The organism is Pseudomonas sp. EU05-FHT14B02 (assembly GCF_058791055.1).
The window spans coordinates 112309-227651 of record NZ_JBYTDD010000005.1 but is presented as its reverse complement, the minus strand read 5'-3'; the positions used below and the strand labels follow the sequence as shown (position 1 = coordinate 227651).

99 protein-coding genes and 1 pseudogene (1 of these 100 running past the window's edge) are annotated in these 115343 nt (G+C 58.1%); 72 read left to right on the top strand and 28 right to left on the bottom strand.

From position 1 onward, the window contains the following. Positions 1 to 99: 99 nt before the first annotated feature. Complete coding sequence (locus AC3WTM_RS07675; protein WP_102671672.1) at positions 100 to 417, bottom strand: hypothetical protein; 318 nt, start codon at positions 415 to 417, stop codon at positions 100 to 102. Between the two features lie 81 nt (positions 418 to 498). Further along, positions 499 to 1704, bottom strand: a complete 1206-nt coding sequence (locus AC3WTM_RS07670) for an MFS transporter (RefSeq protein ID WP_102671671.1) — start codon at positions 1702 to 1704, stop codon at positions 499 to 501. A 293-nt stretch (positions 1705 to 1997) separates the two neighbouring features. Between AC3WTM_RS07670 and AC3WTM_RS07665 the strand changes: the two genes are divergently transcribed. The 6 genes from AC3WTM_RS07665 to AC3WTM_RS07640 all read left to right on the top strand — a co-directional run bounded on the left by AC3WTM_RS07665 (position 1998) and on the right by AC3WTM_RS07640 (position 7799). Beyond that, complete coding sequence (locus tag AC3WTM_RS07665; protein WP_057713732.1) at positions 1998 to 2480, top strand: GNAT family N-acetyltransferase; 483 nt, start codon at positions 1998 to 2000, stop codon at positions 2478 to 2480. 144 nt (positions 2481 to 2624) lie between these two features. Then, positions 2625 to 3617: a 2-dehydro-3-deoxygalactonokinase gene (locus AC3WTM_RS07660; protein WP_102671670.1), complete on the top strand. Its 993-nt coding sequence runs from the start codon at positions 2625 to 2627 to the stop codon at positions 3615 to 3617. A 19-nt stretch (positions 3618 to 3636) separates the two neighbouring features. Continuing rightward, positions 3637 to 4257, top strand: a complete 621-nt coding sequence (locus AC3WTM_RS07655) for a 2-dehydro-3-deoxy-6-phosphogalactonate aldolase (RefSeq protein ID WP_102671669.1) — start codon at positions 3637 to 3639, stop codon at positions 4255 to 4257. 48 nt (positions 4258 to 4305) lie between these two features. Beyond that, positions 4306 to 5454: a galactonate dehydratase gene (dgoD, locus tag AC3WTM_RS07650; protein ID WP_102671668.1), complete on the top strand. Its 1149-nt coding sequence runs from the start codon at positions 4306 to 4308 to the stop codon at positions 5452 to 5454. A 170-nt stretch (positions 5455 to 5624) separates the two neighbouring features. Beyond that, a complete protein-coding gene (locus AC3WTM_RS07645) occupies positions 5625 to 6935 on the top strand; it encodes an MFS transporter (protein WP_102671667.1) in 1311 nt (436 codons plus the stop codon). Positions 6936 to 6995: 60 nt separating this feature from the next. Further along, complete coding sequence (locus AC3WTM_RS07640; protein ID WP_102671666.1) at positions 6996 to 7799, top strand: IclR family transcriptional regulator; 804 nt, start codon at positions 6996 to 6998, stop codon at positions 7797 to 7799. Here the strand turns inward: AC3WTM_RS07640 and AC3WTM_RS07635 are convergent. After that, positions 7796 to 8848 carry an NAD(P)-dependent alcohol dehydrogenase gene (locus AC3WTM_RS07635; protein ID WP_102671665.1) on the bottom strand — a complete coding sequence of 351 codons (1053 nt, stop codon included), beginning with the start codon at positions 8846 to 8848 and terminating at the stop codon, positions 7796 to 7798. The genes AC3WTM_RS07640 and AC3WTM_RS07635 overlap by 4 nt on opposite strands. 192 nt (positions 8849 to 9040) lie before the next feature. Between AC3WTM_RS07635 and AC3WTM_RS07630 the strand changes: the two genes are divergently transcribed. Next, positions 9041 to 9931, top strand: a complete 891-nt coding sequence (locus tag AC3WTM_RS07630; RefSeq protein WP_102671664.1) for an AraC family transcriptional regulator — start codon at positions 9041 to 9043, stop codon at positions 9929 to 9931. Positions 9932 to 10027: 96 nt separating this feature from the next. On the opposite strand, the gene AC3WTM_RS07625 is transcribed toward AC3WTM_RS07630, so the two are convergent. Beyond that, positions 10028 to 11692: an electron transfer flavoprotein-ubiquinone oxidoreductase gene (locus AC3WTM_RS07625; RefSeq protein ID WP_102671663.1), complete on the bottom strand. Its 1665-nt coding sequence runs from the start codon at positions 11690 to 11692 to the stop codon at positions 10028 to 10030. Positions 11693 to 12239: 547 nt separating this feature from the next. Between AC3WTM_RS07625 and AC3WTM_RS07620 the strand changes: the two genes are divergently transcribed. The 10 genes from AC3WTM_RS07620 to AC3WTM_RS07575 all read left to right on the top strand — a co-directional run bounded on the left by AC3WTM_RS07620 (position 12240) and on the right by AC3WTM_RS07575 (position 21890). Beyond that, positions 12240 to 12989 (top strand): electron transfer flavoprotein subunit beta/FixA family protein, encoded by a 750-nt coding sequence (locus AC3WTM_RS07620; protein WP_015093946.1) that lies wholly within the window; start codon positions 12240 to 12242, stop codon positions 12987 to 12989. Then, positions 12990 to 13919 carry an electron transfer flavoprotein subunit alpha/FixB family protein gene (locus AC3WTM_RS07615; protein ID WP_008004325.1) on the top strand — a complete coding sequence of 310 codons (930 nt, stop codon included), beginning with the start codon at positions 12990 to 12992 and terminating at the stop codon, positions 13917 to 13919. A gap of 195 nt (positions 13920 to 14114) precedes the next feature. Beyond that, entirely contained in the window at positions 14115 to 14975 is an 861-nt protein-coding gene (locus tag AC3WTM_RS07610) for a substrate-binding periplasmic protein (RefSeq protein WP_102671661.1), read from the top strand. Next, positions 14972 to 15328, top strand: a complete 357-nt coding sequence (locus tag AC3WTM_RS07605; protein ID WP_056727192.1) for a DUF4398 domain-containing protein — start codon at positions 14972 to 14974, stop codon at positions 15326 to 15328. Before AC3WTM_RS07610 ends, AC3WTM_RS07605 begins: the two co-directional genes overlap by 4 nt. Further along, the gene (locus AC3WTM_RS07600) at positions 15325 to 16137 is read left to right on the top strand and encodes an OmpA family protein (protein WP_102671660.1); all 813 of its coding nucleotides are present in this window, start codon (positions 15325 to 15327) and stop codon (positions 16135 to 16137) included. Before AC3WTM_RS07605 ends, AC3WTM_RS07600 begins: the two co-directional genes overlap by 4 nt. Positions 16138 to 16338: 201 nt before the next feature. Further along, positions 16339 to 17778 (top strand): aminotransferase-like domain-containing protein, encoded by a 1440-nt coding sequence (locus tag AC3WTM_RS07595; protein ID WP_008050371.1) that lies wholly within the window; start codon positions 16339 to 16341, stop codon positions 17776 to 17778. A gap of 80 nt (positions 17779 to 17858) precedes the next feature. Next, the gene (locus AC3WTM_RS07590) at positions 17859 to 18338 is read left to right on the top strand and encodes a translation initiation factor 2 (RefSeq protein ID WP_102671659.1); all 480 of its coding nucleotides are present in this window, start codon (positions 17859 to 17861) and stop codon (positions 18336 to 18338) included. Positions 18339 to 18503: 165 nt separating this feature from the next. Continuing rightward, the gene (locus tag AC3WTM_RS07585) at positions 18504 to 18758 is read left to right on the top strand and encodes a YkgJ family cysteine cluster protein (protein ID WP_008017747.1); all 255 of its coding nucleotides are present in this window, start codon (positions 18504 to 18506) and stop codon (positions 18756 to 18758) included. 95 nt (positions 18759 to 18853) lie between these two features. Then, positions 18854 to 19459: an START domain-containing protein gene (locus AC3WTM_RS07580; protein WP_102671658.1), complete on the top strand. Its 606-nt coding sequence runs from the start codon at positions 18854 to 18856 to the stop codon at positions 19457 to 19459. 337 nt (positions 19460 to 19796) lie between these two features. Beyond that, entirely contained in the window at positions 19797 to 21890 is a 2094-nt protein-coding gene (locus AC3WTM_RS07575) for an LTA synthase family protein (RefSeq protein ID WP_102671657.1), read from the top strand. A gap of 59 nt (positions 21891 to 21949) precedes the next feature. On the opposite strand, the gene AC3WTM_RS07570 is transcribed toward AC3WTM_RS07575, so the two are convergent. After that, positions 21950 to 22108: a DUF3309 family protein gene (locus AC3WTM_RS07570; protein WP_172435350.1), complete on the bottom strand. Its 159-nt coding sequence runs from the start codon at positions 22106 to 22108 to the stop codon at positions 21950 to 21952. Between the two features lie 277 nt (positions 22109 to 22385). Here AC3WTM_RS07570 and AC3WTM_RS07565 point away from each other — a divergent pair, with 277 nt between their 5' ends. From AC3WTM_RS07565 to csrA, 3 genes are all read left to right on the top strand, one after another. Then, the gene (locus AC3WTM_RS07565) at positions 22386 to 23201 is read left to right on the top strand and encodes an SDR family oxidoreductase (RefSeq protein ID WP_102671656.1); all 816 of its coding nucleotides are present in this window, start codon (positions 22386 to 22388) and stop codon (positions 23199 to 23201) included. A gap of 64 nt (positions 23202 to 23265) precedes the next feature. Next, positions 23266 to 23598 carry a YnfA family protein gene (locus tag AC3WTM_RS07560; protein WP_008004345.1) on the top strand — a complete coding sequence of 111 codons (333 nt, stop codon included), beginning with the start codon at positions 23266 to 23268 and terminating at the stop codon, positions 23596 to 23598. A gap of 154 nt (positions 23599 to 23752) precedes the next feature. Beyond that, a complete protein-coding gene (csrA, locus tag AC3WTM_RS07555; protein ID WP_102671655.1) occupies positions 23753 to 23938 on the top strand; it encodes a carbon storage regulator CsrA in 186 nt (61 codons plus the stop codon). Between the two features lie 5 nt (positions 23939 to 23943). Here the strand turns inward: csrA and AC3WTM_RS07550 are convergent, their stop codons facing one another. The 5 genes from AC3WTM_RS07550 to mnmC form a co-directional block, all read right to left on the bottom strand. Further along, the gene (locus AC3WTM_RS07550; RefSeq protein ID WP_056727184.1) at positions 23944 to 24171 is read right to left on the bottom strand and encodes a YheU family protein; all 228 of its coding nucleotides are present in this window, start codon (positions 24169 to 24171) and stop codon (positions 23944 to 23946) included. A gap of 116 nt (positions 24172 to 24287) precedes the next feature. Beyond that, positions 24288 to 25478, bottom strand: coding sequence for an osmoprotectant NAGGN system M42 family peptidase (locus tag AC3WTM_RS07545; RefSeq protein WP_102671654.1), 1191 nt, complete (start codon positions 25476 to 25478; stop codon positions 24288 to 24290). 125 nt (positions 25479 to 25603) lie between these two features. Then, positions 25604 to 27352: an N-acetylglutaminylglutamine synthetase gene (ngg, locus tag AC3WTM_RS07540; RefSeq protein WP_102671653.1), complete on the bottom strand. Its 1749-nt coding sequence runs from the start codon at positions 27350 to 27352 to the stop codon at positions 25604 to 25606. 3 nt (positions 27353 to 27355) lie between these two features. Further along, positions 27356 to 29128, bottom strand: a complete 1773-nt coding sequence (locus tag AC3WTM_RS07535; protein WP_102671652.1) for an N-acetylglutaminylglutamine amidotransferase — start codon at positions 29126 to 29128, stop codon at positions 27356 to 27358. A 170-nt stretch (positions 29129 to 29298) separates the two neighbouring features. Next, positions 29299 to 31278 (bottom strand): bifunctional tRNA (5-methylaminomethyl-2-thiouridine)(34)-methyltransferase MnmC2/FAD-dependent 5-carboxymethylaminomethyl-2-thiouridine(34) oxidoreductase MnmC1, encoded by a 1980-nt coding sequence (gene mnmC, locus AC3WTM_RS07530; protein ID WP_102671651.1) that lies wholly within the window; start codon positions 31276 to 31278, stop codon positions 29299 to 29301. A 153-nt stretch (positions 31279 to 31431) separates the two neighbouring features. On the opposite strand from mnmC, the gene pap reads away from it, so the two are divergent. From pap to AC3WTM_RS07515, 3 genes are all read left to right on the top strand, one after another. Then, positions 31432 to 32952 (top strand): polyphosphate:AMP phosphotransferase, encoded by a 1521-nt coding sequence (gene pap, locus AC3WTM_RS07525; RefSeq protein WP_102671650.1) that lies wholly within the window; start codon positions 31432 to 31434, stop codon positions 32950 to 32952. A 102-nt stretch (positions 32953 to 33054) separates the two neighbouring features. Next, positions 33055 to 34239 carry a thiolase family protein gene (locus tag AC3WTM_RS07520; RefSeq protein WP_102671649.1) on the top strand — a complete coding sequence of 395 codons (1185 nt, stop codon included), beginning with the start codon at positions 33055 to 33057 and terminating at the stop codon, positions 34237 to 34239. 190 nt (positions 34240 to 34429) lie between these two features. Continuing rightward, positions 34430 to 35389, top strand: coding sequence for a DMT family transporter (locus AC3WTM_RS07515; protein ID WP_102671648.1), 960 nt, complete (start codon positions 34430 to 34432; stop codon positions 35387 to 35389). A 130-nt stretch (positions 35390 to 35519) separates the two neighbouring features. Here AC3WTM_RS07515 and AC3WTM_RS07510 read toward each other — a convergent pair whose 3' ends face one another. Further along, the gene (locus tag AC3WTM_RS07510; protein WP_057713757.1) at positions 35520 to 36914 is read right to left on the bottom strand and encodes a class II fumarate hydratase; all 1395 of its coding nucleotides are present in this window, start codon (positions 36912 to 36914) and stop codon (positions 35520 to 35522) included. A gap of 191 nt (positions 36915 to 37105) precedes the next feature. Here AC3WTM_RS07510 and AC3WTM_RS07505 point away from each other — a divergent pair, with 191 nt between their 5' ends. The 7 genes from AC3WTM_RS07505 (at position 37106) to AC3WTM_RS07475 (ending at position 44921) form a co-directional block, all read left to right on the top strand. Next, positions 37106 to 37630, top strand: coding sequence for a DUF2059 domain-containing protein (locus AC3WTM_RS07505; protein ID WP_007997268.1), 525 nt, complete (start codon positions 37106 to 37108; stop codon positions 37628 to 37630). A gap of 12 nt (positions 37631 to 37642) precedes the next feature. Further along, complete coding sequence (locus AC3WTM_RS07500; protein ID WP_056727175.1) at positions 37643 to 37942, top strand: BolA family protein; 300 nt, start codon at positions 37643 to 37645, stop codon at positions 37940 to 37942. Between the two features lie 102 nt (positions 37943 to 38044). After that, the gene (gene trhO, locus AC3WTM_RS07495) at positions 38045 to 38986 is read left to right on the top strand and encodes an oxygen-dependent tRNA uridine(34) hydroxylase TrhO (RefSeq protein WP_090457157.1); all 942 of its coding nucleotides are present in this window, start codon (positions 38045 to 38047) and stop codon (positions 38984 to 38986) included. Positions 38987 to 38989: 3 nt separating this feature from the next. Further along, entirely contained in the window at positions 38990 to 39625 is a 636-nt protein-coding gene (locus AC3WTM_RS07490; RefSeq protein WP_102671647.1) for a DsbA family protein, read from the top strand. Next, positions 39618 to 41435 (top strand): ABC transporter ATP-binding protein, encoded by a 1818-nt coding sequence (locus AC3WTM_RS07485; protein ID WP_102671646.1) that lies wholly within the window; start codon positions 39618 to 39620, stop codon positions 41433 to 41435. The genes AC3WTM_RS07490 and AC3WTM_RS07485 overlap by 8 nt, the downstream gene beginning before the upstream one ends. Before the next feature lie 188 nt (positions 41436 to 41623). Then, positions 41624 to 44083 (top strand): EAL domain-containing protein, encoded by a 2460-nt coding sequence (locus AC3WTM_RS07480; RefSeq protein ID WP_102671645.1) that lies wholly within the window; start codon positions 41624 to 41626, stop codon positions 44081 to 44083. Between the two features lie 76 nt (positions 44084 to 44159). Next, the gene (locus tag AC3WTM_RS07475; protein ID WP_219736471.1) at positions 44160 to 44921 is read left to right on the top strand and encodes an iron-containing redox enzyme family protein; all 762 of its coding nucleotides are present in this window, start codon (positions 44160 to 44162) and stop codon (positions 44919 to 44921) included. 138 nt (positions 44922 to 45059) lie between these two features. Here the strand turns inward: AC3WTM_RS07475 and AC3WTM_RS07470 are convergent, their stop codons facing one another. The 5 genes from AC3WTM_RS07470 to AC3WTM_RS07450 form a co-directional block, all read right to left on the bottom strand. Continuing rightward, on the bottom strand, positions 45060 to 45986 hold the full coding sequence (locus AC3WTM_RS07470; protein WP_102671643.1) for a GGDEF domain-containing protein: 927 nt from the start codon (positions 45984 to 45986) through the stop codon (positions 45060 to 45062). 377 nt (positions 45987 to 46363) lie between these two features. Next, positions 46364 to 47104 carry a YciK family oxidoreductase gene (locus AC3WTM_RS07465; RefSeq protein ID WP_007999919.1) on the bottom strand — a complete coding sequence of 247 codons (741 nt, stop codon included), beginning with the start codon at positions 47102 to 47104 and terminating at the stop codon, positions 46364 to 46366. Positions 47105 to 47274: 170 nt separating this feature from the next. Continuing rightward, positions 47275 to 47946, bottom strand: coding sequence for an N-acetylmuramic acid 6-phosphate phosphatase MupP (mupP, locus tag AC3WTM_RS07460; protein ID WP_102671642.1), 672 nt, complete (start codon positions 47944 to 47946; stop codon positions 47275 to 47277). Between the two features lie 4 nt (positions 47947 to 47950). Further along, entirely contained in the window at positions 47951 to 48649 is a 699-nt protein-coding gene (ubiG, locus tag AC3WTM_RS07455; RefSeq protein WP_033055822.1) for a bifunctional 2-polyprenyl-6-hydroxyphenol methylase/3-demethylubiquinol 3-O-methyltransferase UbiG, read from the bottom strand. Positions 48650 to 48709: 60 nt separating this feature from the next. Then, positions 48710 to 50044: a TRZ/ATZ family hydrolase gene (locus AC3WTM_RS07450; RefSeq protein WP_102671641.1), complete on the bottom strand. Its 1335-nt coding sequence runs from the start codon at positions 50042 to 50044 to the stop codon at positions 48710 to 48712. Between the two features lie 108 nt (positions 50045 to 50152). Here AC3WTM_RS07450 and mtnA point away from each other — a divergent pair, with 108 nt between their 5' ends. From mtnA to AC3WTM_RS07320, 26 genes and pseudogenes are all read left to right on the top strand, one after another. Beyond that, positions 50153 to 51229, top strand: a complete 1077-nt coding sequence (gene mtnA / locus AC3WTM_RS07445) for an S-methyl-5-thioribose-1-phosphate isomerase (RefSeq protein WP_102671640.1) — start codon at positions 50153 to 50155, stop codon at positions 51227 to 51229. A gap of 443 nt (positions 51230 to 51672) precedes the next feature. Beyond that, complete coding sequence (gene gyrA, locus AC3WTM_RS07440; protein ID WP_057713769.1) at positions 51673 to 54327, top strand: DNA gyrase subunit A; 2655 nt, start codon at positions 51673 to 51675, stop codon at positions 54325 to 54327. Positions 54328 to 54386: 59 nt separating this feature from the next. Next, a pseudogene (locus AC3WTM_RS07435) lies at positions 54387 to 54500 on the top strand (outer membrane lipoprotein carrier protein LolA); the annotation flags it as partial. A gap of 28 nt (positions 54501 to 54528) precedes the next feature. After that, positions 54529 to 55614, top strand: coding sequence for a 3-phosphoserine/phosphohydroxythreonine transaminase (serC, locus tag AC3WTM_RS07430; RefSeq protein ID WP_102671638.1), 1086 nt, complete (start codon positions 54529 to 54531; stop codon positions 55612 to 55614). After that, the gene (gene pheA / locus AC3WTM_RS07425; RefSeq protein WP_102671637.1) at positions 55614 to 56708 is read left to right on the top strand and encodes a prephenate dehydratase; all 1095 of its coding nucleotides are present in this window, start codon (positions 55614 to 55616) and stop codon (positions 56706 to 56708) included. Before serC ends, pheA begins: the two co-directional genes overlap by 1 nt. Before the next feature lie 13 nt (positions 56709 to 56721). Then, the gene (gene hisC / locus AC3WTM_RS07420) at positions 56722 to 57834 is read left to right on the top strand and encodes a histidinol-phosphate transaminase (protein WP_102671636.1); all 1113 of its coding nucleotides are present in this window, start codon (positions 56722 to 56724) and stop codon (positions 57832 to 57834) included. A gap of 28 nt (positions 57835 to 57862) precedes the next feature. After that, positions 57863 to 60070 (top strand): bifunctional prephenate dehydrogenase/3-phosphoshikimate 1-carboxyvinyltransferase, encoded by a 2208-nt coding sequence (locus tag AC3WTM_RS07415; RefSeq protein WP_256586067.1) that lies wholly within the window; start codon positions 57863 to 57865, stop codon positions 60068 to 60070. Next, complete coding sequence (cmk, locus tag AC3WTM_RS07410) at positions 60067 to 60756, top strand: (d)CMP kinase (protein WP_102671634.1); 690 nt, start codon at positions 60067 to 60069, stop codon at positions 60754 to 60756. The genes AC3WTM_RS07415 and cmk overlap by 4 nt, the downstream gene beginning before the upstream one ends. A 120-nt stretch (positions 60757 to 60876) precedes the next feature. Further along, positions 60877 to 62568, top strand: coding sequence for a 30S ribosomal protein S1 (rpsA, locus tag AC3WTM_RS07405; RefSeq protein WP_007973639.1), 1692 nt, complete (start codon positions 60877 to 60879; stop codon positions 62566 to 62568). Between the two features lie 210 nt (positions 62569 to 62778). Then, positions 62779 to 63063, top strand: a complete 285-nt coding sequence (locus tag AC3WTM_RS07400) for a hypothetical protein (protein WP_102671633.1) — start codon at positions 62779 to 62781, stop codon at positions 63061 to 63063. 149 nt (positions 63064 to 63212) lie between these two features. Next, positions 63213 to 63527, top strand: a complete 315-nt coding sequence (gene ihfB / locus AC3WTM_RS07395) for an integration host factor subunit beta (protein ID WP_102671632.1) — start codon at positions 63213 to 63215, stop codon at positions 63525 to 63527. A gap of 398 nt (positions 63528 to 63925) precedes the next feature. Then, positions 63926 to 64966, top strand: coding sequence for an LPS O-antigen chain length determinant protein WzzB (locus AC3WTM_RS07390; RefSeq protein ID WP_102671977.1), 1041 nt, complete (start codon positions 63926 to 63928; stop codon positions 64964 to 64966). 501 nt (positions 64967 to 65467) lie between these two features. Further along, entirely contained in the window at positions 65468 to 66745 is a 1278-nt protein-coding gene (gene tviB / locus AC3WTM_RS07385; RefSeq protein ID WP_102671976.1) for a Vi polysaccharide biosynthesis UDP-N-acetylglucosamine C-6 dehydrogenase TviB, read from the top strand. A gap of 61 nt (positions 66746 to 66806) precedes the next feature. Beyond that, entirely contained in the window at positions 66807 to 67856 is a 1050-nt protein-coding gene (locus tag AC3WTM_RS07380) for an NAD-dependent epimerase/dehydratase family protein (protein WP_102671975.1), read from the top strand. A 5-nt stretch (positions 67857 to 67861) separates the two neighbouring features. Then, positions 67862 to 69085, top strand: coding sequence for an oligosaccharide flippase family protein (locus AC3WTM_RS07375; protein WP_102671974.1), 1224 nt, complete (start codon positions 67862 to 67864; stop codon positions 69083 to 69085). Positions 69086 to 69278: 193 nt separating this feature from the next. Continuing rightward, on the top strand, positions 69279 to 70412 hold the full coding sequence (locus AC3WTM_RS07370; RefSeq protein WP_146023726.1) for a hypothetical protein: 1134 nt from the start codon (positions 69279 to 69281) through the stop codon (positions 70410 to 70412). 34 nt (positions 70413 to 70446) lie between these two features. After that, on the top strand, positions 70447 to 72372 hold the full coding sequence (asnB, locus tag AC3WTM_RS07365) for an asparagine synthase (glutamine-hydrolyzing) (protein ID WP_102671972.1): 1926 nt from the start codon (positions 70447 to 70449) through the stop codon (positions 72370 to 72372). A 24-nt stretch (positions 72373 to 72396) separates the two neighbouring features. Then, a complete protein-coding gene (locus AC3WTM_RS07360) occupies positions 72397 to 73536 on the top strand; it encodes a glycosyltransferase family 4 protein (protein ID WP_102671971.1) in 1140 nt (379 codons plus the stop codon). 3 nt (positions 73537 to 73539) lie between these two features. Further along, positions 73540 to 74784 (top strand): glycosyltransferase family 4 protein, encoded by a 1245-nt coding sequence (locus tag AC3WTM_RS07355; protein WP_102671970.1) that lies wholly within the window; start codon positions 73540 to 73542, stop codon positions 74782 to 74784. Then, positions 74781 to 75638 (top strand): dTDP-4-dehydrorhamnose reductase family protein, encoded by an 858-nt coding sequence (locus tag AC3WTM_RS07350; RefSeq protein WP_090457127.1) that lies wholly within the window; start codon positions 74781 to 74783, stop codon positions 75636 to 75638. The genes AC3WTM_RS07355 and AC3WTM_RS07350 overlap by 4 nt, the downstream gene beginning before the upstream one ends. Before the next feature lie 33 nt (positions 75639 to 75671). Then, entirely contained in the window at positions 75672 to 76682 is a 1011-nt protein-coding gene (locus tag AC3WTM_RS07345; RefSeq protein ID WP_056727149.1) for a polysaccharide biosynthesis protein, read from the top strand. Next, complete coding sequence (gene wecB, locus AC3WTM_RS07340; RefSeq protein WP_090457125.1) at positions 76675 to 77802, top strand: non-hydrolyzing UDP-N-acetylglucosamine 2-epimerase; 1128 nt, start codon at positions 76675 to 76677, stop codon at positions 77800 to 77802. The genes AC3WTM_RS07345 and wecB overlap by 8 nt, the downstream gene beginning before the upstream one ends. Positions 77803 to 77822: 20 nt before the next feature. Then, entirely contained in the window at positions 77823 to 78785 is a 963-nt protein-coding gene (locus AC3WTM_RS07335) for a UDP-glucose 4-epimerase family protein (RefSeq protein ID WP_090457123.1), read from the top strand. 64 nt (positions 78786 to 78849) lie between these two features. Next, positions 78850 to 79875, top strand: coding sequence for an MraY family glycosyltransferase (locus AC3WTM_RS07330; protein ID WP_102671969.1), 1026 nt, complete (start codon positions 78850 to 78852; stop codon positions 79873 to 79875). Between the two features lie 103 nt (positions 79876 to 79978). Continuing rightward, positions 79979 to 81973 (top strand): polysaccharide biosynthesis protein, encoded by a 1995-nt coding sequence (locus AC3WTM_RS07325; RefSeq protein WP_102671968.1) that lies wholly within the window; start codon positions 79979 to 79981, stop codon positions 81971 to 81973. 112 nt (positions 81974 to 82085) lie between these two features. Further along, the gene (locus AC3WTM_RS07320) at positions 82086 to 82421 is read left to right on the top strand and encodes a ComEA family DNA-binding protein (protein ID WP_102671967.1); all 336 of its coding nucleotides are present in this window, start codon (positions 82086 to 82088) and stop codon (positions 82419 to 82421) included. Positions 82422 to 82532: 111 nt separating this feature from the next. On the opposite strand, the gene AC3WTM_RS07315 is transcribed toward AC3WTM_RS07320, so the two are convergent. Continuing rightward, positions 82533 to 84299, bottom strand: coding sequence for a calcium-binding protein (locus AC3WTM_RS07315; protein ID WP_102671966.1), 1767 nt, complete (start codon positions 84297 to 84299; stop codon positions 82533 to 82535). Between the two features lie 291 nt (positions 84300 to 84590). Between AC3WTM_RS07315 and AC3WTM_RS07310 the strand changes: the two genes are divergently transcribed. Genes AC3WTM_RS07310 through AC3WTM_RS07300 form a run of 3 tightly spaced genes read left to right on the top strand, consistent with a single transcriptional unit; the run spans position 84591 to position 89075 of the window. Further along, positions 84591 to 86333: a type I secretion system permease/ATPase gene (locus AC3WTM_RS07310; protein WP_102671981.1), complete on the top strand. Its 1743-nt coding sequence runs from the start codon at positions 84591 to 84593 to the stop codon at positions 86331 to 86333. 13 nt (positions 86334 to 86346) lie between these two features. Beyond that, positions 86347 to 87669, top strand: coding sequence for an HlyD family type I secretion periplasmic adaptor subunit (locus AC3WTM_RS07305; protein ID WP_102671965.1), 1323 nt, complete (start codon positions 86347 to 86349; stop codon positions 87667 to 87669). A 35-nt stretch (positions 87670 to 87704) separates the two neighbouring features. Next, positions 87705 to 89075 (top strand): TolC family outer membrane protein, encoded by a 1371-nt coding sequence (locus AC3WTM_RS07300; protein WP_102671980.1) that lies wholly within the window; start codon positions 87705 to 87707, stop codon positions 89073 to 89075. 151 nt (positions 89076 to 89226) lie between these two features. Here AC3WTM_RS07300 and AC3WTM_RS07295 read toward each other — a convergent pair whose 3' ends face one another. After that, positions 89227 to 90507, bottom strand: coding sequence for a Wzz/FepE/Etk N-terminal domain-containing protein (locus AC3WTM_RS07295; RefSeq protein WP_102671964.1), 1281 nt, complete (start codon positions 90505 to 90507; stop codon positions 89227 to 89229). A gap of 480 nt (positions 90508 to 90987) precedes the next feature. On the opposite strand from AC3WTM_RS07295, the gene AC3WTM_RS07290 reads away from it, so the two are divergent. Together AC3WTM_RS07290 and fabF are read left to right on the top strand one after the other, a co-directional pair. Beyond that, the gene (locus tag AC3WTM_RS07290) at positions 90988 to 91782 is read left to right on the top strand and encodes an SDR family NAD(P)-dependent oxidoreductase (RefSeq protein ID WP_102671963.1); all 795 of its coding nucleotides are present in this window, start codon (positions 90988 to 90990) and stop codon (positions 91780 to 91782) included. A gap of 31 nt (positions 91783 to 91813) precedes the next feature. After that, a complete protein-coding gene (fabF, locus tag AC3WTM_RS07285) occupies positions 91814 to 93088 on the top strand; it encodes a beta-ketoacyl-ACP synthase II (RefSeq protein ID WP_102671962.1) in 1275 nt (424 codons plus the stop codon). On the opposite strand, the gene AC3WTM_RS07280 is transcribed toward fabF, so the two are convergent. From AC3WTM_RS07280 to rfbB, 6 genes are all read right to left on the bottom strand, one after another. Then, positions 93085 to 93642 (bottom strand): TetR/AcrR family transcriptional regulator, encoded by a 558-nt coding sequence (locus AC3WTM_RS07280; RefSeq protein ID WP_057713786.1) that lies wholly within the window; start codon positions 93640 to 93642, stop codon positions 93085 to 93087. The genes fabF and AC3WTM_RS07280 overlap by 4 nt on opposite strands. A gap of 166 nt (positions 93643 to 93808) precedes the next feature. Beyond that, positions 93809 to 93976 carry a DUF2897 family protein gene (locus tag AC3WTM_RS07275; protein ID WP_007985427.1) on the bottom strand — a complete coding sequence of 56 codons (168 nt, stop codon included), beginning with the start codon at positions 93974 to 93976 and terminating at the stop codon, positions 93809 to 93811. 141 nt (positions 93977 to 94117) lie between these two features. After that, complete coding sequence (gene eat, locus AC3WTM_RS07270) at positions 94118 to 95482, bottom strand: ethanolamine permease (protein WP_102671961.1); 1365 nt, start codon at positions 95480 to 95482, stop codon at positions 94118 to 94120. 258 nt (positions 95483 to 95740) lie between these two features. Then, complete coding sequence (gene rfbD / locus AC3WTM_RS07265) at positions 95741 to 96610, bottom strand: dTDP-4-dehydrorhamnose reductase (RefSeq protein ID WP_102671960.1); 870 nt, start codon at positions 96608 to 96610, stop codon at positions 95741 to 95743. Between the two features lie 46 nt (positions 96611 to 96656). Continuing rightward, positions 96657 to 97532, bottom strand: a complete 876-nt coding sequence (gene rfbA / locus AC3WTM_RS07260) for a glucose-1-phosphate thymidylyltransferase RfbA (RefSeq protein ID WP_102671959.1) — start codon at positions 97530 to 97532, stop codon at positions 96657 to 96659. Continuing rightward, the gene (gene rfbB, locus AC3WTM_RS07255) at positions 97529 to 98611 is read right to left on the bottom strand and encodes a dTDP-glucose 4,6-dehydratase (RefSeq protein WP_102671979.1); all 1083 of its coding nucleotides are present in this window, start codon (positions 98609 to 98611) and stop codon (positions 97529 to 97531) included. Before rfbB ends, rfbA begins: the two co-directional genes overlap by 4 nt. A 344-nt stretch (positions 98612 to 98955) precedes the next feature. On the opposite strand from rfbB, the gene kdpF reads away from it, so the two are divergent. The 6 genes from kdpF to AC3WTM_RS07225 all read left to right on the top strand — a co-directional run bounded on the left by kdpF (position 98956) and on the right by AC3WTM_RS07225 (position 107033). Beyond that, complete coding sequence (gene kdpF / locus AC3WTM_RS07250) at positions 98956 to 99045, top strand: K(+)-transporting ATPase subunit F (RefSeq protein WP_007899818.1); 90 nt, start codon at positions 98956 to 98958, stop codon at positions 99043 to 99045. Between the two features lie 8 nt (positions 99046 to 99053). After that, positions 99054 to 100748, top strand: coding sequence for a potassium-transporting ATPase subunit KdpA (kdpA, locus tag AC3WTM_RS07245; protein WP_102671958.1), 1695 nt, complete (start codon positions 99054 to 99056; stop codon positions 100746 to 100748). A gap of 10 nt (positions 100749 to 100758) precedes the next feature. Then, positions 100759 to 102819, top strand: coding sequence for a potassium-transporting ATPase subunit KdpB (kdpB, locus tag AC3WTM_RS07240; protein WP_102671957.1), 2061 nt, complete (start codon positions 100759 to 100761; stop codon positions 102817 to 102819). Between the two features lie 136 nt (positions 102820 to 102955). Further along, entirely contained in the window at positions 102956 to 103501 is a 546-nt protein-coding gene (gene kdpC, locus AC3WTM_RS07235; RefSeq protein WP_102671978.1) for a potassium-transporting ATPase subunit KdpC, read from the top strand. Between the two features lie 133 nt (positions 103502 to 103634). Next, a complete protein-coding gene (locus AC3WTM_RS07230) occupies positions 103635 to 106286 on the top strand; it encodes a DUF4118 domain-containing protein (protein ID WP_102671956.1) in 2652 nt (883 codons plus the stop codon). Positions 106287 to 106334: 48 nt separating this feature from the next. Further along, positions 106335 to 107033 (top strand): response regulator, encoded by a 699-nt coding sequence (locus AC3WTM_RS07225; protein ID WP_102671955.1) that lies wholly within the window; start codon positions 106335 to 106337, stop codon positions 107031 to 107033. Between the two features lie 79 nt (positions 107034 to 107112). Here the strand turns inward: AC3WTM_RS07225 and AC3WTM_RS07220 are convergent, their stop codons facing one another. Beyond that, positions 107113 to 108150, bottom strand: coding sequence for a patatin-like phospholipase family protein (locus AC3WTM_RS07220; protein WP_102671954.1), 1038 nt, complete (start codon positions 108148 to 108150; stop codon positions 107113 to 107115). 219 nt (positions 108151 to 108369) lie between these two features. Here AC3WTM_RS07220 and AC3WTM_RS07215 point away from each other — a divergent pair, with 219 nt between their 5' ends. The 3 genes from AC3WTM_RS07215 to AC3WTM_RS07205 all read left to right on the top strand — a co-directional run bounded on the left by AC3WTM_RS07215 (position 108370) and on the right by AC3WTM_RS07205 (position 110528). Then, positions 108370 to 108648 (top strand): hypothetical protein, encoded by a 279-nt coding sequence (locus tag AC3WTM_RS07215; RefSeq protein WP_034150181.1) that lies wholly within the window; start codon positions 108370 to 108372, stop codon positions 108646 to 108648. A 92-nt stretch (positions 108649 to 108740) separates the two neighbouring features. Further along, positions 108741 to 109499 carry a CHAD domain-containing protein gene (locus AC3WTM_RS07210; RefSeq protein ID WP_102671953.1) on the top strand — a complete coding sequence of 253 codons (759 nt, stop codon included), beginning with the start codon at positions 108741 to 108743 and terminating at the stop codon, positions 109497 to 109499. Between the two features lie 231 nt (positions 109500 to 109730). Further along, the gene (locus tag AC3WTM_RS07205) at positions 109731 to 110528 is read left to right on the top strand and encodes an acyl-CoA thioesterase (RefSeq protein WP_102671952.1); all 798 of its coding nucleotides are present in this window, start codon (positions 109731 to 109733) and stop codon (positions 110526 to 110528) included. On the opposite strand, the gene AC3WTM_RS07200 is transcribed toward AC3WTM_RS07205, so the two are convergent. From AC3WTM_RS07200 to AC3WTM_RS07190, 3 genes are all read right to left on the bottom strand, one after another. Then, positions 110529 to 110894, bottom strand: a complete 366-nt coding sequence (locus AC3WTM_RS07200) for a DUF962 domain-containing protein (protein WP_102671951.1) — start codon at positions 110892 to 110894, stop codon at positions 110529 to 110531. A 221-nt stretch (positions 110895 to 111115) separates the two neighbouring features. Next, positions 111116 to 112597 carry a methyl-accepting chemotaxis protein gene (locus tag AC3WTM_RS07195; protein WP_102671950.1) on the bottom strand — a complete coding sequence of 494 codons (1482 nt, stop codon included), beginning with the start codon at positions 112595 to 112597 and terminating at the stop codon, positions 111116 to 111118. Between the two features lie 113 nt (positions 112598 to 112710). Next, complete coding sequence (locus AC3WTM_RS07190; RefSeq protein WP_102671949.1) at positions 112711 to 113517, bottom strand: TatD family hydrolase; 807 nt, start codon at positions 113515 to 113517, stop codon at positions 112711 to 112713. A 237-nt stretch (positions 113518 to 113754) separates the two neighbouring features. On the opposite strand from AC3WTM_RS07190, the gene AC3WTM_RS07185 reads away from it, so the two are divergent. Then, positions 113755 to 115176 carry an MltF family protein gene (locus AC3WTM_RS07185; protein WP_102671948.1) on the top strand — a complete coding sequence of 474 codons (1422 nt, stop codon included), beginning with the start codon at positions 113755 to 113757 and terminating at the stop codon, positions 115174 to 115176. 103 nt (positions 115177 to 115279) lie between these two features. Next, positions 115280 to 115343, top strand: partial view of a DoxX family protein gene (locus AC3WTM_RS07180; RefSeq protein ID WP_102671947.1) — the beginning only. It continues 371 nt past the right edge of the window; the window shows 64 of its 435 coding nt (coding positions 1-64); the start codon lies at positions 115280 to 115282; its stop codon lies off the right edge, out of view.

Genomic DNA, 115343 nt, shown 5'->3' with positions numbered 1-115343 from the left:
CACATCGTATGGTGGTCCGGCACAGATCCTGTGGGAGCAACTGTCTGCAGTATGCCTTGCGCAGCGCCTCGCCCCATTCCTTTGTCCTCAAACTGGAAGTCATTGGCTGTCGCTGTCGTCGTCATCCGAGTCACCGCTAGTGGTCGAGCCAAGTCCGCCGCTGCTGGGTGTTTTGCGGCCTGGCAACTGTCGTCCCGCATCATTGCCTTGAATCCGCGGGTCGGTGCCGGTGGCGGGCGGCAGGTTCTGGTCGATCGTCGTGCCATCGGTGTTCATGCCGGGGGCACTCTGGATGGCGGGAACCCTGGGTTTTTCCACCGGATTGGTCGGGCCGGTGCTCGAGCCGATGGTTCCGGCGAAGGAGGCGGCGGATAAAAGGGCAGTGAGAACGAGGGCGGTCAACCTGGACAGGGTCATGGTGGTGTCTCCAGCGAGTAGAGTCCTTACCTGATTAGTCCGCCCTCGATCCGGATGGGTGCATTGTCAGCGACGAACGGCTCAGGCCTCCTCCAGTGCCCTGACCGCGGTGGCTCTACGCCAGATCAAGCGGCCCAAGGTGATCAGCCAGTTGAGCGAGGCAACCGCCAACACCGTGAGCAACAGCGTGGGCATGCCTTGCTCGACGATGATTTTCCCTGCCAGCAATGGAAATCCGAACACGCCGATGAAGTACGACAGGCTGAACAGCAGCAAGGATTGTGCGGTGGTGCCGTTCGGCGCTTCATTGGCGGCCAGGCCGTTGATCACCGAGTAGGTCAGGCCGTAACCGATCCCGAGCATCACCGCCGCGAGCACGTAGCTGACGCTGCTGTCGACGACAACACCGAACATCACGATCGATGCCAGCATCAGCCCCGAAAGCAGGCACGATGCACGCAATGGATCGCGCTTGACCACGAAACCGGCAACCAGCATGCGACCGCTGATCGCCGCACTCATGAAGCCGAAAAAGAACAGCGAATAGTCGAGCGAGCGCGCTGCGGCATAACTGGTTTGAAAGCTCGACAGACCACCGAACACGCAGCCGCCTAGACCAACCATGATGATCGGGAAAACGGCCCTGGACGACAGCACCTGACCCGCTGCACGCCAGGAAATTCGCGACACGCTGCCAGATTGCGCGGGCGCCGGTTTCAGTTGTCGATCCAGGCGCCAGAACAGCAATACGCCGATCAGGCTGGCCAGCGCCGCCAGGTAAAACGCCGCGGTCACCGGATAACCGAGCGCACTCGCCGCGCGGCCGAGCAACGGGCCGCTGCCGATCCCGGTCATCATGCTGCCGGACAACAGGGCGAAGTATCTGGCGCGCTGCGCGGGTGTCACCAGGCTTGCCACGATGATCGGCCCAAGGGTGTAGAACACGCCCCAGCCCAAGCCCAGCAGCAGGCCGAAAAACAACAGCAGATGACCGAAGCCCGGGGTCAGGGCGAAGCCCAGGCTGGCGGCTACCAGCAATACACCGAACAGCGCCACCGAGCGGGCGGCACCGAGCAGGTCGGACAAATGACCGGAAACAATCACCGCTGCAAAGGTGCTGAGCATTGCCGCCGAAATCACACTTCCGGCGTCGTGTTCGTTACCGCCGCGAGAACCAATCAGCAACGACAGCAGAAACGTCGAGCCGTAGGACAATGACAACAGGTAGCTGGCGAGGCAAAAAAGGCCGAACAGCTTGTTTGAAACTGGGGGTGTTGCGGTGGGCATGACGCGGCTCCTTGACCGGATAAATAAGCAGCGCGTCTATCTAATCACGCAGACCCCGAACATTAGGTCCGAGGTTATCGATTCCAGGGTTAGTGCCGGCCGGAGTAAACCCCCTTTGTAGGAGCGAGCTTGCTCGCGATGAACCCGAGAACACCGCGTGTATCCAGAAAGCACGCGTTATCGTTAACGACCATCGTGAGCGAGCTCGCTCCTACAGGTGTTGGGACAGTTCCCTCGCCACAAATACCGCGCCGACTTAGTATGGCGTTTTCCACTTTTGACAAGGCACGTCCATGACGATCGAAATCCGCCCGGCGACCCCCAGTGACGCACCGCAAATCCTCGCGTTCATCACTGAACTGGCCGACTACGAACGTGCCCGCCATGAAGTCATCGCCAGCGTTGCCGATATCGAGCGCAGCCTGTTCAGCGAAGGCGCCACAGCCCATGGCCTGATCTGCCTGCGCGAGGGTGCACCCATCGGTTTCGCGGTGTTCTTCTTCAGCTATTCCACCTGGCTTGGCAGCAATTGCCTGTACCTCGAAGACCTCTACATCACCCCGGAACAACGCGGTGGTGGCGCGGGCAAGACCCTGTTGCGGCATCTGGCGAAAATCGCCTGCGCCAACGACTGCGGCCGTTTCGAGTGGAGCGTGCTGGAGTGGAATACGCCGGCCATCGATTTCTACAAATCCCTGGGCGCGCAGCCGCAGGAGGAGTGGGTGCGCTATCGGATGGATGGGGCGGTGTTGCGGGATTTTGCAGCGGGTAACTGATCGCTTCTAAAAGGTCGCAGCCTTCGGGCTGCGATTTTTTTGTCTTGTCTCATAATGTGGGATTGATATTTATATATTGAGATTTGTCCCTTCGCAGGTTTATAGTCCGCTCACTCACTGCCAAAAACCAAAACAGGTGAAGCGATGCAGGCGCAATTGATCGCGCTCGACTGGGGGACAACCTCATTACGTGCTTACAAACTGGCCGAAGGCGGGCAAGTACTCGAACAGCGTTCGCTGTCGTCGGGGATCATGCAGCTGCCGAAAGCGCCGCGAATCATTGGCGGCCGGGAATGCGCCGATGGTTTCGAATTGGCCTTCGATGAGGCTTGCGGCGACTGGCTCGACGCCCAGCCGGATTTGCCGGTGATTGCCTGCGGCATGGTCGGCAGCGCCCAGGGTTGGAGCGAAGCGGCCTACCGGGACACGCCGGCGAACGTCGCCACGCTCGGTACTTCCTTGCAAACCGTGCGTAGCCTGCGCGGTGTCGATGTGCATATCGTGCCCGGTGTCATCGAACGTTCGCCTTTGCCAAACGTGATGCGCGGCGAAGAAACCCAGGTACTCGGCGTGCTGCAAAACCTGACGAGCGAGGCGGGCGCTGATCTGCTGATCGGCCTGCCGGGCAGTCATTCGAAATGGGTGGAAGTGGCCGACGGCTGCATCGTGCACTTCGACACTTTCATGACCGGCGAAGTCTTCGCTGTGCTCAGTCAACACAGCATTCTCGGGCGCACCCAACAATGTGGCGGGTCTTTCGATGGCGATGCGTTTGATCGTGGCGTGAAGGTCGCGTTGTCGGCGCACGGTGAAATCGGCCTGCTGTCGACGATGTTCAGCGCCCGCAGTCTCGGGCTGACCGGCGAGTTGAGCGCAATCGCCCAGGCGGACTATCTGTCCGGCCTGCTGATCGGCCACGAGTTGACGGCCTTGGCCAATGTCCAGCGGCGCCGACGCAACAGTGTGCATCTGCCTTCGATCATCCTCATCGGCAACACCCAACTCTGTGCCCGCTACAGCCGTGCGCTCGACGCCTGCGGTTTTGCCCGGGTGACTCTGGCCGATCAGGCCACCGAACGCGGGTTGTGGCAACTGGCGCTTGCTGCCGGCCTGGTCACGTGCACCGCACCCCGTTAAACCTGACTGGAGTACTGACATGCTCAAACAAGCCCTGGCGCAAAACGGCCTGATCGCGATCCTGCGTGGCCTGCGCCCGCAGGAAGCGGCGGCCATCGGCGAAGTCCTGTACGCCGCCGGATTTCGCGTCATCGAAGTGCCGCTCAATTCCCCTGAACCGTATGAAAGTATCCGCATCCTGCGCAGTACCTTGCCCGCCGATTGCCTGATCGGTGCCGGTACGGTGCTGACGCCAGAGCAGGTCGAGCAAGTGAAAGCCGCGGGCGGCCAAGTGATCGTCATGCCCCATAGCGATCCGAAGGTCTTGCGCGCGGCGAAAGCGGCAGGGCTGTACCTGTCGCCGGGTGTCGCCACACCGACCGAAGCCTTCATGGCACTGGCTGAAGGCGCGGATGTGCTGAAGCTGTTTCCGGCCGAGCAGATGGGGCCGGCAGTCGTCAAAGCCTGGCTCGCCGTATTGCCAGCCGGAACCCTGCTGGCGCCGGTTGGCGGGATCACGCCAGACAACATGCATTCGTTCATCGACGCCGGCGTCAAAGGTTTCGGCCTCGGTTCCGGCCTGTTCAAACCGGGCATGACGCCTACGCAAGTGGCGGCCAATGCCGAGGCCTACGTCGCTGCCTGGAAAGCCCTTCGCTAAGACTTCATTGAGCGCCGAGCGCGCTGCATCTAATAAGAGAGCCAAAAGATGAAAATCACCAAACTGACCACCTTCATCGTTCCGCCGCGCTGGTGCTTCCTCAAGGTCGAAACCGACGAGGGCGTCACCGGTTGGGGTGAGCCCGTGGTCGAAGGCCGCGCCCACACCGTTGCCGCTGCCGTTGAAGAACTGTCTGATTACCTTATCGGCAAAGACCCGCGCAACATCGAAGACATCTGGACCGTGCTCTATCGCGGCGGCTTCTACCGTGGCGGCGCGATCCACATGAGCGCCCTGGCCGGTATCGACCAGGCGTTGTGGGACATCAAGGGCAAGGCGTTGGGCGTGTCGGTCAGCGATCTGTTGGGTGGCCAGGTGCGGGACAAGATCCGCGTGTATTCGTGGATCGGCGGCGACCGTCCGGCGGACACCGCGCGTGCGGCGAAAGAAGCGGTCGAGCGTGGTTTCACCGCGGTGAAAATGAACGGCACCGAAGAACTGCAATTCCTCGATACCTTCGACAAAGTCGATCAGGCCCTGGCCAACGTTGCTGCCGTGCGCGATGCCGTCGGCCCGAACGTAGGCATAGGCGTCGACTTTCACGGCCGGGTGCACAAGCCCATGGCCAAGGTGCTGATGAAGGAGCTTGATCCGTACAAGCTGATGTTCATCGAAGAGCCGGTGCTGAGCGAAAACTACGAAGCGCTCAAAGAGTTGGCGCCGCTGACCAGTACGCCGATTGCCCTGGGCGAACGGCTGTTCTCGCGCTGGGATTTCAAGCGCGTGCTCAGCGAAGGTTATGTCGACATCATCCAGCCGGATGCCTCCCACGCCGGTGGCATCACCGAAACCCGCAAGATCGCCAACATGGCCGAAGCCTACGACGTGGCGCTGGCGCTGCATTGCCCGTTGGGCCCGATTGCCCTGGCGGCGTGCCTGCAACTGGACGCGGTTTGCTACAACGCGTTCATCCAGGAGCAGAGCCTGGGCATCCATTACAACGAGAGCAACGACCTGCTCGACTACGTCAAAGACCCACGGGTGTTCGACTACGACAAAGGCTTCGTGAAGATCCCGAACGGCCCGGGCCTGGGCATCGAGATCAACGAGGAATACGTGATCGAACGCGCCGCTATCGGCCACCGCTGGCGCAACCCGATCTGGCGCCATGCCGATGGCAGTTTTGCCGAGTGGTAATCGATCTCTGATCCACCACCTATCCCCTGTAGGAGCGAGCCTGCTCGCGATGGTGTGTCAGTCGACATCAATGCTGAATGACACACCGCTATCGCGAGCAGGCTCGCTCCTACAAGGGGTCTGCGCGAAGTTTCAAATCGACCTCAATAACCATAAGAAGAGGCCCCCTCATGCAACCGCAAACCCTCACCGGGCAGGCGTCGTTGGTGACGCCCAGCCGCAAGCGTTTTTTCATCATGGTGCTGTTGTTCATCACCGTGGTGATCAACTACCTGGACCGCAGCAACCTGTCGATTGCCGCCCCGGCATTGACCAGTGACCTGGGCATCGACCCGATCCACGTCGGCCTGATCTTCTCCGCGTTCGGCTGGACCTACGCCGCCATGCAAATCCCCGGCGGCTGGCTGGTGGACCGCGTGCCGCCACGGATTCTGTACAGCGTCGCCTTGCTGCTGTGGTCGGTGGCCACGGTGATGCTCGGCTTCGCCGCCAGCTTCATCGCGCTGTTCGTGTTGCGCATGGCGGTCGGTGCCTTGGAAGCGCCAGCCTATCCGATCAACAGCCGCGTGGTCACCACTTGGTTCCCCGAGCGCGAGCGCGCCACGGCCATCGGTTTCTACACCTCCGGGCAATTCGTCGGCCTGGCCTTCCTGACGCCGGTGCTGGCCTGGCTGCAGCACGAATTCGGCTGGCACATGGTGTTCGTCACCACTGGCGCGGTGGGCATTGTGTGGGCGGTGATCTGGTACGCGGTGTATCGCGAGCCACGGGATTTCAAAGGTGCCAATGACGCGGAAATCGATTTGATCCGCGAGGGCGGCGGGCTGGTGGATATCCAGGCCGAACAGGCCAGGGTCAAAGCCAAATTCAGCTGGACCGACCTGGGGATTGTCCTGACCAAGCGCAAGCTCTGGGGCATTTACCTCGGGCAGTTCTGCCTCAACTCGACACTGTGGTTCTTCCTCACCTGGTTCCCGACCTACCTGGTGAAGTATCGCGGCATGGACTTCATCAAGTCCGGCCTGCTGGCATCACTGCCCTTTCTCGCCGCGTTTATCGGTGTGCTGTGTTCGGGTTTCTTCTCGGACTTTTTGATCCGTCGCGGTTACACGGTAGGTTTCGCCCGCAAGTTGCCGATCATCAGTGGCCTGCTGATTTCCACCTCGATCATCGGCGCCAACTTCGTCGAGTCGACGCCGTTGGTGATTGCCTTCCTCGCGCTGGCATTCTTCGGTAATGGCCTGGCTTCGATTACCTGGTCGCTGGTATCGACGCTTGCTCCGGCGCGGTTGCTCGGGTTGACCGGCGGGGTGTTCAACTTCATCGGCAACCTGTCGGCGATTGCCACGCCTATCGTGATCGGCTTCCTCGCCACGGGTGATTCCTTTGCCCCGGCGATCACCTACATCTCGGTGTTGGCATTGGTTGGTGCACTGTCCTACATCTTGCTGGTGGGCAAGGTCGAGCGTATCAAGTTGTAGTCGTGGCACGCGGGCGACCATAATGCCGCCCGTTTACTCGCTCAACGGTAAAGGCTGGATATGCAGGAAGACGCCCCAAAAATCGCCAAGGACACCGCGCCGACCGGCACCCAAACCCTGCTTCGTGGTCTGGGTGTGGTTCATGCCGTGGCCAGCGGTGCCCGTGATCTCAAGGAAATTGCCCGGCTGATCGGCACCACGCGCAGCACCACCCATCGCCTGGCCAGTTGCCTGGTGGACGAACGTTATCTGCGGGTGGTGCCGCAAGTCGGTTATTTGCTGGGGCCGAAATTGATCGAACTGGGCTTTCAGGCCCGTGAAGAACTGCCGTTGGTAACCCTGGCCGGGCCGTACCTGGATGAGTTGTCGGCGTTGACCGGCGACACCATTCACCTGGCGATCCGTGAAGGCGACGAAGTGCTGTACCTGCACAAGAATCCGGGGCGTAATGGCCCGGAAATGCGTTCGCGGGTCGGCCATCGCATGCCGTTGGCGCGCACCGGGATCGGTAAGGCGCTGATGCTAGATGATTCACCGCAAGAGTGGCAGCGCCTGTATGAAGTCAGCCTGCCGGAGGGTGGGAAAAACCAGTTCTGGCCGCAGCACCCGGAGCAATCCTGGGAGCAGTTTCAGCAGCGCATGGTCGAGTATGTGGCCGGCGGTTATGCGTTCGACCTGGAAGACAACGAGCCATCGATCCGCTGTGTGGCCGCTCCGATCCGTGATGCCAGCAAGCGCATCGTCGCCGGCATCAGCATTGCCAGTACCGTGCCTTACATGCCGCTGGAAAAAATGGCCGAGCTGATTCCCCTGATTAAAGGGGTCACGGCCCGGCTGTCGGCGGAGCTTGGCTTTAAGGTTTAGATTTTCAAGGTCGTCATGTCGATGACGAAGCGGTACTTCACGTCACCGGCGATCATGCGGGCGTAAGCCTCGTTGATCTGGCGGATGTCGAGCATCTCGATGTCGCAGGTGATGTTGTGTTCGGCGCAGAAATCCAGCACCTCCTGGGTTTCGGCGATGCCGCCGATCAGCGAGCCGGCGAGCACGCGACGCCCCAACACCAGTTTGGCGGCATGTACCGGTGGCTCCACCGGTTCGATCAACCCCACCAGGATATGTACGCCGTCGAATCGCAGCGTATCGAGGTAAGGGTTGAGGTCGTGCTGCACCGGAATGGTGTCGAGCAGGAAATCGAAGTGCCCGGCCGCAGCCTGCATCCGGGCATCATCGGTGGACACGATCACATGGTCCGCACCCTGGCGACGAGCCTCTTCGGCCTTGCTCGCCGAACGGGTGAACAAGGTCACCTCGGCGCCCATGGCCTTGGCGAACTTGATGCCCATGTGGCCCAGGCCGCCCATGCCGAGAATCCCGACCTTGTCACCGGCCTTCACGCCGTAGTGCTTGAGCGGTGAGTAGGTGGTGATGCCGGCGCACAGGATCGGCGCGGCGCTGGCCAGGGGCAGTTTTTCCGGGATACGCACAACAAAGTGCTCGCTGACCACGATGCTGTCGGAGTAGCCGCCCATGGTGTTGCTGCCATCCACGCGGTCGGGGGTGGCGTAGGTCATGGTCGGACCTTCGAGGCAGTATTGCTCGAGGTTGGCCTGGCAGGCTTCGCAGCTGCGGCACGAATCGACCATGCAGCCGACACCGACCAGATCGCCGACTTTATGTTGGGTGACACTCGCACCCACGGCGGTCACCTTGCCTACGATTTCGTGGCCAGGCATCAGCGGGTAAACGGCAATGCCCCACTCGTTGCGGGCTTGATGGATGTCGGAATGGCAGACGCCGCAGTAGAGAATCTCGATGGCAACGTCGTCAGGCCTTGGGCTGCGACGTTCGAATTTCACGGGGGCGAGGGGAGTGGTGGCCGACTGGGCGGCGTATCCGATGGCGGTGTACATGGTGAACCTCGCAAAAAGCGCTGACGGGTGAGGTGGCGCATTCTGGGCGTCGTCCCCTGTACCGGCCATGGCGATTCCTCCGGGTGTCATGCCTATTCCTCCGGCATCCGCGTCTGTTCGAACCCATTGGCAATCAGACCTGCGATGATGCTTTCGTCCCTTATTCCGTGACCTTTTTTGTGAAGAGCCCCGATGCTGTTGACCCGTTACCTTGATGCCAATGCCACCCTGGTTTCGCTGATCGAGCCGCTGTCCACTCGCGACGGTTTCGTCCCGACTGCATTGCCGGGCGTACAGGTTCTGCGGGCCAGTTGCGACGTGGCCCGTGGGCCGCAGATCTATGAGCCGAGCCTGGTGATCATCGCCCAGGGCAGCAAACTGGCGTACCTGGGGCCGCGTACCCTGGAATATGGTGCTGGGCATTACCTGATTCAGGCGCTGCCGGTGCCGTTCGAGTGTGAAACCTTTGCCGCGCCCAGCGGGCCGATGCTGGGTGTTTCCGTCGCGATCGACCGGGTGATGCTGGGGGAGTTGGTGTTGGCGATGGGCCTGGCGCCGGGGCGGCATATTCCGGCGCAAACACCGGAGTCCATGACCTCGGCAGTGCTCGATGATGCCATGCGCGGTTGTGTCGAGCGGCTGCTGCGTTGCCTGCATGATCCGCTGGAATGCCAGATCATGGGGCAAGCGCGTTTGCGTGAGTTGCTGTTCGTCGCTTTGCGTGGTCCGCAAGCCGATGTGTTGCGGGCACTGGTTGAGCAGCAGGGGCAGTTCGCCCGGATCGCGGCATCCCTCAGTCATCTGCATGCGCATTTCGCCGAGCCGCTTAACGTCGAGACCCTGGCCAGTTGCGCGAACATGAGTGCGTCGACCTTTCACGAGCATTTCAAGCGCAGCACCTTGTTGTCACCGGTGCAGTACCTGAAGCGATTGCGTCTGCTGCGGGCGCAGCAGTTGTTGGTGGGGGAGGGGCTGGGTGTAGCGCAGGTGGCGCATCGGGTGGGGTATCAGAGCACGTCGCAGTTCAGTCGCGAGTACAAGCGGTACTTCGAGCGTAATCCCGGGGATGAACGCGCTGCCTGAGTTGGTAATAGATCCCACAGGGGGCGGTGTTATGTCCTGAATCGCACGCAACAAAAAGGCCCCCGTTTCGGGAGCCTTGATGTTCAGCGGTTCGGCTTACATGTTCGGGTAAGTCGGGCCGCCAGCACCTTCCGGCGCCACCCAGGTGATGTTCTGTGCAGGGTCCTTGATGTCGCAGGTCTTGCAGTGAACGCAGTTCTGGGCGTTGATCTGGAAGCGCTTCTCGCCGTCTTCCTTGGTGATCACTTCATACACGCCGGCCGGGCAGTAACGCTGTGCCGGCTCATCGTACAGCGGCAGGTTCTTGCTGATCGGGATGCTCGCGTCGGCCAGCTTCAAGTGGCATGGCTGCTCTTCTTCGTGGTTGGTACCGGAGATGAACACCGAGCTGAGTTTGTCGAAGCTGATCTTGCCGTCCGGTTTCGGGTAGTCGATCTTCTTGCAGTCGGCCGCGAGCTTGAGGCAAGCGTAATCCGGCTTGGTGTCGTGCAGGGTGAACGGCAGTTTGCCGCCGAAGATGTTCTGGTCGAGCCAGTTGAAGCCGCCGCCGACGATGGCGCCGAACTTGTGGATCGCCGGGCCGAAGTTGCGGCTGGCGAACAGTTCTTCGTAGAGCCAGCTCTTCTTGAACGCGTCGACGTAAGTGGTCAGCTCTTCGGTGCCGTCCTTCTCGGCGAACAGCGCCTCGGCCACGGATTCAGCGGCGAGCATGCCGGACTTCATCGCGGTGTGGCTGCCTTTGATCTTGGCGAAGTTCAGGGTGCCGAGGTCGCAACCGATCAGCGCGCCGCCCTTGAACACCATTTTCGGCAGCGAGTTCAGGCCGCCCTTGCAGATGGCACGTGCGCCGTAGCTGATGCGCTTGCCGCCTTCCAGGTACTGAGCAAGCACCGGGTGATGCTTGAGACGCTGGAACTCGTCGAACGGCGACAGGTAGGTGTTGCTGTAGGACAGGTCGACGATCAGGCCAACCACGACCTGGTTGTTTTCCAGGTGATAGAGGAACGAGCCACCGGTGTTTTCGGTGCCCATGATGTCCATCGGCCAACCGGCGGTGTGCACTACCAGGCCTGGCTGATGCTTGGCCGGGTCGACTTCCCAGATTTCCTTCAGGCCGATGCCGTAGTGCTGGGCATCAGCGTCGGTGTCCAGGTTGAAGCGCTTGATCAGTTGCTTGCCGATGTGGCCACGGCAACCTTCGGCGAACAGCGTGTACTTGCCACGCAGTTCCATGCCAGGAGTGTACAGGCCTTCCTTAGGGTTGCCTTCGCGGTCAACGCCCAGGTCGCCGGTGATGATCCCGCGAACCACGCCGTTTTCGTCGATCAGCGCTTCCTGAGCGGCGAAGCCAGGGTAGATTTCCACGCCCAGGTTCTCAGCCTGCTGGGCCAGCCAGCGGCACAGGTTGCCCAGGGAGATGATGTAGTTGCCTTCGTTGTGCATGGTCTTGGGCACAAAGAAGTCTGGGATTTTCTGCGCGCTTTCAGCGTTCTTGAGCACGAAGATGTCGTCGCGGGTGACGGGCGTGTTCAGCGGCGCGCCGAGTTCTTTCCAGTTCGGGAACAGTTCGTTCAGGGCCCGTGGTTCGAACACGGCGCCGGACAGAATGTGAGCACCGACTTCGGAGCCTTTTTCGACCACGCAGACGCTGATTTCCTTACCGGCTTCGGCGGCCTTCTGCTTCAAGCGGCAGGCGGCGGAAAGACCAGCGGGGCCGGCACCGACGATGACCACGTCGAATTCCATGTATTCGCGTTCCACAGGTTATCTCCTACTCAAGGCTCAACAGTTTTTTTCTAATTTGGAAGTCGGGTGTCGCATCCATGAATTCCGGCGCAACGCCGGAAGAGGACAATCGATTGACCACCTTTCTCTTTTGGTGGCGCATTATATCTACACCACTCTCAGCGTCCAATACAAACGTTTGTTTGAATTGGCTCAAAGCCAGAGAAATCAAAGTCACGCGCCTTATGAACGGCCATTTTGGCGTATTGACCGGAATAGGCGTTCCGGTCAAGATACGGGCGGTTTTGCGCTCGCCGTAGGCTGACTGTTGGTTACAAGAGCACCTCTAAAGACAGGGCGATGGCAGTAGAGAGTGATGCGCTGCGCGGGTTTGATGTGCAGTTTACACGCCGCGATGTTGAATGACTCGTCAGTCACCACTGACGAACGGTCATCCAGATCATGAGCGATGATCACTTGACCGCTTTGCCGGCGTTTTTGGAGGTGCCCTTGCGCCCGATGAGCATCAACCGCCAGGTTCGCCTAGGCGACTTTCTTTTCACCGGAGAGTAACGAGGAATCCATGAAGGTTCTTGTAGCTGTCAAACGCGTTGTGGATTACAACGTCAAGGTTCGCGTCAAGGCGGACAATTCCGGCGTCGATCTTGCCAACGTCAAGATGTCGATGAACCCGTTCTGCGAAATCGCCGTGGAAGAAGCCGTACGCCTGAAAGAGAAGGGTGTTGCGACTGAAATCGTCGTCGTCTCCGTAGGCCCGTCCACCGCTCAAGAGCAACTGCGCACTGCGCTGGCTCTGGGTGCCGACCGCGCCATCCTCGTCGAGTCCGCCGAAGACCTGACTTCCCTGGCTGTTGCCAAACTGTTGAAAGCTGTTGTCGACAAGGAACAGCCTCAGCTGGTGATCCTTGGCAAACAGGCTATCGACAGCGACAACAACCAGACTGGCCAGATGCTCGCTGCATTGAGCGGCTACGGTCAGGGCACGTTCGCTTCGAAAGTCGAAATCAGCGGCGACAGCGTAGCTGTGACCCGTGAAATCGACGGCGGCGCGCAGACAGTTTCCCTGAAACTGCCGGCGATCGTCACCACCGACCTGCGTTTGAACGAGCCGCGCTACGCGTCTCTGCCAAACATCATGAAAGCCAAGAAGAAGCCTCTCGAAGTGCTGACTCCGGATGCTTTGGGCGTTTCCACCGCCTCCACCAACAAGACTTTGAAAGTCGAAGCGCCGGCTGCACGCAGCGCGGGTATCAAGGTCAAGTCGGTGGCTGAACTGGTCGAGAAACTGAAAAACGAAGCGAAGGTAATCTAAATGACTATCTTGGTTATTGCTGAACACGACAACAAAGTGCTGGCTCCGGCCACGCTGAACACTGTTGCTGCTGCCGCCAAAATTGGTGGTGACATCCACGTTCTGGTCGCTGGCCAGGGCGCTGGCGCCGTGGCTGAAGCCGCTGCGAAAGTCGCTGGCGTGGCTAAAGTGCTGGTAGCCGATAACGCTGCCTACGCTCACCAGCTGCCGGAAAACGTCGCTCCTCTGGTTGCAGAGCTGGGCAAGGGCTACAGCCACATCCTGGCTGCCGCTACTTCCAACGGCAAAAACATCCTGCCGCGCGTTGCCGCTGCACTGGACGTTGACCAGATCTCCGAGATCATCTCGGTAGAAAGCGCTGACACCTTCAAGCGCCCGATCTACGCCGGTAACGCCATCGCTACCGTTCAGTCGAACGCTGCGGTCAAGGTGATCACCGTGCGTGCCACCGGTTTCGACCCGGTTGCAGCCGAAGGTGGCTCCGCTGCCGTTGAAGCTGTTGGCGCTGCCCACGACGCTGGCATCTCCAGCTTCGTTGGCGAAGAGCTGGCCAAGTCCGATCGTCCGGAACTGACCGCTGCCAAGATCGTCGTTTCCGGCGGTCGCGGCATGCAGAATGGCGACAACTTCAAACACCTGTACGCCCTGGCCGACAAGCTGGGCGCTGCCGTCGGTGCATCGCGCGCCGCGGTCGACGCAGGTTTTGTTCCGAACGACATGCAGGTCGGTCAGACCGGCAAGATCGTTGCTCCACAGCTGTACATCGCCGTCGGTATCTCCGGCGCGATCCAGCACCTGGCCGGCATGAAAGACTCCAAAGTGATCGTTGCGATCAACAAGGACGAAGAAGCGCCGATCTTCCAGGTGGCCGATTACGGCCTGGTGGCGGACCTGTTCGAAGCCATCCCTGAGTTGGAGAAGCTGGTCTAATCCGGCTGCTTCACTTATAAAGAGCCCGGCCTTTTGGTCGGGCTTTTTTTTGCTCTTCATTCTGTAGGAGCGAGCTTGCTCGCGATGGACGTTAACGATGACGCGTTCATTCTGAAAAAACGCGGCGCCTTTGAGTCTATCGCGAGCAAGCTCGCTCCTACAGGCGATATAACCGGGTGATTGGAGTGCATTGCCATGGATCTGCGCCGATTTTACTGTTGGCCGTTGCTGCTGGGGCTGACGACTTTGCCGATACTTTCCGAAGCAGCAGGCAAATGCGAGCGGCTGGTGGTCACCGGCAGCCCGGACGCACCGCCGTACCTGTGGCAAGATCCGCACAACCCCAAATACCTGATCGGTGCCAGCGCCGATTTGTTGCAGCAAGTGGCGGGGGAGTTGGGGCTCAAGGTCGAACTGCTTTATGCCGGCAAACGCGCCCAGGCCCTGGAGGAGGTGCGCAGCGGGCGCATGGACATGCTGGCGGACGTGACGTTGACCGTCAGCGAGCTGGAGACCCTGGACTACATCCATCCAGCCTTGCTGGAAAACGATTATCTGGTCTGGACTCGCAAGGACTCGACACTGGTCTACAACGATGCACAGGACCTGCACGGCCATCCCGGTGCTGTGTCGGAAAAGGCCCGAATGACCCCGCAATTCAGCACCTTTGCCGAACAGCAACTGACCCTCACTCGCACGTCCAATCTGACCCAGGCCTTTCAGAAACTGCTGTTGGGCGAGGTCGAGTTTGTACTGGCAGGGCGTTACTCGGGCATGGCGACCGCACAGGCACTGGGCATGGCCGCTGACCTGGTCGCGCGCTCGCAACCGGTCGACAAACCTGGCCTGTACCTGGCGATTTCCCATGACTCGGCCTGCAACGATCCGTGGTTGCGCGGACAGTTGGCCAAAAAGATGACAGAATTGCCCGCGTCCGGACTGACGGAGGCCGTGCTGATGCGCAATATCGAGCGATGGAAAGCACAACGCTCACAACCGCAGCCAAGCCCCCCGCAACAACCCGTCAGTACCCCAAACAGTAAGGATTTTCAGTGAGTATTCGACCTCTTTTCGCTGCCGTGGCCTTTGCCGCCCTGGCGGGCTGTGCAACCGATCCTGCGCCGAATGAACAGATTCGCCTGACCGAACAGGCACTCGAACAGGCCAAAGCCGTAGGCGCCACCGCCGACGATGTGCCGGAAATGAAACTGGCCGAAGACAAGTTCAACCGTGCCAAGGGCAACATGACCGATCAATCCTTCAAAAACGCACGCATGCGAGCCGAACAGGCCGAACTCGATGCGCGCCTGGCTGAAGCCAAGGTGTTGACGGCCAAGAGCGAGGAACAGTTGAACGTGCTCAACACCCGCATCGCCCGCCTGCGCAAGCAACTGGGAGATGCCCAATGAGCCTCAAGAGCAAAGCCCTCGGCGGTTTGATCCTGGCAGGCTGCGCGAGCCTCTTTGGCTGCGTCAGCCAGCACAGCGAATCCGCGTTGCAGCAGGCCGGTGCCGACTTTCAGAAGGTCAAGGAAGACTCCAATGTGCTGCGAATCGCCCCCAAGGACGTGATTCGCGCCGGTGAGTCCCTGGCCCGTGCCGATCGCCTGTCCAGCTATTGGGGCAGCGGTTCGGACGTAGTGCATTACGCCTACCTGAGCCAGCGCTACAGCGCCATTGCCCGGGAGCACACCAATCAGGTGCTCAACGAAGAGCAAGCGGCGAAACTCGAACTGGAGCGGCAGCGTCTGCAACTGGCATTGCGTGAATCCAAACTGTTCAGCGTGCAGCAACAAGGCAAATGGCTCGAGGAGCAGATCCTGGCATTGACGACCAGCCAGACCGACCGCGGTCTGGTGATGACCTTGGGCGACATGCTGTTCGACACCGGCGAAGCGGAATTGAAACCGTCGGCCAACCGTGTGGTGTTGAAGATCGTGCAGTTTCTGCAACTCAACCCCAAGCGAGTGGTGCGGATCGAAGGTTATACGGACAGTACCGGGGGCAAGCAGGAAAACCTCAAGCTGTCCCGCGACCGCGCGCAATCGGTGGCTGACGTGCTGATGGACCTGGGTATCGACGACAAGCGCATCCAGGTCGAGGGTTATGGCGACGAGTATCCGGTGGACGCGAACGCGTCGGAACGGGGCCGGGCGCAGAATCGTCGGGTGGAAATTGTGTTTTCCGACGAAAAGGGCCAGCTCGGCGCTGCCCGCTAAGGGTTGCGTCGCTGGAAAGCCCGGCCTGCCATGCAGTGCCGGGCTTTTTTGTGCCTGCCGATTACCGCACAAAACAGTACAGATTTTGCTGACACTGCACTGTACGGTCGACTATTGTGGCAACTGTCCCCGTACACTTCTAAACTGTTCCGGTATTGTTTCACACAAGAATAAAATGCCCGTGAAATCGAGTGCTGCGTCATGACCAATCTTTTGCTCTATCAACGTATTGCTCAACAACTGGCCGAAGACATCCGCCGTGGGGTCTATCAGCCGGGGGAGCGCGTGCCTTCGGTACGCAAGATGAGCTCGCAGCTCAATGTCAGCCATGCAACGGTGTTGCAGGCGTATGCCAATCTCGAGGATCAGGGGCTGATTCGCGCTCGGCCGCAGTCGGGTTACTACGTGCACCAGACGCCGGCACTCACCGCGCCGACGCCGGACATCGCCCGTGTCGAGCGCCCCGGGCTGGTCACCCGCAGCAGCATCATTCAGCAAGTCCTGGTCGAGTCCCGTCGTGAAGGTGTCTTCCCACTGGGCGCTGCGGTGCCGAGTGTCGACTATTTGCCGGTGCGGGCACTGCATCAGCAATTGGCCAAAGTCACCCGTTTCCATAGCCCGCGGGCCTTCAGCTACATGTTCAGCCCTGGTTTCGAGCCATTGCGCCGACAGGTGGCAATCCGCATGCGCGATGCAGGCGTGGTGGTCGATCCGTCGGAAGTGGTGATCACCCACGGTTGCGTCGATGCGCTGCAGATGTCCTTGCGTGTGCTGACCCGTCCGGGCGATCTGATCGCAGCTGAGTCGCCGACCTATTACGGGTTGCTGCAACTGGCCGACCTGTTGGGTCTCAAGGTCATCGAGATCCCCAGTGATCCAGCCACGGGCATGAGCCTGGAAGCCCTGCAACTGGCGGCCAACCAATGGTCGATCAAGGCGTTGGTGCTGACCACCCGCCTGAGCAATCCGTTGGGCGGCACCATGCCGGAGGAGCGGCAGAAACAATTGCTGCGCCTGGCGTCAGACTTCGATATCCAGATTGTCGAAGACGATATCTACGGCGAGCTGATGTTCGAGCAGGGGCGCACCAAGTCTCTCAAGGCCTACGATCGGCTGGACCGGGTGATCTATTGCTCGAGCTTCTCCAAGACCCTGTCGCCTGGCGTGCGGATCGGCTGGATGATTGCCGGCAAGTACCAGCAGGAAATCCAGCGCTTGCAGACCTTCAGTACGCATTCCGCGTGCAGCGTGACCCAGATGGGCATTGCCGCGTACCTGGAAAATGGCGGGTACGACCGGCATTTGCGCTTCATCCGTCAGGAGTACCGGAAAAACCTCAGTGCCTTCCAATTGGCCGTGCAACAGTATTTTCCTGAAGGTACGCAGATGACCCGACCTACCGGCGGCTTCATTCTGTGGGTCAGTCTGCCGGGGCGGGTCAACACGCAAGAGTTGCACGTGCGGGCATTGCAGCAGGGCATCAGTATCGCGCCAGGACTGATCTTCAGTAATACCGAGCAATTCAATCACTGCATCCGGCTCAACTGCGGCATCCCGTGGAACCGCGAGGCCGAGCGTGCATTGATGACCTTGGGCATGCTGGCCACCCAACTTTGCCAGGAGATGGCTGGCGGTTTGTAACGGGCTGCGACTGCGCTTGTCTTGTGGGCTGCAACAGGCGAGCATATGTACCTCTGCCGTTTGCACCCACCGTGGGATACATGAAACCGATTCTTCCTGCCGCCTGGCTTTGGCTCTGCCTGATTGCGAGTATTCAGCCGGCATCCGTCGTTGCCGCTCCCGAGCAGGAACAGGCCACCGGCAGTTTTCACGTAGCACCGATAAAATCCGAACCTGCAAAAAAAGCCTCGTCGGCCAAAAAACCGGCGGCGCCCGCGAAAAAGCATCCACCCGTTGCCTCCAAATCGAAACCGGCCAGCGAAGTGGTCAAGACTGAGCTTCCATCCGCCAATCTGGACCTGAGCTTGCCCAAGGACATGGTTCAAGAACTGAAGCCGGTCGGAACGGTACCGTTGACCAAGCGTGAACCGCTGTTGCCCCAGATGTTCGGTGACAAAAGCGGCAGCAGTCCGTTCCAGCTCAACGGCCGTCTGCTCAGTAATGAAATGCAGCTGCAACTGCGAAATGAAGAGCGCCGCGAGGTCGAAGGCGCAGCACTGGATTTCGAGTTCAAACAGTAAGTCGTCAAGATCCGCGCGCCGCAGTGCAGACGCTTTGTCGGAGACTGCCCGGTCATGCTCGTTTGCGTTGAAAAACCCGCTCGCAGGTAATTTAAAACAACTGTTTTAGCGGGTACTCTGTGCCCCGTCCTTTAACACATTGCTCGTCGCGAGGAGCTTGTCGTCATGAAATGCCGTGAGGGCTGTGGTGCGTGTTGCATTGCCCCTTCCATCAGTTCGCCGATTCCCGGTATGCCCAATGGCAAAGCCGCGGGACAGCGTTGCCTGCAACTTTCCCCGGATAACCTGTGCAGCATTTTCGGCCAACCGGAACGACCGGCGGTGTGTTCTGCCTTCGAGGCCGACCCCGAGGTGTGCGGAAGCAGCAGCGAAGAAGCCATCCGGCTGATCGGCTGGTGGGAGCAAATGACGGCGGCGTGATATGTGGGCTTGCACCTCCGAGCACCTCCGGAAACCTGAAGGTGATCGGAGGTGCAAGCCCAACGAACGGAACTTCAACAATAAGGAATAAGACTATGGGTTCGTTGCATCGTATTGCTGTGCTATGTGGTTTGGCGGTTGTGCTGGCTACCTCGACGGCCCAGGCCGAAGACTGGAAGGTCAAGAAAGACGAAGAGGGCATCAAGATCTCCTTGAGCGAAGTGGCTGGCTCCGACTACAAGGCCTACCAGGGCGTCACGCTGATGAAGACCACCGTGGCCAAGTTGCGTGCGCTGCAGGACGACGTGTCCGGAGCCTGCGCCTGGATTCACGAATGCAAAACCCAGAAGCTGCTCAAGCACGAAGGTGAGCAAAGCTGGACCTACACTCAGTTCAACACCCCGTGGCCGGTTACTCCCCGTGATTCGGTGTTGCACATCACCACCATCGAAGGGGCCGATGGCAGCCTGACTCGCAAGCTCGAAGGCGTGCCGAAATACATTCCTGAAGAAAAAGGCTTCGTCCGGGTCGCCAAGGTCGACGGTTTCTGGAAGTTTGTACCCAAGGGCGACCAGATCGAAGTGACCTATCAGGTGCACACCGAGCCGGGCGGCAGTGTGCCGTCGATGGTGGCCAACAAGTTCGTGGTGGATGCCCCGTTCAATACCTTGAAAGCCCTCAAGGAACGCGCCGAGAAGTAAATGTGTCACTCTTTTGAGGTGACTTCATAGCGCCCCGCCTCGATCGGGGCGTTTGCTTTTTTGAACGATGCTCAGGCTTTAATTTGTTTCCGGATATGCGTTGCACGAAATTTTCACCCACTTTCCAAGACAATTCGCCGACTCTCCCGCAACGCGCTGCGTATGGCTGAATACAGGATGAAAGACTCGGGATGAGGGTAGTTATCAATGGCAATGCTGCCGTTGATCGTGCAACATTTGCGCACCGCGCAAACCCCCAGGCCTGGTACGGGTCGAAAAGAGGGCAAGGCGCAGCTGTATTTTTGAAACTTCAACTTCCAATGGGTCCTAAAACGACATGGCAATCCCGGACGCCCTGAGTCAGCAGCGAGCTTCTAGTCGCCTGCTGCAACCGACCGTCAAATCGCATCTGGCCTACACGCTGTTGTGTGCCCTGGTCATGATGGTCATGTTCAGCCTGCTGCGCGTCGCGCTGCTGGCTTACAACAGCTCGATGATCCTCGACACACCGGCCTCGACCTTCCTCGAGGCATTCGCCAACGGTCTGCGTTTCGACCTGCGCCTGGTGGTCTATCTCAGTATTCCGTTGCTGCTGGCCTTGTTCAGCGCCCGGGCCATGGCGGCACGTGGGCTGTTCCGACTCTGGCTGACAGTGGTCTCCAGCATCGCGCTGTTCCTGGGCCTGATGGAGATGGACTTCTATCGTGAATTCCACCAGCGCCTCAACGGCCTGGTCTTCCAGTACGTCAAGGAAGACCCGAAAACCGTGGCCAGCATGCTCTGGTATGGTTTTCCGGTGGTCCGCTATCTGCTGGCGTGGGCTCTGGGTACCGTGATCCTGAGCATGGCATTCAAGGGCGCCGACCGTGCGACCCGCCCTCGTGGCCCGTTCAGTGGCGGCAGTATCGGCACTCGCAAGGTCGCGCCGTGGTATGCACGCATTGGCGTGTTCGTGGTTTGCCTGCTGATCTGCGTCGTCGCGGCCCGTGGCACCTTGCGCCAAGGCCCGCCGATGCGCTGGGGTGATGTCTACACCACAGATTCCAACTTCGCCAACCAGTTGGGTCTCAACGGTACGCTTTCTCTGGTCGCCGCCGCCAAGAGCCGGATGTCCGAGGATCGCGACAATATCTGGAAAGCCACGCTGCCACAGCCACAAGCCCAGCAAGTGGTGCGTGACATGCTGGTGATGGCGGATGACAAACTGGTGGATGGCGAGACCGCGGCGGTACGTCGCGATTACACCCCGCCAGCCGACAAGACCTTGCCGATCAAGAACGTCGTCGTGATCCTGATGGAAAGCATGGCCGGTCACTCGGTGGGTGCACTGGGTGGGCCGGGCAACATCACGCCGTACCTCGACAAACTGTCGAAGGAAGGCTTGCTGTTCGACCGCTTCTTCTCCAACGGTACCCATACCCACCAGGGCATGTTCGCCACCATGGCCTGTTTCCCGAACCTGCCTGGCTTCGAATATCTGATGCAGACCCCGGAAGGCAGCCACAAGCTGTCCGGTCTGCCGCAGTTGCTCAGCGCCCGTGACTTCGACGACGTGTATGTCTACAACGGCGATTTCGCCTGGGACAACCAGTCGGGTTTCTTCAGCAACCAGGGTATGACCAACTTCATCGGCCGTAACGATTTCGTGAATCCGGTGTTCTCTGATCCGACCTGGGGCGTGTCCGACCAGGACATGTTCGACCGTGGCCTGGTGGAGCTCAAGGCGCGGGAAAATGGCAAGCCGTTCTATGCCTTGCTGCAAACCCTGTCCAACCACACGCCTTACGCCTTGCCGACGCCATTGCCGGTCGAGCGCGTGACCGATCGTGGCAACCTGAACGAACACCTGACCGCCATGCGTTACTCGGACTGGGCACTGGGCCAGTTCTTTGAAAAGGCCCGCAAGGAGCCGTACTTCAAGGAAACCCTGTTTGTCGTCGTCGGTGATCACGGTTTTGGTAACGAACGGCAGATCACCGAAATGGACCTGGGCCGCTTCAACGTGCCGATGCTGATGATCGCGCCGGGCATCCAGGAAAAGTTCGGCCAGCGTGACCACACCGTGGGCACTCAGATCGACATCGTGCCGACCATCATGGGCCGCATCGGTGGCGAAGTACGTCATCAGTGCTGGGGACGCGACCTGCTCAACCTGCCGGAAGGCGACGCCGGTATTGGGGTGATCAAGCCGTCGGGCAGCGAGCAGACCACGGCCGTCCTCACCGCGGACCAGATTCTGGTCCTGCCGAAGGACAAGGACATGGCGCCGAAGTTGTATCAGTATGAATTGGGTGCCAACCCTCGCGCCGAAGTCATTGCTGATGCGCCGCGTACCGCCGAGTTGAAACTCAAGCTCGAAGCGTTCCTGCAAACAGCGACCAAGAGCCTGCTGGACAACACCGCCGGTGTCATTGATGGCAAGCCGGACTAAGTTGTGACGCAATAGAAAAGAGGCCCTTCAAGGGCCTCTTTTTTTTGCCTGGCGGATACTTATATTCGGCCAAGCAAGAGCAGGATCAACAGCACCACCAATACGACGCCGATGATACCGGACGGGCCGTAACCCCAACTTCTGGAGTGCGGGAAGACCGGTAAACCACCGATCAGTAACAGGATCAGAATGATGATCAGTATTGTGCCCATGTCTATTTCCTTGTCGAAAATGCAGTGGATTGACCATGCCAATCAAGGTCAGCGGGAATGAAGTAAATTCGAGCTGCTTAAAAATTCGGACTGTTGCGCTTGCAGGAAAATTCCAAGTTTTTTTGAAGTATTTCGCACGGGTTCTTATTTTTTGTAGTTGCCTTGATTGCGTAAGACGCTCCCGCAGTTTGCTCGGGCCATTCAGCAATCTGATGGAGCGTGGGTCGGGCAATTTCCTTCGCTACACTCGGTGCATCTTCCAAGAACAACAAGGCTGTCTGCTATGCAAAATCGCATGATGATCACTGGTGCAGGCTCTGGCCTGGGTCGCGAAATCGCGCTGCGCTGGGCGCGTGAAGGCTGGCAACTGGCTTTGTCGGACGTCAGCGAGCCCGGCTTGCAGGAAACCCTCAAGCTGGTTCGCGAAGCGGGCGGCGACGGTTTCATCCAGCGCTGCGACGTACGCGATTACAGCCAGTTGACAGCGTTCGCCCAGGCCTGCGAGGTCAAACTCGGCGGCATCGATGTCATCGTCAATAACGCGGGTGTAGCGTCTGGCGGGTTCTTCAGTGAGTTGTCCCTGGAGGACTGGGACTGGCAGATCGCGATCAACCTGATGGGCGTGGTCAAGGGCTGCAAGGCTTTCCTGCCACTGCTGGAAAAAAGCAAAGGCAAGATCATCAACATCGCGTCCATGGCCGCGCTGATGCAAGGCCCGGCGATGAGCAACTACAACGTGGCCAAGGCGGGCGTAGTGGCGTTGTCCGAAAGCCTGCTGATCGAGCTGGCACATCAGGAAGTCGGCGTACATGTGGTGTGTCCGTCGTTCTTCCAGACTAACCTGCTGGACTCCTTCCGTGGCCCGACCCCGGCCATGAAAGCCCAGGTCGGCAAGTTGCTGGAAAGCTCGCCCATCAGCGCCGCCGACATCGCCGACTACATCTATCGGCAGGTCGCCGCCGGCGAGTTCATGATTCTGCCCCACGAACAGGGCCGCATGGCCTGGGCGATCAAGCAGAAGAACCCGCAATTGCTCTACAACGAAATGACCGCCATGGCCGATAAAATGCGCGCCAAGGTCAGGCAATCCGCAAGCTGATCTTGCCCGCAGGCAGCGCTGTGGTTAGGGTGGCCGCCATCGGCCATCCTCGCGAGACGCTTGCATGCTCAATTACCTGTGGTTTTTCCTCGCCGCGTTGTTCGAAATTGCCGGGTGCTTTGCCTTCTGGATGTGGCTGCGCCAGGGTAAAAGCATGTGGTGGGTGGTGCCGGCGCTCCTGAGTCTGACCCTGTTCGCCCTGCTGCTGACCCGTATTGAAGCCACTTACGCCGGCCGCGCCTACGCCGCTTACGGTGGCATCTACATCATTGCCTCAATCGGCTGGTTGGCCGTGGTCGAGCGGATTCGTCCGCTGGGATCGGACTGGCTCGGCGTGGCGCTGTGTGTGATCGGCGCGAGCATCATTCTGTTCGGGCCGCGATTCTCCGCGTCCTGACAGATCGGCCCTACAATCAACCGGCCTGTCAGACCTTTCCGTAAGTGCTGTGTGTCAAGGGCTGTCAGTCCGGTCTGGTTTGCTGTCGGAGCATTGTAGGCGTACCGCGGGCCGGGCATCTTCAAGGGCCAGAAACCTCTGAAGGACACTCCTCATGCTCGTACTCACTCGCGTTGTGGGCGAAACCATTTCCATCGGCGACAACATTTCCGTGCGCGTTCTCGCGATCAACGGAAGCAACATCCGCTTTGGCGTTGAAGCGCCTCAGGACGTCAATGTGCACCGCTGCGAAATCTACGAACGCATCCAGAACAAACTGGCGAAAACCAAGGGACGCTGAAGACTTCAGTCAAACAGGTGCTTGGGCACGTCGTGCTTGAGCATCAGTTGGCACTGCTCGCTTTCCGGGTCGAAGACAATCAGTGCCTGGCCCTTGGTCAAGGCCTGGCGCACGCGCAGTACGCGGGTTTCCAGGGGGGTGTCGTCACCATTGTCCGTGCCGTCGCGGGTTACGAAATCCTCGATCAGTCGGGTGAGGGTGTCGACTTGAAGTTGGTCGTGGGGGATCAGCATAGGCACCTCGGTTGGATCAATGGCGCGATGCTACGGCGAATGACCGGTATCGGCTAGCCTGGGGTTTGATGTCGTCTGCTCGCGATAGCGGTATACCTGGCGGTGAAGATCCTGGATCAGCTCTCCGACCGCTGCCCCACCAGGCTGTCCACCGACGGCACCCGTGTATCGCTTTCCATTTGTGTGTCATGTTCGAGCTGATGGCTGAAGCGGTCCAGTGAGCCCTTGGCCGGTTGTGCATCGCTGGCAAACACGGGTGGGCTGAGGATGTATGCACCGAGCAGGCGGCTCAGGGCGGCGAGGCTGTCGATGTGGGTGCGCTCGTAACCGTGGGTGGCATCGCAGCCGAAGGCGAGCAGGGCGGTGCGAATGTCGTGGCCGGCGGTCACCGCTGAATGGGCGTCGCTGAAGTAGTAGCGGAACAGGTCCCGGCGTGCCGGCAACTCGTTGTCGCAGGCCAAGCGCAGGAGGTGGCGCGACAGGTGATAGTCATACGGCCCACCGGAATCCTGCATAGCGATGCTCACTGCATGCTCGCTGGAATGTTGCCCAGGCGCGACCGGTGCGATGTCGATGCCGACGAACTCACTGACGTCCCAGGGCAGCGCCGCCGCCGCGCCGCTGCCGGTTTCTTCGGTGATGGTGAACAGCGGATGGCAGTCGATCATCAGGTCCTGGCCACTGTCGACGATGGCCTTGAGCGCCGCCAGCAGTGCGGCCACCCCGGCCTTGTCGTCGAGGTGACGAGCGCTGATGTGGCCGCTTTCGGTGAACTCCGGCAGCGGGTCGAAGGCGACGAAATCGCCGACGCTGATGCCCAGCGACTCGCAGTCGGCACGGGTGGCGCAGTAGGCGTCCAGACGCAGCTCGATGTGATCCCAACTGATCGGCATCTCATCCACGGCGGTATTGAATGCGTGCCCGGAGGCCATCAGCGGCAAGACGCTGCCGCGGATCACGCCATTGTCGGTAAACAGGCTGACCCGGCTGCCCTCGGCAAAACGGCTGGACCAGCAGCCGACGGGCGCGAGGGTCAGGCGGCCGTTGTCCTTTACTGCACGCACCGCCGCGCCGATAGTATCCAGATGGGCGGAAACGGCGCGGTCGGGGCTGTTCTTCTTGCCCTTGAGCGTGGCGCGGATGGTGCCGCGGCGGGTCAGCTCGAAGGGAATGCCCAGTTCTTCAAGACGTTCGGCGACGTAGCGCACGATGGTGTCGGTGAACCCGGTGGGGCTGGGAATGGCGAGCATTTCCAGCAGCACTTTTTGCAGATAGCCGAGGTCCGGTTCGGGGATTTTGCTGGTCATGGAAACTCCTGATTGGTAATCACCTGTACGGCCGCCTTCGCAAGCAGGCTCGCTCGTACAGGGGGAACGCGATCAAAGGTGGGAGCGAGCTTGCTCGCGATGGCATCAGCCCAGCCAACACATGGCTAAGAGACCACCGGCTGACTGTACGGAAACAACAGATCCACAAACCGCTCCGCCGTCGGCTGCGGTTCGTGGTTGGCCAGCCCGGCCCGTTCGTTGGCTTCGATAAACACATAGTCCGGCTGGTCAGCGGCGCACACCATCAAGTCGAGGCCGACCATGGGAATGTCCAGGGCCCGAGCCGCACGGATGGCGGCGTCCACCAGCGTCGGGTGCAGGATCGCCGTGACATCCTCAAGCACGCCGCCGGTATGAAGATTCGCCGTGCGTCGTACGAACAGGTGCTCACCGGCCGGCAGAATGCTGTTGTAGTCGTATCCGGCGGCACGCAAGGTGCGCAGGGTTTCCTGGTCCTGCGGGATCTTGCTTTCGCCGCCCGTGGCCGCCTGTCGCCGTCGGCTCTGGGCTTCGATCAATGCACCGATGGTGTGTTGGCCGTCGCCGACCACTTCGGCTGGCCGGCGAATGGCGGCGGCGACCACTTCAAAACCGATCACCACAATGCGCAGGTCCAGGCCCTCGTGGAAACTTTCCAGCAGCACGCGGCTGTCGAAGTGGCGAGCGGCTTCTATGGCTTGCTGCACTTCCTCTATGGTGCGCAAATCCACCGCCACCCCTTGGCCCTGTTCACCATCCAGTGGCTTGACCACCACGCGCTGGTGTTCATCGAGGAAGGCCAGATTGTCATCGGCGTTACCCGCCAGTTGCTGCGCCGGCAGGTTCAACCCTGCTGCCTTGAGCACTTTGTGGGTCAGGCTTTTGTTCTGGCACAGGGTCATGCTGACGGCGCTGGTCAGGTCGCTCAGGGATTCACGGCAGCGTACCCGGCGCCCGCCATGGCTGAGGGTGAACATCCCGGCGTCGGCGTCATCGACATGCACATCGATGCCACGACGGTGTGCTTCTTCGACAATGATCCGCGCGTAGGGGTTGAACGCGGCTTCCGGGCCGGGCCCGAGAAACAGCGGCTGATTGATGCCGTTCTTGCGCTTGATGGTGAAGGTCGTCAGGTTGCGAAAACCGAGCTTGGCGTAAAGGCTTTTCGCCTGGCGGTTGTCGTGCAGCACCGACAGGTCGAGGCAGGCGAGCCCGCGACTCATGAAGTGTTCGATCAAATGCCGCACCAGCACTTCGCCGACACCTGGCCGCGCACAATGCGGGTCGACCGCCAGGCACCACAGGCTGCTGCCGTTTTCCGGGTCGTTGAAGGCCTTGTGGTGGTTGAGGCCCATGACGCTGCCGATGACCGCGCCGCTGTCCTCGTCTTCGGCCAGCCAGTACACCGGGCCGCCCAGATGGCGCGGCGTCAGCAGGGTGGCATCGATCGGCAACATGCCGCGGGCCTGATACAGCTGATTGATCGCCTGCCAGTCGGCATCGCTTTGCGCGCGTCGAATGCGGAAACCGCGAAACACCCGGGTCGCCTGACGGTAGTCGCTGAACCACAGGCGCAAGGTGTCGGACGGGTCGAGGAACAGCTGCGTCGGCTCCAGCCCCAGCACTTGCTGGGGCGCGGCGACGTACAGGGCAATGTCCCGCTCGCCGGGCTGCTCGTTGAGCAACTCTCTGGCCAGGCTCGCGGCATCGGCAAAGGTGTGGCCGATCAGCAAGCGCCCCCAGCCGCAATGCACGGCAATCGGCGCCCCGCCGAGTTCACTGCCATCCTCGGCCAGACGTGCCTGCAAGCGCTCGTAGGAGGGCGACTGGCCGCGCAACAGGCGTTGGCTGAAAGCCGTGGCGTGAGGTTTCATCGGTCAGATTCCTTGTTCGCTGAGCCACAGGTTGAGGGCCGCCAGTTGCCACAGCTTCGAGCCGCGCAATGGTGTCAATTGCCCCTGGGGATCAGTCAGTAGACGGTCGAGCATCGCGGGGTTGAACAGGCCGCGATCCTGGCTGGGATCGAGCAGCAGTTCGCGCACCCATTCCAGCGTATCGCCCTGCAAATGCTTGAGGCCCGGCACCGGGAAGTAACCTTTCTTGCGGTCGATCACTTCACTGGGAATCACTTGTCGCGCGGCTTCTTTCAAGACTTGCTTGCCGCCGTCCGGCAGTTTGAAACGCCCCGGAATCCGAGCCGACAGCTCCACCAGGCGGTAATCGAGAAACGGTGTGCGCGCTTCCAGGCCCCAGGCCATGGTCATGTTGTCGACCCGTTTGACCGGGTCGTCCACCAGCATCACCGTGCTGTCCAGACGCAAGGCCTTGTCCACCGCCGCATCGGTACCGGGCTGGGCGAAATGAGCTTTTACGAAGTCACCAGCGGTGTCATTCGCGGTCAGCCATTTCGGTTGCACGGTGGCGGCGTAGTCGTCGTAACTGCGGTCGAAAAATGCTTCGCGGTACGCGGCATACGGATCACTCGCGCCGTCCACTTGCGGATACCAGTGGTAACCGGCGAACAGTTCATCGGCGCCTTGGCCGCTCTGGACAACTTTGCAGTGTTTGGCCACCTCCCGTGACAACAGGTAGAAGGCGATGCAGTCATGGCTGACCATCGGCTCGCTCATAGCCCGGAACGCGGCGGGCAACTGTTCGATGATCTCTTTTTCATCAATACGCAATTGGTGGTGCTGCGTGCCGTAGTGTCGGGCGATCAGGTCCGAATACTGGAATTCGTCTCCACGCTCGCCGCCGGCATCCTGGAAGCCAATGGAGAAGGTCGACAGATTGTCCACGCCGACCTCCCGTAACAGACCCACCAGCAGGCTTGAATCGACACCGCCGGACAGCAGCACGCCGACATCCACCGCCGCACGCTGACGAATCGCTACCGCTTCGCGGGTGCTGTCGAGCACACGATCGCGCCAGTCCTCGAGGGTCAGATTCGTTTCATCGGCGTAAGGGCCGTAGGGCAGGGTCCACCAGTTTTTCTGCTCGGTGCGGCCATTGGCTTCGACGCGCATCCAGGTGGCCGGCGGCAGTTTTTCAATGCCCGCCAGCAAAGTGCGCGGTGCCGGGACCACCGCGTGGAAATTCAGATAGTGATTGAGCGCCACGGGATCGAGGATCGGGTTGATGTCACCGCCCTTGAGCAATGCCGGCAACGCCGAGGCGAAGCGCAGGCGCTGGCCGGTGCGCGACAGGTACAGTGGTTTCACGCCGAGACGGTCACGGGCGATGAACAGGCGTTGGGCATCGCGCTCCCAAACGGCAAAGGCAAACATGCCATTGAGTTTCGGCAGCAAGGCTTCGCCCCAGGCGTGATAACCCTTGAGCAACACTTCGGTGTCGCCACCGGAATAGAAGGCGTAACCCAGGCTTTCAAGTTCCGCGCGCAGTTCCGGAAAGTTGTAGATCGCCCCGTTGAAGGCCAGGGACAAGCCCAATTGCGGGTCGATCATCGGCTGCGCCGAGCCGTCCGACAGGTCCATGATTTTCAGGCGCCGATGGCCCAGTGCAACCGGTCCCTGGCTATGAAAACCCCAGGCGTCGGGGCCGCGGGGGGTCAGGTGATGGGTGATTCGTTCAATGGCTACAAGGTCTGCAGGTTGATGATCAAAACGTAACTCGCCAGCTAATCCGCACATAAATTCCTTACCGGTTTTTCCGTTGGGGAGGGTCGATCGATACCGCGCCGAAACGGCGGGTACTCAGAAAGTGACCCTCCACGGTAAGGGGAGTTTTAGATCGATGAGTTATATGCGCGCCAGACCACGGCCGAATCGCCCCGCGAGGGCGACTTCGGCTGCTGTATCGACTACTTGCCCCGGATCAGGCGTCGCAGGGCAAATCGGTTGGGATGACAGGCTTCGGCCACGCTTCTGGGCAACGGCAGGGGTTCGTTGTCCAGCCAGGCTGCCAGCAGTTCTGCGGAAAGCGGCGCGGTGATCAGGCCGCGTGAGCCGTGACCGCTGTTAACGTACAAACCGTCAAGCCATGGGCATTCGACGTCCGGCACCTGGCGGGCATCCTTGCCCAGCGCCGCATACGCCTGAGTGAACGCCTGGGTGTCGGCCAAGGGGCCGACGATTGGCAAGTAGTCGGGGCTGGTGCAGCGAAAAGCGGCGCGCCCCTGCAGACTTTCAGGCGCAAGTTTATCGACCTGTAAACGCTCGACCAGATCGTGGGAAATCTCTTCGAGCATGGCCAGGTTGCCCAGGTGTTCTGCCGTGGTCGGTGTCAGGTCATCGCTCTTGAAGTCGAAACTGGCCCCCAGGGTGTGTTCGCCCAAACGGGCGGGGGCGACATAGCCTTCGGCACACACCACGGTGCTCAGGGCCTGGCTTTGCTGAGTTTGCGCCAAGCGGGTGATTTGCCCGCGAATGCGCTTGAGTGGCAGCTCGGCGCTCTCGGGGAAACGCTGGATTTCGGCGGCCCCGGCGAGCACCACCACGGGAGCATCGGCAAGCAATCGCTCGCCGTCCCAGGCTTGCCAACGGCCTTCAACCTTGCGCAGTTCCAGCGCATCGTGATGGGTGAGCAATTGAATCTGTGGATGCGCAGCCTGCCACTGGCACAGCGCCGGTGGGTGGACCCAGCCGCCTTCGGGATAGAACAGGCCGCCGTGTGCCAGTCCGATACCGGCCACGGCCTGTGCCTCGGATTGATCCAGCAGGTGCAGAAAGTCCGTTGGAAACGCCGTGGCCAATTGCGCCTGGCGTTCGGCTTCCTTGGTATTGAAGGCCAGTTGCAATACACCGCAATCGTCCCAGTCGCGACCCCGTTGCAAGTGTTCGAGCAGGCGTCGGGTGTAGCCGAATCCACTGACGATCATTTGCGACAGCGCCGTGCCATGGGCGGATAGCTTCAGGTAGAGCACACCCTGCGGGTTGCCCGAGGCTTCCCGGGCGATGGCGTCGTGGCGCTCCAGCAATGCCACTTGCCAGCCCCGCGCGGCGAGGCTGGCGGCGCTGGCACAACCGGCCAGGCCGGCACCGATCACCAGTGCCTGGCGCTCGCCGGTCAGCGGGGCCGGGCGGGCGAACCAGGGTTTATTCAGGGCCGGGGCCGGCGTTTCCAGGGGCCAGCCGAGGAACTCACCGCGCAGGATCTCCCATTTGTGGCCGATGCCGGGGGTGCGTTTCATCTTGAAGCCGGCGGCGTTGAGCAGACGCCGCACCCAGCCGGTGCTGGTGAAGGTGCTGATGGATGCACCGGGAGCGGCCAGGCGAGCCAGCTCGGCAAACAGTTCGGCGGTCCACATGTCGGGGTTTTTCGCCGGGGCGAAACCGTCGAGGAACCAGGCGTCGATTCGGGCATCGAGTTGCGGCAGTTGCTCCAGTGCATCGCCGATCAGCAGCGTGAGGGTGACGCGGCCGTGGTCCAGCGTCAGACGCTGAAAACCCTGATGGATGGCCACGTATTGCTCAAGCAGTTGATTGGCAAATACCTTGAGTTCCGGCCACAGTGCCAGGGCACGTTGCAGGTCGGCCGGGCTCAACGGGTATTTCTCTACGCTGACAAAATGCAGCCGCGCTCCGGCCGCTGCGTGTTGCTCGAACACCTGCCAGGCGCACAAAAAATTCAGCCCGGTGCCGAACCCCGTCTCACCGATGACCAGCCGCCCACCCTCGGGCAAGGCGGCAAAGCGTTCGGCCAGTCGATTCTGCTCGATGAATACATAGCGGGTTTCATCCAGCCCTGACTTGTCGGAGAAGTACACATCGTCGAACACTCGCGAATACGGGCGACCTTGGTCGTCCCAGTCGAGCTGGGCGTGGGGCAATACAGGTTTCATGGCAGGCTCGGCAACGGCAAGGGCGCCATTCTAGCCGATCGACGGCGTGGTGCTTGATCCGTGGCAAGGTATGTATTGGCCGAGACCGGGAGAATCTCTGCTGGCCTTCTGTTCAATCCGCTAGTCTTGCTCACATCTGGAAGGGAGCCGCCCATGTTTGAATCCGCCGAAATCGATCACGCGATCGACAAAGAAACCTACGACGCCGAAATCCCGGCCCTGCGCGAAGCGTTGCTCGAAGCGCAATTCGAATTGCAGCAGCAACGACGCTTTCCAGTGATCATTTTGATCAATGGCATCGAAGGCGCCGGCAAGGGTGAGACGATCAAGGTGCTCAACGAGTGGATGGACCCGCGCCTGATCGAGGTCCGCACGTTCGATCATCAAACCGACGAAGAACTGGCGCGACCACCGGCCTGGCGGTACTGGCGGATGCTCCCGGCCAAAGGGCGCATGGGGATTTTCTTCGGCAACTGGTACAGCCAGATGCTGCAGGGGCGGGTCCATGGCGAGTTCAAGGATCCGCGCCTGGACCAGGCGATCAACGCGGCCGAGCGTCTGGAAAAGATGCTCTGCGATGAAGGTGCGTTGATCTTCAAGTTCTGGTTTCACCTTTCAAAGAAGCAAATGAAGGCTCGCCTCAAGGCGCTGGCCGACGACCCGCTGCACAGCTGGCGGATCAGCCCGCTGGACTGGCAGCAGTCGCAAACCTACGACAGGTTCGTGAAGTATGGTGAACGGGCGTTGCGCCGCACCAGCCGCGACTATGCACCCTGGCATGTGATCGCCGGGTCGGATGCCCATTATCGCAGCCTGGCCGTGGGGCGGATTCTGCTGGCGGGCCTGCAGGGTGCATTGAAACGACCGACGATCCATCCGGAAAAGGTCAGTGCCGCGCCAGTGTTCCCCAGTGTCGATCAAGTGAACCTGATCGATAGCCTGGACCTGACTCTGCAGTTGGATAGGGATGATTACGAAGAACAACTGATCACCGAGCAGGCGCGGTTTTCCGGGTTGATGCGTGACAAACGCATGCGCCGCCACGCGCTGGTGGCGGTGTTCGAGGGCAACGACGCGGCTGGCAAAGGCGGGGCGATCCGCCGGGTAGCGGCAGCGCTTGATCCGCGCCAGTACAGCATCGTGCCGATTGCCGCGCCCACCGAGGAAGAACGGGCGCAACCGTATCTGTGGCGCTTCTGGCGGCACCTGCCGGCCCGGGGCAAGTTCACCGTGTTCGACCGCTCCTGGTATGGCCGGGTGTTGGTGGAGCGCATCGAAGGTTTTTGCAGCCCGGCAGACTGGCTGCGTGCCTACGGTGAAATCAACGATTTCGAAGAACAGCTCACCGATGCCGGTGTGATCGTGGTCAAGTTCTGGCTGTCCATCGACAAACAGACGCAATTGGAGCGCTTCGAAGAGCGTGAAAAGATCCCCTTCAAACGCTTCAAGATCACAGAGGACGACTGGCGCAACCGTGATAAATGGGATGACTATCGCGCGGCGGTCGGCGACATGGTCGACCGTACCAGCACCGAGATTGCGCCATGGACCCTGGTGGAAGCCAATGACAAGCGCTGGGCGCGGGTCAAAGTCTTGCGCACCATCAACCGGGCACTGGAGGAGGCTTTCGAAAAAACCGCCCGGCATGAACGCAAGCGTAAGGACAAGGATTGAGGCCATGGTTACGCATACGCGAGGTGAATGATCGTCGCGGTCGGTCAAGAGCTGGACTTATGCTCGGTCCACTCTCAACCGATAACAACAATGAGGTATGTCATGCGTGAAGTGGTGATCGTCGACAGCGTGCGGACCGGCCTGGCCAAATCCTTTCGCGGTAAATTCAACATGACCCGCCCGGACGACATGGCGGCACACTGTGTCGATGCACTGTTGGCGCGCACCGGTATCGATCCGGCGAGCGTCGAGGACTGCATCGTTGGCGCCGGCTCCAACGAAGGCGCCCAGGGTTTCAATATCGGTCGCAATGTCGCGGTGCTCTCGCGCCTGGGCATCGGCACGGCCGGCATGACCCTCAACCGGTTCTGTTCCTCGGGCCTGCAGGCGATCGCCATTGCCGCCAACCAGATCGCTTCGGGTTGCAGCGACATCATCGTCGCCGGCGGCGTCGAGTCCATCAGCCTGACCATGAAGAGCGTCAACACCGACAACCTGATCAACCCGCTGCTCAAGGAGCAGGTGCCGGGCATCTACTTCCCGATGGGCCAGACTGCTGAAATCGTCGCGCGTCGGTACAACGTCAGCCGCCAAGAGCAGGACCTGTATGCGTTGCAAAGCCAGCAGCGCACCGCAGAGGCTCAGGCCGCCGGGCTGTTCACTGATGAAATCGTGCCGATGTCGGTGAAGTATCGCGTCGAAGACAAGGCCACAGGTCAGGCACAGATCCTCGATGGCATTGTCGACCGCGACGACTGCAACCGCCCGGACACTACCCTGGAAAGCCTGGCCGGGTTGAAGCCAGTGTTCGCCGAAGATGGCTCGGTCACGGCGGGCAACTCTTCGCAGCTGTCTGACGGCGCGTCCATGACTCTGGTGATGAGCCTGGAGAAAGCGCTGGAACTGGGGCTCAAGCCGAAAGCGTTCTTCCGCGGCTTTACCGTGGCCGGTTGCGCGCCGGACGAGATGGGCATCGGCCCGGTGTTTTCGGTACCGAAACTGCTCAAGGCCAAAGGCTTGCGGATTGACGACATCGACCTGTGGGAACTCAACGAAGCGTTCGCCTCGCAGTGCCTGTACAGCCGCAATCGCCTGGAAATCGACAACGCCCGGTACAACGTCAACGGAGGCTCGATTTCCATCGGTCACCCGTTCGGCATGACCGGCTCGCGCCAGGTCGGGCATCTGGTTCGTGAATTGCAACGACGCAATCTGCGGTACGGTATCGTCACCATGTGCGTGGGTGGCGGGATGGGGGCAACCGGGCTGTTTGAAGCGGTGCGGTAAGCCTCGATATTTCTCGTTGTCAGTTCGATAGTCATCGCGAGCTTGCTCGCGATGGGTGCGCCACGGTCAAAAAATCACCTGAGAATACGACCCGCACAGTTTCATTCGCGGCCAGACCGAAACTGTGCCTGTGTACGCCAAGGCTCCAGGCCTAGAATGACGACTCCTGTCAGTTGGCGTTGGGGTTCACATGCACATTTCATCGGGTCGCTGGGGTTACGGTCTGTTCCTGGCCTTGTTGACCGCGTTGTTGTGGGGAATCCTGCCGATCAAGCTCAAACAAGTGTTGTTGGTAATGGACCCGGTGACGGTGACCTGGTTTCGCCTGATGGTATCCGGCGGCTGCCTGTTCATTTACCTGGCGGCTACCAGGCGTCTGCCCAGCCGCAAGGTGCTCGGTCCTCGTGGTGGCTGGTTGGTGCTGATGGCGGTGCTCGGTCTGGTCGGTAACTATGTGTTGTATCTGATGGGCCTGAACCTGCTTAGCCCCGGTACGGCGCAACTGGTAGTGCAGATGGGGCCGATCATGCTGCTGATCGCCAGTCTGTTTGTGTTCAAGGAGCGTTTCAGCCTGGGGCAGGGGATTGGCCTGCTGGTGCTGCTGATTGGCTTTGCACTGTTTTTCAACCAGCGCTTGAGTGAGTTGCTCACGTCTCTGACCGACTACACCGCCGGTGTGCTGCTTGTGTTGCTGGCGTCCACGGTCTGGACCTTCTATGCCCTGGGGCAGAAGCAATTGCTGACGGTGTGGAATTCGCTGCAGGTAATGATGGTGATCTATCTGTTCTGCGCTGCGCTGTTGACGCCATGGGTGCATCCGCTCGAAGCGTTGCAATTAAGTCCCATGCAGGGTTGGTTGCTGCTGGCGTGCTGCCTCAACACCCTGATTGCTTATGGTGCGTTTGCCGAGGCCCTGGCCCATTGGGAAGCCTCCCGGGTCAGCGCGACGCTGGCCATCACCCCGTTGGTGACCTTTGCCGCGGTTGCCATGGCTGCGTGGCTGTGGCCCGACTATGTGCATGCCGAGACGATCAATGGCCTGGGATATGGCGGTGCGGTGCTGGTGGTGCTGGGGTCGGCGCTGGTGGCGTTGGGCCCGTCGTTGATTGCCGGGCTGAAGGCGCGGAAGGTGCGGATGGCAGCCAGTTAGACCGCGTTATCGTTCATCGCGGACAAGCCACCCTCCCACAGGTTTCGAGTCATTTATCAACGTTGTGGACGACGCAAAACCTGTGGGAGCGGGCTTGCTCGCGAAGACTGACTGTCAGACGCTACAAAACTCAGCCCTTGGCCCCAGCCTCCAGCATGTTCTCCGGCCTCACCCACGCATCGAACTCTTCGTCTGTCAGATACCCGAGCTGCAACGCCGCCTCGCGCAAGGTCAGGCCTTCGCTGTAGGCCTTCTTGGCGATTTCCGCCGATTTGTCATAACCGATGTGCGGGTTGAGTGCCGTTACCAGCATCAAGCCACGCTCCAGGTGCTCAGCCATTTTTTCCGCATCCGGCTCCAGACCGGCCACGCAGTGCTGCTGGAAGTTGCTGCAGCCATCAGCCAGTAAACGGATCGATTGCAGCAGGTTGTGGATGATCACCGGTTTGAACACGTTGAGCTGCAAGTGGCCCTGACTGGCGGCAAAGCCGATGGCGACATCGTTGCCCAATACCTGGCAGGCCAGCATCGACAGCGCTTCGCATTGGGTCGGGTTGACCTTGCCCGGCATGATCGAACTGCCCGGTTCATTGGCCGGCAGCCTGACTTCGGCGAAGCCGGCGCGTGGGCCGGAACCCAGCAGGCGCAGATCGTTGGCGATTTTCATCAGCGTCACGGCGAGGGTTTTCAGCGCGCCGGACAGCGTGGTCAGCGGCTCATGACCGGCCAGCGCGGCAAACTTGTTCGGCGCGGTGATAAACGGCAAACCGGAGAGGGCGGCCAATTCTGCGGCGATGGCCTCACCGAAGCCGTGGGGGGAATTGAGCCCGGTGCCGACGGCCGTTCCGCCCTGGGCCAGCTCGCAGACCGAGGGCAGTGCGCTGCGGATCGCCCGCTCGGCGTAATCGAGTTGCGCGATGAAGGCCGAGATTTCCTGGCCGAAGCTGATCGGTGTCGCATCCATCATGTGGGTGCGGCCGGTCTTGACCAGTTTCATGTGGCGTGCGGCCAGTTCGGCAAGCCCGCCAGACAGTTCGCTGATCGCCGGCAGCAAGTGCTGTTGCACTGCCTGGACGGCTGCGATATGCATGGCGGTGGGGAAACAGTCGTTGGAGCTCTGGGAGCGATTGACGTGATCGTTGGGATGTACCGGGGACTTGCCTCCACGGGGGTTGCCGGCCAGCTCGTTGGCGCGACCGGCGATCACTTCATTGACGTTCATGTTGCTCTGGGTACCGCTGCCGGTTTGCCAGACCACCAGCGGAAACTGGTCGTCGTGGTCGCCGGCGAGCACCTCGTCGGCCGCCTGCTCGATCAGGCGGGCGATATCGGCGGGCACATCGCCGTTGCGATCATTGACCCGTGCCGCGGCTTTCTTGATCAGCGCCAGGGCATGCAACACGGCCAGCGGCATGCGTTCGTTGCCGATGGCGAAGTTGATCAGCGAGCGTTGCGTCTGAGCGCCCCAATAGGCTTCATCCGGGACTTCAACCTGGCCGAGGCTGTCGGTTTCGATACGGCTCATCTTGCTCACTCCTGTAGGTCCGATTGCGCAGTTTAGGCCGTGATCGACGGCCGTGGTTCCATCAGTCTGAAATTGACCATTCAACCCCTCTAAATCAGGTGCGACAAGGCTTGGGGTTGAGCGACACACTTTTTTAGGCGCAGAATGGACGCCCTTGGGGTCTTACCTCGCCAGCTAGAAAAGGAAACTCGATGACTCGTCTTCGTGCCATCTGTACCGCCGTTGCTTTGGTCTGCGCCAGCGGCCAGGTTCTCGCCGACACCGCCAGCCATAACGCCAGTGCCGAGGCTTTCCTGACCATGGCGCACGCTGACAAACTGGGCACCCCGGTGTACATGCAAGTACAGCAGATGTTTGCCCAGCGTTTCGAACAGACCAAAGCCCCCGAGTCGAAAAAGGCCGTGCTGGAAACCTACCAGGCCAAGGCCAACGCCGCTCTGGACCAGGCCATTGGCTGGAACAAGCTGAAACCGGACATGGTCAAGCTCTACACCACCAATTTCACCGAATCCGAGCTCAAGGACCTGGTTGCGTTCTACCAGTCGCCACTGGGCAAGAAAGTCCTGGAAAAAATGCCTCAGCTGACCCAGCAATCGGCCCAGATGACCCAGGCCAAGCTGGAAAGCGCGGTGCCTGTGGTCAACAAGCTGCTGGCTGACATGACCGCCGAGCTGACGCCGAAAGACGCAGCCGCGCCAGCCAAGAAAAAGCCTTAAGCGGAGTTCGGTATGACCATGCAACAACGCATCGAATCGACGCTGGGCCTGCTTCAGCCCGAGCATCTGCAAGTGCTGGATGAAAGCCACATGCACAGCCGTGGGCTGCAAACCCATTTCAAGGCTGTGGTGGTCAGTACGCAGTTTGAAGGCCTGAACCGGGTCAAGCGCCACCAGAAGGTCTACGGTACGCTCGGCGAGCTGATGGGAGAGTTCCATGCGTTGGCGTTGCATACCTACACGCCAGAGGAATGGGCCCGGATCGACGCGGCTCCGGCCTCGCCGACCTGTGCTGGCGGCAGCAAGCACTAAACACCGGTTTTTTGTTAGAATGCCCAACGCGCCGCTAACCCGGCGCGTTTTTTTTCGCATCCGGTTCACCCCTTACGAGGGTAGCCACCTGGAGATTTACCCATGACACAACAGATTGTCGTGGCGGCACTGTATAAGTTCGTCACCCTGGAAGATTACGTCGCCCTGCGCGAGCCCCTGCTGCAAGCGATGGTCGACAACGGCATCAAAGGCACGCTGCTGATTGCCGAAGAAGGCATCAACGGCACCGTGTCCGGCAGCCGCGAAGGCATCGACGGGCTGATGGCCTGGCTCAAGAACGACCCGCGCATGGACGACATCGACCACAAAGAGTCGTACTGCGACGAGCAGCCGTTCTACCGCACCAAGGTCAAACTCAAGAAAGAAATCGTCACCCTCGGCGTGGAAGGCGTGGACCCGAACAAAAAGGTCGGCACCTACGTCGATCCACAGGACTGGAACGCGCTGATCAGCGACCCGGAAGTGTTGTTGATCGACACCCGTAACGACTACGAAGTCTCGATCGGTACCTTCGAAGGCGCCATCGACCCGAAAACCACCAGTTTTCGCGAATTTCCCGATTACATCAAAGCCAACTTCGACCCGGCCGTGCACAAGAAGGTCGCGATGTTCTGCACCGGTGGCATCCGCTGCGAGAAGGCCTCTAGCTACATGCTCAGCGAGGGCTACGGTGAGGTTTTTCACCTCAAGGGTGGCATCCTGAAGTACCTCGAGGAGGTGCCGCAGGAAGAAACCAAGTGGCAGGGTGATTGCTTCGTGTTCGACAACCGCGTGACCGTTCGTCACGACCTGAGCGAGGGCGACTACGATCAATGTCATGCCTGCCGCACACCGGTGAGTGTGGAAGACCGCGCGTCCGAGCATTACGTGGCCGGCATCAGTTGCCCGCATTGCTGGGATAAGCTGAGCGAGAAGACCCGTCGCAGTGCGATCGACCGGCAGAAGCAGATCGAACTGGCCAAGGCTCGTAACCAGCCTCATCCGATCGGCTTCAACTACAAGCAAGCATCTTCCGAGGCCTGAACCATGTCTGCGCGCCTGCTCTATGTGATGGACCCGATGTGTTCCTGGTGCTGGGGGTTTGCCCCCGTGGCCAAGTCGCTGGTCGAGCAGGCGCAAGCCGCGGGTGTGGATGTGCACTTGATCGTGGGAGGTTTGCGCACCGGTAGCGGTGCGGCGCTGGAGCCGACCACCCGGCGCTACATTCTTGAACACTGGCAGGCGGTTACCGAGGCCACCGGCCAGCCCTTCAAGTTTGAGGGCGCGTTACCCGATGGCTTTGTCTATGACACCGAGCCTGCCTGTCGGGCACTGGTGACGGCGCGCGCACTGGCGCCAGATTGTGCCTGGAAGCTGCTCGGGCTGATTCAGCATGCGTTTTATGTCGAAGGTCGGGACGTCACCCGCGCCAGCGTGTTGGTGGAACTGGCCGAGCAGGCCGGCGTGCCGCGCATCGAGTTTGCCGCCGCTTTCGATCGTGCCGACATGCACACTGCGACTGAAGCCGATTTCACCTGGGTCCAGGACCTGGGCATTGCCGGTTTCCCCACCCTGCTGGCCGAGCGTAACGGCCAACTGGCGTTGTTGACCAATGGCTATCAGCCGTTGAGCGAGTTGTCCCCGCTGCTCGGCCGCTGGCTGGAGCGTGCTGCCTGTGCATGACCTGCCTGATGATGTCGCACCCGCTAAACGTGTCGACCGTCTGAGCTGGGCGGAAATCCGCCGCCTGGCCCTGCACCACAAGAAATCCCTGTGGATCGCCAACGGCGTAGCCGTGCTGGCGACCTTGTGCAGCGTGCCGATTCCCTTGCTCCTGCCGTTGCTGGTGGACGAGGTATTGCTGGGGCACGGTGATGCCGCGCTGAAGATCATGAACCACGCGCTACCCGAGGGCTGGCAGAAAGCCGCGGGCTACATCGGCCTGATGTTGCTGGTGACCTTGACCCTGCGTTGCACGGCGTTGCTGTTCAACGTGGTGCAGGCGAAATTGTTCGCCGGGTTGGCCAAGGACATTGTCTACCGCATCCGCATACGGCTGATCGAACGGCTCAAGCGTATCTCGCTGGGTGAATACGAAAGCCTGGGCAGCGGCACGGTGACTACGCATCTGGTCACCGACCTCGACACGCTGGACAAATTCGTCGGCGAAACCCTCAGCCGTTTCCTCGTGGCCATGCTGACTCTGGTCGGCACCGCCGGCATTCTGATGTGGATGCACTGGAAACTGGCATTGCTGATTCTGCTGTTCAACCCGCTGGTGATCTACGCCACGGTGCAGTTGGGCAAGCGGGTCAAGCACCTGAAGAAACTCGAGAACGACAGCACTTCGCGCTTTACCCAGGCGTTGACCGAAACGCTGGATGCTATCCAGGAAGTTCGCGCCGGCAACCGCCAGGGGTTCTTCCTCGGTCGCCTGGGGCATCGCGCCCGGGACGTGCGCGACTACGCGGTGAATTCGCAGTGGAAAACCGACGCATCGAACCGTGCCAGCGGATTGCTGTTTCAGTTCGGCATCGATATTTTCCGGGCCGCGGCGATGCTCACGGTGCTGTTTTCCGACCTTTCAATCGGCCAGATGCTCGCGGTGTTCAGCTACCTGTGGTTCATGATCGGTCCGGTGGAACAACTGCTGAACCTGCAATACGCCTACTACGCTGCCGGCGGTGCGCTGTCGCGGATCAACGAGCTGTTGTCCCGTGCCGACGAACCCGAATACCCGGGTGGAGTCGACCCGTTCATCGGTCGCGAAACCGTCGGGATCGAGGTTCAGGGATTGAGCTTTGGCTACGGTGACGAACTGGTGCTGAGCCAGATGAATCTCTCCATCGCTCCCGGCGAAAAAGTCGCGATCGTCGGTGCCAGCGGCGGCGGCAAGAGCACCCTGGTGCAACTGCTGCTGGGCTTGTACACACCCTTGGCTGGCACCATTCGTTTTGGTGGTTCGACCCAGCAAGAGATCGGCCTGGAGACCGTGCGGGAAAATGTCGCCGTGGTCCTGCAACACCCGGCGCTGTTCAACGATACCATCCGCGCCAACCTGACCATGGGCCGCAAACGCAGTGACGAGGCCTGCTGGCAGGCGCTGGAAATCGCCCAACTGCACAACACGGTCCGGGATTTGCCCAATGGCCTGGACAGCATCGTCGGGCGCTCCGGCGTGCGTTTGTCCGGCGGGCAGCGCCAACGCCTGGCCATTGCGCGGATGGTGCTGGCCGAACCCAAGGTGGTAATTCTGGACGAAGCCACCTCTGCGCTGGATGCCGCCACCGAATACAACCTTCACCAGGCCTTGGCGCGGTTTCTGAGCAACCGCACCACGTTGATCATTGCTCACCGCCTTTCGGCGGTAAAACAGGCCGACCGTGTGCTGGTGTTCGACGGCGGGCAAATTGCCGAGGATGGCGATCACCAGCAACTGATTGCCGACGGTGGTCTGTACGCCAAGCTGTATGGGCATTTGCAGCGGTTGTAGCGAAATGATATCAAGGTTGCAAGGCGCCACTTCAATACTATAAAAAACATCATCGCGGCCGAATTCAGTGGCCGCGATATTCCCCTCCGGGCATAGCTTGTCGCTTGCCGGGATCGGAATCGCAACCTAGTCTAGCTATAGCGATTTCGTCCGGAAGACGAGCAAGCAGTGCCAATACAAGGGACCTCATGAATCAAGCGCGGACTCTCGGAACGCCACGGCTGTTGGGCATCGTCTGGCCATTTATCGCCGTTGTGGTGTTTCAAGCCTTGTTGGGCGGCGTTAGCCTTTACGTACTGTCGGCGGTTCGCGGCTATGTTGCTGGCGAAAGCCTCTGGTCCAAGGGGCAGAAGGACGCAATCTATTACCTCAACCTCTATGCCGACAGCGGCGACGAAGCGATTTTTCGTAAATACCAGCACGCTATTTCCGTGCCTCAGGGCGGGCATGAGTTGCGTGTGGCGCTGGATCATCAACCGCCGAATATCGAGGCGGCACGTGTGGCGATTCTCAAGGGTGGCAACCACCCGGAAGACGTTTCCAGCCTGATTTGGCTATACCTCAACTTTCGTCACTTCAGTTACCTCGAAAAAGCCATCAACCTTTGGACCGTGGGGGATGCCTATCTGGTCCAGCTCGATGATGTTGCGCGGGACATGCATCAGCACATCACTGCCGGCCCGGCCTCTGGCGCGGATGTACAGCGCTGGAAGGAGCAGATTTTCGCCATCAACGACGGCGTGACGCCGGCGGCAAAGGCGTTCAGCGATGCCTTGGGTGAAGGCTCGCGGGTCATTCTTCGTTTGCTCCTGCTGACTAACCTCGCCACTGCTCTTGGATTGATTGCGCTGGCGCTGATGCGCACCCATAAACTGCTCAAGCAGCGCCATGCGTTCGCCGATGCGCTGCAACTGGAGAAAGAACGGGCGCAGATCACCCTGCAATCAATTGGTGATGGGGTGATCACCACGGATGTTTCCGGTGCAATCGCCTACATGAATCCGGCGGCCGAAGCGTTGACCCACTGGAAGGCCGAGCAGGCGACGGGATTGCCACTGGCGGCGCTGTTCAACCTGTTGGACGAAAATGCCCAGGCCGATGGTTTCACCCTGATCGAGCATATTCTGAGCGGCCAGCTCAGTGGCGGCAGTGAACACTCCAAGTTGATTCAACGCCTGGACGGCAGCACGGTGTCGGTCACGCTGGTGGGCGCCCCCATCCGTAATGCCGGAAAAGTCAGCGGGACGGTGCTGGTGTTGCATGACATGACCCAGGAGCGGCAGTACATCGCCAATCTGTCGTGGCAGGCGACCCACGATGCCTTGACCGGCCTTGCCAACCGTCGCGAGTTCGAATATCGCCTGGAACAGGCGCTGCACAACCTCACCCGCCATTCGGGTCGCCATGCTCTGATGTTCCTCGATCTGGACCAGTTCAAACTGGTCAACGACACCTGCGGCCACGCGGCGGGGGACGAACTGCTGCGGCACATCTGCGCGCTGTTGCAATCGGGGCTGCGCGAAGGCGACACCCTGGCGCGCCTTGGCGGCGACGAGTTCGGCATCCTGCTGGAAAACTGCGCACCGGAAGCGGCGGAGAAAATTGCCGAAAGCCTGCGCCAGACGGTGCAGAATCTGCATTTTGTCTGGAAAGGCCGGCCTTTCGTGACCACTGTCAGCATTGGGCTGGTTCATGTCGCGCAGAATCCGACGACGCTCGAAGCCTCGCTGCGTGCTGCCGACATGGCGTGCTACATGGCCAAGGAAAAGGGGCGGAACCGGGTCCAGGTCTATCATCCGGATGACTCGGAATTGTCCCTGCGCTTCGGTGAGATGGCTTGGGTGCAGCGTTTGCACATGGCACTGGAGGAAGATCGCTTCTGCCTGTACGCCCAGGAGATTGCCCCATTGGGTCATGTCGATCAGGACGGCGGGCACATTGAAATCCTGCTGCGATTACATGATGAAGCCGGTCGGATGATCTTGCCCGACAGCTTCATTCCGGCAGCTGAGCGCTATGGCCTGATGAGCTCGCTTGATCGTTGGGTGGTGCAGAACGTGTTCAAGATCATCGCCCAATGCCGGGTCGAGCAAGGCCACGTACCGCTGGCCATGTGTGCGATCAATCTGTCAGGCACGACGATCGGGGATGAGGCGTTCCTGGACTTCTTGCGCGAACAGTTTGTGACGTATTCGATTCCGCCTGAAATGATTTGTTTTGAAATTACTGAAACCAGTGCTATTTCAAATCTTGGTAGCGCCATTCGATTCATTAATGAACTCAAAGGCTTAGGCTGCCATTTTTCACTGGATGACTTTTGCGCCGGAATGTCCTCATTCGCGTACCTGAAACATTTGCCTGTAGACTTCCTGAAGATCGACGGGAGTTTCGTAAAGGATATGCTGGACGACCCGATTAACCGCGCCATGGTCGAAGTGATCAATCACATTGGCCATGTTATGGGTAAGCGCACGATTGCCGAGTTTGTCGAAACGCCCCAGATTGAGCAGGCATTGCTGGAGATCGGGGTGGATTACGCTCAAGGGTATGTGATTGAACGCCCGCAGTTGTTTACCAGCGATAGTCTGTTAAGTCGTCCCGCCAGGCCTCAGCCGCTGTTGTTCAAGGCGCCTGGCACGTTCCGTTGAGACTCCTGCCGGTCTTACAATCACAATCAAAAGGAGCTCGACAGTGATCGATACATTCAACCGAACCGGACCGCTCATGGAAGCTACAAGTTACCCTGCCTGGGCCCAGCGCCTGATCCAGGATTGCAGCGAGAGCAAGCGCCGGGTTGTCGAACACGAACTGTACCAACGCATGCGAGACAACAAACTCGGTGCGAAGACCATGCGCCAGTACCTGATCGGTGGCTGGCCGGTGGTCGAACAGTTCGCGTTGTATATGGCACAAAACCTGACCAAAACCCGCTTTGCCCGTCATCCCGGCGAAGACATGGCCCGTCGCTGGCTGATGCGTAACATCCGCGTCGAACTGAACCACGCCGATTACTGGGTGAACTGGAGTCGGGCGCACGGTGTCAGCCTGGAAGAGCTGCAGGCTCAGCAGGTTCCCCCTGAGCTTCACGCCCTGAGCCATTGGTGCTGGCACACCAGTTCAGCCGACTCGCTGATCGTTGCGATTGCCGCCACCAACTACGCCATCGAAGGGGCGACCGGGGAATGGTCGGCGGTAGTGTGTTCCAACGGTATCTACGCCGCCTCGTTCCCCGAGGAAGATCGCAAGCGGGCGATGAAGTGGCTGAAGATGCATGCCCAGTACGACGATGCCCATCCATGGGAAGCCCTGGAGATCATCTGCACATTGGCGGGCACCAACCCCAGCAAATCCCTGCAGGTGGAGTTGCGTCAGGCCGTTTGCAAGAGCTACGACTATATGTACCTGTTTCTCGAACGTTGCATGCAAATGGAGCACGCAGAGCGGGTACCGGTCGTGCGTGAGCGGATGGCATTGGCCGAAGGCTGATCCAATCGCTGCTTGAAAAACAACTGTGGGAGCGAGCTTGCTCGCGAATACGGACTGTCAGTCAACATCACCGTTGAAAGTCAGATCCCATTCGCGAGCAAGCCCGCTCCCACATTGGTTTGTGTCGTGGCTGAAAAATCAGCCCGCCATTTCCAGCCGGTTACGACCTTCGCGCTTGGCCACATACAACGCGCTGTCTGCCCGTCGCAACAAGCTTTCGGCAGACTCGCCGGGCAACAGGGTCGAACAGCCGAGGCTGACCGTCAGCAGGATCCTGTGACCATCGGCCAGGTACTCTTCAGACTGGATTGCAAGCCGCAGCCGCTCTCCGACCATGGCCGCGGCCTCGCGACAGGTATTCGACAGCAAGATCAGGAACTCTTCACCGCCATAGCGGAACACCATGTCCACGTTGCGCAACTGGTTTTTGATCGTGGCGGCGACTGCCTTGAGCACGTTATCGCCTGTGCTGTGGCCATGGGTATCATTGACTAGCTTGAAATGATCGATGTCCAGCATCAGTACTGACAACGGTTGCAGATGGCGCCGGGACAGTTCGATTTCCCTTTGCAGCGTCTGGTCCATGGCGATGCGATTACCGGCACCCGTCAGCGGGTCGCGCAGTGCACTTTGGGTGGCGGTACGGTACAGCAGCGCATTGCGCATCGGGAAAAGCAGTGCGGCTAGCAGTGATTCGAGATTGCCCTGATCCTGTTCGCTGAAACGCTGATTGCGACGGAAGATCAGCTCACCCAGGTGTTCGCCTTCGTGGCTGAGGCTGTAACTGATGGAGTGGTGGCCGCGTTGGCCGAACTCCAGGCGCAGGTCACTGCTCTTGTGCTGGTAGCACAAGGCGTCCAACGGTACCAACCGCTGAATCTCGCGATAGAACGTCCCAAGAATGCGTTGCGGCTCCAGGCTGGTTTGCAACTGCAGGCTCAGTTGCTGGCGCAATTGCGCAAGACTGACAGGTCTTTCCAGGAGGGGCGGCTGCTGACCAAAGCCCAGGCGCTGCAATTTGGCGCTATCGAAGTCAATTGCGTTGGTCTGGGAAGGTGGTTTCATAAGGCATGCGCCCCTAAGCAGTAAGGCTGTCTTACAAGCAGGGTGAGAGCGGCTTAGGGCTGCGCGTCGTACTGGTCCGTCAGTCCCGTAGGACATTTCGTACAAGTTTAATCCGCTTTGTAGAAGATGAGTAATCTCTGCGCTCAAGCTTCACCCCCGTCTGCTTTCACTTTACGTGTCTGAGCAAACTTAGAGCGAAAGTCGTGCCATTCGGTTCATCCGAATAAAAGCTGTATTAAATCAATGGGTTGTTGGTTGTCTGCTGCCTGTGTAGCGCGGCGTGTGACGTTTGTTTGACAGGTGCCTGGCTCGAACCCGAGAGCCTTCAAGTGCCGCGACAGGAAGCTGGCGCGGCACTAAAAAGCGACGTACGGTCGTTACTGGGCGTTGAACGCCTGGCCATTGATGCCGGTGCTGTCCGGGCCCATCAGGTAAAGGTAGACCGGCATGATCTCCTCGGGCGTCGGGTTGTTCAGTGGGTTTTCACCCGGATAAGCCTGGGCGCGCATGCTGGTGCGGGTGGCGCCCGGGTTGATGCTGTTGGAGCGCACCGGGGCCACGGTATCGACTTCGTCAGCCAGGGTTTGCATCAAGCCTTCAGTGGCGAATTTGGAGACGCCGTAAGCGCCCCAATACGCACGCCCCTTGCGGCCGACGCTGCTGGAAGTGAACACCACCGAGGCATCCTGCGACAACTTGAGCAGCGGCAGCAGGGTGCTGGTGAGCATGAACATGGCATTGACGTTGACTTGCATGACCCGCATGAAGTTTTCGCCGGAAAGCTGCTCGATCGGCGTGCGCGGGCCGATGATCGAGGCATTGTGCAGGAGGCCGTCGAGATGCCCGAATTCGCTTTCGATCATCGCTGCCAGCTCATCGTATTGATGGGGCAGGGCGGTTTCGAGGTTGAAGGGGATGACTGCCGGTTGTGGATGGCCGGCGGCTTCGATTTCGTCGTAGACCTGGGTCAGGTTGGCTTCGGTCTTGCCCAGCAGCAGCACGGTTGCGCCGTGGGCTGCGTAGGTTTTTGCCGCTGCGGCACCGATGCCGCGTCCTGCGCCGGTGACCAGGATGACCCGATCCTTGAGCAGTTCGGGGCGGGCGGAATAATCAAACATAAAAACCTCTACAAAAATTCTTCAGGTCAAGCGCTATCCCTGTAGGAGCGAGCTTGCTCCGGGCGGCGTTCCGACGATGGGCGTAAACGATGACGCGACAAGTCTGGCACCCCGTGGCGCTCTCAGGTGCTTCGCGAGCAAGCTCGCTCCTACAGAGGTCAACGACAGTCTCAGCAGCTACAGAGGGCGCTATCCAAAACCTTGCGCAGCTCCAACGGATGATCGACCACCACGTCCGCTCCCCAGTGTCGCGGGTTGTCATCCGGGTGGATGTAGCCGAAGGTCACTGCAGCGGTCTTGGTGCCGGCATCACGGCCGGACTCGATGTCGCGCAGGTCATCGCCAACGAACAGCACGCTGGCCGGATCGAGGTCGAGCATCTTGCAGGCGAGGATCAGCGGCTCTGGATCGGGTTTGCTGTTCTTCACGTGATCCGGGCAGATCAGCAGCGCCGAACGCTCGGCCAGCCCCAGTTGCTGCATGATCGGCTCGGCAAACCGCAGTGGCTTGTTGGTCACTACGCCCCAGATCAGGTTGGCTTTTTCGATGTCGGCCAGCAGTTCACCCATGCCGTCGAACAGCTTGCTATGGACGGCACAACCCACGAGGTAGCGCTCCAGGAACTCCTGGCGCAACTCCTCGAATCCCGGCGACTCCGGGTCCATGGAGAAGGTCACTGCGACCATCGCCTTGGCGCCGCCGGAAATCTCGTCGCGAATGTGTTTGTCGTTCATCGGTGGCAAGCCACGGTCGGCACGCATCGCCTGGCAGATCGCAATGAAGTCCGGCGCGGTGTCGAGCAGGGTGCCGTCCATGTCGAAAAGAACTGCTCTGATTGGCATCGGCTTATTCCTCGCGCAGGGTCTGGATCATGTAGTTGACGTCCACGTCGGAGGCCAGTTTGTAGTGCTTGGTCAGCGGGTTGTAGGTCAGGCCGATGATGTCCTTGACGGTCAGGCCGGCCATGCGACTCCAAGCGCCAAGTTCGGAAGGGCGAATGAATTTCTTGAAGTCGTGGGTGCCGCGCGGCAACAGCTTCATGATGTATTCGGCACCGACGATGGCGAACAGGTACGCCTTCGGATTGCGGTTGATGGTCGAGAAGAACACTTGGCCGCCGGGCTTGACCATGCGGAAGCAGGCACGGATGACCGACGACGGGTCTGGCACGTGCTCAAGCATTTCCAGGCAGGTGACCACGTCGAACTGCTCGGGCATTTCCTCGGCCAGGGCTTCGGCGGTGATCTGCCGGTACTCGACGCTTACGCCCGACTCCAGCTGATGAAGCTGGGCAACCGCCAGTGGCGCTTCGCCCATGTCGATACCCATCACGGTCGCGCCGCGCTGAGCCATGGCTTCGCTGAGGATGCCACCGCCGCAACCGACGTCGAGGACCTTCTTGCCGGCCAGATTGACCCGTTCGTCAATCCAGTTCACCCGCAGCGGGTTGATGTCGTGCAGCGGTTTGAATTCGCTTTCGCGGTCCCACCAGCGATGGGCCAGGGCCTCGAATTTGGCGATTTCGGCGTAGTCGACGTTGCTCATGGTTTAAGTCCTCTAAAACTTGAAAAATCCTGTTGCCCCGGATTGTGCTCCAGGGGGGGCTTACGATTCGGTGCGGCCACTGATGCGCCGGCCCCAGGCCTTCGCGGTAGTACTTAGCTGTTGTTCATCCAGGCGTGTCAGGCGACGGTCGTCGAGCAACTGCTTGCCGGCAACCCAAAGGTGTTTCACGCAGTCCCGGCCGGTGGCGTATATAAGCTGCGAAACCGGGTCGTAGACCGGCTGCTGGGCCAGGCCCGAGAGATCGAAAGCCACCATGTCCGCGGCCTTGCCGATTTCCAGCGAGCCGACTTTGGCCTCGATACCCAGTGCCCGGGCACCGTTGAGGGTGGCCATGCGCAGGGCACGATGGGCATCCAGCGCGGTGGCCGAGCCGGCGACAGCCTTGGCCAGCAGGGCCGCGGTGCGGGTTTCGCCGAGCAGGTCCAGGTCGTTGTTGCTGGCCGCGCCATCGGTGCCGACCGCGACATTGACCCCGGCCTGCCACAAGCGCTCTACCGGGCAGAATCCGCTGGCCAGCTTCAGGTTCGATTCCGGGCAATGAATCACATTGCTGTTGCTTTCTACCAGCAGCGTCATGTCTTCTTCGCTGATCTGGGTCATGTGAACCGCCTGGAAGCGTGGCCCCAGCAAGCCCAGGCGCGCCAGTCGGGCCAGCGGTCGTTCACCGCGCTGCTCGACCGATTGCTGCACTTCAAACGCCGTTTCATGCACGTGCATGTGGATCGATGCGTCCAGTTCTTCGGCAATCACCCGGATTTTTTCCAGGTTTTCATCGCCCACGGTGTAGGGTGCATGGGGGCCAAAGGTGATTTTGATGCGCTCGTGGTGCTTGAGATCGCCAAACAACTCGACGCCCTGACGAATGGCTTCGTCCGCTGTAGCGGCGCCCGGAATGGGGAAGTCGAGGATCGGAATCGCGATCTGCGCGCGAATGCCGCTGTTGTGCACGCGCTCGCTGGCAACCTTCGGGAAGAAGTACATGTCAGAGAAACAGGTGATGCCCCCTTTGATTTGCTCGGCGATGGCCAGATCCGTGCCGTCGCGCACGAAGCCTTCGTCGACCCACCTGGTTTCGGCGGGCCAGATGTGGTTTTCCAGCCAGGTCATCAATGGCAGGTCATCGGCCAGGCCGCGGAACAGTGTCATCGCCGCGTGCCCATGGGCATTGATCAGGCCGGGGCTGAGCAACATGTCGGGCAACTCGCGGGTTTCGGTTGCGTTAAGCTTCAGTGCGGCGGAACGTGGGCCGATAAACACGATGCGCCCATCACGGATGCCCACGCCGTGTTCCTTGAGGACAACACCAGCGGGTTCGACGGGTACCAGCCAGGTCGGCAGCAATAACAGGTCGAGCGCAGCGGCAGTGTTCGGCATCGAGGGTCGGTTCCAGTGCTTTTGTAAAGGATGGCGAAGTATACCCGAGCGTCTTCGCGGGGGGATCGCTATAATCGGCGGCTTTTGTTCATGAGTGCGGGGTGAGGGATGCGCGATCGACTGTTGGCTGCGGAAAAGGTAAAGGCCATCGATTGGCGTGATGGCGCTCTCCATCTGCTGGATCAGCGCATTTTGCCGTTCGAGGAAACCTGGATCGCCTACACCAGTGCAGCCGGTGTGGCCGAGGCCATTCGCTCGATGGTGGTGCGCGGTGCGCCGGCGATTGGTATCAGTGCCGCTTATGGCATCGTGCTCGCGGCCCGTGCCCGGATTGCCGAAGGTGGCGACTGGTACGCGGCGCTGGAAGAGGATTTCGCGCTGCTGGCCGATTCTCGTCCCACTGCGGTCAACCTGTTCTGGGCGCTGGGCCGCATGCACGACCGGCTTGATCGCCTGAAAGACAATGCCGATCCGCTGGAGGTGCTGGAGGCAGAGGCCATCGCCATTCACGAAAGCGATCGCGAAGCCAACCTGACCATGGCGCAACTGGGTGTGGACCTGATCCGCAAGCATCAGGGCAACGCCCAGGCGATCCTGACCCACTGCAACACCGGCGCACTGGCCACGGGCGGCTTCGGCACGGCGCTGGGGGTGATTCGTGGGGCTTTCATCGAGGGCATGGTCGAGCGGGTGTATGTCGACGAAACCCGCCCATGGCTGCAGGGCTCGCGGCTGACCGCGTGGGAACTGGCCAATGAAGGTATTCCCGTGACCCTCAATGTCGATTCCGCCGCCGCGCATATCATGAAGACCAAAGGCCCTACCTGGGTCATCGTCGGTGCTGACCGAATCACCGCCAATGGCGATGTGGCCAACAAGATCGGCACCTATCAACTGGCCGTTAACGCCATGCACCACGGCGTGCGCTTCATGGTGGTGGCGCCGAGTTCGACTATCGACATGAATCTGGCCAGCGGCGATGACATTCCGATTGAGGAGCGTGATGGCCGCGAGTTGCTGGAGGTCGGCGGCAAGCGGGTGGGCGCGGATGTCGAAGCGTTCAATCCGGTGTTCGATGTGACTCCGGCGGACCTGATCGATGCGATCGTCACCGAAAAAGGCATCGTCGAGCGCCCGGATACGGCGAAGATGGCGCAGTTGATGTGCCGCAAGCGCCTGCATTAATAGCTTCTGGCGTCTGAAAGATAGCCATCGCGAGCAAGCTCGCTCCCACAGGGATCTATTTTGTGTCCTGAATCTCGGGCATGCGGTAAACACTGTGGGCGAGCTTGTTCGCGATGGGGTCGTCAAAGCCAATGAAACAGTCAGATCCTGCCCCAAATTCGTCATTCAAAACGGCTCTAAGCCCCTCTCGTCCCCTTCAAGCCTGTCACCGGTCAACTAACTACTCTCCATGCGCATCTGGGGGATAGGTGCGTGGCGGCTCTTGTGATAACATCCGGCGGTTTCCAGGGTTGCCCGAAGTGGCGACCCGTACTGCGCAGATCCATGGCATAACTCGTTGATTTGTCGTAAGTCGGTGCATGGCACTCAGCCTGTATCGGCGAGCTTCGTTGGTCCCATATGGATGTGACGAAGTTTCACCAGAAAAAGGAATCAGGCTTCTCATGGGCGAACTGGCCAAAGAAATCCTCCCGGTCAATATCGAAGACGAGCTGAAGCAGTCCTACCTCGACTACGCGATGAGCGTAATTGTCGGGCGGGCACTGCCGGATGCGCGCGATGGCTTGAAGCCCGTGCACCGGCGCGTGCTGTTCGCGATGAGCGAGCTGGGCAACGACTTCAACAAGCCGTACAAGAAATCTGCCCGTGTTGTCGGTGACGTGATCGGTAAGTATCACCCGCACGGTGATACCGCGGTGTACGACACCATCGTTCGGATGGCGCAGCCATTCTCCCTGCGCTACCTGCTGGTAGACGGCCAGGGCAACTTCGGCTCGGTGGACGGCGACAACGCCGCGGCCATGCGATACACCGAAGTGCGCATGACCAAGCTGGCGCACGAGCTGCTGGCTGACCTGCATAAAGAAACCGTGGACTGGGTGCCGAACTACGACGGCACCGAAATGATCCCGGCGGTCATGCCGACCCGTATCCCCAACCTGCTGGTCAACGGCTCCAGCGGTATCGCCGTGGGCATGGCAACCAACATTCCGCCGCACAACCTCGGTGAAGTCATCGACGGTTGCCTGGCGCTTATCGACAATCCAGAGCTGACTGTCGACGAGCTGATGCAATACATCCCCGGTCCGGACTTCCCGACCGCCGCGATCATCAACGGTCGTGCCGGCATCATCGAAGCCTACCGCACCGGTCGCGGGCGCATTTACATGCGTGCCCGCTCGATGATCGAAGACATCGACAAGGTCGGTGGTCGTCAGCAGATCGTCATCACCGAACTCCCTTACCAGCTGAACAAGGCGCGTCTGATCGAGAAGATCGCCGAACTGGTAAAAGAGAAGAAGCTCGAAGGCATCACCGAACTGCGCGACGAGTCCGACAAGGACGGTATGCGCGTCGTGATCGAGCTGCGTCGTGGCGAAGTGCCTGAGGTCATCCTCAACAACCTCTACGCCCAGACCCAGTTGCAAGCGGTGTTCGGCATCAACATCGTTGCGCTGATCGACGGCCGTCCACGGATCCTGAACCTCAAGGACCTGCTGGAAGCCTTCGTGCGTCACCGTCGCGAAGTGGTCACCCGCCGTACCGTGTTCGAACTGCGCAAGGCGCGCGAGCGTGGTCACATCCTCGAAGGTCAAGCCGTTGCCTTGTCGAACATCGACCCGGTCATCGCCCTGATCAAGGCCTCGCCAACCCCGTCGGAAGCCAAGGAAGCGCTGGTCAGCACCCCTTGGGAATCCTCGGCGGTAGTGGCGATGGTTGAACGTGCCGGCGCCGATTCATGCCGTCCGGAAAACCTCGATCCGCAATACGGTCTGCGCGACGGCAAGTACTTCCTGTCGCCAGAGCAGGCGCAAGCCATTCTGGAGTTGCGTCTGCACCGCCTGACCGGCCTGGAACACGAAAAGCTGCTGGCCGAGTATCAAGAGATCCTCAATCAGATCGGCGAGCTGATCCGCATCCTTAACAGCGCCACGCGCCTGATGGAAGTGATTCGCGAAGAGCTGGAAGTGATTCGCGCCGAGTACGGCGACGTGCGTCGTACCGAAATCCTCGATGCCCGTCTCGACCTGACCCTGGGTGACATGATCCCGGAAGAAGAGCGCGTCGTGACCATTTCCCACGGTGGCTACGCCAAGACCCAGCCGCTGGCTGCGTACCAGGCCCAGCGTCGTGGCGGTAAAGGCAAGTCGGCGACCGGCGTCAAGGATGAGGACTACATCGCTCACCTGCTGGTCGCCAACAGCCACACCACGCTGCTGCTGTTCTCCAGCAAGGGCAAGGTGTACTGGCTGAAAACCTACGAAATCCCTGAAGCTTCTCGCGCTGCCCGTGGTCGTCCGCTGGTCAACCTGCTGCCGCTGGACGACGGTGAGTACATCACCACCATGCTGCCGGTCGAGGAGTACACCGAAGGTCACTACATCTTCATGGCCACCGCCAACGGCACCGTGAAGAAGACCCCGCTGGAATCCTTCAGCCGTCAACGCAGCGTCGGCCTGATTGCACTGGAACTGGACGAAGGCGACGTGCTGATTTCCGCGGCCATCACCGATGGCGAGCGTGAAGTCATGCTGTTCTCCGACGGCGGCAAAGTGACCCGCTTCAAGGAATCCGACGTTCGCGCCATGGGCCGTACCGCTCGCGGTGTGCGCGGCATGCGTCTGCCGGAAGGTCAGAAGCTGATTTCCATGCTGATTCCGGAAGAAGGCAGCCAGATCCTCACCGCTTCGGCGCGTGGTTACGGCAAGCGCACGGCGATCACCGAGTTCCCTGAATACAAGCGTGGCGGTCAGGGCGTTATCGCCATGGTCAGCAACGAACGTAACGGCCGTCTGGTCGGTGCGGTCCAGGTTCTCGACGGCGAGGAAATCATGCTGATTTCCGACCAGGGCACCTTGGTGCGTACCCGAGTCGACGAAGTGTCCAGCCTGGGTCGTAACACCCAGGGCGTGACCCTGATCAAACTGGCCAACGACGAAACACTGGTCGGGCTGGAGCGGGTTCAAGAGCCGTCGGAAGTCGAGGGTGAAGAGCTGGAAGGTGAAGAGGGTGAGGGGTTTGTCGGTGAAGTCGTAATCGACGACGTTGCTGAAGACCAGCAACTTGATGCCGCCGCAGACGAAGAACCACAGGAATAAGTGGGCAAGCAGGGGGCGGATGAAAATTCGCCCCCTTGTTGTTTGTCCCTTTTGAAATAATGAGATCCCCTGTAGGAGCGAGCTTGCTCGCGATGGTCGTCAACGATAACGCAGGGCGTCTGGTGCACCCTTGCGCTCTCAGGTTTTTCGCGAGCAAGCTCGCTCCTACAGTGATACCACCAAATCAGAGCGAGATTGGATGTGAGCAAGAGAGCCTATAACTTCTGTGCCGGTCCTGCGGCGCTTCCCGAAGCTGTTCTGCAGCGCGCCCAGGGTGAACTCCTCGACTGGCACGGCAAGGGTCTGTCGGTCATGGAAATGAGCCATCGCAGTGATGAGTTCGTGTCCATCGCCACCAAGGCCGAGCAGGATCTGCGTGATCTGCTGAATATCCCCTCGAACTATAAAGTGCTGTTTCTGCAAGGCGGCGCCAGCCAGCAATTTGCTCAGATTCCTCTGAACCTGTTGCCGGAAAACGGCTCGGCCGACTATATCGACACCGGTATCTGGTCGCAGAAGGCCATCGAAGAAGCTTCGCGCTTCGGCCACGTCAACGTTGCCGCCACAGCCAAACCTTACGATTATTTCGCCATTCCCGGCCAGAACGAGTGGAAGCTGTCGAAAGACGCGGCCTACGTTCACTACGCGCCGAACGAAACCATCGGCGGTCTGGAGTTTCAGTGGATCCCGGAAACCGGCGATGTTCCGCTGGTGGCCGACATGTCCTCGGACATCCTGTCGCGCCCGGTGGATGTGTCGCGCTTCGGCATGATCTACGCCGGTGCCCAGAAAAACATCGGCCCGAGCGGCATTGTCGTCAATATCGTACGCGAAGACCTGCTGGGCAAGGCCCGTTCCATGTGCCCGACCATGCTCGACTATAAGGTCGCGGCCGATAACGGTTCGATGTACAACACCCCGCCGACGCTGGCCTGGTACCTGTCCGGCCTGGTGTTCGAGTGGCTCAAGGAGCAGGGCGGCGTCGAGGCCATCGGCAAGCTCAACGAAGTCAAACAGCGCACGCTGTACAGCTTCATCGACTCCAGCGGCCTGTATAGCAACCCGATCAACAAGTCGGACCGCTCTTGGATGAACGTGCCGTTCCGCCTGGCTGATGATCGCCTGGACAAACCGTTCCTGGCCGGTGCCGACGAGCGTGGCCTGTTGAACCTCAAGGGCCATCGTTCCGTGGGTGGTATGCGCGCCTCCATCTATAACGCCGTCGACATCAACGCTGTCAATGCGCTGATTTCGTACATGGCAGAGTTCGAGAAGGAACACGGCTAATGTCTGAGCAAGAACTCAAGGCACTGCGCCTGCGCATTGATGCCCTGGACGAAAAGGTCCTGAAGCTGATCAGTGAGCGTGCGCGCTGCGCCCAGGAAGTCGCGCGAGTAAAGATGGCCTCGCTGGCCGAAGGCGAAGTGCCGGTGTTCTATCGTCCTGAGCGCGAAGCTCAGGTGCTCAAGCGTGTCATGGAGCGCAACCAGGGGCCGCTGGGCAACGAAGAGATGGCGCGGTTGTTCCGTGAAATCATGTCTTCGTGCCTGGCGCTCGAACAGCCGCTGAAAGTGGCTTATCTCGGCCCTGAAGGCACCTTCACTCAGGCGGCGGCCATGAAGCACTTCGGCCACGCCGTGATCAGCAAGCCGATGGCGGCGATCGACGAAGTGTTCCGTGAAGTGGCGGCGGGGGCGGTGAATTTTGGTGTGGTGCCGGTGGAAAACTCCACCGAAGGCGCGGTCAACCACACCCTCGACAGCTTCCTCGAACATGACATGGTGATCTGTGGTGAAGTCGAGCTGCGTATCCACCATCACCTGTTGGTCGGTGAAAACACCAAGACCGACAGCATCAGCCGCATCTACTCCCACGCCCAGTCACTGGCCCAGTGCCGCAAGTGGCTGGACGCCCATTACCCGAATGTCGAGCGCGTGGCGGTCTCCAGCAACGCCGAAGCGGCCAAGCGGGTCAAGGGTGAGTGGAACTCGGCGGCGATTGCCGGCGATATGGCGGCCGGCCTGTACGGCTTGACCCGTCTGGCCGAAAAAATCGAGGACCGTCCGGATAACTCCACGCGCTTCCTCATGATCGGCAACCAGGAAGTGCCACCGACCGGCGACGACAAGACATCGATCATCGTTTCGATGAGCAACAAGCCGGGTGCGCTTCACGAGTTGCTGGTGCCGTTCCACGACAATGGCATTGACCTGACGCGAATCGAGACTCGTCCGTCGCGCAGCGGTAAATGGACCTATGTGTTCTTCATCGACTTCGTCGGCCACCACCGCGACCCCTTGGTCAAAGGTGTGCTGGAAAAGATCAGTCAGGAAGCAGTGGCACTCAAGGTGCTGGGTTCCTACCCGAAAGCAGTTCTCTAAGGGGCGGTAGCAAATGAGTGGCAATTTCCTCGCTCTGGCACAGCCGGGCGTGCAACAACTTTCGCCTTACGTTCCGGGCAAACCCGTGGACGAACTGGCGCGTGAGCTGGACCTCGATCCAGCCAGCATCGTCAAGCTGGCGAGCAACGAAAACCCGCTGGGCGCTGGCCCCAAGGCGCTGGCGGCGATCCGCGATGCGCTGGCCGAGCTGACCCGTTATCCGGACGGCAACGGTTTTGCCCTCAAGAGCCTGCTGGCCGAGCAGTGCCGCGTCGAACTCGACCAGGTCACGCTGGGCAACGGTTCCAACGACATCCTGGAACTGGTTGCGCGTGCTTATCTGGCACCGGGCCTGAACGCCGTGTTCAGCGAGCATGCGTTCGCTGTCTACCCGATTGCCACCCAGGCGGTCGGCGCACAGGCCAAAGTGGTTCCGGCCAAGGATTGGGGGCATGACCTGCCTGCCATGCTGGCGGCGATCGATTCCAACACCCGCGTGGTGTTCATCGCCAACCCGAACAACCCGACCGGGACCTGGTTCGACGCCGAGGCGCTGGACGAATTCCTGCAGGATGTGCCGGAGCATGTGCTGGTCGTACTGGACGAGGCTTACATCGAATACGCCGAAGGCAGCGATCTGCCGGATGGCCTGGACTTCCTGGCGGCTTATCCGAACCTGCTGGTTTCCCGCACTTTCTCCAAGGCCTATGGTCTGGCGGCGCTGCGCGTGGGTTATGGCTTGTCCACGGCGGTGGTCGCAGACGTGCTGAACCGTGTACGCCAGCCGTTCAACGTCAACAGCCTGGCCCTGGCTGCGGCCTGTGCGGCGTTGAAGGACGAAGAGTATCTGGCGCAAAGCCGTCAGTTGAACGAGTCCGGCATGCAGCAGCTGGAGGCCGGTTTCCGTGAGCTGGGGTTGAGCTGGATTCCATCCAAAGGCAATTTCATTTGCGTCGATCTCGGTCAGGTTGCGGCCCCGGTGTTCCAGGGCTTGCTTCGTGAAGGTGTGATCGTGCGTCCGGTGGCCAACTACGGCATGCCAAACCATCTGCGCATCACCATTGGCCTGCCGGCAGAGAACAGCCGCTTCCTTGAGGCGCTGACCAAGGTTCTGGCTCGTGGTTGATGTCACTGCGCTGCAATCTGCTGAACCTATGATCGGTCGCCTGGTGGTGGTCGGTCTCGGGTTGATCGGAGGTTCGTTTGCCAAGGGCTTGCGTGAAAGCGGTCTGTGCCGCGAAGTGGTCGGAGTCGATCTCGATCTGCAATCGCGCAAGCTTGCGGTCGAGTTGGGTGTGGTGGATCGCTGCGAAGAAGACCTGGGCGTTGCTTGTCAGGGCGCCGACGTCATCCAGCTGGCGGTGCCGATCCTGGCCATGGAGAAAGTGCTTGCGCGTCTGGCGGGCATGGATCTGGGGCAGGCGATCCTGACCGATGTCGGCAGTGCCAAGGGCAATGTGGTGCGCGCGGCCACCGAAGCATTTGGCAAGATGCCGTCATGCTTTGTGCCGGGGCACCCGATTGCCGGTTCAGAGCAGAGTGGGGTGGAAGCCTCCAACGCTGAACTGTTCCGTCGCCACAAAGTGATCCTGACGCCGCTGGAGCAAACCGATCCGGCAGCCCTGGCGGTAGTCGACCGTTTGTGGCGCGAGTTGGGCGCCGATGTCGAGCACATGCAGGTCGAGCGTCACGACGAAGTACTGGCCGCGACCAGCCATCTGCCGCACTTGCTGGCGTTCGGCCTGGTCGATTCGCTGGCCAAACGCAATGAAAATCTTGAGATCTTCCGTTACGCTGCGGGCGGTTTCCGCGATTTCACAAGAATCGCCGGAAGCGACCCGGTCATGTGGCACGACATCTTCCTCGCCAACCGCGAAGCTGTCCTGCGCACACTCGATACATTTCGCAGCGATCTCGACGCCTTGCGCGACGCGGTCGATGCAGGGGATGGGCACCAATTGTTGGGCGTTTTCACTCGCGCCCGGGTTGCCCGCGAGCATTTCAGTAAAATCCTGGCCCGCAGGGCCTATGTGGACGCTATGAATTCCAACGATCTGATTTTCCTGGCTCAACCTGGTGGCCGCCTGTCCGGTCGGATTCGCGTACCGGGTGACAAATCGATTTCCCACCGTTCGATCATGCTTGGCTCCCTGGCCGAAGGTGTCACCGAAGTCGAAGGTTTCCTCGAGGGCGAAGATGCCCTGGCGACCTTGCAGGCTTTCCGTGACATGGGCGTGGTCATCGAAGGTCCGCACCACGGTCGCGTGACCATTCACGGCGTTGGCCTGCATGGCCTGAAGCCGGCACCGGGCCCGATCTATCTGGGCAACTCCGGTACTTCGATGCGTCTGCTGTCCGGCCTGTTGGCTGCGCAGAACTTCGACAGCACCCTGACCGGCGACGCTTCGCTGTCCAAGCGCCCGATGAATCGTGTGGCCAATCCGCTGCGTGAAATGGGCGCGGTGATCGAAACCGCCGCCGAAGGTCGTCCACCGATGACCATTCGTGGTGGCAACAAGCTCAAGGGTCTGACCTATACCATGCCGATGGCCAGCGCCCAGGTTAAGTCCTGCCTGCTGCTGGCCGGTCTGTATGCCGAAGGCAAGACCACGGTCACCGAGCCTGCTCCGACCCGCGACCATACCGAGCGCATGCTGCGTGGCTTCGGCTACCCGGTAACGGTCAACGGTGCGACCGCATCGGTCGAGTCCGGCAACAAGCTGACCGCGACCCACATTGAAGTCCCGGGTGATATTTCGTCCTCGGCGTTCTTCCTGGTAGCGGCATCGATCGCTGAAGGTTCGGAACTGGTGCTGGAACACGTCGGCATCAACCCGACCCGTACCGGCGTGATCGACATCCTGCGCCTGATGGGCGCCGACATCACTCTGGAAAACCAGCGTGAAGTGGGTGGCGAACCGGTGGCTGACTTGCGCGTGCGTGCAGCTAAACTCAAGGGTATCGAGATTCCCGAGGCGCTGGTTCCGCTGGCGATCGACGAGTTCCCGGTGCTGTTCGTCGCCGCCGCATGCGCTGAAGGGCGCACAGTGTTGCGTGGCGCCGAAGAGTTGCGGGTCAAGGAGTCGGATCGCATCCAGGTCATGGCGGATGGTTTGCTGGCGCTGGGCGTAAAGTGCGAACCAACCCCGGATGGCATCATCATCGACGGCGGCCAGATCGGCGGCGGTGAAGTGCACGGTCATGGTGATCACCGTATTGCCATGGCGTTCAGCGTTGCTTCGCTGCGCGCCAGTGCACCAATCCGCATTCATGATTGCGCCAACGTCGCGACGTCGTTCCCGAACTTCCTGGCGCTGTGCGCACAGGTCGGTATTCGCGTGGCGCAAGAGGCACAGTCGTGAACAACATTGCACCGGTCATCACCATCGATGGGCCAAGTGGTTCGGGCAAGGGTACGGTTGCCGGGATTCTGGCCAAGCGTCTGGGCTGGAACCTGCTGGATTCCGGTGCGTTGTACCGATTGCTGGCCTTCGCTGCGCATAACCATGGTGTCGACCTGACCAATGAAGAGCTGCTGAAGAAACTCGCCGCTCATCTGGATGTGCAGTTCGTCGCGGCGACGGACGGTCAGTTGCAGCGCATCATTCTGGAAGGTGATGAAGTCAGCGATGTCATTCGCACCGAAAGCGTCGGATCCGGTGCTTCCCAGGTAGCTGCGTTGCCGGCTGTACGCGAGGCGCTGCTGCAACGCCAGCGGGCTTTTCAGGAGGCGCCGGGTCTTGTGGCAGATGGTCGCGACATGGGCACAGTGGTTTTTCCGGACGCACCGCTGAAAATTTTTCTGACCGCCAGCGCCGAGGAACGGGCACGCCGTCGATATTTGCAGTTGAAGGGCAAAGTCGAGGGTGTTAGTCTGTCGAGTCTGCTAGATGAGATACGTGCGCGCGATGAGCGTGACACCCAGCGAGCGGTAGCCCCGCTTAAACCGGCGGCTGACGCCATACAGCTGGATTCCACGGAATTATCCATCGACCAGGTGCTGGAACGCATCATGAGCGAGATCGCCATTCGCGATATCGCCGGGTGACCAAGAAGGCCGCAGGGGACCAGTCATAGTCCTGCGGTGGCTTCTTTTAAATGAAACTAACCCACACCGTCTGGGGTGTGGAGATGGGCGTATTCTTCGCCCTCATCAACAGGAATTAAAATGAGCGAAAGCTTTGCGGAACTCTTTGAAGAAAGCCTAAAAACCCTGAACCTTCAGGCAGGCTCCATCATCACCGGTGTTATCGTTGATATCGATTACCAGGCTCGCTGGGTAACCGTTCACGCTGGCCTGAAGTCTGAAGCACTCATCCCGCTTGAGCAGTTCTACAACGACGCTGGCGAACTGAACATCAACGTCGGTGACGAAGTTCACGTTGCTCTGGACTCGGTTGAAGACGGCTTTGGTGAAACCAAGCTGTCCCGTGAAAAAGCCAAGCGCGCTGAATGCTGGATTGTTCTGGAAGCAGCCTTCGCAGCCGAAGAAGTGGTCAAGGGCGTTATCAACGGTAAGGTTAAAGGCGGCTTCACTGTCGACGTTAACGGCATCCGTGCGTTCCTGCCAGGTTCTCTGGTTGACGTCCGTCCAGTGCGCGACACCACGCACCTGGAAGGCAAAGAGCTGGAATTCAAGGTCATCAAGCTGGATCAGAAGCGCAACAACGTTGTCGTTTCCCGTCGCAGTGTCCTGGAAGCCGAGAACTCCGCCGAGCGCGAAGCTCTGCTGGAATCCCTGCAGGAAGGCCAACAAGTCAAAGGTATCGTCAAGAACCTCACCGATTACGGCGCATTCGTCGATCTGGGTGGCGTCGATGGCCTGCTGCACATTACCGACATGGCTTGGAAGCGTATCAAGCATCCTTCCGAAATCGTCAACGTTGGCGACGAGATCGATGTCAAGGTTCTGAAATACGATCGCGAGCGCAATCGTGTTTCCCTGGGTCTGAAGCAACTGGGCGAAGATCCATGGGTTGCTATCAAAGCCCGTTACCCAGAAAGCACTCGCGTTACCGCGCGTGTAACCAACCTGACCGACTACGGCTGCTTCGCTGAGCTGGAAGAAGGCGTTGAGGGTCTGGTACACGTTTCCGAAATGGACTGGACCAACAAGAACATCCACCCTTCGAAAGTCGTACAAGTCGGCGACGAAGTGGAAGTCATGGTTCTGGACATCGACGAAGAGCGTCGTCGTATCTCCCTGGGCATCAAGCAGTGCAAATCTAACCCATGGGAAGATTTCTCTGGCCAGTTCAACAAGGGCGATAAAATCTCCGGCACCATCAAGTCGATCACCGATTTCGGTATCTTCATTGGTCTGGACGGCGGCATCGACGGTCTGGTTCACCTGTCCGACATCTCCTGGAACGAAGTGGGCGAAGAAGCCGTTCGCCGCTTCAAGAAGGGCGACGAGCTGGACACCGTTATCCTGTCGGTTGACCCAGAGCGCGAGCGCATCTCCCTGGGTATCAAGCAGCTGGAAAGCGATCCGTTCTCCGAGTACGTTCAAGAGAACGACAAAGGCGCCATCGTTAAAGGCATCGTGAAGGAAGTTGACGCTAAAGGCGCCATCATCACTCTGGCCGACGATATCGAAGCGACTCTGAAAGCCTCCGAAATCAGCCGTGACCGCGTTGAAGACGCGCGCAACGTTCTGAAAGAAGGCGAAGAAGTAGAAGCCAAGATCATCAGCGTTGACCGCAAGAGCCGTGTAATTCAGCTCTCGATCAAGTCGAAAGACGTTGAAGACGAGAAAGAAGCAATCCAGAGCCTGCGCGACAAGCCAGTAGCTACTGATGCTCCTGTGGCCACCACTCTGGGTGACCTGCTGCGTGCACAAATGGAAAAGCAGAACTAAGTTCTGACTTTCTGTAAAAAAGGGCGACTTCGGTCGCCCTTTTTTGTGCCTGGCGTTTGGTGAGTTGCGTTCGGATGCAGTTGCTTGGGTCGTTAACCAAAAACGCCGAAAGAAGGTCTGAATGTTTAGTCGGATCAAGCGCTTATTTACAGCTAGTCTTTAGCCTGAGACTAATGATCGCCTGGCAGGCTTTCTGGCAAAAGGACGTGAATGAACAAGCTCATTGTCGCAGTGGCAGTGCTGGCATTGGCGGGATGTACCACCAGCGCCAAAACTCACGTAGTGCGTGGGATTAGCGGTATTGAGGTCGATTGTTCAGGGCTCGGTTCGAAATGGGACAAGTGTTACAAGCGTGCGGCCAAGGAATGCAAGGGAGCGCGCTACCAGGTCGTGGCAAAGTCTGATGATCTCAAGGGCGACGAGGAGGAGGCTGGGCTTTTCGGGTTCAACCCGGCAGGTTTCCTGACGCGCACTATGCTGGTGATTTGCCGATGACAGGGTGATCGCCCAGAGTCTTCCCGTTCCGGGAATCAAGCATTTTGGGGGCCTGGGATAGATGGTAAAACTCAGGCTGTTCAAAATCGTGCAGGCGTGCTAAAACCTTTGAAGCGCTGATCTAGCTGCTTGAAAAAGAAGGGAAAAATATGACGAAGTCGGAGTTGATCGAACGAATTGTCACCCATCAAGGGCTGCTCTCATCCAAGGATGTGGAGCTGGCCATCAAGACCATGCTTGAGCAAATGTCCCAATGTCTGGCTACCGGGGATCGTATCGAGATCCGGGGGTTTGGCAGCTTCTCTCTGCACTACCGCGCGCCACGGGTAGGGCGCAATCCGAAAACCGGCCAGTCTGTCAGTCTCGATGGCAAGTTCGTTCCGCATTTCAAACCAGGTAAAGAGTTACGTGATCGTGTAAATGAAGATGAGGAGGAATTAGGTGGCGATGAGTTGGCGAGATAAGAGTCGCATCAAGCGATTTATGATTACCGGGCTTGTCTTATTAATATCAGTTGCATGCCTGCTCTTCGTGCTGGAAAACCAGCAGCTTGTCGTCGTTTCCTTTCTCGGTTTTTCTTTGCCTCAGCTACAGATCTCGATGTTCGGAGTCGCTTCGTTCCTGGTGGGGATGATCTTTGGTGGGGGGGTTGTGGTGGCTCATTTTCTTGGGGTTAGGAGGCGCAGGCGATAGGCTGGTATTAATTTGTTTGATGTTTTTACGCTCGTTCGAGTATGTAATACAGTATATTGCGAGAGCAGATAAGGGGGGGGCTTTGTTTGCTTGGTTTGCGTTGAAGATTCTCAAGTGGTTTGGTATGTACAATTAATGTGACCGCTTAAGTAAAAAAGGCTAACAAAACATGCGCGTCGATTCAAAAAAAGGTAGTGAATTAGAAGATTTTGAGTTTCAGGATTTTGTTCGTGCGATTTTTCGGCAAAAACTTATTATCATTGGTTTTACTTTATTAGGTGCTGCTTTCGCAGCGAGCTATGCTTTCCTTGTCGCTCCCGTGTATGAGGCGAAGGCTTTTGTGATGCCGCCTTCTCAGAATGATATATCCAACTTTAATTATGGTCGGATGAAAGAGTCCGAGTTGGTTCCTTACACGGTTAAGGATGTCTATGATATCTACACGCGATATTTGCAAGCGGAGTCGCTCCGTCTAGATTTTTTTAGCAAGACTTATGTTCCGAGTTTGTCTTCGGATGAGCGAAAAAAGTCCCGGGATGTTCTGTACTCGACGTTCTCTCGTGTGCTGCGTGTGGTTCCGCCGCTTAGGGAGGCCTCTGACAGGTATTCGGTTGTCGTACAGGCTACAGATCCCCAGAAGGCCAAAGAGTGGGTTGTTGCATATGTTGCTCAGGCTGGTGAGTTGGCCAAGAGCGAAATGATCAAGAACGTTTCAATTGAGTCTGAAGTTAGGGCTCGTAATCTGGAGCAGCAGATAAGTTCCGCGAGGGAAAAAAGCAGCAAGGCCAAAGAGGATTCGATCGCCAGGTTGAGTGAGGCGCTGCGAATCGCTGAGTCAATCGGTCTGGAGAAGCCGCCTTCGATCACGGTGAATCAATCGGTTATAGCGGGTGGTGAGGCTGGACAGCTTACGTATATGCGTGGCTCTAAAGCACTAAAAGCGGAAATTGAAAGTTTGCAGGCTCGCAAGTCCGATGACCCCTTTACGGAGAATTTGCGTGATCTTCAGGATCAATACTATTTCTTTAAGGGGTTGAAAACAGATCCGGCGTCGGTTTCTGTTTATCGGCAAGATGGGGTAGTGGAATTACCAGACAGTCCAGTGAAACCTAACAAGACGCTGGTCCTTATATTGGGTGTTGTTGCAGGTTTGATCGCAGGCGTTGCTTTCGTATTGCTTCGTCGGTTCTTTGCAGTAAAACCGGAATAGCTGTATTTCAATTTTTTCTGCTGTGCATAAGTAGTACATCGCCCAAGGAGGGGTACTTCTGTCTTCAGGTTAAAAGCGAGTTGTCTTTCCGGTTAGTCAAGCTGGATTGGTTTTTTTTGGGGATTGTGATTCCGATGACTTTCCTGGTATCAGTTCTCGCAAGGTTTCTTCGTTGTGGGGAACCTCCTCTTTGTCGGATTTTGCACGTTTTTTCTGATGCGGGGTTGAGTATGTGCCCGGCATCGTGATAGGCAGGTCGCGCTCGAAAATCGACTGTTGCGTTGCGACGGCTTGCCTTGCAGTGGCGGTTGTTAAAGCATGCACAGGCGGAAGGAGGGAGCGCTTGGATTCCTCCTTGGCTTTCTGAAAAATGTTATGGCTCCGTTAGGCGCTTTCGGTATAATTTCTGACTTAGGCAGCCGTGATTTTTGTTTCTAAGGCGCAAGGTTTGGCGCGCTTTTTTACGATCGACTTAATATTGATGAATGGCAAGGGAAAACAATGCTTAAACTCGAAGATGTAAAGTTGGCCATAGTGGGTCTCGGTTATGTGGGCTTGCCGCTGGCGGTTGAGTTTGGCAAAAAAATGCAAGTGGTCGGATTTGATATCAGCCAGCGTCGAATCGAAGCGCTAAAGGCCGGTCATGACGCTACTCTTGAAGTGTCCGATTGTGAGTTGCGCTCCGCATCGGGTTTAAGTTTTAGCTCTGTGCTGGAAGAGTTGTCTGCGTGCAATATATTTATTGTTACCGTTCCAACCCCAATTGACGAGCATAAGAGGCCGGATCTGACTCCTTTGATTAAGGCAAGTGAGTCGATTGGTCGTGTTTTGAAAAAGGGCGATATCGTTATCTACGAGTCAACGGTCTATCCTGGTGCTACTGAGGAAGATTGTGTTCCAGTGCTGGAGAAAATATCCGGGCTAAAGTTCAATGTTGATTTTTATGCAGGTTATAGCCCAGAGCGGATAAATCCTGGTGATAAAGAGCATCGTGTTACTACCATTAAAAAAGTAACCGCCGGCTCCACTCCTGAGGTTGCTGATCTGGTCGATGCTTTGTATAACACAATCATTATCGCCGGAACTCATAAAGCCAAGAGTATCAAGGTTGCCGAAGCGGCAAAGGTTATTGAGAACACGCAGCGCGACTTGAACATTGCCCTGATCAATGAGTTGGCACTTATTTTTAATAAGATGGGTATCGATACTCAGGCTGTTCTGGAAGCAGCGGGGACGAAATGGAATTTCTTGCCATTCCGCCCAGGACTGGTGGGTGGTCACTGCATCGGTGTAGATCCCTATTACCTGACTCACAAGGCACAGTCTATTGGTTATCATCCCGAGATCATTTTAGCGGGTCGTCGTTTGAATGACAGCATGGGAGCCTATGTGGTCTCTCAACTTGTCAAGGCGATGCTGAAGCGTAAAATTCATGTTGACGGTGCTCGCGTCCTGATCATGGGGTTGACGTTCAAAGAAAACTGCCCGGATCTGCGTAACACTAAAATCATCGATATTGTGAATGAACTCGCTGAATTCAATATTGTTGTTGATGTTTATGACCCGTGGGTTGATGCGGCGGAAGCAATGCACGAGTATTCAATCACTCCTATCGGCCAGCCACAGGTTAATTCTTACGACGGTATCATTCTGGCTGTCGCACATAATGAATTCTCTGCAATGGGGGCTGAGCAGATTCGGAGCTTGGGTAAGGCAGAGCACGTTCTATATGACCTTAAGTACCTGCTGGATGCCTCTCAATCAGATCTGCGTCTCTGAATCTCAGGGTCAGTAATGACCCTGATTCGTTACCGCCGGAAAAAACCAAGTCGAGAACTACATGATCCGTTTCGAAGAAGTTAAAGCTGAAATTCAACAATCCCCAAAGGTTTGGCTGGTGACGGGGGTGGCCGGATTTATTGGCTCCAATTTATTGGAGACATTGCTGCAATTAGATCAGCGGGTTGTAGGTCTCGATAACTTTGCAACAGGGCACCAGCGAAATCTCGATGAAGTGCAATCAGTAGTGAGTCCTGAGCAATGGGCGCGGTTTGCACTGGTAAAAGGTGATATCAGAAACATTGACGATTGCAGAAGTGCGATGACCTTTCCAGCGGCCACAGATATTCCAGTGGACTTCGTTTTACATCAGGCTGCATTAGGCTCTGTTCCTCGCTCTATCAATGACCCTATTACAACGAACAGCACCAATATCGACGGTTTTTTGAACATGTTGGTTGCGGCAAAGGATGCGAAAGTAAAAAGTTTTACTTATGCCGCGTCCAGTTCTACCTATGGGGACCATCCCGGGCTTCCTAAGGTTGAAGGTGTGATTGGTAAGCCGCTTTCCCCTTATGCGGTCACGAAGTATGTAAACGAATTGTATGCCGAGGTTTTTTCCAGTACATACGGTTTCAATACCATTGGGCTTCGCTATTTTAACGTCTTTGGCAAGCGTCAGGATCCAAATGGCGCTTATGCTGCCGTGATTCCTAAGTGGACAGCGGCCATGATCAATAACGAAGAAGTTTTCGTGAATGGTGATGGTGAAACCAGTCGGGATTTTTGCTTTGTAGAAAACGCAGTCCAGGCCAATATACTGGCTGCCTGTGCCAGTCCGGAAGCCAAAAATAATGTTTACAACGTCGCCGTCGGTGACAGGACAACATTGAATCAGGTTTTTGCCTGTATCAAGGATGCTTTGGCTCGTGTTGATGTCACGTCTACCTCGGATTTGGTCTATCGGGATTTTCGTGTGGGCGACGTAAGGCACTCTCAGGCAAATATTGATAAGGCAAAGAATCTGTTGGGCTATAAGCCGCTTTTCAATGTTGGCGAAGGTATGTTGAAAGCTGCAGATTGGTATGTCTCGTTCTTTGCAAGAAGTTAAAGTCAGTGATTAAAGAGATATGCGCAATCACTGTTCTTGCAAACAAACTTTGTATGTTTGTTTTGTTGTTTAGTTTGGCGAGAATTTTAGGTGTTGAGTTGTACGGCGTATTTTCTTACCACTATGCGATCGTAACAGGTATCGCGACGGTGGTAGGGGAGTGCTTGAGTGTAGCGTTGAGCCGCTACGCGGTCTTTAATACCGAAAAAGTAAATTACAGAACTTCCTTGGGGCTCATGTCATGGGGCGGCATCGTTGTAGGTGCTCTTTGTGTCATCGTGCTTTTGGTTTTTCCGGCGCCTGCTTCCTCGTACGAAATGAATCCTGGTTACTTGCTGATCGGAGCATTCTTTCTGGGTTTTGCTTGTGTTTGCAATTTGACTATAACCGGCCTTATGTTCTCCCTTAATACTTCAGGGAAATGGGCAACTGCGCTGGCGCTTCATGGTCTGCTTGGGTTACTGCTGGTAGTTTCCATTGCGAAGATTGGAGGAGAAATAGAGGGTGTCATCCTGGCACTTGCAATTTGTACGCTAATCGCTCCCGCATTTGGTTTTTTTACCATACGGAAAAATAAGTTCAGCCGCGAAGAGCGGAAGGGACGAGAGATTTCCTCTTTCCGACAAATGATGGCATTGCTTTCACTTTCAGGGGCTCCGACCGTCGCCGGTAGTATGCTTCTCGGGGCTCCTGTCCATATTGTTTGCCTGATGATATTTGCCAACTCAAGCTTGAATGTGTCTGAGGTTGGCTACTTCAATCTGTTTTTTCTATTTTATATTTTGGTGACCGTGCTGCCAAGCTCGCTTACATCCTATGCCATTGTAAAGCTGGCAGGGCGCGGAAATAGTGCCAGCAAATTGTACTTGATTCTCGGGGTGTCAATTTCAGTTTGTTTGCCTGTGTTTTTGGTTTTGACACAGAGTTACTGGTTGTGTTTGCTCGGTAGTAGTTTTTGCAGCAAAAATGATCTTCTGGCTTACGCAGTGTTGGCGGGTGGTATAGGGCTTACGACTACAATCGTTACTCAAATACTGCATAGCAAAAATATGACCAGGGTTGTTTTTCTCGGCAGTTGCTTTTATGCGTTTGTTTATCTGTTGCTAACGGTAGTCGCAGGTTTCAAAGGTGATATGTTGGCCGTCGATCTTTTCAGGTCCTTTGTGTTGGCGCTAGCAACTCAACTTACTGTACTGGCGGTCCTGGGTGGCCGTAAGTTGGTGTTATGATAAGCATTTTGGGTGTGAGTTGTGATGGTGCAGCACCCATGGCTGAAAGTGATATTGGGGCCAGTATTGAGTCTGGTTTACGGTTAAGTTGCTCTGTTTTTGTTGGTCAGGGTTAATGGTTATATTATTGGTTTCGACGTGCTTACTTATTTTGCTCACGCAATGCATTTTGTGTCTGATATCCAAAAAATACTTGGTTGCGTTGTATGTCGTTTGTTATTCGGTACCTTTCCTTGGTCTTGTGAGTTGTCTGTGGGGTAACACCGTTACGCTTTGGCCAATAGGGGACTATGATTTTTATCTGGATGATTTGTTGGTATTCCGGCTTTCGCTCGTCTGGTTCCTTGGTGTCGCTGGCGGACTCATTGCCTTTCTACTGTCATTTTTGGTGCCGCCCAGAAGTTTGCACTCGCACCGACAAACTTTTTTTTCTCCGCTGGACTTCAAGTTGGCCGGCGGGATTTTCCTTGCGCTGTCCGCCTTTTTCATTAGCTTCAGGCTTGTAAAGCCGGACGCGATGCTTGAAATGTTCGCGGGTGTCGAGTCAGTGGTGGTTTTCTCCATTATTGCGATCGTTGCTTTGGCATTGTCCTACCCATCCAGATTGATGTTTATGGTGTCTGTCGCTCTGGTGATTTCTTATTGCGTTGCCAACGCTATGACAGGGGATCGGGACTTTGTTGTACTGGTTGTTGCTTCCATTCTTGGGTTGATGTTTCGCTATAATCAATTTATCAAGTTTAAAGCTCTGTTGTTTGTTGCTGCGTTCATGATCCTTCTGCTCGTCAGTGGTGTTGTTGTTTCAATGGGGCGAATGGACGTCGACTTAACGGCGGACAACATTACGCAATATTTTTTGTTTAACTCCTGGAATGCGATAATTTTACCGCTTGTTCAGCAGTTAACCAATTTCTGGGATGGGGAGCACCTACGCTACGGTCAGACCTATCTCGACATGTTTCTTTCGCTGGCACCATCGCCTTTCTATTCAGCTTTCGGTATGGAAAAGCCCATTGTGGTGGATAATCCGGCCCTCTGGTATTACATTACCGGGCTCGGTGGAATTCATGTTGCTGGTGTGGCTTTTGAGAATTTTGGATTGTTTGGTGTTTTCATGAATGGATTCATCAGTGTCTGCTTCTTGCGGTTGATCGACTCGCGCTGCCGCGAGGACGATTTTTTGCGAATTTTCTTATATATGCTTTGTGCCGCAACGGTTATGCACTGGGTTTGGTATGGCGAAATATACTTGCTGAACTCACTGGTTTTTTATGTGATGGCATTAGGATTATTCCTCACTATGAAGCTCGTTCGGGTTTTGAAGTGAGCTTAAATACTTTTACTGGATTGAGAGAATAGGTATGTGCGGAATTGCGGGAGTTGTCGGGTGGAAGTTGAATCAGCAAAACGCCGTTGCCGTTGGCAAAATGGTGGATGCGCTGATGCATCGCGGTCCCGACGATGGAGCAGTTTGGTCAGATGCCGATAGTGGGGTCTCGCTGGGGCACCGACGGCTTTCGATCCTGGAGTTGTCGGTACATGGAAGTCAACCGATGATTTCCGATGACGAGCGCTTTGTTATTGTTTTTAATGGTGAAATATATAACTTCAATGAGCTGCGCGAAAAGCTGATTTCGTCAGGTTTGGCACGTGTTTGGCGTGGGCACTCTGATACGGAAGTGTTGTTGGCCGCAATCGGCGCGTGGGGGGTACAGAAAACCCTTGAAAACCTGGTAGGCATGTTTGCCTTTGCTGTCTGGGATAAAGTTTCCAAAACGATTACCCTGGCGCGAGACAGAATGGGGGAGAAACCACTCTATTACGGTATTGTGGGTGACCGTTTTGTCTTCTCCTCTGAATTGAAGGCTATCAAGGCGGCATTTGGCAGTGATTTGAGAATTGATCGTCATGCACTGACGAAATTTGTAAGGTATGGCTATGTTCCGGCTCCGGAATCTATCTACGAAGGCATAAAAAAGTTGCAGCCGGCGCACTATTTTAGTGTTGGTTCATTTTCCAGTGCACCGGAGCCCGTTTCCTACTGGACGCTACCGGCGACTGGCGAATTAAGAGACGAACTGTCGCAGGCAAGCGATAAGGAAGTTGTAGACGTTGTCGGTAAAAGATTGTCTGCTGCTGTAAAGTCGCAGATGATCGCCGATGTTCCACTTGGGGCGTTTTTGTCGGGCGGCGTCGATTCAAGCTTGATAGTTTCGTTGATGCAGTCGCAAAGCTCTAACAGCATCAACACTTACACGATCGGCTTTAACGAACCTGAATTTGATGAGGCTCCTTACGCTAAAGCTATTGCTAAGCACTTGGGGACTAACCATACCGAATTTTATCTGGGCGCTGACGATGCTGTTTCTATAATTCCGCACTTGCCGGAAATATACGACGAGCCTTTTGCCGACTCCTCTCAAATTCCGACAATCCTGGTCTCCAGGATGACAAAGCAGCATGTATCCGTAGCCTTGTCCGGTGACGGTGGAGATGAGCTTTTTGCCGGATATCCTCGCTATCAGATTACTGCGGGACTATGGGCGCGCATAGAAAAGCTGCCGCTGCCTGCACGCCAGATCATGGCCTATTCACTTCGCTCGCTTTCGTCCAAAGGTTGGGACAACGTCTGTTCGATTTTGCCTGGCAGCCTTCGAGCCAAGGTTAATGGTCGGCGGATCTACAGAATGTCCGAGTTGTTGGGCTCTGAGAATCTGGCGCAGATGTATACCGGATTGATGTCTCAGTGGCAGTCGACCGACAATGTGGTCTTGGGTATCGATGCTCAACATCAAGGCGTTGCCTCCTGGGAGTCGGCAGTTGATTACGTCGAGGAAATGCGTCGCTGGGACGTCTCTCAGTATTTGCCTGATGATTTGCTGGTTAAAGTGGACCGCGGTGCGATGAGCGCAAGCCTGGAAACCCGCGCTCCATTGCTTGATCATCGAGTTGCAGAACTCGCGTTTTCCCTTTCGTCAGACCAACTGATAAAAAATGGCGTGGGGAAATGGCCGCTTCGCGAGCTTCTTAAGCGATACGTACCGACTTCATTCTTCGATAGGCCTAAGGCGGGCTTCTCTATCCCACTCGCGCAATGGTTGCGTGGGCCGCTGAAAGAATGGGCGGAGGAATTGTTAACGGAGGAGCGACTGAAGAGAGAGGGCTACTTCGATTGTCAGAAAATTCGCTCGGCATGGCTCCAGCATCAGAATGGAACATATGATCGGAGTCTTCATTTGTGGAATATTCTAATGTTCCAATCCTGGCTCGATAAAAATAACCACTAATTTAGATTGGGCAAAAGGTTTTCCATGAAGATAGTTTTCAATGCGCTCTCTGCCCGTCTTGGTGGTGGTCAGACATATCTGATTAATCTTTTTCAGTTCGTACCTGACAATGCGGATCTTGAAATTCTGGTTTTCGCTCCGGCGTCACTCAAGCTGCCGGATCACCCGAGGATCAGACGGGTCGAGCCAGCCTGGCCCACTGAAAATCCGATTGTGAGAGCAGTATGGGAGCGGTGGGTGTTGCCCGGTATTTTGAAGGCCGAGAAGGCTGACGTCCTGTTTTGTCCCGGTGGCGTAGTGGGCACCTCTGCACCTGCAGGTTGCAAAGTTGCGACGATGTTTCGGAACATGATTCCATTTGACTTGCGAGTACGTAAAAGCATTCCGCTCGGGTTGCAGCGGCTGAGAAACTGGTTACTGAATCGTATTATGCTCAAGAGCATGCGCGATGCTGATTTGACGATATTTATTTCCAATTACGCACGTAGTGTCATTGAATCACTAACCAAGATTAAGAATGCTGTAACGATTCCTCACGGAATTGGCTCTGTATTTCGGACTCACGGTGATGCTGTCGTTCCTCGGCCTGAGTTTTTGCCAGCGGGTGAATATGTTTTATACGTGTCGAGATTTGATGTTTACAAACATCATTATGAGGTGGTCAGTGCTTATGCAAATTTGCCAACTGAACTTCGTGAAAAGTTCCCCTTGGTTCTTGTCGGCGAAGTAAACCTGCCGGAAGCCGAGCGGGTAAAGTCTCTGATTGCAACGCTAGGTCTCGAAGCGCAAGTGCTTTTGCTGGGGGCTATTCCCTATCAGAGTCTTCCTCCTCTTTATCATCACGCTTATCTGAATCTCTTTGCTTCATCGTGCGAGAACTGCCCTAATATTCTGCTCGAAGCGCTTGCTTCTGGCCAGCCGATGATATGCTCGAACGTAATGCCGATGCCGGAATTCGGAGCAGATGCAGCTCTGTATTTTTCTCCGTTTGATCCAAAAGATATAGGCCGCGTTCTGTCCGAGGCCTTAACGAGTCCAGATCTTTTGAAGAAACTGTCCGTTGCGGCCGCGACGCAGAGCGATAAGTTTGACTGGGAAGAAACCTCAAGAAAAACATGGTCAGAGTTGTTGGCGCTGGCCGTGTACCCGAAAAAAGGTGTTTGATAAATGAAGGTTCTTGTGGTGTCGCAATATTTTTGGCCAGAGTCTTTTATCGTCAATGATTTGGTCAAAACTTTATCTGCTCAAGGCCACGTCGTAAAAGTCCTTACCGGAAAGCCCAATTACCCGGATGGCGTCGTCTTTAGCGGCTATAGTGCTTCCGGGGCACAGGAAGAAAAATTCGAGTCCTCGGTCAGTGTTTTTCGTGCACCTCTTAGACCTCGGGGTGCTTCGGGTGCAAAAAACCTCGTGTTGAACTATTTGTCATTCATCCTGAATGGCTTGAAGTACTACCCGCGCGCAGTGAAAGGGGAGGCTTATGATGCGATTTTTGTATTTGCGCCATCTCCGATTACATCGGTAATCCCGGCGATTTACTTGAAGTGGAAACTCAAGAGTCATCTGGTCGTATGGGTTCAGGATCTCTGGCCGGAGAGCTTGAGTGCGACCGGGTTCATCAAGAACAAAGCAATATTGCGCGTTGTGGGTTGGCTGGTGAAAGGTATTTACGCCTTCGTCGATACGCTTCTTGTTCAGTCGAGGGCATTTCGCGAGCCGGTTGCCCGTTACGCCAACCCTGGCAAGGTCGTGTATTACCCAAACTCATATCAGGACGTACCTCCGAGTGTCGAAGAGACCCGGATTCCCGCTCACTTGCTCGCGGAGCTCGACAACCATTTCTGTCTGGTTTTTGCTGGAAACCTGGGGACCGCGCAGTCGGTCGAAACCCTCGTTGAGGTTGCTGACAGGCTTCGCCATTTGTCGGAACTCAGGATTGTATTGGTCGGCAGTGGCAGTATGTCGAACTGGATCGAAACCCAGAAGAAATCCCGAGGTCTGGACAACCTTGTTCTCGCCGGGCGCTTTGCTGCCACTGAAATGCCACATTTTTTCAGTCGCGCCGAAGGATTATTGGTGACGTTGAAGCAGGATGAGGCGTTCTCCTATACCATCCCTAGTAAAGTTCAGGCTTACCTGGCTGCGGGGAGGCCGATTATCGCCGCGCTGGACGGGGAGGGTGCGCGCGTCATTCAAGAGGCGGGAGCCGGTCTGACCACTGCAGCGCAAGACGCCGAAGGTATGGCCAACTGCATTGAGCAACTTTTTCGCATGACTTCGGATGAGCGGGAATCGTTGGGGCAGGCAGGTCGGGCTTACTACCTCGAGCATTTCGAAATGGAGCGGCAAAGTCAGCGTCTGGTCGAAATCCTCAGTAGCAGGATCAATGAATTAAAAGGTAGCTCAAAATGAAAGTTCTCGTGTTAGGGGTCACCGGAATGCTGGGTAGTACAGTGTTCAGGCAATTCCATGGAAACCCGCACTACGAGGTGTGGGGCACTTTGCGCAATCCGGGTGGCGCAAGATACTTTTCTGAGGATATGCACAGTTCGTTGATCAGCAATGTCGACGTGCTTGACCAGGACTCGCTGGTTTCGGTGCTGGCACGGGTCAAGCCGGATGTCGTCATCAACTGCGTCGGGCTCATCAAACAATTGGCCGATGCCAAAGATCCGCTTTCCGCACTCCCTATCAATGCCATGTTGCCCCATCGTATTGCCAAGTTGTGCGCGTTGTCCGGTTCTCGCCTGATTCATATCAGCACCGATTGCGTATTTTCCGGCCGTAAAGGCATGTACGCCGAAGAGGATATCTCCGATGCAGAGGATCTCTACGGTAAGTCCAAGTACATCGGTGAGCTTCACACGGACCTCAATGCCGTCACCTTGCGGACCTCGATCATTGGTCACGAACTGGGGAGCCAGTATTCACTGGTGGACTGGTTCCTGTCCCAGAGCGGTCCGGTCAAGGGTTATGAAAAGGCCATTTTCTCGGGACTTCCTACCGTAGAGCTGGCGCGTGTCATTCGCGACTACGTGATCCCGAATCCGCAACTCCATGGCCTTTATCATGTATCGGTGGCGCCGATCGACAAGCTGTCGCTTCTTAAACTGGTAGCGGAAGTTTATGAAAAACAAATCGATATCATCGCCGATAGTCAAGTTTCTATAGATCGTTCACTGGACTCCACGAAGTTCCAGGCTGCGACCGGTTACGTTCCACCTTCATGGTTGGAATTGGTTAAATCGATGCGCGCGTTGCGTTGATCATTAAATTCAATCAGGTTTGGGAAGATCGTTATGTTCGATAATAAAGTTTTGATGATCACGGGCGGTACGGGCTCGTTTGGTCATACGGTGTTGAAGCGTTTTCTGGATACCGACGTAAAAGAGATTCGCGTATTCAGCCGTGACGAGAAAAAGCAGGAAGATATGCGCATTGCTTTGTCGAATGACAAAGTGAAGTTCTACATCGGTGACGTACGTGATCGCGATAGCCTTGATCAGGCTATGGTGGGGGTGGATTACATTTTCCACGCCGCGGCCCTGAAGCAGGTGCCTTCCTGCGAGTTCTACCCGATGGAAGCCGTGCGTACCAACGTCATGGGTACCGAAAACGTTCTGAATGCGGCCATCGCTTCAGGTGTGCAGCGCGTTGTTGTGCTCAGCACCGACAAGGCTGTTTATCCGATCAACGCGATGGGTATTTCAAAAGCCATGGCTGAAAAGCTGATGGTTGCCAAATCGCGGATGATTCCGGCGACAGGTCCGGTGATCTGCGCAACCCGCTACGGCAACGTCATGGCATCCCGTGGTTCGGTGATCCCGTTGTTCATCAATCAACTGCAGAGCGGTGAGCCGCTGACCGTCACCGACCCGAACATGACACGCTTCCTGATGTCGCTCGAGGATTCTGTTGACCTGGTTTTGCATGCGTTCGAGCACGCTGAGCAAGGTGATATTTTCGTCCAGAAAGCACCTGCCTCGACAGTGGCGGACCTGGCGCAAGCGCTCAAGGAATTGTTCGCTCGTGACAATGCCGTCAAGGTCATCGGTACCCGCCACGGCGAAAAACTTTATGAGTCGCTGATCTCCCGCGAAGAAATGGCCAAGGCCGAAGACATGGGGCGCTACTACCGTATTCCTTCGGACAATCGCGACCTTAACTACAAGAAGTTTTTTGTTGAGGGCGAACAGGAGATTTCCGATCTCGACGACTACACCTCCCACAACACCGAGCGTCTTGATGTAGAAGGCGTGAAGAAAGTTCTGTTGAATCTGGAATACATTCAGGAGCAACTTGATGCTTAAGGTCATGACGCTGGTAGGTACGCGACCAGAACTTATCAAGATGAGCCGCGTTATTGCCGAGCTTGATAAGCAGGTTAATCATGTACTGGTTCACTCGGGTCAAAACTACGATTTCGAATTGAATCAGGTTTTTTTCGATGACCTTGAAATTCGCAAGCCTGATTACTTCCTGGGTGCCGCCGGTGATACCGCAGCCAAGACCATCGCCGAAGTGATTTCCAAGGCGGATGAAGTATTTGAGGCCGAAAAGCCTGATGCGCTTCTGCTCTACGGCGATACCAATACCTGTCTGGCCGTCATCGCTGCCAAGCGCCGCAAAATTCCAGTGTTCCACATGGAAGCCGGCAACCGCTGTTTTGATCAGCGCGTCCCTGAAGAACTGAATCGCAAGGTGCTCGATCACCTTAGCGATATCAACATGGTCCTGACCGAGCACGCCCGGCGCTACCTGATTGCTGAAGGGATTCGTCCTGAAACCATCATCAAGACGGGGTCGCACATGGAGGAGGTGCTCGACTATTACATGCCGAAAATCCTCACCTCCGACGTGCTCGCACGAGAAGGCCTGGAGCAGGACAAGTTCTTCATCATCAGCGCTCACCGTGAAGAGAACGTCGATACGCCGGACAACCTTCGTGATCTGCTTAAAACGCTGCGCGCCCTGGCCGACAAGTACCAGTATCCAATTATCGTTTCCACGCATCCTCGTACCCGCAAGCGCCTGGAAGCGATCGGTGAATCGCTGGACCACCCACTGATTCGCTTCTCGAAGCCATTCGGTCTGCTCGACTACATCAAGTTGCAGATGTCGGCGTTCTGCGTGCTGTCCGACAGTGGAACCATCACTGAGGAAGCCTCTCTTCTGAATTTGCCTGCCATTACTATTCGTAATGCGCACGAGCGCCCAGAAGGGATGGACGAAGGCACTCTCATCATGAGTGGCCTGAAAGTGGAGGGCGTTCTGGATGCTGTACGTGTGGTAACCAGCCAGCATGATCGTACCCAGCGTGTTATCCCGGTCGTGAGGGATTACCAGGCAGGTCCTGTGTCGAAGCAGGTAGTTCGGGTCGTATTGAGTTACACCGACTACATCAATCGTACTGTCTGGTCGAAATCCTGAGCGCTGTCGAGGTTTGAAAAATGCGTGTTTTATTGACAGGTGCAACGGGTTTCGTTGGTCGTGCGGTATTAGGCCGCTTGGCGGCCTCTGACGATCTGGAGCCAGTGGCAGCCATTCGTGGGCACGCCTTGCCTGACTGTCCTTCGCGCGTTACTACCGTTCGAACTGCCGGGCTTAGTGCTGACACCGACTGGTCGCAGGCGCTGGATCATGTAGAGGTTGTCATTCATGGCGCGGCTCGCGTTCACGTCATGAATGACACCGAATCCGATCCGCTGGAGGCGTTTCGCAAGGTGAATGTCGAAGGCACGCTTAGCCTCGCACGACAAGCAGCCGCGTTGGGTGTTCGTCGCTTTGTGTTCATCAGTTCGATCAAGGTCAATGGCGAAGGTACGCCGATCAATCAGCCGTACTTCGCTGACGCGACCCCCGCGCCTGGCGATCCGTATGGCATTTCGAAAATGGAGGCCGAGCAGGGGCTGCGCGAGATTGCGACCGCCAGCGGGATGGAAGTGGTGATCATCCGTCCGGTGCTCGTTTATGGCCCGGGTGTGAGAGCCAACTTTCTGAACATGATGCGTTGGCTGGACAAGGGGATTCCCTTGCCATTCGGGGCTATCCATAATCGGCGCAGCCTGGTCGCGCTCGAAAACCTTTCTGATTTGATCGTCACCTGCATCCGTCATCCGGCCGCCGCCAATCAGACTTTCCTCGTCAGTGATGGGGAGGATTTGTCCACGACACAATTGCTGACGCGGATGGCGCAGGCGTTGGGTAAACCTGCACGCTTGCTGCCTGTGCCGAGCGTGTTGCTTGAGCGTGGTGCACAGCTACTGGGCAAGCAGGCTTTGTCCCAACGACTGTGTGGCTCGTTGCAGGTCGATATAAGCAAAACTCGGGAATTGCTGGGCTGGACTCCTCCGGTCAGCGTCGATGAGGCGCTTGTATCGGCTGCCAACTACTACAAGGAAAGGCAGCGCTAAGCTGGCTTATGACAGTGCCGGTTCAATTGCAGAATTGATTTTGGCTGTTTCAGGAAGTTGACCTTTGAACACAATATGGCTGTTGGCGTTGGTGGTGGGTGTTTCATTCTTGGGCACAGGTGCATTGCGCAAATACGCATTGGCACGCAGCTTGATAGATATTCCTAATGCGCGTAGTTCACATTCGGTTCCGACCCCTCGGGGTGGTGGTGTGGCTATTGTCGTGAGCTTTCTGATTGCGCTGCCTGTCCTGGCCTGGACAGATGCCGTGGCCTGGCCGATGGCGGTGGCTCTGCTGGGGGCCGGCGGCTGGATCGCAATCGTTGGTTTTCTCGATGACCATGGGCATATTGCCGCGCGTTGGCGCCTGCTTGCGCATTTCGGTGGTGCCATCTGGGCATTGTTCTGGATTGGGGGGATGGCGCCGATCAATCTGTTCGGCCACGAGTTCAGTCTCGGCTGGTTCGGTTATGTCGTCGCAGCGTTCTATCTGGTCTGGATGCTCAATCTCTACAACTTCATGGATGGTATTGATGGTCTGGCCAGCGTCGAGGCGATTTGCGCCTGTGTCGGTGCTTGCCTGGTTTACTGGATCGCGGGCCACAGCAGCCTCGCCATTGCTCCGCTTGTACTGGCGATGGCCGTCTTGGGTTTCCTTGTCTGGAATTTTCCGCCGGCGAAGATCTTCATGGGCGACGCCGGCAGTGGTTTTCTGGGCATCATATTGGCGGTGATGTCGCTCTATGCGGCATGGACGAACCCACTGTTCCTCTGGGCCTGGCTCATTTTGTTGGGCGTCTTTATTGTTGATGCCACCTTTACGCTCATTCGTCGGCTGTTGCGCGGGGACAAGGTTTATGAGGCCCATCGCAGCCATGGATACCAGTATGCTTCACGAAAATATGGCAGTCATCGGGCGGTTACGCTGGCAATCGCTGCCATCAATTTGTTGTGGTTAGTACCGGTGGCTATATTGGTCGTCATGCAGTACCTCGATGGTATGGCGGGATTGGTCCTGGCCTATGTGCCTCTGGTTTTGCTGGCTTTCAAGTTTCACGCAGGCGAGTTGGAAATCGCTGGCAAGGTGTGATGGACGCATTGGTTTTTGAGTATTGCTTTATCGGCAAGTGAGTTACCGAAAGCTGTAGTTGCTGTATCAATGCTAGGAGCTTCGAGAGGTGTTTAGAGGGGTTATGGATAAGATTCGGGCAAGGTTGTTAAGTCTGCCAAGACGACATAAGCGTATTCTGCAGGTTCTGACCGATATTTCGTTGGTCTGGTGTGCCCTGTGGATGGCGTTTGTCGTGCGCCTTGGGGTGGACGAGTTGGTCAACCCGTTCACTCAGCACGTCTGGCTTTTTGTCAGTGCACCTGTCATTGCCATTCCTCTTTTCGTCCGCTTTGGCATGTACCGTGCCGTCATGCGTTACTTTGGAAATGACGCGCTCATTGCCATTATCAAGGCAGTGACACTATCGTCATTGATACTTGGCGTTGTGGTGTACTGGTACAGCAATCATCAAAACGTCGTTCCTCGTTCGATCATTTTCAACTATTGGTGGTTGAGCCTGATCATGATCGGCGGACTGCGCCTGGCCATGCGTCAGTATTTCATGGGCGACTGGTTCAGTGCCGCTCAGCACGTCCCGTTCACCAGCCGGGATGACGGACTGCCGAAAGTGGCCATCTACGGCGCGGGGGCGGCGGGTAATCAACTCGTTACTGCATTGCGGATGGGGCGCGTCATGCGGCCTGTTGCTTTTATCGATGACGATAGCGGAATCGCCGACAGGGTGATCTCCGGGTTGCAGGTGTACACGCCCAAGCATATCCAACAGATGATCGACAACACTGGCGCTCAGGAAATTCTCCTCGCCATTCCTTCATCCAACCGTGGACGCCGTCGCGAGATTCTCGGGTTTCTCGAAGGCTTTCCGTTACACGTTCGGAGCGTCCCGGGTTTCATGGACCTGGCCAGCGGCCGGGTCAAGGTCGATGATATCCAGGAAGTAGACATTGCAGACCTGCTTGGGCGTGACGCAGTCCCGGCTCAGGCTGATTTGCTCGAGCATTGCATCACAGGGCAGTCCGTGTTGGTCACGGGCGCCGGGGGTTCCATTGGCTCCGAGCTTTGCCGGCAAATTCTGACGCTGCGCCCGACAACGCTTCTTCTGTTCGAACACAGTGAGTTCAATCTTTATTCCATCTTGTCCGAACTGGAGCAGCGGATCGCTCGAGAATCGCTGTCCATCCGTCTTTTGCCGATTCTCGGGTCGGTTCGTAACCCGGACAAGTTATTGGATGTCATGAAAACCTGGCGAGTGGACACGGTGTATCACGCCGCGGCCTACAAGCATGTCCCCATGGTTGAACATAACATTGCCGAAGGCGTGCTCAATAATGTGATAGGCACGCTCAATACGGCCCAGGCCGCGCTCCAGGCAGGGGTGGCCAACTTTGTCCTGATTTCCACTGACAAGGCCGTGCGACCAACCAATGTCATGGGTAGCACCAAGCGCCTTGCCGAGTTGACGCTGCAAGCGCTAAGTCGTGAGTTGGCCCCGGTGTTGTTCGGTGATACGAGCAATGTTTCCCGTGTGAACAAAACGCGCTTCACGATGGTGCGGTTTGGTAACGTCCTGGGATCATCGGGCTCGGTCATTCCGTTGTTTCACAAACAGATCAAGTCGGGCGGTCCGCTGACGGTCACACATCCGAAGATCACTCGATACTTCATGACCATCCCTGAAGCGGCACAGCTGGTAATCCAGGCGGGCTCCATGGGGCAGGGCGGTGATGTCTTTGTCCTGGACATGGGTGAGCCAGTGAGGATTGTCGAGCTGGCCGAGAAGATGATCCATTTGTCCGGCCTGAGCGTGCGCTCGGAAAAAAACCTGCATGGCGACATCGCTATCGAGTTCACCGGGCTGCGTCCGGGCGAGAAGCTTTACGAAGAGCTGCTGATAGGAGACAACGTGGCGGCCACACAGCACCCGATGATCATGACTGCCAACGAGGATCACCTGTCCTGGGATTTGCTGAAGGGCAAGTTGAGCGAGTTGCTCGCTGCGGTGGACCAGGACGACTATACGCGCGTTCGCCAGCTGTTGCGTGACACTGTCAGCGGCTACACCCCGGACGGTGAGATCGTTGACTGGATCTACCAGCAGCGCCGCCTGGAACCCTGATTGTTTCATATCCAGTAACGTACACATTTTTGACAGTTCAATAGCATCGCCTAAGTTTGGAGAGCGGCTTCGGAAAAGCTGCTTTCTCAAACGATGGCATGGAGCTTCACTAATGCGTACAAGCAGTTTCTACTCTCTGGTTTTCGCCCTGCTCACCAGCGTCTCTCTTACGGCAATCGCCGCACCTGGCAAGGCACCTGAGGTGACGAATGCGCCTCTGGCGCAGGATGTGGTCGCCAAGGCACAATCCGGAAAAGTCGACCTCAATAGTGCTGATGCACCTACGCTGCAACGTGAGCTGGTTGGAGTGGGCGAGGCCAAAGCGAAAGCGATTGTTGCTTATCGTGAAAGTAATGGTGCGTTTGCGTCAGTTGACGAATTGCTGGAGGTAAAGGGTATCGGTAAGGCGATTCTGGACAAAAACCGCGACAGGATCGAAGTGAACTGAGGTGTGATTCAACGACAAAGGCCGATCATTGATCGGCCTTTTTGTCTTTACCGAGACTTATGCCCGGCGGGTCAGTCGCTTGTATGATTCATTGTTGCCGCTCATCCGAACTCAGGCAAAGTACAGGTCAGCGTTGTTCAGCAACGTCGTCTGGCCAAGTAACGTGATATTGCCACCGTGAGCGCCATCGCCGGCGGTGTCGAAAGTCACAACCAGCCCATTGTCTTGCAGGGTTTGCGTCACTGCCTTGGTAGTCGTCCAGCCGTAGATATACAGGGTGTCTTCACCTTGTTTGAAGTCCTGGATGGTGTCCGAGCCCGATCCTGCGTTGAACACAAAAACGTCTCGCCCATTTCCGCCAGTCAACAGGTCGTTGCCAGTGCCTCCAACGATGAAGTCGCTGCCGTTTCCTCCAGCCAACACATCGTTGCCATCCTGGCCGTACAGCGAGCAGTTTGCATCCGAGTGAGACTGGATGATGTCATTGCCACTGTTTAATCCGCTGGTACTGCCAGCCAGTTCTGCGCCAAGCGTACCGGTGTAGAGGATTTTGTCTGCGGCACTGCCACCGTAGATTTTTTCGGCGTACCCGGAGCCAGGGTTGCCAGCGACGGCGGTGGTATTGAAGTCTTTGAGTGGGGCGGCGTTGAAAGCAAATGTAGCGTCTTTGGCGGTGAGCAGTGTCGTACGGCCTTCGATCAACATCCCGCCATCAAAGCGTGAGTCGCCATCTGTGTCATAGCGAAGATAGACACCGTCCGCGGTCACCTTCTGGTCGACCCTGAAGTTGAACTCCTTTTCCGAAATTTGCGTACGACCTGAACCGCCGGTACCGCTAACGCCGAGGAAAACCAGTTGGTCGGCACCTACGCCGAAACTGTCGATGGTGTCGTTGAAGCCGTCGCCCTTCGAAAACGCGTACTGGTCTGCACCGTAACCGCCAGACATGTAGTCATCACCAGTGCCGCCGACCAAAAGATCTGCCAATTGCCCGCCAATCAGGACGTCATTGCCCTCATTACCGTAAAGTTGTCCGCCGGAAAAACGTAACGCGAGTGTGTCATCGCCCGCTCCACCGATGAGCGTGGCGAACACCGGGCTGAGCGAGCTTCCATCATATGAAATGAAGTCAGCACTCGAGGTGCCAGTGATCGTGGCTCTCCCGTTGTTGGTGACGGCGTTGCTATCGGTAAAATGCGTGGAGGTCAGATCGTTAGCACCGCTGTCTACCGTATAGTCAAAAACTCCGCTCAGAGAATTGGCAATGCTGGCCAGTAAAGTATCGCTCAGACTGTCGTTACTGGTATAGAGCTTATGCTCAGTAGTAATAATTTGCGCGGCATAGAGATTAGCCAGGCGCAAGGCTTCTGCGCCTGTCTCTGACCATCCGGATTCAGTTGCATTATTAGGGATGAAATATTCAACGTCGTCTGCGTTCATCATGTCTTTGACGCCAACACGCTCGCCCGTTCGAACGTCGGTGTAATAGACGTTATAGTCCGCGTCCTGAATTTCCCATTTGTTGGTAGTTGTATTAAAAATTTCAAGGTACGTATGTCCCTGAAAGAATCCCTGGGAGTCTGAATACGTCCAAATGGTGCGTTTTTGCAGGCCTAGTTCCGCGCAGAGGCCGCTGAATACGTTAACCATATTGCCGCACAAAAGTTCTGCGCGTTCGGCAGTCGGGTCGCCTGTGACGGTCTTGTAAATTTGCTCGGCGGTATAGAAGGGGTCATTGCCGTGGGCAGCCCACCAGGCTCCATCCGAGTGAGTTGTATTGGTGGCCAATAGTTCGCGGGCGACGTCTTGCAGCAACGCGCCGGTTGCTGCCGCTTCTTCGCGGACGATATCGGCGAGTAAAGAAAAATAATTGATCAAAAGTGACTCCATATTGATTGGGTGGCGGCTCCCGATACCCGAATCGTTCTGCAAACGGCGTTGCTGGCCAAAGATTCACATATGTTACAGTTCTTTGGGCGGTATGTTAAAGAACCATTATCAGCCATAGCGGAATTATAAATCTTCAGAGAGTAAGGGCGAGCGCTGCTCGTCGATAGCATTGCTTTGCCAGAATATTGGCGATCTCATTCTTCAAACGTTGCTCAGGTGGTACACTCGCGCGCCCTGCAATCCCCCCGATCAACACATCAGGTTGTCAGTTCAGAGATGATACGCAGTACACCCGAAAACAGCCTGCAAGTAGCCCTGAGGGCCTGCAGGAGCAGCTTCATATCGGTGGGTTTTTTCAGTCTGTTCATCAATGCACTGATGTTGGTCCCGACCTTCTACATGCTTCAGGTCTACGGGCGGGTCGTCACGGGCGGTAGCCTGACGACGCTGGCCATGTTGACCATTATCCTGACCTTCCTGCTCGTGACGATGGGCCTGCTGGAGTGGGTACGCTCGCGGATCATGGTTCGTGTCAGCACCAGGCTCGACGTGCTGCTTGGTCGTGATGTCTACAGGGCCAGTTTCAAGCGGGCCTTGGACAGCGGTGGCATGGATGCCTCGGCCCAGTCGCTCAGCGACCTGACCGGGCTGCGCCAGTTCATGTCCGGGAACGGTCTGTTCGCGTTTTTTGATGCTCCGTGGTTGCCGATCTATGTCGCAGTACTGTTCCTGTTTCACCCCTGGTATGGTTGGACGGCAATCGGTTGTGCGGTGGTTTTGCTGGCGCTGGCCTGTATCAATGAGCAATCCACGGGCAAAGTTCTGGCGGAGGCCAATAAGCAGAGCATTGGTGCGACACTGCACACCACCAAGAACTTGCGCAATGCCGAAGTGATCGAGTCCATGGGCATGCTTGACTCCCTTATGTCACGCTGGAGTCTGCGTCAAAAGAATGTGCTGCTTTTGCAGTCCCGAGCCAGCGATCGCAGCGGGATCATCACATCGATATCAAAGACTTTCCGTTTGCTCGTTCAATCACTGATTCTTGGCCTTGGCGCTTATCTGGCGGTCAGCCATGAGATCAGCCCCGGTCTGGTGATTGCAGGTTCCGTGCTCTTGGGTCGAGCGCTGGCGCCACTGGACTTGATGATCGGCAGTTGGAAAGGATTCATTGCTGCCCGTTCACAATACGCACGTCTGAACAGCGTTCTCGACCAGCAAAGTGCCGAGCCGGAGCGGATGCAATTGCCCGCTCCAATCGGACATGTGACGGTAGAGAACCTCACGCTGGGAGCTCCGGGATCAAGGACCTCGATCATCAAAGGCATCGGTTTCAACGCGCCGGCAGGCGCCATGATCGGTGTTGTCGGACCAAGCGCCTCGGGCAAGTCGACGCTTGGCAAGGCCTTGATGGGCGTGTGGAAACCACAGCTTGGGGTCGTTCGTCTGGATGCCGCCGATATTGCCAATTGGGACAGAAGCCAATTGGGGCCGCACCTTGGGTATTTGCCGCAAGACATTGAATTGTTCGAAGGCACCATCAGCGACAACATCGCGCGTTTTGGTGTCGTTGATCCGGACAAAGTGGTGCTGGCGGCCAGGACCGCCAGTGTCCACGAAATGATTCTGATGCTGCCCAATGGCTACGATACGGTCATTGGCGAGGGGGGCATCAATCTGTCGGGTGGACAACGTCAGCGTATCGGGCTGGCCCGGGCACTCTATGGCAGCCCGCGGCTTATCGTTCTGGATGAGCCGAATGCTCACCTGGACGAGATCGGCGAACGTGCGCTGGCGTTGGCGCTGCAACAGTTGAAACTCACGGGGGCGACGGTCTTCGTCATCGCCCACCGGACCTCGATCCTGGCCCAGCTCGATCGCTTGCTGGTGATGAATGCCGGCACCATCAGCCTGTATGGCCCGCGGGATCAGGTCCTCGCGCAACTCAATGCGCCTCAATTGGCCGCCCAGCAAAAGCCGGCTGCCCGGGCTGGCACAGACGTCGCGTCGACCGACGTTTGACAGGAAACTCTCGATGAACCGTACGCTTGCTACTCCTGCCGATACTTTCGCAGATCTGCCCACGTCCGACATATCTATACGCCGAACAGGATTTTTCATTGTACTGGTGACGTTCGGCCTGTTCGGCGGGTGGGCGACGTTTGCCCCACTCGACGGTGCGGCCTACGCGCCGGGCGTCGTTACCGTGCAAACGTATCGCAAGACGGTGCAGCATCTGGAGGGCGGCATCGTCAAGGATCTGCTTGCCCATGACGGCGATGTCGTAAAGAAGAGCGACCCGATCATCGTGCTCGATGACGCTCAACTGCGGTCTGAATACGAGATGACCCGTAGCCAGTTGATCGCTGCCAGGGCGGCGGAGGCGCGCTTGCTCGCCGAGCGGGATAACCTTCCGACAATTGCCTTCCCAGGCGATGTCAATTCCGACAGTCAGCGTAGTGATGAGGCGCGTTTCGGCGAGACTCAGGTGTTCAACGCGCGGCGTAGCTCGCGACTTGGGCAAATCTCGGTCCTGCAAGAGCGTATTGGTCAGTTGAATCAGCAAATCAAGGGAACCGACACCATGATCGGTACCAAGACCAGCTTGCAGGAATCTTACAGTGGCGAAATTGCAGAGTTGAAAGAGTTGCTGGCCCAGGGTTTTGTCGACAAACAGCGGATGCTGGAACAGGCGCGCAAGCTGGACCTGCTCAAGTCTGAAGTGGCGGATCACCGCTCGACAAATATCAAGACCAGGTTGCAGATCAACGAAACCCAGTTGCAGATCCTGCAGATCGACAAGGACTTCAACGCCGACGTTACCAAGCAGTTGGCAGAGACCCAGACCAAGGCCTACGACCTGCAGGAAAAAGCCTCGGCGCTGGAAGATCGCCTGAGCAGGGTGATTATTCGCGCTCCGGAAGACGGGATGGTGATTGGTATGACGGTTCACACCATCGGTGGCGTTGTGCGACCTGCTACGCCCTTGCTGGATATCGTTCCATCCGTTTCCGACCTGGTGGTCGAGGCGCAGGTTTCGCCCAATGACATCGACCGAATCGCTATCGGCAAGTTGGCAGACATTCGCTTCAGCGCCTTTAACACGGCCACGACACCTGTCATCGAAGGTCGAGTGACGAGTGTATCCGGCGATCGTTTGATCAACGAGAAAACCAGTGCACCGTACTACCTCGCGCGCATCAGTGTGACGGGGGAGGGTGCGCGGAAACTGGGAGATCGCAAGTTGTTGGCGGGCATGCCGGCAGATGTATTGATCAACACCGGAGAGCGCACCATGTTGCAATACTTGATGCAGCCGGCACGTGACGTTATCGCCCAGTCAATGATCGAGGAGTGATCGTGCGTCTGTTTCCTTGCCTGGTTCTGGGTTCGATGGCATTGCCTGTCCATGCTGCTGAAGCGCCCACCGCCCGCCCCTCTATCACTACGCCGCAAACAGCTTCGGTCAGTAAACAGAGCTACTCGGTCGACTTGATGCAGTTGTACCGCGAATCGCGCCTGGAGGATCCTCGGGTGATCTCCTCTTACTCCAAGGCTCAATCCGGGATCGAGCAGCAAAACCAGGCGTTTGGCAGTCTGTTGCCCTCGGTGACGGCCAACGCGGGTTTCAACCGGATCAAGCAGTCCAACCTTCAAATCGACGAGGCCTACGACAGTCGCAATTATTCGGTGGGGTTGACTCAGCCGTTGTATAACAAGGCTGCCTGGGAAAACTACCAGCGCTATAAAAGCCTGGCCAAGCAGGCTGACTCCGAATCAAAAGAGGCCCAGGCCGAGGCCACGGTGGATCTTGCGCAGCGATATTTCGCTGCGCTGGCTGCCGATGATGAACTTGAGTTGGTGCGAGCCGAACGCAGGGCTACCCAGAAGAACCTCGACAGGGTCAGTGCGCTTTACAGCAAACAATTGGCGATGGTTACCGATTTGCTGGATCTCCAGGCCCGAGTCGATTCGCTGGCTGCCCAGGAAGTCGAAGCGCGTAACCAGTCCAGCCTGAGCCGTGTTGCGTTGTCGGAAATTATCGGACGACCGGTCAAAGAGAAGCTGAGTCGTGTGCGTAATGACGTCGAATTGAAGGTTTCCGCCGAAAGCCTGGAGAGTTGGGTCAATTTGGCGATCGCCGACAACCCGGCGATCAAGGCCAGTGAAAATGCACAGGAAGCAGCAGAGGCTGCCTTGCGCGAAGGTAAAGGCGGGCACTATCCCACGGTCAATCTGAACCTGAGTGCGCAGCAGAGCAACGAAGGTTACAACAATTCGTTGGCGCCACAGACCGACAGTTATGTCGCGGGTGTGGGAGTACAGATACCGATCTATAGCGGTGGTACGACGTCCGCGCGGGTAAGGCAGCTGTATCAGGATCAGCTCACCGCAGAACAACAGTTGATAGCGACGCGTCGGCAGGTGGTCAAGGAAACGACAAACGCGTATTTGACCGCAGACTCAAGCGTGGAAAAGATCCACGCCAACCGCAATGCATTGGCCTCGGCCGAGCAATCGCGTATTGCGGCTGAAAAAGCATTTACCTATGGCGTGGTTAATGCCGTGGATGTTTTGACCGCTGTGCAGAACGAATTCAAAGCACGTCGCGATCTACTCAAGACCCAATACGACTTTATAACCAACCTTTTTATCCTGAATCGCTGGGCCGGAAAGCTGTCGGAAGAAAGTGTCGAAAACGTCAATCTCTGGTTGAGTGGAAATGATCAAACGATCACTTCACCAGAGGCGCTGCGGGAGTAAGTTGTCGTCCGTCACGCGCTCTTTGCGTAGCGGGACTGGCAAGTTGTATTGTCAAAAAAACGATGTTGGTATTTTTTGGGGGATACAGGATGGTACTAAAGCCATTGGTCAAGTCGGGCTGCGCTTGAAGAGCAAGCGCAGCCCTCGACAATTAGCGACGTGATGAATGCAGAGACAGTACGGCGCGACGAATGATGGCGACACCCAGGCCGAGCATGAATCCAAAGATCAGGCCAAATCCAACGATCAGGGCTTTCTTCGGTTTTATAGGCGCTTGAGGTTCCGTCGCATCCTTATCAATATTGACCAATTTTAACTGATCGAAGTTTACATTCAGTTGCTTCAGGTGAGTCAACTCACCGCTGATGTCCGCGAAGTCCTTGAGAAACAGCTCAGGATGATTCCGCTCCTTGAGAAGTGCTGCTTCGCGGTTAGTGGCCAGCAGGCTGAGCTCTTTTTGAATCTCATCAATACGCGGCTCGGTGAAGTCATCGGAATGACGAGCTACCAAGGTGGCACGCTCCGCTTCCAGTGCCGCCTGCCCCAGGAAGTACAGAGGTATCTTCTGGTTGTTGACTTCCGTGCGGATCATGTTGCCCTGATGCGCTTGCTCTCCATCTCCCAGCGCCGAAGGTGTGGTGGGTTTTACAATTCCGAGTTTCTTGGCGATGACAATGGCTTCATCAAGCTCTTTGATGCGGTTTTGTCTGCGGCTTTGCAGTTGTTGACGCAGTGCTTTGAGTTCATCTTGAAGTACTTGCTTTTTTAGCTGATCTTTTTCCAGCAAGTGGGCAATTTTGGAGTCTTTCTCTGCCTCATAAGCGGACTTTTTGGACTCCAGTTTCTTTTCAGCCTGGTCGATGCGGTTGGCAATCAATGTTTTTAAGTTTGAAGCAACTTTTTCCTTTTCGCCTTTAACAACGAAGTCGGTAAAGTCCCTCAAGATGCCTACGCCATCTATACCCTGAGGATATCTGAGACTAAGGCCAACGGCTTCGGAAAGGCTGGAGCTTTTTTTAGGGTCAATTTTCTCAAGCGAAAATGCTTTTTCGTTGAACGTCTCGAATGCGCTCTCAATGGATTGTCCAGGTGCCTGCAATGGCGCAAGGTACTGCGGATTGGCTTGGAAGAACTTCAGGCGGACATCATAAGACTGCATTGATGAGCCGACGATATTCAGTGCGTCTTTTGGCAAGAGCTTGTAAAGCCCGGACTCATTCAACTCATCCAGGTCTGCCAGAGGGACAGGGCGGACAGTGGTTTCAACTTCATATTCCGGAGTTGCCAACAGGGCATAAGCAATAGCGGCGGTAACAGTTAGTGCAGTAAACAATAAAATAATTGCTCTTTGATCCCAAAGGCTACCGATAAGCTCCTTTACTTCAACGACTTCCTGTCGGGGGGTATCAATAGTGTTTACTGGAATGTTCATTACGCGCTCTAAAAATTTGGACAGACTCTCCAAACTATGTTTGGAAATTGCCGTCATCTAGGTTAGAAAACTTTACATTTGATTAAATTTTTTGGATTTTCCAGCATTTGTTAGCAAACAGCAAGGGTAGGGAACTGTCACGGATGTGAGCGCAGTCGCGGCTCAGACATCGCCTTGAAGGCCTTATGGTCTGGCCCCTGTCGCTCTGTGATCGTTGAAAGCGCTTTGTCCATTCGCCCTACCGTTTATCGGTCGGCTTGCAATACCGTTCGCTCCATCCCATAGGCTCGTCGCGGTTTCATGTTCATTCTGGGGCTACTCTCCATTCCGGTCCGGGTTACCGACCAGAACCCTTCGTTCATAGGTTAATAAAAAAATTACGTCTATCATATTTCTATAAGATTATGGTTATAATAAAATCTCTTTGCGCCGAAGTGCTTGCGCGTCAGGCGTCCTTCAGCATTCTCCAGGAGCACCGTCATGAATTCAGTTCAGTCCCAAGGTACGGCCCTCGTCACCGGCGCCTCTTCAGGTATCGGGGCGGTTTACGCTGAGCGGTTGGCAGCCCGTGGTTTTGATTTGTTGCTGGTGGCTCGCGACGAGCCGCGGCTGGAGGCGGCGGCGAGTAAGCTACGCTCCGAGCATGGGATCAGGGTCGAAGTGTTGAAGGCGGATCTCACCCAGAAGGAAGATGTGCTGCAAATCGAACAGCGGTTACGCAGCGATTCGAGTATCAGCCTGTTGCTCAATAACGCCGGTGTGGCGGCGGATGGGCTGTTGGCCAATGCAGATACCAATCAACTGGAGCGAATGATTCAGTTGAATATCACCGCTGTCACGCGATTGGCCTCAGCGGCTGCGGCCAGCTTTACCAAGGCCGGGCGCGGCACGATCATCAATATCGCATCGGTGGTGGCTTTATTTCCCGAGCGTTTCAACGCGACGTACAGCGCCAGCAAAGCCTATGTATTGAGCTTGACTGAATCGATGAACGCCGAACTGGATGGCACTGGGGTGAGGGTTCAGGCAGTGCTGCCCGGTGTGACACGAACCGAGATCTGGGAGCGCTCCGGTATCGATGCTTCACAAATTCCAGCGGAAATGGTGATGGAGGCGCGTGAGATGGTCGACGCTGCATTGTCGGGCCTGGATCAGGGTGAATTGATCACCATTCCTTCGTTGCCTGATGCGGCGGATTGGGATGCGTTCGTGGCGGCGCGTCATGTAATGGCGCCTAACCTTTCCAAAAGCAAGGCCGCTGCCCGTTATCGGTAAGCGCCATCAATCGGCTTGAGGTGTATTTGGTATGAGTGATTGTCGAGTAGTTGTAACGGGCATGGGGCTGGTGTCACCGCTGGGGAGCGGTGTCGAAGCGGTCTGGGCGCGGCTGTTGGCCGGGCGTTCCGGGCTGCGCAATTTACCGCAGGAGGTGGTTGCCGATCTGCCGGCCAAGGTTGGTGGTGCAGTGCCTGCTCTGGCTGACGATCCTGAGGCGGGGTTCGATCCGAACCGGGCAACCTCACCCAAGGAGCAGAAGAAGATGGACCGCTTCATCCTGTTCGCCATGGAAGCGGCGCGTCAGGCGCTGGAGCAAGCCGGCTGGCAAGCGCTGGATGCCAATGCCCAGGAGCGCACGGCCACCATCATCGGTTCAGGTGTAGGTGGTTTCGGCGCGATTGCCGAGGCGGTTCGCACTACCGATAGCCGTGGTCCGAGACGTTTGTCTCCATTCACTATCCCTTCATTTCTGGTCAACCTCGCGGCAGGTCATGTGTCGATCCAGCATGGTTTCAAGGGGCCATTAGGCGCGCCGGTCACGGCATGCGCCGCCGGAGTTCAGGCGATTGGTGACGCGGCGCGGCTGATCCGTACGGGGGAGGCGGATATCGCGGTGTGCGGCGGTGCGGAAGCGGCGATCGATCGGGTCAGCCTTGCCGGGTTTGCGGCTGCTCGCGCCTTGTCCAGTGCTTACAACGAAACGCCTGAGCGCGCTTCGCGACCGTTCGACAGTGGTCGTGATGGATTTGTCATGGGAGAGGGGGCCGGGCTGCTGGTTATCGAGTCTCTGGACCACGCACTGGCCCGGGGCGCGCACCCGCTGGCGGAGCTGGTCGGCTACGGCACCAGCGCCGATGCCTTTCACCTGACCGCTGGCCCCGAGGACGGCAGCGGTGCGCGGCGAGCGATGTCGTTGGCGTTGGCACAAGCAGGTGTTTCACCGGCTCAGGTTCAGCATCTGAATGCGCATGCAACCTCGACTCCGGTGGGGGATCTGGGAGAGCTGGCGGCGATCAAGGCATTGTTCGGCGCGCAAAACGGCATCGCCGTGACGTCGACCAAGTCGGCGACCGGGCATTTACTCGGTGCAGCGGGTGGACTCGAAGCGATCTTTACGCTGCTGGCGATCCGCGACCAGATCGTGCCGGCGACCCTCAACTTCGAAAACCCGGACCCTGCCGCTGAAGGCGTGGACATCGTTCATGGCAATGCTCGGCCGATGGCCATCGAATACGCATTGTCCAACGGCTTCGGATTTGGCGGGGTCAATGCCAGTGTGCTGTTCAAGCGTTGGCAGGGTTAATCCTGCGAGTGTTTGAGGTGTTCGCGTGCGACGTCGAGAATCCGTTGGGCAAATTCGGCGTCGGCAACGCTACGCGATAACAGCAAGGCGCCGACCAGCGTAGACATGATCACAATGCTGCGCTCGGCGCTCCGCTCTCCGTCAAGGGTGTGCTGGATCTGATCGAGTCGCGCCTGGAGCACGACGTCGCTGGTTGGACTCGGTTGACCACGCAGTCCCAGTTCCGAAGAAATGGTCAACAGCGGGCAGCCTTCCTGAGGTGAGGTTTGATGCCATTCGGACAGATAAGCGTCGATGAAGGATTCGAGTGGATGCTCCTCGGCGAAGATTTGCGCGCACAACTCGTCGACTTGTGCGCCAGCCTCTTGCAAGGCTTTCTCTACCAGTTCGTCTTTGGACTTGAAGTGCGAGTAAAAGCCGCCGTGGGTCAAGCCCAGTGCTTTCATCAGGGGTTGCAGCCCGGTCGCGCCGATACCGTCGCGTCGAAATCGCGCTGAAGCTTCTTTGATTATGCGTTGGTGGGTCTGGGCTTTATGGTCCTGCGAGTAACGCATCTGATATCTCCGCATCAATGCGGACATATTAACCAATGAAAATTGCATGGTGACTGTACTTCTACTTCTAAAAAACATGCAGATGCTTCGATATGGGTCAAAAGCGGCATGATTTCAGGTGCTTTCACGCAAAAACAAACCCCGCCGTTCCAAGCGGGGTTTTCAGTCAGCGGTCCTGCGCTTCCTTGGCGTCCATTTCCGCATTGCGTTCGGCGACGCGCTTACGTTGCTCTTCGGTCAGTTCGACCTTGTTGGCGGTGTCGCGCAGCAGCATCAGACCACCAACGATCGAGCCGATGGCAACGACCAGAATCAACCAGGCATACCAGGGCATAGGACTCTCCTTGAAAGCAGGCGGGTTGGCGAGGGTTCGCCAACCGATCGTGCATACCACTTTGAGTGATGGGGTTTTGTCGCAGTTCCATCGCTATTACCCCCATTCTATGCCTGTTGTTCAAGGTTCACTCGAACGCTTTCAATGTCCGGTCAACATCGCATCCGCCGGTGCGTCGGCGCGCAATTGAGCGGTTAGCATGAAGTACAGGAAACCGGCCGCCATGAACCCCAGGAAGATCAGGCCGATCAATGTGTTGAACCAGGCCATCGCCACCAGGCACACCACCGCCAGCATCAGTGCAATGAACGGCACCAGCGGGTAGCACGGGGCGCGGAAGGTGCGCTCCAGGTTCGGCTCGGTTTTACGCAGTTTGAACAGGCTGAGCATGCTCATGATGTACATCACGATGGCGCCGAACACGGCCATGGTGATCATCGCGGCGGTCAGTGTCATGCCGCCGAGGTTGATCAGGCCGTCGCTGTAGATGGCTGCAATGCCGATCACACCGCCGGCGATGATTGCCCGGTGCGGGGTTTGAAAACGCGACAATCTGGCCAGGGACGCCGGCAGGTAACCGGCCCGGGCGAGGGCGAAGAACTGCCGCGAGTAGCCGAGGATGATCCCGTGGAAACTCGCCACCAGGCCGAACAGGCCGATCCACACCAGCATGTGCAGCCAGCCCGAGCTTTCGCCGACCACGGTTTTCATTGCCTGCGGCAGCGGGTCGTTGATGTTCGACAGGGTGCGCCAGTCACCGACACCACCGGCGAAGAACATCACACCCATCGCCAGCAGCACAAGGGTCAGAATACCGCTGATGTAAGCCTTGGGAATCGTGCGTTTCGGGTCCTTGGCTTCTTCGGCGGCCATGGCTGCGCCTTCGATGGCGAGGAAGAACCAGATGGCAAAGGGGATGGCCGCGAACATCCCGGCAATCGCCGGGGCGCCGAACACGTCGGAGCCGGCCCAGCCATTGAGCGCGAAGTTGCTGAAGCTGAATGCCGGTGCGACCACGCCCATGAACACCAGCAATTCAGCGACCGCCAACACGCAGACCACCAGTTCGAAGGTCGCTGCCAGTTTCACGCCGAGGATGTTGAGGCCCATGAATACGAGGTAGGCACCGACTGCCGCGTGTTTCGGGTCCAAGGCAGGAAACTGGACATTGAGGTAGGCGCCGATGGCCAGGGCAATCGCCGGTGGGGCGAAGACGAATTCGATCAGTGTCGCCAGTCCGGCGATCAAGCCGCCTTTCTCGCCAAAGGCGCGACGACTGTAGGCAAAGGGACCGCCAGCGTGAGGAATGGCGGTGGTCAGTTCGGTGAAGCTGAAAATGAAGCAGGTGTACATGGTGGCGACCATGAACGAAGTCACCAGAAAGCCCAAGGTTCCGGCCACGCCCCAGCCATAGCTCCAGCCGAAATACTCTCCGGAAATCACCAGCCCGACCGCAATGCCCCACAGGTGCAAGGTGCCCAGCGTGGGTTTGAGTTGTGTGTTCATGGGTTTGCTCCCTGAGTGGTTTGGAAAGCTCAGGGGAGGCCAGTGCAGTGGGCGTGCCATTTCGCGATTGCACGTCGTAATGGGCTGAAAGCTGTCGTATCGGGGATGTTCGCCACTGGATGCGCGAATATTGTGCGTCAGTCAGGGGCGCGCCGGTTTCAAATGCGGCTTTCGCGAGCAAGCCCGCATACCCGCTCCCCACACCGCTGCAACGCGCAGGCTTGGTGTTTCAATGCCGGTGCGGGCAGCGGTTGATATTCAGGCTTGCAGATTGAGGCACTCGCGCAACGCCGTTTGCCAGTCTGGTTGACTGACACCCCAGTCGCGTTGCAAGCGACTGCAATCCAGGCGCGAGTTGAGCGGCCGGGCTGCGGGTGTCGGGTAGTCGCTGGACGGGATCGGTAACAGGTCGGCGCAGGGCTTGCCCTGTTGTCGCAGCGCTTCACCGATCGCCTGGGCGAAGCCGAACCAGGAGGTCTCACCTTGAGCGCTCAGGTGATAAGTACCCCAGTTGGTAACCTGACTCGTCTGCCAGCGTTGAATCAGGGCAAGGGTGCTATTGGCGATTGTACCGGCCCATGTAGGTGCACCGATTTGATCGGCGACTACACGTAACTCAGGTTTCTCTTGCAGCAGACGTTGCATCGTCAGTAGAAAATTGCGGCCATGAGTCGAGTAGACCCAGCTGGTACGCAGAATCAGATATTGACCTTGCACGTCCCTGATGGCCTGTTCGCCGGCCAGCTTGCTCTTGCCGTACACCCCGAGCGGGTTGGGCGTGTCGTCCTCGTTGTAAGGTCCGGCTTTCATCCCGTCGAATACATAGTCCGTGGAGTAATGTATCAACGGGATGTCGAGAGCCAGCGCTTCTTCGGCAAGGATGCCGGGAGCTACGGCGTTAATGGCAAAGGCTGATTGCGGTTCACTTTCTGCCAGATCAACCGCTGTATGGGCCGCCGCGTTGATGATCAGATCGGGTCGAATGTTTTGCACTTGATGGCGAATCTGATCGGGCTGCGCGAGATCGAGCTGATCGCGACCCAATACGACCAGTTCGCCGACAGCCCCCAGCCGCTGTTGCAATTCATGTGAAACCTGACCGTGTCGGCCATTGATGAGTATTTTCACGGGAACAGTCCAGTCTCGTTACCGGGCGAATCGGGCTCACACAGGTTCATTGCTCTTCCCCTGCCAGCTTGGCCAGGTACTGGCCATACCCGGTTTTGCCAAAGTACCGGGCGCGCTCCATCAACTGTTCGCGGTTGATCCAGGCGTTTTCATAGGCGATCTCTTCGAGACAGGCGACTTTGAGACCCTGGCGGTGTTCGATGGTCTGCACGTACTGAGAGGCTTCGAGCAAGCTATCGTGGGTGCCGGTGTCGAGCCAGGCGAAACCTCGACCAAAACGCTCGACCTGCAGATCGCCACGTTGCAGATAGGCATTGTTGACGTCTGTGATTTCCAGCTCGCCGCGAGGCGAAGGTTTCACCGCCTTGGCGATCTCGATCACATCGTTGTCGTAGAAGTACAGGCCGGTAACGGCATAACTGGATTTCGGCGCTTTCGGTTTTTCTTCGATCGAAAGGGCACGGCCATCGCTGTCGAAATCAATCACGCCGAAGCGCTCGGGGTCCTTGACCCAGTAGCCGAACACGGTGGCGCCGGAGGTGCGTTTTGCCGCGTTCTGCAATTGTTCGCCAAAGTGCTGACCATGGAAGATGTTGTCGCCCAGGATCAGGCACACAGGGTCATCGCCAATGAACTCTTCGCCAATCAGAAAGGCCTGGGCCAGACCGTCCGGTGATGGCTGTTCGGCAAAGGTGAAGTTCACCCCGAACTGGCTGCCGTCACCCAGCAGATTGCGATACTGAGGTAGATCCTGCGGGGTAGAGATCAGCAGAATATCCTTGATGCCGGCCAGCATCAGCACCGAGATCGGATAGTAGATCATGGGCTTGTCGTAGACCGGCAACAGCTGTTTCGACACTCCAAGGGTAATCGGGTGCAGGCGCGTGCCCGAGCCACCCGCCAAAACGATGCCTTTCATCATGCGAGCAGCTCCTTGGGATTGATGGCGCCAAGGCGTTCGCCCTGATAGCTGCCGTCTTGAACGCGGCGGCACCATTCCAAATTGTCCAGGTACCATTGAACGGTTTTGCGCAGGCCGGTTTCGAAGGTCTCTTCGGGCACCCAGCCCAGTTCGCGTTCAATCTTGCTGGCGTCGATTGCGTAACGCAGGTCATGCCCAGGGCGATCCTGGACGAACGTGATCAGGTCGGCGTAATGCGCAACGCCCTCGGGCTTGTGCGGTGCCAATTCTTCGAGCAGGGCGCAGATGCCACGCACCACGTCGATGTTCTTTTGTTCGTTATGCCCGCCGATGTTGTAAGTCTCGCCGACGGTGCCGGTGGTCACCACGTTGAGCAGCGCACGGGCGTGATCCTCGACGAACAGCCAGTCGCGCACTTGCAGGCCATTGCCATACACCGGCAGCGGCTTGCCGGCCAACGCATTGAGGATGACCAGCGGAATCAGTTTCTCGGGGAAGTGGAACGGCCCGTAATTGTTCGAGCAATTGGTCAGCAGGACCGGCAAGCCATAGGTCCGCTGCCAGGCGCGGACCAAGTGGTCGGACGCTGCCTTGCTGGCGGAGTAGGGTGAGCTCGGCGCGTAGGGCGTCGTTTCCGTGAACAGATCATCGACACCGTGCAGGTCGCCGTAAACCTCGTCAGTGGAAATGTGATGAAAGCGGAAGGTGCTTTTCTCAGGTTCCGAGAGGGCTTGCCAATAGGCTCGGGCGGCTTCAAGCAGGCTGTAGGTGCCGACAATGTTGGTCTGGATGAATTCCGATGGCCCGTCGATGGAACGATCGACGTGGGACTCCGCTGCCAGGTGCATGATCGCGTGAGGCTGAAAGCGCGCCAGTACTGCACTGACGGTCGCCTGATCGACAATATCGGCCTGAACGAACTCGTAGCGAGTGTCGTTGGCAATACTGGTCAGCGACTCGAGATTGCCGGCATACGTCAGTTTGTCCAGGTTGAGCACTTCATGCTCAGTGTGTTGAATCAGCTCGCGGACAAGGGCCGAGCCTATGAAACCGGCTCCGCCGGTAATAAGGATACGCACGTTGGGCCAGCCTTCTTCAGTAATGCGAATAGAGGTAGCTTGCAGGCGCAAGCGGGGAGGTGCAAGAGATCCTGACCCCATTCGGTTGCGTCGCGTCATTTGGCCGGATTATCCATGACTTGCAACCAGCACTCACTACTCTCGAGCACAATTTAACGCTCTACGTACGACACTCCTGGTTTTTTTCCGTACTGGAACGCTTTCCCGCCCCCTGTAACCCCCGCGTAAACCCACTCTTTACGCTTTCTTTATTCCCTGCGGGCACCCTCGATCTCGTTCCTTTACAGCCACCTTCCAGACAATGACTCCACACACGGCAATACGCCGTAACACGGAGAACTTCCATGAGCGTTCTGGACGGGGTGTCGCTGCTGCTGGCAGTGGGGCTGTTCATTTATCTGTTGGTTGCGCTGCTGCGCGCGGACCGGAACTAGGAGCGGCTATGCACAGTTATGACTATTGGCTGATCCTCGGTTTTTTTGCCCTGGTTCTGGTCCCGGCGCCGTTTCTCGGGCGTTTTTACTACAAGGTGATGGAGGGGCAGCGCACCTGGCTGACGCCGATTCTCGGTCCGGTCGAACGTGGTTGTTATCGTCTGGCCGGCGTCGATCCGCAAGCCGAACAGAGCTGGCAGAAATACGCCCTGGCCTTGATTGCTTTCAACCTCGCGGGTTTCCTGCTGCTGTTCACGATCCTGTTGTTCCAGGACCGCCTGCCGCTCAACCCGCAGAACCTGCCGGGTCAGGAGTGGACGCTGGCGTTCAACACCGCCGTCAGCTTCATGACTAACACCAACTGGCAGGCCTACAGCGGCGAAGCGTCCCTGAGCTACTTGAGTCAGATGGCAGGCCTCACCGTGCAGAACTTCGTCAGCGCCGCCACCGGTCTGGCGGTACTTGTCGCGCTGTGTCGCGGCATCGGCCGCAAATCCACCCGGACTCTGGGCAACTTCTGGGTCGACATGACCCGCGCCACCCTCTACGGCTTGCTGCCGCTGTGCCTGCTGCTGGCGCTGTACCTGGTCTGGCAGGGCGTGCCGCAAACCTTCGCGCAGTATGTGAACGCGGTGACGATGCAGGGTGTTGACCAGGTGATCCCGCTCGGGCCGGCTGCCAGTCAGATTGCGATCAAGCAATTGGGCACCAACGGTGGTGGCTTCTTCGGCGTGAACTCGGCGCATCCGTTCGAGAACCCGACGGCGTGGAGCAACCTGTTCGAAGTGGCCTCAATCATCCTGATCCCGGTGGCACTGGTGTTCACCTTCGGTCACTACGTAAAGGACCTGCGTCAGAGTCGCGCGATCATCGCCTGCATGCTGGCGCTGTTCCTGATCGGCGGCGCGACCTCGCTGTGGGCTGAATACCAACCTAACCCGGCCTTGAACAACGTCGCTGTCGAACAGACCGCGCCGCTGGAAGGCAAGGAGGCGCGTTTCGGCACCACCGCCACCGTGCTCTGGTCGGTGACCACTACGTCCGCGTCGAACGGTTCGGTAAACGGCATGCACGACAGCCTCAATCCACTGAGTGGCATGGTGGCGATGGTCAACATGATGGTCGGTGAAGTGATCTTCGGCGGCGTCGGTGCCGGGCTCTACGGGATGTTGCTCAACGTGCTGATTGCGGTGTTCCTCGCCGGCCTGATGATTGGTCGTACTCCGGAATACCTCGGCAAGAAACTGCAAGCCAGGGAAGTGCAATTGCTGGTGGTGACCCTGATGGTCATGCCGATTGGCGTACTGGTGCTCGGCGCGATCGCTGCCAGCCTGCCAGGCCCGGTGGCTGCGGTGAGCAACCCAGGGCCTCACGGATTCAGTCAGCTGCTCTACGCCTACACCTCGGCCAGCGCCAACAACGGTTCCGCTTTCGCTGGCCTCGGCGCCAACACCCCCTTCCACAACCTGATGCTGGGCCTGGGCATGTTGATCGGTCGCTTCGGCTACATCCTCCCGGTCCTGGCCTTGGCCGGCAGCCTGGCGATGAAGAAAACCGCCCCGATCGGGCAGAACAGCTTCCCGACCCACGGCCCGCTGTTCGTGACCCTGCTGACCGTGACCATTTTGCTGGTGGGTGGTTTGACCTTCTTGCCGACGTTGGCGTTGGGTCCGATTGCTGAACATCTGAGCATGGGCTTCTGAGGATCTGATGATGAATATGCCCGTAACTAAACCGGTCGCCACCGTCAAAGCGCCGGAACAACCAAAAACCGCGATCTCGGCTCTGTGGCGCCCGGCGCTGCTGCAAGCTTTCGTCAAACTCGACCCACGGCAGTTGCAGCGTGCGCCGGTGATGCTGGTGGTCGAACTGACGGCGATCCTGACCACCGTGCTGTGCTTCATTCCAGACACCGCAGTGCCGACTTTCGTCGCCGCGCAAATCGCTGTGTGGCTGTGGTTCACCGTCCTGTTCGCCAACTTCGCCGAGGCCTTGGCCGAAGGTCGCGGCAAGGCCCGTGCCGACAGCCTCAAGGCCGGCAGCGAAGGCCTCAGTGCCCGGCGCAAGACCGGCAACGGCAGCTTTCAGGTGGTGCCCGCCGCTAATCTGCGAAAAGGGGATGTGGTGCGCGTCGAAGCCGGGGAGATGATCCCCGGTGACGGCGAGGTGATCGAAGGCATCGCGGCGGTCAACGAAGCGGCGATCACCGGTGAATCGGCCCCCGTGATTCGCGAGTCCGGTGGCGACCGTTCGGCCGTCACCGGCAACACTCGGCTGGTGTCCGACTGGCTGCTGGTGAAGATCACCGCCAACCCCGGTGAGTCGACCCTGGACCGCATGATCGCCCTCGTCGAAGGCGCCAAACGGCAGAAGACCCCAAACGAAGTGGCGCTCGATATCCTGCTGATCGGCCTGACCCTGATCTTTCTGCTGGTTGTAGTGACCCTGCAGCCGTTCGCCCATTTCGCCAACGGCAGCCTGCCGCTGGTGTTCCTGGTGGCGCTGTTGGTCACGTTGATTCCAACCACCATCGGCGGCTTGCTGTCGGCCATCGGTATCGCCGGTATGGATCGCCTGGTGCGCCTGAACGTGATCGCCAAGTCCGGTCGTGCGGTGGAAGCGGCGGGGGACGTGCACGTCCTGCTGCTGGACAAGACCGGAACCATCACTTTCGGTAACCGTCGTTGCTCGGCGGTATATGCCGCGCCTGGCGTGACAGCCGGGGAGTTGGCCGAAGGCGCGTTGCTCGCCTCGCTGGCTGACGACACTGCGGAAGGCAAGTCGATCGTCGAGTACCTGCGCGGCACCCATCCGCAACCGGAACCGTCCGCTGAGGTGCTGACAGCCGTGCCATTCAGTGCCGAAACCCGGTTGTCCGGTGTCGACTATCAGGGGCGCGTGTACCGTAAGGGCGCGGTGGATTCGTTGCTGGCGTTCGTTGGCCTCAAGCGTGCTGATCTGGCACCGGCCCTGTCCCGTGAAATTGACAAGATCGCCCAAAGCGGCGGCACCCCGTTGCTGGTGTGTGCCGACGGCAAGTTGCTCGGGGTGATCCACCTCAAGGACGTGGTCAAGCCCGGTATCCGCGAGCGTTTCGCCGAGTTGCGCAAACTGGGGATCCGCACCGTCATGGTCACCGGCGACAACCCGTTGACCGCCGCTGCCATCGCCGCTGAGGCGGGGGTGGACGATGTGTTGGCCGAAGCTACGCCGGAGAAAAAACTGGCACGCATTCGTCACGAGCAAAACGACGGTCGTCTGGTCGCCATGTGCGGCGACGGCGCCAACGACGCCCCGGCCCTGGCCCAGGCGGACGTCGGCATGGCGATGAACGACGGCACGCAGGCGGCCCGTGAAGCGGCCAACATGGTCGACCTCGACAGCGATCCGACCAAGCTGCTGGACGTGGTGCAGATCGGCAAGGAGTTGCTGGTCACCCGCGGTGCGCTGACGACCTTTTCCATCGCCAACGACGTGGCCAAGTATTTCGCAATCCTGCCGGCGCTGTTCGCCGCGATCTATCCGCAACTGGGCGTGCTCAATGTGATGCACCTGAGCAGCCCGCAGAGCGCGATTCTCTCGGCGATAGTGTTTAACGCCCTGATCATTGTGGTGCTGATTCCGCTGGCGCTACGCGGTGTGCGGGTTCATGCGGCGAGTGCGGCAGCGTTGTTGCGGCGCAATCTGTTGATCTACGGCTTGGGCGGAATTCTTGTGCCGTTCGTGGGCATCAAGGCGATCGACATGCTGTTGACGGCGTTGCATCTGGTTTGACTGCCCCCCCTGTAGGAGCTCGCTCGCGATGGTGGTTAACAATAACGAGTGCGTCCTGACTGTACGCGGCGCGCTCAATTGCATCGCGAGCAAGCTCACTCCTACAGGTTTTTTCTGTGAATTCGAGGATTTTCAAATGTCCACATTGATACGCCCGGCCCTGAGCCTGCTTGTCCTGATGACGCTGATCACCGGCGTCGCTTATCCGCTGGTGGTCACCGGCGTGGCCCAGGTCGCGTTCCCGGATAAGGCCAACGGCAGCCTGGTGCGGGATGCCGAGGGCAAGGTCCGCGGGTCCTCTCTGATCGCTCAGGATTTCGTCGGCGACGCCTGGTTCCATCCGCGTCCTTCGGCCGGTGCCTTTGCCACCGTGTCGAGCAGTGCCAGCAACCTGTCGCCGAGCAATCCGGTGCTGGCGACGCGGGTGATCGACGATGCCAGCAAACTGCTGGTGCCAGGCCAGGGACCGGTTCCATTGGCGCTGCTCACTACGTCCGGCAGCGGTCTCGATCCGCACTTGCCACCGACGGCGATTGCCTATCAACTGGCGCGTGTCGCGATGGCGCGCAATCTGCCAGTAGCGACCCTGCAACAACTGCTGGACGCCCACATCGAGCAACCATTGGTAGGCCCGCCGGTGGTGAATGTGCTTGAGTTGAATCGAGCGCTGGAAAACCTGTAAATCAGAGGCGCGGCCAATCGCGGGCAAGCCCGCTCCCACAGGAGTACGCATTCCAAATTGTGGGAGCGAGCCTGCTCGCGAAGGCGTCAGAACAATTGATATATCAATTCCAGAAAAAAAGAGAGCTTCATACATGAGCAACTCCGGCCGCGCCGACGCGCTGTTAGCAGACCTGCCCCGCGACGGCCGTGGCCGGCTCAAAGTGTTTCTCGGTGCCGCGCCGGGTGTCGGCAAGACCTACGCCATGCTGCAGGCGGCCCACACCCAGTTGCGCCAAGGGGTGAAGGTTATCGCCGGCGTCGTCGAAACCCACGGCCGGGCCGAAACCGAAGCACTGCTCGGCGGCTTGCCGCAGCAGCCGTTGGTGCGTTCCGAGTACCGTGGCGTGTTGCTCGAAGAAATGGACCTCGACGGTCTGCTCCTCGCCAAACCGAAACTGGTGCTGGTCGACGAACTGGCGCACACCAACGCACCGGGCAGCCGTCACGAAAAACGCTGGCAGGACATTCAGGAACTGCTCGCCGCCGGCATTGACGTGTACACCACAGTCAACGTCCAGCATCTGGAAAGCCTCAACGACCAGGTGCGCGGCATCACCGGCGTGCAGGTCCGCGAAACCCTGCCGGACTGGGTATTGCAGGAAGCCTACGAACTGCTGCTGATCGACTTGCCACCACGGGAGCTGCTGGAGCGATTGCGCGATGGCAAGGTCTATGTGCCGGAGCAGGCGCGGGCGGCCATCGATGCGTTCTTTTCCCAGACCAACCTGACGGCCCTGCGCGAACTGGCGATGCAAACCGCGGCGGCTCAAGTCGATAATGATCTGGCCCAAGGGTATCGTCAGTTGGGGCAAGCGGCGCCGGCGGTGCGCGGGCGTTTGCTGGTAGGAGTCGACGGCGATGCCCAGGCCGAACGCCTGGTGCGGCATGCCAGTCGCGTGGCCCAGCGGCGGCACTTGCCCTGGAGCCTGGTGCACGTGGACAACGGCAGTGTGCGTGATGAGCAGTCCCGCCTGCGTCTGCAGAGCGCCCAGCAACTGGCCGAACGATTGGGCGGTGAAGTGGTGTTGCTGCGCGCCGGTGAAGTGGCGAAAACCCTGATCCAGCATGCCGCCGAACGCCGCGCCAGCCTGGTGCTGGTCGGCCAGTCCCGGCCGAGACTGCGCCGACGTCTGTTCGGTGGCGGACTGGCGGCGCGACTGCTGCGTAATGCACGGGGGCTGGAGATCAACGTTCTCGACGGCGATCATCAACAGCTTCAACCCCATCGGCGGTCGATGCACTCACTGGTCTGGTTCGACTACGCATTGGCCGTGGTGGCGACGGTTCTGGCCAGCGCCCTGGCCTGGGCGGTGGCGAGCGTGCTGCCGCTGCCGAACATCTCCCTGGTGTTCCTTGCGGCGGTGTTGCTGGTGGCTGTGCGCAGCAGCCTCGGGCCGGCGCTGGCCTGTGCGGCGCTGTCGTTCCTGACCTATGACTTCCTGTTCATTCCACCGAATTTCTCTTTCAGCATCCAGCGCGAAGAAGACGTGCTGACCTTGCTGTTTTTCCTGCTGATGGCGGCCCTCACCGGCAACCTTGCGGCGCGCCAGCGCAGGCAATTGCAGGCATTGCGCGATACCCAGGAAGAGACCACCGAACTGCTCGACCTTTCACGCAAACTTACTGCCGCCACTGACCGTCAGGCTGTGGTCAGTGCGGCCGCCCAGCACCTCAATGGTTGGAGCGATGTGCAATTGTGCCTGCTCAATCGCGACGGGCAAAACGGCTGGAAAGTCGAAACCGGTGGCCCCCTGGAGTTCAGCGAGGCCGAGCGCGCCGCTGCTGATTGGGCCTGGCAGCACGATCAACCCGCCGGTGCAGGCACCGGTACTTTGCCGTTCGGTCGCTGGTGGTGGTGGCCATTGTCGGTAGAAGACGGCCCGCTGGCGTTGCTTGGCGTGTGCGCCAGGGAAGGCCAGACCCTGAGTGGCCAGCGCCGACGCTTGTTGACGGCGCTCAGCCAACCATTGGCCCAGGCGCTGGCCCGGGCGCAACTGGCCGATGATCTGGAAGCGGCGCGGCTGCACGGCGAAACCGAGCAACTGCGCAGCGCCTTGCTGGCGTCGGTGTCCCATGATTTGCGTACACCGCTGACGTCCATGCGCGGCAGTATCGACAGCCTGCTGGCCCTGGGGGAAGCGATCCCGCTGGAGGACAGACGCGAGCTGCTCGAAGGCACCCGCGATGAAGCCGAGCGCCTGGACCGCTACATTCAAAACCTGCTCGACATGACGCGCCTCGGCCATGGTGCCTTGAAGCTGGCGCGGGACTGGGTGTCACCGGCAGACATCGTCGGCAGTGCGCGCAATCGCCTGCGGGCAGTCCTTGCGCCGTTGCAGGTCAGCACCGAGGTGCCGGCCGAGTTACCGTTGCTGTATGTGCATGCCGCGCTGATCGAACAGGCACTGGTCAACGTGATGGAAAACGCCGCGCGGTTTTCGCCACCCCACGGGCGTTTGCAATTGCGCGCCGGGGCCGATGACAGTGAGCTGTTTTTCTCGGTCTGTGATGAGGGGCCGGGGATTCCGGAAGAGGAGCGGGCGAAGATTTTCGACATGTTCTATACCGCGGCCCGGGGTGATCGTGGCGGGCAGGGTACCGGGCTGGGGCTGGCGATTTGTCAGGGCATGGTCGGTGCCCATGGCGGGCGGATCAGCGTCGCCGACGGAATCGAGGGGCGTGGCACCTGCATCACGTTGCACCTGCCGCTACAGGCTCAGCCGGGATACGAAAGTGAAGCCTGATCGCGCTTGCGCTACTCTCTTGCCACTTCTTTGTGTTGATGTGAATTCATGAGCCAGACCGCGACCATTTTGGTCATTGACGACGAACCGCAGATTCGTAAATTCCTGCGCATCAGCCTCGCTTCCCAAGGCTACAAAGTGCTGGAGGCGGGTACCGGCAGTGAAGGATTGGCGCAAGCTGCGTTGAACAAACCGGACTTGCTGGTGCTCGACCTCGGCTTGCCGGACATGGACGGCCAACAGGTATTGCGCGACTTTCGCGAGTGGTCGACGGTGCCGGTGCTGGTGCTCTCGGTGCGCGCCAGTGAAGGGCAGAAAGTCGAGGCTCTGGATGGCGGCGCCAATGACTACGTGACCAAGCCTTTCGGTATTCAGGAGTTCCTGGCGCGGATTCGTGCGTTATTGCGCCAGGCCCCGGCAGGCGAGGCACAACAAGCGGCGCTGAGCTTCGGCCCGTTAACGGTCGACCTGGCGTATCGCCGGGTACTGCTCGACGATGTCGAAGTCGCGCTGACCCGTAAGGAATACGCTGTGCTGGCGCAACTGGCGCGGCATCCCGGGCGGGTGATCACCCAGCAGCAATTGCTCAAGGACATCTGGGGGCCGACCCATACCGAAGACACTCACTACCTGCGCATCGTGGTCGGGCACTTGCGTCAGAAACTGGCGGATGACCCGACCCAGCCCAGGTTCATCGTCACTGAGGCAGGGGTGGGGTATCGGTTGTTGAGTGAGGGTAGCCTTTAGATCTTCGTTGTCTGATCTGGCCTCATCGCGAGCAAGCTCGCGATGAGGCCTTTACATTCTCCCGAGAGTTTTCAGGCGCTCAGTTCTGCTCATTCTCATACCGGTCCAGCGTATCCCGTGCAATCTCCCGTCCCAGCGCGATCAACTCCGGCGCCTTGTAGAACTCGAAAAACCGACACACGCGCTTGGGCACGTTGATCAGGATGTCCGGCGGATACCCGGCAATCTTGTACTGCGCCAGCGACGTCTGCATCACCTCAAAACTCTGGTTGATCAAATCCAGCAAGGACGCCGGCCCGACGTTGTCGATGATGAACGAACCGGTGGCGGAGCGGGGGGCGCCACTGGTTTCCGGAGCGGCCGCGGGTTGCTGCGCCTCGGGCTCGGCGGATTCGATCCAGGGGTTGAGCTCCGCACCTTCGGCCTTCAAGGCTTCCTGTTCCAGAATCAACAATTGCTCGGCTTGTTTGCGCCGGAACGGCAACTTCGAGCCGACGGAGTTGATCAGACTGTCGAAGCGGGTCTTGAAGGCGGCGGGACGCTGGATAACCGGCAATTGATAGTGGCGCTGGTTGGTGGAGTTGAGGTTGACCGCGATAATCAAGTCGCAATGGCTCGACACCACCGGCACGATCGGCAGCGGGTTGAGTATGCCGCCGTCCACCAGCATGCGGTTGCCTTGCATCACCGGGGTAAACAGGCTGGGAATCGCTGCCGAGGCGCGCATGGCCTGATGCAGGCAGCCTTCCTGGAACCAGATCTCCTGCTGGTTGGTCAGGTCGGTGGCAACCGCGGTGTAGGGGATACGCAAATCTTCGATGTTGATCTCGCCAACGATCTTGCGGATTTGTCCGAAGACTTTCTCGCCACGGATCGCGCCCAGACGAAAGCTGACGTCCACTAGGCGCAACACGTCGAGATAATCCAGGCTCTCGATCCAGTCGCGGTAGTCATTGAGTTTGCCGGCGGCGTAGATCCCGCCCACCACCGCGCCCATGGAGCATCCGGCGATACAGGCAATGTCATAGCCGCGCCGTTCGATTTCTTCAATGACACCGATATGTGCATAACCCCGGGCTCCACCCGAGCCCAATACCAGTGCGACACGCTTTTTCATGGATCGCCCTCGTTTGAATGATTCAACAATGCACCCATCGAGGGCCATGCTTCAATCGCCATGGTCGTTCGAGGGGACAAGAGCGTCGTATTTTCGACACTCCATGGCGGCACATGGTTATTCTTGTCGGCGCTATAGTTGCACGGCGACCAACGGCACTTTTCAGGTGCCACAGCGTCTTACCTGCATGACTGTTTACCTATTTTTGAGGAGTGAGTGATGAAAGCCTGGATCTGCGTGCCATTGATTGCCCTGGCGCTGGCCGGTTGTGCCGGCAAAACCGCTTATCGCGACAGCTGCGGTAGTAACCTGGATGCGGCATGGCATGAACTGGACCTGGCCAAAGCCGAAGGTTTCGCCGGGACCGTCAGCTACTCCAAGGCCCTGTCGCTGTTGACCGCGGCCAAGACCCAGCAGCAATTCGAGGGGTTCGAAGGCTGCACCAAGAAAGCCGAGAAGGCTCGCTTCTATATTCGTGAATCGCGCGCAGGGCGTTAAAAGCAAAAGCGGTGACAAGCTCTAAACTGCAAGAGTCTTCGAGCTTGCAGCCTGGAGCTTGCAACCTGGCGCTGTTTACGGAGTAAACCCCCATGATCGATCGGTTGGTGGCTCGGATTCTGGGCCTGGAAGTTCGTTTGCTGGCCTGTCAGGCCCGCTTGAAAGAGCGTACAGACCCTGAAGCGTTACATGATCTGCGTACAACCATGCGACGGTTACGCAGTCTGTTGCGACCCTTGCGCGGGTTGCCCGGCGTCGAACAACTGGAAGCGGCGGCCTCCCGGATGGGCGATCTGACCACACCATTGCGTGATCGCGAAGTGCTGGCGGCGTACCTGCTCCAGCACCATCAACCCCAAGCCGCACAGTGGCGCATGGCGCAAATGGCCGAGGCTTACCCGGCCGTGGCGACCAGTCCCGAACTCGCGCAAATGCTGATCGTCCTCGATGCGTTTCCGCGTTTTCTGCGTGCCGCTCAGCGCCAGGGATTGCTCAAGGGCCTGCGCAAACGCATCGAAAAACGCCTGGGCAAGCAATGGAAAAAACTCGACGAGGCACTGCACGATCCGACCCACGACCGTCATCGGCTGCGCCTGCTGATCAAGCGCGTGCGCTATGGCATCGATGCTTACCCTGAACTGGACCGTTTGCCGAAAGCGGCCATGCCTCGGCTGAAATCGGCCCAGGGTGCGCTGGGCGACTGGCACGATTGCGTGCAATGGCTGGCGATGGCTGAACGGGAAGCGGATTTGCAACCCTGTGTTGCCGTGTGGGAAGCCACCATGGCCGAGGCTGAAAGCCAAGCGGACAGGGTGCTGGAAAAACTCAGCAAGGCCTGTTTCAAATCCTGAAAACACCGGGGATCCATTGTAGGAGCGAGCCTGCTCGCGATGAGGTCGTGACATTCAACATTGATGTTGGCTGTCCGGGCGCTATCGCGAGCAGGCTCGCTCCTGCAGGTTATATGTCCGGCACGAGGCTTGTGCGACTTATCTGTCAGTCAATTTGGCCGGAATAGGCGATGTATCAACGTCGCCAGATGGTTAAGATCCCTTCATCTTTTTCCATTCCCAGAGGTTTTCATGCGTTTTTCCGAACTGCTCAACGCTGTCCGCAGCCAGCCGATGGAGCTGTCTATCCCGGCCTCATGGGCCCAGGGGCGAGCCAGTTTCGGTGGCCTGGTGGCCGCTTTGCAGTACGAAGCCATGCGCGCCCGGGTTCCGGCGGATCGGCCGGTGCGTTCGTTGGCAATTACCTTTGTCGGCCCGGTTGAGCCCGAGGTGCCGGTCAGTTTTGACGTCGAGGTGCTGCGCGAAGGCAAGGCCGTCAGCCAAGTGCTGGGCCGGGTGATACAGAAGGGCCAGGTGGTGACGTTGATCCAGGGCAGCTTCGGCGCCTCGCGACCTTCGGAAGTGGCGGTGGCCGCTGAACCGGCACCTGAAATGAAGCACTGGGATGAATGCCAGGAATTGCCTTTCGTCGAAGGCGTCATCCCGGAGTTCATGCGGCATCTGGCGATGCGCTGGAGTGTCGGCGGGCTGCCGTTCAGCGGTAGCACATGCCGGCAAATGGGTGGCTGGGTACGCTTGCGCGGCGACGTAAAGGAAGAGGCTATCGGCGAGGCGCATATCCTGGCGCTGGTGGACGCCTGGCCGCCGGCCCTGATGCCGTTTTTGAAGAAGCCGGCGATGGGCAGCACGCTGACCTGGACCATCGAATTCGTGCAGCCGCTGCTGGAACTGAACACCCTGGACTGGTGCAAATACCTCGTCGAAACCGAATACGCCGCCGATGGCTACGGGCATGCCGCCGCAAAAATGTGGAGCGCGGATGGCCGGTTGATCGCCATGAGCCGGCAGACCGTGACTGTGTTCGCCTGATCAGTGACGGCGGTGGCGCTCACGCCAGGCGCGCCACCAGCCGCCGCTGAGGAAGAACCGTGGAAACGTTAGAAACTGCTCGACCAACAGGCGTGATACCGCATCCTTGCGATCACTGAAGGGTTCGGAGGCTTGGGTCTCCAGGTTGTGGCCGTGGCGTTGCAAGGCCAGCGCCGCAATCACACCGATTACGCCGATGGCGATATTTGCCAGGCTCAGGCTGAACACCCCGGTCACAATCAGCAGAAATGCCACGATGAACAGCGGCACCGCGATCAGGTGCAGCACCAGATTGGTCGGGTGCCGATGATTGTTCGGGTAGGCTCGCCATTGCCAGGCGGGTAGGTTGGGGTGACGTTTGCCCATGATGCCGATCCTCTATCCATGTTGAACACATGTGATTAAGAATAGGCCCGGCCAATGCTTGCGGCGAATCAAGGCTGGCTATTGGCTTGATAGGTGCCATGACTGGAATAGATGGTGCCAGTTCTGAAGCCTTCGCGAGCAAGCCCGCTCCCACATTTTGACCGTATTCCAATGAAAGAACGCGGTCGCCTGTGGGAGCGGGCTTGCCCGCGAAGAGGCCCTCAAAGTTTGAGCTGACCTATCGCCTTGCTTAGTTCCCCGGCCAACGCCGCCAGCTCATTGCTGGTGATCGCCGACGTCACCGTCTGCTGCACCGTGTTCTCGGTCACGTCACGGATGCTCACCACCGCCCGGTTCATCTCCTCCGCCACCTGGCTCTGCTGCTCGGCCGCCACCGCGATCTGCGTGTTGCTTTCACGCATCTGCGCCACCGCTCCGGTGATCTCGGCCAATGCCGCGCCGGCCTCTTGCGCCTGTTGTACACAGTCGTCGGCCTTGAACGAGCTCTCTTGCATGAAATCCACGGCGTCCCGTGTGCCCACCTGCAATGCCGAGACCATGAGGGTGATTTCATCCGTGGAGGCCTGCACGCGTTTGGCGAGGTTGCGTACTTCATCGGCGACTACCGCGAAACCGCGACCCATCTCGCCGGCTCGGGCCGCTTCGATGGCGGCGTTCAGCGCCAACAGGTTGGTCTGCTCGGCGATGCTGTGAATCACGCTGACCACGCTGTTTATTTTCTGGCTGTCCTCGGCCAGGCGTTGAATCATCTCGGCAGTCTGTTGGACGCCAGTGGACAGTCCGGCAATCGACCGCTGCACCCGTGTCACAACCGCCTGCCCGCTGCCGGCCAGGGTATCGGCCGATTGCGAAAGGTCACGGGTGGCACCTGCGTGTTGAGCGATGTGATAGACCGTGGCGGTCATTTCATTGATCGCTGTGGCGGCCTGATCGGTTTCGCTTTGCTGGCCCAGCATGCCGTGGCGTACTTCATTCATGCTGGCCGCCAGCCGTGCGGCGCCGACGTCCAGTTGCCGGGCGGTGCTGGCGACGGTGTTGACCACCCGTTGATAACCGGCCTGCATGGCATTGAAGGCGTTGGCCATTTGCCCGACTTCGTCGCCACAAGCCAATGGCACGCGAGCCGACAGATCGCCGGTTTTCTCCACGTGCAACATGACGTCTTTCAAGGTGTTGAGCTGGCTGAGCAGGAAGCGGATCAATAACTGCGATGCACCTAGCATTGCCAGCATCAGGATGAACACCGCCACCGCATAGTTGGCAAAACGCTCGTTGAACACCTGGCTCAGGCTCGGACCATGGGCAATTACGGCGACCCGTTGGCCGTCGGCACGGGTAAACACTTCGGCACCCATCAGTGGATTGTCACCGAACAGCGGCATCACGTTGATCTCGATCCAGCCATTGGCGTCGGCCAGTTCTTGCATGGGATGCTCATTGAGCATGGGTGCCTGTCCTCGGCCGAACGCAAGCAAGTTGTCAGCGTGGGGCAGCGTTTGCCCGGCGGGCCAGGCTTCGAGCAATCGCGCCTGAGCCTGGGCCGAAGCCTGGGCGGCGTGACTGCGGGCCTGCTGTTCAAGTTGCACCGCGTACAGCACCAGTAACAGGGTGGTGACGAAAGCGACGGCATTGACCGCCCAGAATTTGTATTTCAGCGAGATATTGCTAAGCCAGGCACCCATGGAGGTCTTCTCTGATAGCGGAAACAGTTTTGGCAAGACGCCATCATTGTGCCGCTATGCAGGTGACTGATTCTTGATGCAGATCAACTTCAAACCTGTGGGATTTATGGCAATCAGGAGATTAATGGCAGACCATAAAACGCCCGCGCGCACGCGGTTGTATGCGCTGCCAGATCCTCTTGGCTTTCCCCGCGATGCAGTGCCACTTCACGCAGTACTTCGGTCAGGTACGCCGGCTCGTTTCGCCCGTTTTTCGGCTTGGGGCGCAGGCTGCGTGGCAGTAGATACGGTGCGTCGCTTTCGAGCATCAGGCGTCCGCGCTTGATCTCCTTGACCAGTGGGTGCAAATGCGTGCCCCGGCGCTCGTCGCAGATCCAGCCGGTAATACCGATGTGCAAGTCCAGGTCGAGATAGCTGAACAGTGCCTTCTGCTCTCCAGTGAAGCAGTGCACTACGGCAGCCGGCAGTCGGTCGCGGAAGTCACGCAGGATTTCCAGCAGACGCTGGCTGGCGTCGCGTTCGTGCAGAAAAACCGGCAGTTGCAATTCGACGGCCATGGCCAGGTGTTCTTCGAGGACCTTCTCCTGTTGCGGGCGCGGTGAGAAATCACGGTTGAAGTCCAGCCCGCATTCGCCCACGGCCACCACATTCGGCTCCAAGAGCAAGCTGCGCAAACGTCGGGCGCTGTCGGCGTTCCAGTCGTTGGCGCAGTGAGGGTGAATACCGGCGGTGGCGAACAGGCGCTGGGCGCTTTTGTCCAGTTGCTGGCACAGCTCAAGGGCCTGTTCACTGCCCTCGACACTGGTGCCGGTCAGCACCAGTTGGCACACGCCGGCCGCGTAGGCGCGGTCAAGTACGGCCTGGTGTTTGTCGGCAAAACTGGCGTTGGTCAGGTTGACGCCGATATCGATGAGTTGCATGGTGCTACCTCGGCCCAAAGGCCGGAAAGCATATCAGAGCCGTGGATTTATAAGAAAAACCAAGAACTACAACGGGTTAACGCTGTCTCTTGAGCCGCGGAACAGGCCTGGTTGGTAGTTTTGCCATCATTGTGCCAGTCTTTCGCACGTTGCCAGCGCCTTGGGCGCTCTGTTTTTGTCGCCGCGCTTGATGGTTTTCGTCATTGAAGCGGGCCTCATATTCTTTCCGGAGAGTGGATGATTCGTCCCTCGGTTTTGCTACTGCTGTGTTGTTCGCTGCTACTGCCAATGACGGCGGTCGCGCGTCTGCCCGGGCCGCTGCAAGCCGTACCGGCCAGCAAGGTGCGCGATCTTGCGGAAATACGCAGCAGTCGTGTGCTGCGGGTGTTGGTCAACCAGAGCCGCAACAGTTCCGGTGAAGTCCAGGGGCAGGCGATCGGGCTCGAATACCATCGCCTGAGAGCGTTCGAGCAATACCTCAACGGCCACGCCCGTGACGGTCAGGAAATCACCCTCAAGATCATTCCCAAGGCCAAGGATCAACTGCTTGGCGCATTGCAGCGCGGGGAGGGCGATCTGGTGGCGCCAGGCGAGTTGCTCGAGCTGCAACCCGGCTTCGCCGTCAGCACCAGTCAGCCGATTGCCAGCAACATCCCGTTGGTCCTGGTGGGCATCAAGGGCGAACGCCGCTACACCAAGCTTGAACAGCTTTCCGGCAAGACCCTGGCATTACCCGCAGGCAGCGCCGCCGGGGATGCCGTCAGCCAGATCAATCAAAAGCTCGCCTTGCACAAACTGCCACCGGTCACGATCGAATGGGTCGATCCGAGCCTTGCCGTCGAGGATGTACTGGAGATGGTGCAGGGCGGGATCTTCCACCTGACCATCGTTGAGCAACCGATCGCCGAACGCTGGGGCAAGATCCTGCCGAAGCTGCGTTTCGACAAACAGGTACTCGTCAGTGATCCGGGAGAGGAATTCTGGTTCGTGCGCCGTGATGCCTCAATGCTGCGGGCCAGCATTGATCGCTTCCTCACTGTCTACAAAAAACCATCGGATCAGGACGCCGCGTTCCTGCGGATCTATCGTCGTCTCTATCAAGTGCACTATCCACTGGCCAAGGCGGACCGACAGCGCCTGGAAAAACTTCGCCCGGTGCTGCAGAAACATGCCGACGCCCAGGGCATGGACTGGCTGAACCTGGCGGCGCTGGCCTTTAAGGAGTCATCCCTGCAACCCGTTGCCCGCAGTGGCGGTGGCCCCACCGGTTTGATGCAGATCACGTCTTCTGCGGCGCAGCGGGTGGGGGTCAACAATATTCAGGACCTTGATGGCAATGTGCAGGCCGGGGCCAAGTACCTGGCGATGATCCGGCGCAAATTCTTTGCCAGTCCGAAACTCAACGAGCGCGAACGCATGGCCTTCGTGCTGGCGGCCTACAACATTGGGCCGGAGCGGGTGCAAGGCATGCGCGCCGAAGCCCGTCGGCGAGGTTTGAATCCCAACCAGTGGTTCTTCCAGGTCGAGCGCATTGCCATGGAGCAAGTGGGTATAGGGCCTGTCAGCTATGTTAATAGCGTGAACAAGTATTACTTGGCGTTCGATCGGGAGCGGGAGTCGTTGGAGCCCCAGGGGCAAAAGTTTGTCTCACGCAAATGATCAACTAATCTGATTGTTATTACGGGTTTTTTGCGCTTTTAGAATTTGAATTACTGATTAATATAGCGGCCAACCAACACACACTGACAAGGAATGAAACAGCATGAGCACTCTGATCAATAAGGTACTGTCTACACGCGCCGGCTACGGCCTGACCATTCTGCGCA

Coding starts and splice junctions, on each gene's coding strand:
- AC3WTM_RS07675 (WP_102671672.1), bottom strand. CDS start 417: ATGACCCTGTCCAGGTTGACCGCCCTCGTTCTCACTGCCCTTTTATCC.
- AC3WTM_RS07670 (WP_102671671.1), bottom strand. CDS start 1,704: ATGCCCACCGCAACACCCCCAGTTTCAAACAAGCTGTTCGGCCTTTTT.
- AC3WTM_RS07665 (WP_057713732.1), top strand. CDS start 1,998: ATGACGATCGAAATCCGCCCGGCGACCCCCAGTGACGCACCGCAAATC.
- AC3WTM_RS07660 (WP_102671670.1), top strand. CDS start 2,625: ATGCAGGCGCAATTGATCGCGCTCGACTGGGGGACAACCTCATTACGT.
- AC3WTM_RS07655 (WP_102671669.1), top strand. CDS start 3,637: ATGCTCAAACAAGCCCTGGCGCAAAACGGCCTGATCGCGATCCTGCGT.
- dgoD (WP_102671668.1), top strand. CDS start 4,306: ATGAAAATCACCAAACTGACCACCTTCATCGTTCCGCCGCGCTGGTGC.
- AC3WTM_RS07645 (WP_102671667.1), top strand. CDS start 5,625: ATGCAACCGCAAACCCTCACCGGGCAGGCGTCGTTGGTGACGCCCAGC.
- AC3WTM_RS07640 (WP_102671666.1), top strand. CDS start 6,996: ATGCAGGAAGACGCCCCAAAAATCGCCAAGGACACCGCGCCGACCGGC.
- AC3WTM_RS07635 (WP_102671665.1), bottom strand. CDS start 8,848: ATGTACACCGCCATCGGATACGCCGCCCAGTCGGCCACCACTCCCCTC.
- AC3WTM_RS07630 (WP_102671664.1), top strand. CDS start 9,041: ATGCTGTTGACCCGTTACCTTGATGCCAATGCCACCCTGGTTTCGCTG.
- AC3WTM_RS07620 (WP_015093946.1), top strand. CDS start 12,240: ATGAAGGTTCTTGTAGCTGTCAAACGCGTTGTGGATTACAACGTCAAG.
- AC3WTM_RS07615 (WP_008004325.1), top strand. CDS start 12,990: ATGACTATCTTGGTTATTGCTGAACACGACAACAAAGTGCTGGCTCCG.
- AC3WTM_RS07610 (WP_102671661.1), top strand. CDS start 14,115: ATGGATCTGCGCCGATTTTACTGTTGGCCGTTGCTGCTGGGGCTGACG.
- AC3WTM_RS07600 (WP_102671660.1), top strand. CDS start 15,325: ATGAGCCTCAAGAGCAAAGCCCTCGGCGGTTTGATCCTGGCAGGCTGC.
- AC3WTM_RS07595 (WP_008050371.1), top strand. CDS start 16,339: ATGACCAATCTTTTGCTCTATCAACGTATTGCTCAACAACTGGCCGAA.
- AC3WTM_RS07590 (WP_102671659.1), top strand. CDS start 17,859: ATGAAACCGATTCTTCCTGCCGCCTGGCTTTGGCTCTGCCTGATTGCG.
- AC3WTM_RS07585 (WP_008017747.1), top strand. CDS start 18,504: ATGAAATGCCGTGAGGGCTGTGGTGCGTGTTGCATTGCCCCTTCCATC.
- AC3WTM_RS07580 (WP_102671658.1), top strand. CDS start 18,854: ATGGGTTCGTTGCATCGTATTGCTGTGCTATGTGGTTTGGCGGTTGTG.
- AC3WTM_RS07575 (WP_102671657.1), top strand. CDS start 19,797: ATGGCAATCCCGGACGCCCTGAGTCAGCAGCGAGCTTCTAGTCGCCTG.
- AC3WTM_RS07565 (WP_102671656.1), top strand. CDS start 22,386: ATGCAAAATCGCATGATGATCACTGGTGCAGGCTCTGGCCTGGGTCGC.
- AC3WTM_RS07560 (WP_008004345.1), top strand. CDS start 23,266: ATGCTCAATTACCTGTGGTTTTTCCTCGCCGCGTTGTTCGAAATTGCC.
- csrA (WP_102671655.1), top strand. CDS start 23,753: ATGCTCGTACTCACTCGCGTTGTGGGCGAAACCATTTCCATCGGCGAC.
- AC3WTM_RS07550 (WP_056727184.1), bottom strand. CDS start 24,171: ATGCTGATCCCCCACGACCAACTTCAAGTCGACACCCTCACCCGACTG.
- AC3WTM_RS07545 (WP_102671654.1), bottom strand. CDS start 25,478: ATGACCAGCAAAATCCCCGAACCGGACCTCGGCTATCTGCAAAAAGTG.
- ngg (WP_102671653.1), bottom strand. CDS start 27,352: ATGAAACCTCACGCCACGGCTTTCAGCCAACGCCTGTTGCGCGGCCAG.
- AC3WTM_RS07535 (WP_102671652.1), bottom strand. CDS start 29,128: ATGTGCGGATTAGCTGGCGAGTTACGTTTTGATCATCAACCTGCAGAC.
- mnmC (WP_102671651.1), bottom strand. CDS start 31,278: ATGAAACCTGTATTGCCCCACGCCCAGCTCGACTGGGACGACCAAGGT.
- pap (WP_102671650.1), top strand. CDS start 31,432: ATGTTTGAATCCGCCGAAATCGATCACGCGATCGACAAAGAAACCTAC.
- AC3WTM_RS07520 (WP_102671649.1), top strand. CDS start 33,055: ATGCGTGAAGTGGTGATCGTCGACAGCGTGCGGACCGGCCTGGCCAAA.
- AC3WTM_RS07515 (WP_102671648.1), top strand. CDS start 34,430: ATGCACATTTCATCGGGTCGCTGGGGTTACGGTCTGTTCCTGGCCTTG.
- AC3WTM_RS07510 (WP_057713757.1), bottom strand. CDS start 36,914: ATGAGCCGTATCGAAACCGACAGCCTCGGCCAGGTTGAAGTCCCGGAT.
- AC3WTM_RS07505 (WP_007997268.1), top strand. CDS start 37,106: ATGACTCGTCTTCGTGCCATCTGTACCGCCGTTGCTTTGGTCTGCGCC.
- AC3WTM_RS07500 (WP_056727175.1), top strand. CDS start 37,643: ATGACCATGCAACAACGCATCGAATCGACGCTGGGCCTGCTTCAGCCC.
- trhO (WP_090457157.1), top strand. CDS start 38,045: ATGACACAACAGATTGTCGTGGCGGCACTGTATAAGTTCGTCACCCTG.
- AC3WTM_RS07490 (WP_102671647.1), top strand. CDS start 38,990: ATGTCTGCGCGCCTGCTCTATGTGATGGACCCGATGTGTTCCTGGTGC.
- AC3WTM_RS07480 (WP_102671645.1), top strand. CDS start 41,624: ATGAATCAAGCGCGGACTCTCGGAACGCCACGGCTGTTGGGCATCGTC.
- AC3WTM_RS07475 (WP_219736471.1), top strand. CDS start 44,160: ATGGAAGCTACAAGTTACCCTGCCTGGGCCCAGCGCCTGATCCAGGAT.
- AC3WTM_RS07470 (WP_102671643.1), bottom strand. CDS start 45,986: ATGAAACCACCTTCCCAGACCAACGCAATTGACTTCGATAGCGCCAAA.
- AC3WTM_RS07465 (WP_007999919.1), bottom strand. CDS start 47,104: ATGTTTGATTATTCCGCCCGCCCCGAACTGCTCAAGGATCGGGTCATC.
- mupP (WP_102671642.1), bottom strand. CDS start 47,946: ATGCCAATCAGAGCAGTTCTTTTCGACATGGACGGCACCCTGCTCGAC.
- ubiG (WP_033055822.1), bottom strand. CDS start 48,649: ATGAGCAACGTCGACTACGCCGAAATCGCCAAATTCGAGGCCCTGGCC.
- AC3WTM_RS07450 (WP_102671641.1), bottom strand. CDS start 50,044: ATGCCGAACACTGCCGCTGCGCTCGACCTGTTATTGCTGCCGACCTGG.
- mtnA (WP_102671640.1), top strand. CDS start 50,153: ATGCGCGATCGACTGTTGGCTGCGGAAAAGGTAAAGGCCATCGATTGG.
- gyrA (WP_057713769.1), top strand. CDS start 51,673: ATGGGCGAACTGGCCAAAGAAATCCTCCCGGTCAATATCGAAGACGAG.
- pheA (WP_102671637.1), top strand. CDS start 55,614: ATGTCTGAGCAAGAACTCAAGGCACTGCGCCTGCGCATTGATGCCCTG.
- hisC (WP_102671636.1), top strand. CDS start 56,722: ATGAGTGGCAATTTCCTCGCTCTGGCACAGCCGGGCGTGCAACAACTT.
- AC3WTM_RS07415 (WP_256586067.1), top strand. CDS start 57,863: ATGATCGGTCGCCTGGTGGTGGTCGGTCTCGGGTTGATCGGAGGTTCG.
- rpsA (WP_007973639.1), top strand. CDS start 60,877: ATGAGCGAAAGCTTTGCGGAACTCTTTGAAGAAAGCCTAAAAACCCTG.
- AC3WTM_RS07400 (WP_102671633.1), top strand. CDS start 62,779: ATGAACAAGCTCATTGTCGCAGTGGCAGTGCTGGCATTGGCGGGATGT.
- ihfB (WP_102671632.1), top strand. CDS start 63,213: ATGACGAAGTCGGAGTTGATCGAACGAATTGTCACCCATCAAGGGCTG.
- AC3WTM_RS07390 (WP_102671977.1), top strand. CDS start 63,926: ATGCGCGTCGATTCAAAAAAAGGTAGTGAATTAGAAGATTTTGAGTTT.
- tviB (WP_102671976.1), top strand. CDS start 65,468: ATGCTTAAACTCGAAGATGTAAAGTTGGCCATAGTGGGTCTCGGTTAT.
- AC3WTM_RS07380 (WP_102671975.1), top strand. CDS start 66,807: ATGATCCGTTTCGAAGAAGTTAAAGCTGAAATTCAACAATCCCCAAAG.
- asnB (WP_102671972.1), top strand. CDS start 70,447: ATGTGCGGAATTGCGGGAGTTGTCGGGTGGAAGTTGAATCAGCAAAAC.
- AC3WTM_RS07360 (WP_102671971.1), top strand. CDS start 72,397: ATGAAGATAGTTTTCAATGCGCTCTCTGCCCGTCTTGGTGGTGGTCAG.
- AC3WTM_RS07355 (WP_102671970.1), top strand. CDS start 73,540: ATGAAGGTTCTTGTGGTGTCGCAATATTTTTGGCCAGAGTCTTTTATC.
- AC3WTM_RS07350 (WP_090457127.1), top strand. CDS start 74,781: ATGAAAGTTCTCGTGTTAGGGGTCACCGGAATGCTGGGTAGTACAGTG.
- AC3WTM_RS07345 (WP_056727149.1), top strand. CDS start 75,672: ATGTTCGATAATAAAGTTTTGATGATCACGGGCGGTACGGGCTCGTTT.
- wecB (WP_090457125.1), top strand. CDS start 76,675: ATGCTTAAGGTCATGACGCTGGTAGGTACGCGACCAGAACTTATCAAG.
- AC3WTM_RS07335 (WP_090457123.1), top strand. CDS start 77,823: ATGCGTGTTTTATTGACAGGTGCAACGGGTTTCGTTGGTCGTGCGGTA.
- AC3WTM_RS07325 (WP_102671968.1), top strand. CDS start 79,979: ATGGATAAGATTCGGGCAAGGTTGTTAAGTCTGCCAAGACGACATAAG.
- AC3WTM_RS07320 (WP_102671967.1), top strand. CDS start 82,086: ATGCGTACAAGCAGTTTCTACTCTCTGGTTTTCGCCCTGCTCACCAGC.
- AC3WTM_RS07305 (WP_102671965.1), top strand. CDS start 86,347: ATGAACCGTACGCTTGCTACTCCTGCCGATACTTTCGCAGATCTGCCC.
- AC3WTM_RS07300 (WP_102671980.1), top strand. CDS start 87,705: ATGGCATTGCCTGTCCATGCTGCTGAAGCGCCCACCGCCCGCCCCTCT.
- AC3WTM_RS07295 (WP_102671964.1), bottom strand. CDS start 90,507: ATGAACATTCCAGTAAACACTATTGATACCCCCCGACAGGAAGTCGTT.
- AC3WTM_RS07290 (WP_102671963.1), top strand. CDS start 90,988: ATGAATTCAGTTCAGTCCCAAGGTACGGCCCTCGTCACCGGCGCCTCT.
- fabF (WP_102671962.1), top strand. CDS start 91,814: ATGAGTGATTGTCGAGTAGTTGTAACGGGCATGGGGCTGGTGTCACCG.
- AC3WTM_RS07280 (WP_057713786.1), bottom strand. CDS start 93,642: ATGCGTTACTCGCAGGACCATAAAGCCCAGACCCACCAACGCATAATC.
- AC3WTM_RS07275 (WP_007985427.1), bottom strand. CDS start 93,976: ATGCCCTGGTATGCCTGGTTGATTCTGGTCGTTGCCATCGGCTCGATC.
- eat (WP_102671961.1), bottom strand. CDS start 95,482: ATGAACACACAACTCAAACCCACGCTGGGCACCTTGCACCTGTGGGGC.
- rfbA (WP_102671959.1), bottom strand. CDS start 97,532: ATGATGAAAGGCATCGTTTTGGCGGGTGGCTCGGGCACGCGCCTGCAC.
- kdpF (WP_007899818.1), top strand. CDS start 98,956: ATGAGCGTTCTGGACGGGGTGTCGCTGCTGCTGGCAGTGGGGCTGTTC.
- kdpA (WP_102671958.1), top strand. CDS start 99,054: ATGCACAGTTATGACTATTGGCTGATCCTCGGTTTTTTTGCCCTGGTT.
- kdpB (WP_102671957.1), top strand. CDS start 100,759: ATGAATATGCCCGTAACTAAACCGGTCGCCACCGTCAAAGCGCCGGAA.
- kdpC (WP_102671978.1), top strand. CDS start 102,956: ATGTCCACATTGATACGCCCGGCCCTGAGCCTGCTTGTCCTGATGACG.
- AC3WTM_RS07230 (WP_102671956.1), top strand. CDS start 103,635: ATGAGCAACTCCGGCCGCGCCGACGCGCTGTTAGCAGACCTGCCCCGC.
- AC3WTM_RS07225 (WP_102671955.1), top strand. CDS start 106,335: ATGAGCCAGACCGCGACCATTTTGGTCATTGACGACGAACCGCAGATT.
- AC3WTM_RS07220 (WP_102671954.1), bottom strand. CDS start 108,150: ATGAAAAAGCGTGTCGCACTGGTATTGGGCTCGGGTGGAGCCCGGGGT.
- AC3WTM_RS07215 (WP_034150181.1), top strand. CDS start 108,370: ATGAAAGCCTGGATCTGCGTGCCATTGATTGCCCTGGCGCTGGCCGGT.
- AC3WTM_RS07210 (WP_102671953.1), top strand. CDS start 108,741: ATGATCGATCGGTTGGTGGCTCGGATTCTGGGCCTGGAAGTTCGTTTG.
- AC3WTM_RS07205 (WP_102671952.1), top strand. CDS start 109,731: ATGCGTTTTTCCGAACTGCTCAACGCTGTCCGCAGCCAGCCGATGGAG.
- AC3WTM_RS07200 (WP_102671951.1), bottom strand. CDS start 110,894: ATGGGCAAACGTCACCCCAACCTACCCGCCTGGCAATGGCGAGCCTAC.
- AC3WTM_RS07195 (WP_102671950.1), bottom strand. CDS start 112,597: ATGGGTGCCTGGCTTAGCAATATCTCGCTGAAATACAAATTCTGGGCG.
- AC3WTM_RS07190 (WP_102671949.1), bottom strand. CDS start 113,517: ATGCAACTCATCGATATCGGCGTCAACCTGACCAACGCCAGTTTTGCC.
- AC3WTM_RS07185 (WP_102671948.1), top strand. CDS start 113,755: ATGATTCGTCCCTCGGTTTTGCTACTGCTGTGTTGTTCGCTGCTACTG.